This window comes from Parazoarcus communis SWub3 = DSM 12120 (genome assembly GCF_003226565.1).
Classification (GTDB): domain Bacteria; phylum Pseudomonadota; class Gammaproteobacteria; order Burkholderiales; family Rhodocyclaceae; genus Parazoarcus; species Parazoarcus communis.
On record NZ_QKOE01000016.1, the window covers coordinates 1 to 113,281 of the forward strand.

Here is a 113,281-nt window from a genome sequence, read left to right on the forward strand (position 1 = left end):
CCGCGGTCGAGGGTCGTCTCGACACCCGCGCCGACGCCAGCCGCCACCAGGGCGACTATCGCAAGATCGTCGAGGGCGTCAATCACACCCTCGATGCCGTCATCGCGCCGATCAACGAGGTCAAGCGTGTCATGGTCGCCTTGAGCGAAGGCGATCTGACACAGAAGATCGATGCCCGTTACGCGGGAGATTTCGAGGTTCTGCAGAACGCGGTCAACGATTCGCTGAACAAGCTCGCCGAAATCATCGAGCAGGTCCGTACCGCCGCCGATGCGCTCTCGAATGCCGCAGGGCAGGTCTCCTCAACCGCCCAGAGTTTGTCCCAGGCTGCCAGCGAACAAGCCGCCAGCGTCGAGGAGACCTCGGCCAGCATCGAGCAGATGAGCGCCTCGATCAACCAGAACACCGACAATGCCAAGGTCACCGACGGCATGGCCACCAAGGCTGCCACCGAGGCCGCCGAAGGCGGACAGGCCGTCGGCTCCACCGTCGAGGCGATGAAGAACATCGCCGGCAAGATCGGCATCATCGACGACATCGCCTACCAGACCAATCTGCTCGCACTGAACGCCGCCATCGAGGCCGCCCGTGCCGGCGAGCACGGCAAGGGCTTCGCCGTGGTCGCCGCCGAGGTGCGCAAGCTGGCCGAACGCAGCCAGGTCGCCGCGCAGGAGATTGGCCAGCTCGCCGGCACCTCGGTCAATCTGGCCGAACGCGCCGGTTCCCTGCTCGGCGAGATCGTCCCCTCCATCCGCAAGACCTCCGATCTGGTCCAGGAGATCGCCTCGGCCAGTCAGGAGCAATCGGCCGGCGTCGTCCAGATCAACAACGCCATGGGACAGCTCAACAAGGCTACCCAGCAGAACGCCTCCGCCTCCGAAGAGCTCGCCGCCACCGCCGAGGAACTGGGCGGACAGGCCGGGCAACTGCAGGAGCTGATGGAGTTCTTTACCGTCGATCAGGCCCCAACTGTGCACCAGGCTACCCAGCCCCGCTCCGCCAATGAGCAGCCGCGCAGCCCGGCGCCTGCGCGCCGCGTCCAGGTTCGGAAGCCGGTCAGTTTCTCCGAATCCGATTTTGAAAAATTCTGATGCGCTCAAGGCCCATGACACACGATAGCCAGTCACCGTGAACGGCTCCCGCCTGGGGGCATGGTCCCTTTCGTCACGATCCGGACACGGATCGTGATCGAACAACCGAGATGAATACCATGTTGAACCAACTCAAGATTGGTACCCGCCTGTTGATGCTGGTGTTTGCGATGCTCATCGCCATCGGCCTTTCCATCATGCTCGGACTGCAGGCCCTGGTGGTCAGCAACGAGCACCTCCGCCAGCAGTACGAAGAAAAGCTCCTGCCCACTGCACAGATGGGGGAAATCAGCACGGCCGTCAGCGAGATCCGCAGCCAGATCCTGCTGTCGCTACAGCACGACCCTGCCAGCAGTTTCGTCAGCCTGCACAATCACCCGCTATCGTTGCATACCGACGGCATCGCCCGTCTGCGAGAGACGGTGAATGTCGCCTGGCGCACGATCGAACCCCAGTTGCTCGACGACAACGCCCGCCAACTGGGGCGGGACTTCCACAACAAGTTGCAGCAACTGCTGGACGAAGGTGTTCAGCCGGCACTCCAGCTGCTCGGCAACGGTGCCTTTGATCAGACCAACCGTCTGCTGCTCAGCCGTATCAACCCCTTGTATGCCGACACCGACAAGGCCGGAGATGCGCTGCGCACGCATCTGAGCGAATCCGCCCTCGGTATGTACCGGACCGCGCAGAACGAATACAGCACGACCCGCAACACCCTGCTGGTACTGGGTGCAATCGTCGTCGCCTTCGGGCTGATCTTCGGAATGCTGCTGACCCGCAGCATCAGCGGCGGGGTGCGCGGCGCAATGGAAGACATCAGCCGGATGGCCCAGGGTGACTTCACGCTGAAGCTCGAAGTGAAGGGCAAAGACGAGATCGCCGGGATGGTGCAGTCCATGCAGACGCTGCAACACGCGGTGGCCAGCATGGTCAGCGACGCCAACCTGCTGTCGCAGGCCGCGGTCGAGGGCAAGCTGGCCACCCGCGCCGACGCCAGCCGTCACCAGGGCGACTATCGCAAGATCGTCGAAGGCGTCAATGCCACCCTCGATGCCGTCATCGGCCCGCTCAACGTCGCCGCCGACTACGTCGACCGTATCGCCAAGGGCGCCATCCCGCCGCGCATCACCGACAACTACAACGGCGACTTCAACGCCATCAAGAACAACCTCAACACCGCCATCGACGCCATCAACGCCCTGGTCGCCGACGCCGTCATGCTGTCCCGGGCCGCCGTCGAGGGCAAGCTCGCCACCCGCGCCGATGCCAGCCGTCACCAGGGCGACTACCAGCGCATCGTCCAGGGCGTCAATGACACGCTCGATGCCGTCATCGGCCCGCTCAACGTCGCCGCCGACTATGTCGACCGCATCGCCAAGGGCGCCATCCCGCCGCGCATCACCGACAGCTACAACGGCGACTTCAACACCCTCAAGAACAACCTCAACACCGCCATCGAAGCGGTCAATGCGCTGATCGCCGACGCCGTCATGCTGTCGCAGGCCGCGGTCGAGGGTCGTCTCGACACCCGCGCCGACGCCAGCCGCCACCAGGGCGACTATCGCAAGATCGTCGAGGGCGTCAATCACACCCTCGATGCCGTCATCGCGCCGATCAACGAGGTCAAGCGCGTCATGGTCGCCTTGAGCGAAGGCGATCTGACACAGAAGATCGATGCCCGTTACGCGGGAGATTTCGAGGTTCTGCAGAACGCGGTCAACGATTCGCTGAACAAGCTCGCCGAAATCATCGAGCAGGTCCGCACCGCCGCCGATGCGCTCTCGAATGCCGCCGGACAGGTCTCGGCCACCGCCCAGAGCCTGTCCCAGTCCTCGTCCGAGCAGGCGGCCAGCGTCGAGGAGACCTCGGCCAGCATCGAGCAGATGAGTGCCTCGATCAACCAGAACTCCGACAACGCCAAGGTCACCGATGGCATGGCCACCAAGGCTGCCACCGAGGCCGCCGAAGGCGGACAGGCCGTCGGCTCCACCGTCGAGGCGATGAAGAACATCGCCGGCAAGATCGGCATCATCGACGACATCGCCTACCAGACCAATCTGCTCGCGCTGAACGCCGCCATCGAGGCCGCCCGTGCCGGCGAGCACGGCAAGGGCTTCGCCGTGGTCGCCGCCGAGGTGCGCAAGCTGGCCGAACGCAGCCAGGTCGCCGCGCAGGAGATTGGCCAGCTCGCCGGCACTTCGGTCAATCTGGCCGAACGCGCCGGTTCCCTGCTCGGCGAGATCGTCCCCTCCATCCGCAAGACCTCCGATCTGGTCCAGGAGATCGCCTCGGCCAGTCAGGAGCAATCGGCCGGCGTCGTCCAGATCAACAACGCCATGGGACAGCTCAACAAGGCCACCCAGCAGAACGCCTCCGCCTCCGAAGAGCTCGCCGCCACCGCCGAGGAACTGGGCGGGCAGGCCGGGCAACTGCAGGAGCTGATGGGATTCTTCACCATCAGCGAGCACACCGCCAAGAGGCGAGGATGACCGACTGGGACGCACTATCGCCGCAGGAAATCGAGCGCCGCTCGATCAACATCGCCCCCGGCGGCTGGTCGGTCGAGCGCGAGCGCCCGATGGCCACCCTGCTGGGCTCCTGCGTCGCCGTCTGCCTGTATGACGAGGCAACCCGCCTGGGCGGCATGAATCACTTCATGCTGCCCAACATGCGCCGCGGTGCCAATGACGATGTCGACACGGTGCTGTCTGGCGACTACGCGATGGAAGTGCTGATCAATGCCATGGTCGCACAGGGTGCAGCCCGCCATCGCCTGAAGGCCAAGGCCTTCGGTGGCGGCACCATCCTGACCGGCTCGGCCTCATCCAACATCGGCGTGCGCAACGTCGAGTTCGCCCGTGAATGGCTGGAGCGCGAGCGCATCCCGCTGGTTGCGTCTGACTTCCTCGGCCCCTGGTCACGCAAGGTTCTGTTCGTGCCGGCCATTGGTGACGCCTACTGCCGCAAGATGGCCACCACCCAACCCACCGCCCAGGAAATCGCCCGCGAGGAAGCCGCCTACGCCGAATCCCTGCGCCGCAAGCCGCCCAAGTCCAATGTCGAGCTGTTCTGACGACAATCTCTCATGAGCATCGACAATCCCGACATTTCGAACAAGGAATTTGCGCTGTTTCAGCGCCTGATCTACCGCCTGGCCGGCATCAACCTGGCGGACAGCAAGAAGGTGCTGCTGGTGGGCCGCCTGTCGCGCCGCCTGCGTCATTACGGCCTGAACAGTTTCGGCGACTATTACCGCATGCTGGCCAGCGGCGAGCACGCGCTGGAACTCCAGATGATGGTGGATCTGCTGACCACCAACGAGACCTATTTCTTCCGCGAGCCGGCACACTTCGACCTGCTGCGCGACATTGCCGCCAGCCGTCGTGGTTCGCACTTCCGCATCTGGAGTGGTGCGAGCTCATCGGGCGAGGAAGCCTACACCATGGCCATGGTGCTGGCCGAAACCCTGGGGATGCGCGCCTCGTGGGAAGTCGTCGGTTCGGACATCAGCATGACCGTGCTGGAGCGTGCGGAGATCGGCCACTATCCGATGGAGCGCGCCAGCGGCATCCCGCCCGAACTGCTGCGCAAATACTGCCTGAAAGGCGTGCGCGAGCAGGCCGGTACCTTGTTGATCAACCCTCAGTTGCGCGAGCGCGTCAGCTTTCGCCAGCTCAACCTGATCGCGCTGGAGGCACGTGACCTGGGCGAATTCGACGTGATTTTCCTGCGCAATGTGATGATCTACTTCGACAACGACACCAAGCGCAAAGTCGTCGCCAACATGCTGCCTCATCTGCGTGACGACGGTTATTTCGTCGTTGGCCACTCGGAAACCCTCAACGGTCTGTGCGATGATCTGGTCGCGGTCCGCCCGACGCTTTACCGGCGTCCGGCTTACGCCCGCTGACCCGCCCCCACAGACAATCGGGAATGAACAACAAGATCAAGGTCATGATCGTGGACGACTCGGCTGTCGTCCGCCAGGTCATCAGTCAGACTCTCGTCCGCGACCCCGGCATCGAAGTGATCGCCGCAGTCGCTGACCCCCTGTTCGCCATGCGCCGGATGGAATCCGACTGGCCGGACGTGATCGTGCTCGACATCGAAATGCCACGCATGGACGGGCTGACCTTCCTGCGCAAGCTGATGAGCGAACGCCCCACGCCAGTGGTGATCTGCTCATCGCTGGCCGAACGCGGCGCCGAAGCCACCATGAACGCCCTGTCCGCAGGTGCCGTCGCAGTGATCACCAAGCCCAGGATGGGGGTCAAGCAGTTCCTGGAAGACAGCGGCAATGATGTCATTCAAGCTGTCAGATCGGCCGCACGGGCCAACGCCTCACGTCTGGGTGGCCGGGTGCTGGCAGCGGCACCTCCGCCCAAGCTCTCCGCCGACGCCGTCATCAGCAGTGGCCTGGGCAGTGGTGCGGCAATGGTACGGACAACCGACCGCATCATCGCCATCGGCACCTCGACGGGCGGCACACAAGCGCTGGAGGCAGTGCTCACCCGGCTGCCGGCGGTGTGCCCCGGCATTGTCGTGGTTCAGCACATGCCGGAACGCTTCACCGCGATGTTTGCCGAGCGCCTCAACAGCTTGTGCGAGCTTGAAGTCCGCGAGGCCGCCCATGGCGATCGGGTCGTACCCGGCCGGGTGCTTATTGCGCCCGGCGGCCGCCACATGTTGCTGGCGCGCAGTGGTGCGCAGTACACCGTCGAGATTGTTGATGGTCCACTGGTCAACCGCCATCGTCCGTCGGTGGATGTGCTGTTCCGATCCTGCGCCAAGTTCGCCGGCCGCAATGCGCTGGGCGTGATCATGACCGGCATGGGCGACGACGGCGCTCGCGGACTGAAAGAGATGCACGATGCGGGCGCGCGCACCTTTGCCGAGGACGAATCCACCTGCGTGGTCTTCGGTATGCCGAAAGAGGCGATCCGGCTGGGCGCGGTAGACACGGTGCTGCCGCTGGACCGTATCCCCGGCGCCCTCCTGCAGGCGTGCCGGGACTGAGGAGGCTGGCGGGGCGACGGGGTGCGCCGCTGCGTCCATGACGGGGGCTGTCGAGAGCGCCGTTGATTGAGGTGCTGCGACGGAAACAAGGCGGCGCATGTTTGAGGTCGCGTAGCGACCGAGTTTGCGCCGGCGCCGCCGCAGTGCCTCAATCAACGGGAAGCCGAAGACCGCGAACGTCTACCCCCGTCATGGACGCAGCGGGTAAGCACCCCGTCGCCCCGCCAGCCTCAGCCCTTTGCCCCCTCAGCCGCCCGCCGGTCCATTTCCTGCAATAGTCTCCCTGCGATCAGGCCATTGATCAAGCCAAACACAACAGCCGCTGCCGCAAACACCGGCGTCAGATAGAACACCCCATCGTGCGGCACCAGCCACACCCGCGCTACCACCAGTTGTGCCCCGATATGGGCGAAGGCCGCGAGGATGCTGTGACTGACCGGCCCAAACCACCGTCTCGGCAGATGCATCGCCAGGCCCAGCATCACCAGGCTGGCAATCGCCCCGGACAGACTGAGAAAGAAACCCGGCGCCAGAAACTGCCCCAGCAACAGGCTGCCCGCCAGTACCCGCAGCAGGGACACCCATGCAGCATCACGCCAGCCCCAGCGCGCCAGCACGACCAGGGTGACAATATTGGCCAGACCGGGCTTGACCCCGGGCAAGGGCAGGGGAATGGCCGCCTCGGCGACCGTCAGCACGATCGCGGCAGCGGCATGGCGGGCGATGCGCTGATCTTCCGCAGTCGGGGTGAGCTCAATAGTTGAGCGAGTCATAATCGCCTCCCCGGCCAGTCAGGGTCAGGCTGACCTCGTTGGGTGCGCAGATCGCCACCGCACCCGCGCGGTCCAGCCAGCCCTGGCGTACGCAATACTGGCGCGGCCCCGGATCGGCGGCAACCCGGGCTCGCCCGGGCTCGATCTCGATATACGTCGTACCCAGCGGCCCTGGCACCTCGATGCGACGTGACCGCGTCAGGTCGACCTCGGCCACCACCCTGCCCCCCGCACGCACCACCGCGCCATCCGGCGCACCTGCGGACCACAGATGCAAAGCGGCATAGATACACACCGCAAAGCCTGCCAGTACGATCAGCCAGTCACCGGGCCTGACCAACTCGCGCCAGCCGGCGAAGCGATCGATCACTTGGCGTGCGCGGCCCGGTCGGCGTCACGCCGCGCCGCCGACCGGTGCCGGACCAGCACCTGAGCACTGCCCTGGAAGCGCTGGGCCAACCACTCGGCCAGATACACCGACCGATGCTGTCCCCCGGTACAGCCAATGGCCACGGTCAGGTAGCTGCGGTTGTCGCGCATGTAACTCGGCAACCAGTTCGCAACGAAACGACGAATATCTTCTGCCATACGACCCACCTCGGGAATCTTCTCGAGAAACTCGATTACCGGCTGATCACGGCCGGTCAGCGGACGCAGTCGCGGATCATAGTGAGGATTGGGCAGGCAGCGTACGTCGAACACCAGATCGGCATCCATCGGAATACCGTACTTGAAGCCAAAGGACTGGAACATCAGCGTCAGCCCACCGCCGGCCTCGGCCTGAATGAAGTCCTTGACCCAGGTCCGCAGCGTATTGGGATGCATGTCGCTGGTGTCTATACGGTGCCCCAGCCCGGAGATGGCATCGAGCGCGTCGCGCTCGCGGTGGATCGCCTCTTCCAGCGACACCCCCTCCTCGGCCAGAGGATGGCGCCGTCGGGTCTCGGAGAAGCGCGCAATCAAGGTGTCGTCACGCGCTTCGAGAAAGATGAAGCGCAAGTCATCGACAATGCCCCGCAGGTTGTCCAGTTGCTGCGGCAAGGCTGCGATGCTGGAACCCGAACGCACGTCCACTGCCACGGCAACCCGCTGATAGCCGCTGCCATGCAGCGTCGCCACCAACTGCGGCAACAGGGTTGCCGGCAGGTTATCCACAACGAAATAGCCCGCGTCTTCGAGCACCTTGATCGCAATGCTCTTGCCCGAGCCAGAGAGACCACTGATCAGTACGATCTGCATGAGCGCTGAAATGAATGAGAATGGCTAACGGTAACGGCAAGCATACGGGAAACTTGTGATCTTTTCTCGCTCAAGCGCGTACTCAATCACCGCGCCCATTGCGCAGGCGCTCAGCCTGTTGCACCCAGAGATCGGCCTTCTCGATCCGCAGCGGGCGCGGATCGAACTGAGGCTGCAGTCGACCCTGCTTACGCTGCGCTTCGTAATCCTTTAGCGCCAGCAAGGCGGGCTTCTGCAGGAACAGGATGGCGACGATGTTGAGCCAGGCCATGATCCCCACGCCGATATCGCCCAGCCCCCAGGCCAGATCGCTGGTACGTACGCATCCGTAGAGCGCCGACGCAATCAGGGCCACCCGCAGCAGAAACAGCAGCAACTCGGAGTGGGCGTTGCGCATCAGATAGGCCAGGTTGGTCTCGGCGATGTAGTAGTAGGCCAGCACCGTCGTGAAGGCGAAGAAGAACAGCGCGACAGCCACGAAGACACTGCCAAAGCCCGGCAACACCGACTCCATCGCGGCCTGAGTGTAGCCAGTGCCGACCGCGATACCGGCCAGGCCGGTGAACACCGGCGCCCCATCCGCCCCGGTGACATTGTAGGTGCCGGCGATCAGGATCATGAAGGCGGTCGCCGAGCACACGAACAGCGTATCCACATATACGGAGAAGGCCTGTACCAAACCCTGCGCCGCGGGGTGGGGCACCTCGGCCGCAGCAGCAGCATGCGGGCCAGAGCCCTGCCCCGCCTCGTTGGAGTACACACCGCGCTTCACCCCCCACTGGATCGCCAGTCCGATCATCGCGCCAAAGCCTGCCTCGATGCCGAAGGCCGAGGACAGGATCAGACCGATCACTGCGGGCAACTTCTCGATGTTGAGTGCGACCACCACGCAGGCGGCCAGGATGTAGCCCAGCGCCATGAAAGGCACCACCACCTGTGTCACCTGGGCAATGCGCCGCACCCCACCGAACACGATCAGCCCGAGCAGGATCACGATGATCGTGCCCGTCACCGCCTGGTCAACACCGAAGGCATTGTTCATCGCTGCTGCGATACTGTTGGTCTGCACCCCAGGCAGCAACAGGCCATTGGCCAGCACGGTCGCCACGGCAAACACAATGGCGTAGCTGCGCCAGCCCAGGCCGGTCTCGATGTAATAAGCCGGGCCACCGCGATACAGGCCCCGATACTTGGTCTTGTAGATCTGCCCCAGCGTGGACTCGATATAGGCAGTCGAGGCACCGAGAAAAGCCACCATCCACATCCAGAACACCGCACCCGGGCCACCAAAGGCAATCGCCGTTGCCACCCCGGCGATGTTCCCGGTACCGACGCGGCCGGACAGCGCAATGGTCAGTGCCTGGAAGGACGACACCCCGGCGTCGGAGCTACGGCCCTGAAACATCTGCCGCACCATCTCACGAAAATGCCGCACCTGCAGGAAGCGCGTACGCAAGGAAAAGAACAGGCCAACCGCCAGGCAAAGATAGACCAGCGCCGGACTCCACACCCAGGCATTGATTGCATTGACCCACTGTTCCATGGCCGGGCGCCCTTCATCTTCGTCGAAACGCCCGATTGTAAAACGCACGTGACAAAGGCGGACACTCGGAAACCACTTAATCCAGCCCCGTCCTCGAAGAGCCCCGAAGAAAATCGGGGGCATGCGCTCAGCGCGCGCGCAAGAGCGGGCCGTCGCGATACGCCATGCCGGCCCGCTCCAGCTCGCCGACCAGCCAGCTGGCCAGGGCATCGGCCGACAGGCCGAGGAAGCGTTCATTGGCCTCACGGTACAGCGGCACGGCCTGCAGGTGGGCCGGCAAGTCATCGAGCGCCATACTGCGGACATCCATCAGCGAAAAGCTCATGCAGGCACGGATTGCATTGCGCGCCATCCGCGCACCATCGTCCTCGAACGCGCGCAGGCGGGCGAAGGCGCGCTCCAGTGCAGCATCGAAATCAGAGAAGGGCGCCCCATGTCCGGGGATCACCGCATCCACCGCCAGCCGGCCGATCGCCTCCAGCGTGCGTCGTGCCGCGCCCAGGCCATCGCCCGTACCGAGCACGTCGGCAAACAGGATGCCGAAACCGTCGCGCCACAACGCGTCACCAGAGATCAGGATACGACGCTCCGGGTTGTAGTAGGCGAGCGCGTCCATATCATGCCCGGGCACTGCCAGCGCCTGCCACTCCAGCTCCCCCCCAAGGAAACGGTCACCCGCCTCCAGCCCGCGGCTCGCCACGAAGCGGTCGCCGGATTGCGCCGCTGTCCGCAGCAACAGCGCATCCTCGTCCCACGCCTCCACCGCGGCGACCATGCCGGCCGGCACCACGATATCGCAGGCAAACGCGCGTGCCAGCGACGCATTGCCGCCGATATGATCAGAGTGGGAATGGGTATTGATCAACTGTCGCAAGCGCCGTCCATCGAGCCCGGCACGCACCAGCTCCACCGTTTGCGCCGCATGGCTGACATAGCCGGAATCGATCAGCGTGGCTTCATCGCCATCGAGCAGCAGGATATTGTTGGCCGACAGCCAGCCCCGCTCAAAAACCCGGATGCTGGCCGGAAAACGAAGCGCGGCGCTCAATCGCTGCCCTCGCCGACTTGAGCGGCAACATTGGGTGGCAAGGGCACGGGTGCGGGCGTGTCGTCGGCGGGTGCCGGCGTGGGGATGCCGTTGATCTCGTCGGCCGTGCGCCCGCAGCCCAGGCACACGCCGGCGTCCCAGTCGATCATGCACACCCCGACACAGAGCGCATCGCTGCTCATGCTGCAGCCTCCGACGCCAGTGGCGCGAGACCGAGCAGCTCGCGACGCTCGGCGACCGCGGCCAGAATGACGCGCTTGTCGTCGTCGCTCGCCCGGCTCCAGCAGGTGATTTCGGCAATGCTGCGCTGACAGCCCTCGCACCAGCCCGTATCCGGATCCATCCGGCAGATGTTGATGCAGGGGGAAGTCACGCTCATGTCCTGTCGTCCGTCGTCTATTCGTTCAATACGGCCTTGGCCCGTTTGGCCAGTACCGCCCGTGCGACCCGGGAGGCGGGTTCGCGTCCAAGTTGCGCGCTGATCCACGCGGCGATGTCCACCAGGCCATCGAGATCGACACCGGTCTCGATTCCCATGCCGTGCAGCAACCAGACTACATCCTCGGTCGCCACATTGCCGGATGCACCTGCCGCATAAGGGCAACCGCCCAGACCACCAATCGAGGCATCGAACACCGCGACGCCCATCTGCAGGGAGGCATGAATGTTGGCGACTGCCATGCCATAAGTGTCGTGGTAATGCCCGGCCAGACGCGCTACCGCGACCCGCTTCATCACGGCCTCAAGCATGCGCTGCACGCTTGTCGGGTTGCCAGACCCGATGGTATCGCCGAGCGAGACTTCATAACACCCCATCGAAATCAGGGTTTCTGCCACCTCGGCCACCTTGACCGGATCAATCTCGCCTTCGTAAGGACACCCCACCACACAGGACACATAACCACGCACTCGCACCCCGGCAGCCTGCGCCGCTTCGGTAACGGGGCGAAAACGCGCCAGCGATTCGGCAATCGAGCAATTGATGTTCTTCTGGCTGAAGGATTCGGACGCGGCACCGAACACCGCCACCTCCCTGGCCCCCGCCGCCAGCGCAGCTTCGAAGCCCTTCAGGTTGGGCGTGAGTACCGGATAGTCGACACCAGACGCTGAGCCGGCCAATACCCGGCCCAGCACCTCGGCGTTGTCCCCCATCTGCGGCACCCACTTGGGCGACACGAAGGACGTGGCCTCGATCGATCTCAAGCCGGCCGCGGCCAGCCTGCGGATCAGTTCGACCTTGGTGTCGGCTGGAACCAAGACCTTTTCGTTCTGCAAGCCGTCGCGTGGCCCGACCTCGACGATCTTCACCCTGTTCGGCATTGCTGTCATCTCTAACCCCTCCTGCATAAAAGCGCTGCACGACAAACAGGCAACAATGCTGTTACCATAAAAAAATTATGCATCCAGGCTATACGTCGAAGTCGGCCAGCCCCGGTGCAAAAAACTCGCCTACCAGGTATCTGCCTTGTCATCCACGCGCCATTCATCTTACGCTCAGCCTATGACGATCAGCATTGACTTCGAAGGAATGATCAAGCACGTGCACGTCTTTCTGCGCCGGTTTCGTGTCATCGAACACGGAACACTCGATGGCGTCAAAGCTATCGTGGTGCACCAGACCGACTCTCCGACCGCGGAGTCCACCTTTAACGCCTACCTGTCTGGTGGAAACGGTGCCCACTTCCTGATCGACAAGGACGGCCGGATTTACCAGACCGCTAGCCTGCTCAAGCGTTGTTATCACGTCGGAAGGCTGATTAAGTCGCGCTGCCTGGAACTCACCCCAAACTCCTGTTCCGACCCTAACTTGGCCAAAATCAAGGCCCTGGGCTGGTCGGCCCGGATCAATGAAATCGACCGCATAGAACGACAGAAACCCTATCCCGATCGCTTCCCTGTCAACAGCGACTCACTAGGCATCGAACTGGTTGGCCGCCACATCGATGACAAGAGCTTCGAGATGGTAACTTCCGCACAGAATGCGTCGCTACGTTGGCTGCTCGACGCACTCTATGACTCCTTCTCAATCGGGGCCGATGACACCTTCCGCCACCCCGCGATCTCCTACAAGAACCCGGGTGAGGCCGCGGGGGCGAGATGGTAGCGACGTCATCCAAACAGGCTCATCCTCCAGCGGGCCTCAGGCAAGCAACCTCGGTAACACCCACCATTGCCTTAGGCCTGACGCTGTTCCTCAGCGGCTGCGCAAGCATGTTGCCCATCGACAGCACACTACCGTCCCTGAGCGAGGTTTTCATCAAGGACTTCCGTTCCCTCGAACCTGAAGCCTGCACCACCGCCGACGTGGCCCTGAGCCATTCCGACGCACTGGCCTTCTTCCAACGAGCTCGCACTCTGAGTCGTGCAGAAGTTGAAGACAACTACCCGACCGCACCCTGCTTCGTAGAAGGCACGCTTAGAGCGGATGGTCAACTTTGCGATTGGCGCATCAGCGCGGCTGCGACCGGCTTCATCCACTGCGACGGCGCCACGCCACACGAGTGGTATTTCGCCTGCGACGACTGTAGCGACCTGTTGGTCAAATAGGTTTAGGTTTGAGCCGTGCTGGCGCCCGAAACTCGACACTCGTAGCGGTCAAGTGCTTCGCGTCTAGCGGAGGCCCATTTGCATAATCGACTGGACACTTAGCCAGACACCTTCTCCAGCTCAACCAGCTCAGCACCATCACCCACCTGATCGCCTACCGCAAAGCGGAAAGCCTTTACCGTCCCTGCTACAGGCGCAGTAATGGTGTGCTCCATCTTCATCGCCTCCAGGATCAGCAGTGGTGCGCCTTTCTCCACCTTGGCGCCGACCGCTGCCACCAGTGCAATCACCTTGCCCGGCATCGGCGCAAGCAGACCGCCCTCTGCGCCACCACCATCGCCACCGTGATGCAGGGGATCCACTGCGGCCAGCTGCCACGCACGCCCCTGGGCAAACACATGCCGGCGGCCAGCCGCCGCGATCACGGTCGCATCCATGCGGGTACCGTCAAGTTCGACGCGCAGCAGGCCGCGCGGATTCAGCTCGCCACGCGCCATCACGCTGCGGCCCTCCACCGTCAGCTGGTAGCCATCGCCCAGATAGGCCACGGTGACCGAACGCTCAACCTCCCCGACCCGGAACATCAGATTGCGCCGCGTCGTGGCATTGAGCCGCCAGCCATCGCGGGCATGCCACGGCGACAGCGGATCGCTACCCCGCGACGCGAACCTGAGGGCACGCTCGCGCTCACGCAGCAACTCGGCCAGCGCGGCGATGTGGAAGACCTCATCCGGCACCGTCTCGCCTTCCGGAAACAGATAGGTCCTTTCGCGCTCGATCAGCCCGGTATCGAGGTCTGCGCCTGCGAAAGCCGGGCAGGCAGTGAGCCGTGACAAGAAGTCGATATTGTTCGCAACGCCCACGACACGATAGTCGGCCAGCGCCTGCAGCATGCGGGCCAGGGCGCGGTCACGGTTGATGTCCCAGACGATGAGCTTGGCAATCATCGGGTCATAGTGCGGGCTGATCTCGTCGCCCTCTTCCACCCCGGTATCGACCCGCACATGCAGGCCCTCGGCAGGCGGCGCCAGATGCACCAGTTGCCCGGTGGACGGCAGGAAGCCCTTGGCCGGGTCTTCGGCATAGATGCGCGCTTCCAGCGCGTGGCCACGGATCTGCAACTGCTCCTGAGCCAGCGGCAGCGGTTCGCCAGACGCCACCCGCAGTTGCCACTCGACCAGATCCAGGCCGGTGATCATCTCGGTGACCGGATGTTCGACCTGCAGCCGGGTGTTCATCTCCATGAAATAGAAGCTGCCGTCCTGGTTGGCAATGAACTCCACCGTGCCGGCACCCACGTAGCCCACTGCCCGCGCCGCTTCGACCGCGGCCTGGCCCATCGCTGCGCGACGCTCGGGCGTCATGCCGGGTGCGGGGGCCTCTTCCAGCACCTTCTGGTGACGGCGCTGCACCGAGCAGTCGCGCTCGAACAGGTACACCACATTGCCCTGGGTGTCGCCGAATACCTGAATCTCGATGTGGCGCGGCCGGGTGATGTACTTCTCCACCAGCACGTGATCGTCGCCGAAACTCGAACTGGCTTCACGCTTGCACGAGGCCAGCGCATCAATGAAATCGGCGGACTGCTCGACCAGGCGCATGCCCTTGCCACCGCCACCGGCAGCCGCCTTGATCAGCACCGGGTAGCCGATCGCATCGGCCTGCTGATGCAGGTAGGCGGGGTCCTGATTGTCGCCGTGATAACCCGGGGTCAGCGGGACACGGGCCGCCTCCATCAACTTCTTGGCCTCGGACTTCGAGCCCATTGCGCGGATGGCCGACACCGGCGGGCCGATGAACACCAGCCCCTCGCGCTCGCAAGCCTCGCAGAAATCCTCGTTCTCGGACAGGAAACCGTAGCCCGGGTGAATGGCCTGAGCGCCGGTCGCCTTGGCCGCGGCAATGATCTTGTCGATCACAAGATAGCTCTCGCGCGCGGCCGCCGGCCCGATCGCCACCGCCTCGTCGGCCAGACGCACATGGCGGGCATTGGCATCAGCGTCGGAATACACCGCCACGGTACGGATACCCATACGCCGGGCCGTCTTGATGACGCGGCAGGCAATCTCTCCGCGGTTTGCAACCAGGATCTTGTTGAACATTGCTATACGTCTCCAACCACGACTGTGTTGTTCTCGGGCATCAGGATGCGAGGGTTCGGCCCTGCCCCTATTCCTGCGGCACCCAGGCCGCTGGCCGCTTGGCAAGGAAAGCGTCAAGTCCTTCGCGCGCCTCGGGTGTGGCACGCAGACTGGAGATGCGGCGCGCCGTATCCTCAACCACCGTATCGCTGACCGGACGGTTGGCCACGGCGCGGATCAGATCCTTGGCCGCGGCCTGCGACCTTGGCCCGCCCTGCAGCAGGGCACCGACCACGGCAGCCACTTCGGTATCAAGCGCGGCCTCGTCGGCCACCACTTCATGCACCAGCCCGATCGCTGCAGCGCGCAGGGCATCAATGCGCTCGGCCGTCTGAAAGTAGCGGTAGGCCTGACGCTCGCCGATGGCGCGGATCACATAAGGACTGATTGCCGCCGGGATGATGCCGAACTTGACCTCGGAGGTCGCGAACACCGCCCGCTCGGCCGCCACACAGATGTCGCAGGCCGACGCCAGCCCCATGCCGCCACCCAGCGCCGCACCATGCACCCGGGCAATGGTCGGCTTGTTCATTTCGGCCAGCGTCCGCAGCATGCCGGCAAGCTTCATCGCGTCGGCGAAGTTGTCGGCCTCGCTGGCCTCGCCCGCGGCCTTCATCCAGTTGAGGTCGGCGCCGGCAGAGAAGCTCTTGCCACGCCCGGCCAGCACCACCACTCGTACGCTGTCGTCGCCATCCAGCGCACGGCAGGCGGCGGTCAGGTCGGCAATCAGTTGTGCGTTGAAGGCGTTGTGCACCTCGGGGCGGTTCATCCACACGGTGGCCACACCTGCGTCGCGCAGGATCTCAAGGGTTTCGTACATGTCGTCGTCTCCTCGCACCCTTACATCCGGAACACGCCGAAGCGGGTCGGCGCAATCGGCGCATTCAACGCGGCAGACAGACTCAAACCCAGCGTACGACGGGTCTGTGCCGGGTCGATCACACCGTCGTCCCACAAGCGCGCGGTAGCGTAGTAGGGATGACCCTGCACTTCGTACTGCTCGCGGATCGGCGCCTTGAAGGCGTCTTCGTCGTCCTTGCTCCAGCTGCCCCCCTTGGCCTCGATGCCGTCACGACGCACGGTGGCCAGCACGCTGGCCGCCTGCTCGCCCCCCATCACGCTGATGCGCGCATTCGGCCACATCCACAGGAAGCGCGGCGAGTAGGCGCGGCCGCACATGCCGTAGTTGCCGGCGCCAAAACTGCCACCGATCAGCGTGGTGATCTTGGGCACCTGAACGGTGGCGACCGCGGTGACCATCTTGGCCCCATCCTTGGCGATGCCGCCGTTCTCGTACTTGCGCCCGACCATGAAGCCGGTGATGTTCTGCAGGAACAGCAGCGGAATACCGCGCTGACCGCACAACTCGATGAAGTGGGCCCCCTTCTGCGCCGACTCGCCGAACAGGATGCCGTTGTTGGCAACAATCCCCACCGGCATGCCGTAGAGCTGGGCAAAACCACACACCAGCGTGGTGCCGTAGCGCGCCTTGAACTCGTCGAAGCGCGAGCCATCGACGACACGGGCAATGATTTCGCGCACATCGAAGGGCTTGCGGGTGTCGCTGGGAATGATGCCGTAGATCTCTTCCGGGTCGTACAGCGGCGCCTCGCCCTGACCCAGCGCCAGATTGACCGGCTTGACCCGATTGAGATTCGAGACGATGCGACGTGCCAGATACAAGGCATGGGCGTCGCTCTCGGCAAGGTGGTCGGCCACGCCGGACAGGCGCGTGTGCACATCGCCACCACCAAGATCCTCGGCGCTCACGACCTCGCCAGTGGCCGCCTTCACCAGCGGCGGCCCCCCAAGGAAGATGGTGCCCTGATTCCTGACGATGATGGTCTCGTCCGACATGGCCGGAACATAGGCCCCCCCCGCCGTGCATGACCCCATCACCACCGCGATCTGCGGGATGCCCTTGGCGGACATGTTGGCCTGGTTGTAGAAGATGCGGCCGAAGTGATCGCGATCCGGAAAGACCTCGTCCTGACGCGGCAGGAAGGCGCCGCCGGAATCCACCAGATAGACGCAGGGCAGGTTGTTCTGCTCGGCAATCTCCTGCGCGCGCAAGTGCTTCTTGACCGTCATCGGGTAGTAGGTGCCCCCCTTCACCGTGGCATCGTTGGCCACGATCATGCACTCCACCCCTTGCACCCGGCCGATGCCGGTGATGACCCCGGCCGACGGCGCCTCGTTGTCGTACATGCCTTGCGCGGCAAGCTGCCCGACCTCAAGGAAAGGCGTACCGGGATCGAGCAGATGATCAACGCGATCGCGCGGCAGCAACTTGCCACGCGCAGTGTGCTTGGCGCGCGCCGCCTCGCCACCGCCGAGCGACACCTCAGCCGCCTTGGCACGCAGATCCTCGACCATTGCGCGCAGGCTGGCAGCGTTGGCCTGAAAATCGGCCGCGCGGGTATTGATGCTGGACTTGATGGTGCTCATGTCTCCCCGTCCCTTGTTGGTTTGCGCAGCGATTCCGGCCACCATCGGCCGGAATCAACGCCAGCGGACCAGGCTTGCCCTGTCTGCTTGCTGATGAGCGAAGACTAGCGGTACGTGGGAAACAAGGAGGGACAAGGGGGTTGCCGATCGTGCCAATCATGCTCACGATCGGCAACAGCAGCAGGCCCCGGACTTTTCGACACGCTGCAGAACACGCCCCCCGCCTCAAGAGGCGCGGCGGCCAGCATCGAACCACGAGGCACGCCGTCGCGTTACACCACCAGACAGACGCCATCGACAGCCCCCGCGATCAAGCCATTCGTCGAACCGCAGATAAACAAGGATAATCCATGGTTTGCCCCCTGCTGGCCGTGACGCCAGCCAACAACCGAAGCTGCCCGCCCCGGTAAGGCGAGGTAGATGACTGAAGGCCACATAATCCGCCATGAAAAGTGCCCTCTTCGTCGATTTCGACAACGTCTACTCCGGCCTGCGCCGCCTTGATCAGGAAACGGCCGACCAGTTTGCCCGCAACCCTACGGTGTGGATGAACTGGCTGATCCGGTCGCTCGAACTGCCGGAGCCTGTCCCCCCGGGCGCCAGGCGCCGGGTGCTGGTCCGCCGCTGCTACCTGAATCCACAGGCTTATCAGCGTTTTCGGCCCTCGTTCAATCTTGCCGGTTTCGAGATCATCGACTGCCCGGCACTGACCAGCGAGGGCAAGACCAGTACCGACATTCACATGGTGCTGGATATCGTCGACCTGCTGCAGCACGAAACCCATTACGACGAGTTCATCGTGTTTTCGGCCGATGCCGACTTCACACCGGTGCTGCGCAAGCTGCGGCGCTGGGATCGACGCACCACGGTGCTGGCCATCGGCTTTCCGTCCGCGGCCTACCGTGCCTCGGCCGACCTGCTGATCGACCAGGACGACTTCGTACGCAACGCGCTCAGCTTCGACGAAAGCGGCACGATTCTCGACCCGCTGCAGCATGCCCAGCCAGCACCGCCCACCGCAAACGACAGCAACGGAAGCGTCGCTGTACCGCAGGACACACTGGTCGAAGCGATCAAGGGCGAAATCGCCAGAACGGCCTACCCCGTACCCTGCGCCCGTCTGGCCGCCCTGCTGATCAACCTGGACAGCAGCCTCGCCGCGGATTGGGGTGGCAAGGGCACCTTCCGCCGCTTCGTCGAGACACTCGACCTCAGTCCGATCGCCTTCGATTGGCGCGACTCCGGCGGGGTCGCCTACGACCCCGGCCAATCAGGCGGCAGCGCCACACACCCCACCTCGGCAGCCGACGAATGGGCCGACCTGAGCCTGTACAGGATCGCCAAGCAAATTCACGATGTGACCGATGTCCCGCTGTTGACACCAGACAGATACCGCAAGCTGATCGCAGCCATTGCCAGCGACGTCGCCGAACATCCATTCAGCCTGATTGAAACCGGCAAGCGCGTGCGCGACCGCTGCAAGGAATCCGGCCAACCGGTCAGCCGTGCCGATGTCAATCATGTGCTGCGCGGCATGATCATGCGCGGCCACGCCTTCGACGATGGCCCCAACGACGCCGCCACCCTGGCCCGGAAACTCGCCAACAACGTACGCTCGCTCTGCCTGCGGGAGCAACTCATCCTGGACGAAGCGACAGACAAGGCCATTCGGGACTGGATCGGAAGCAGGTAGGTCAAGCCGATTCGCACCATCCCTGACAGATGGCGCATGCCATCCGTCAGGGAATGCGCGAAGCTCATCCATCGCCCTTCGCCTCCGCCAGGTACTGTCGCCAGAGGTGTCCATGCCGGTCGTCGAAGTGCTCACGACCCACCGTAACCGAGTCGATCCTGTCAACGCGGAAGGTACGAAACCCCTGCCGCAATTCGCACCACGCACCCAAGGTCCAGCAGCGCCCCCAGAACACGAGCCCCAAGGGCCATAGGGTGCGCTGCGACACTTCTCCATCTTCACGGCGGTAACGCACCTGTAGCTTCATCCCTTTCTCCATGCCTTCGCGCAGCAAGGTCATCGGCTCACGCAATGGTGCGGGCTGCAGGCAGTCTGGGGCGCAGAAGCGCAACTCACTGCCGGCGATACGCGCTTCCAGCGCTCGCGGCAGCACTGCCTCGATGCGCGCCATGGCCTGAGCGGCAGCTTTGCCCAAGGCAGGGTCACCGTAGGCTTGAACAAGCTTGGCGCCAACAACCAGCGCTTCTAGTTCATCTCCGGCAAACATCAGCGGCGGCACCTGGTAACCGCGACGCAAACGGTAGCCGACCCCTGCCTCGCCGTCGATTGGCGCACCGGCACCGATCAGATCAGCCACGTCGCGGTAGATGGTGCGCTCGGAAACATCCAACGCATCCGCCAAGGCCCGCGCCGTCAGCACGCGTCCATGACGCAACATGAGGATGATCTGAAAAAGACGGTCAGCGGGGCGCATGGGTGATGAAGCAATGACAGATGTCTCACCTTAGCACGCGGCCCTACAGGCCGCGGAAGGTCTGCTGACACCATGCTGTCAGGAGGGGGTGCAGACAATGCACCTATCCGCTGCATCCGGCAGCGGACATCTTTCAGGAGCCCAAAATGCAAAACCCGATCTGCTGGTTCGAACTGCCTGTCATCGACATCGAACGCGCCGCGCGCTTTTATGAAGAAGTGTTTGCGATCTCGTTGCGGCGCGAAAGCTGCGGCGGTCACCCCCTGGCGGTGTTTCCTTATGAAGCGCCGCAGCCCTCCGGTGCGCTGGTACAGATGCCCCAGCTCGAACCGCGCAACAACGGCACACTGGTATACCTGAATGGCGGCGAGGATCTCAACTTGGTGCTGGAACGGATACGGTCAGCCGGTGGTGAGGTCATGATGGAGAAAACCTCGATCGGCGAAGACATTGGCCATATCGCACTATTCCTGGACAGCGAAGGAAATCGCGTGGGCCTGCATTCGCTGCACTGAGCCACGTCGGCAGAACAAGCTGAGGGGGTGACGGAAAGCAGCAAGCCACCCCCGCGCCATATGATCTTGCCGAGAACTGTCACAGGTGCACCGTCACCGCTCCACCTGGAGATCACTCCGCCTTCCGACTGAATCCGGGCGGGCCTGCGCGAAACCATAGCACGCCCGCCGTAATCGCCAGCATGATCAAGAAAGCGTAATGGCCGAAAACTCGAAAGAAGCCCCACGCCATTCCCGCGGCGGCAGCAGCGGCCCCAAGCAACACTAGACTTTTCAACATCAAACATCCTCCAGATGCGCCGTCAGAGCACTTTCCAACACAGAATTAATGACAAAATCATAGCATCGACATAGAACAAGCGCATGACGGATCGTCTGCAGCGTGACAAATATCACACCCTCACGCCGCCCACCTTTGGGACCATGCTGCAGCGCAACCTTTCTCATTTGCAATCATGAACACCCAGCCCGCACCGCTGACCCCGGAGGAACTTGCGCTCCGGGGCATCCGCATTCCGCCTCAACCCCAGGTGCTGCTGGAGCTGGAGCGGGTGATGGCATCGGACGACTACGATGCGCGCAGCATCGCCCGCATCATCGAGCGGGATGCAGGCATTGCCGCAATGCTGTTCAAGGTTGCGCGCAACCCCATGTTTGCTGGCAATGCAGCACCATCGACGCTGGACAAGGCGATCATCCGCCTGGGTTTTCGACCGACCTTGAACATTGCCCGCGCAGTGGCGCTGAGCACCACCCTGGGGCAGGACACCCAGCGTGCCTACACGATGTTCTGGGCGCATTCGCGCGAACTGGCGATGCTGGCTGCTCAGATTGCGGAAGAACGGGTGTCGGTCTGCAACATCTTTCCGGAGCAGGCGTATCTGGCCGGCATCTTCCTGAAATGTGGCGTACCGGTGTTGATGCAGCGCTTTCCCGATTATTGTTCGGAGCTGCTACGCGAGGACCGCATGGACTTTCCCAGCCTGCGGGAAGAGGACCGGCGTTTCAATGTCGACCACTGCACGATCGGCTATCTGGTTGCACGCCACTGGCGTCTGCCGGACTTCATCGCCGAAGCGATCCTGCATCATGGAGAAGTGCCGCGCGATGAATTCGGGGCCACCCGCAGCCTGGTCGCCATCCTGCACCTGGCTTCGCACGTGAGACATTCGCTGGCGGGCTCGCACAATGCCAGCTGGCCGCGCTATGGTCACGAAGTACTGGCCGAGCTTTGCCTGCATCCGGACGAATTTCCGGAATACCTGGCCGATCTCAAGGAAAACGCGCTGACAGCCGCAGCCTGAGCGCGGCTGTCAGCGCCCCTTCGCTTACAAGGTTTCGGCAAACAACTCCCGACCAATCAGCATGCGTCGGATCTCGCTGGTACCGGCGCCGATTTCATACAGTTTGGCATCCCGCCACAGGCGGCCTACCGGATACTCGTTGGTATAGCCAACGCCACCGAGGGTCTGGATGGCTTCGCCCGCCATCCAGGTCGCTTTTTCTGCGGTATAGAGGATGACGCCCGCCGCGTCCTTGCGCAGCGTGCGGGCATGGTCGGTACGGTCACAGGCCTGGCCGACGGCGTAGGCGTAGGCGCGGCAGGCACTCCAGGTGGAGTACAGATCGGCAACCTTGCCCTGCATCAGCTGGAACTCGCCAATCGCGGTACCAAACTGCTTGCGTTCGTGCAGGTAAGGGACCACTGCATCCATGCAGGCCGCCATGATGCCCAGCGGACCGCCTGACAGGACCGCGCGCTCGTAATCCAGCCCCGACATCAGTACCTGCACGCCACGACCAATATTGGCCTCACCCCCAAGCACGTTGTCGACCGGCACTTCGACATCGTCGAAGAACAGCGGGAAGGTATTCGAGCCGCGCATGCCAAGCTTGTCGAGGTGGGTGCCGTGACTGAAGCCCTTCATGCCCTTCTCGATGATGAAGGCAGTGATGCCGCGCGGGCCGGCGTCGATATCGGTCTTGGCATAGACCACCAGGGTATCGGCGTCGCCACCGTTGGTGATCCACATCTTGCTGCCGTTGAGAATGAAGCGATCGCCCTTGCGGTCGGCGCGCAGCTTCATGCTGACCACATCGGAACCGGCATTGGGTTCGGACATCGCCAGCGCACCGACATGGTCGCCCGAGATCAGCTTGGGCAGATACTTCTGCTTCTGCGCCTCGGTGCCATTGCGCCGGATCTGGTTGATGCACAGGTTGGAGTGGGCGCCGTAGGACAGGCCGACCGAAGCCGAAGCGCGTGAGATTTCTTCCATGGCGATGATGTGCGCAAGGTAGCCCATGTCGGTGCCACCGTAGGCCTCGCTGACCGTCATGCCATGCACGCCGAGGTCGCCGAGCTTTTTCCACAGGTCGGCGGGAAACTCGTTGACCTTGTCGATCTCCGCCGCGCGCGGAGTAATCTCTGCGGCGCAGAAAGCTTGCAAGGTATCGCGCAGGGCGTCGATGGTCTCGCCGAGGTGGAAGTCGAGGCTCGGGATGTGCATGGTGGGTCTCCTCCGGTATTCGTGTCGTGTCCGCGGGCGGCCGGTACCGATTCAGCCGGCCCATTTCGACCAAGCTTAGCGCCGCATCAGGCCCGACAACTGCCAACGGGGTTGCAAATACGGCCAGCGAGCCTAGCATTACGCCCCATGAAGATCCTGACCCCATCGCCCGCCGAACTGACCCTGGGCCGCGCGGCCACGCCGATTGCCTTCATCCGCGCGATCGTGCTCGGGTATCGCCGCCGGGGTATGGATCCGGCCAATGCGCTGCGTCATGCACAGATCGATGCAGCGGCGCTGGATGACCCCGGCGCCCGCGTCACCGCCGCACAGATGGAGGTGATGTCCGGCCACGCGATGCAGGAACTCGACGACGAAGCGCTGGGCTGGTTCTCGCGCCGCCTGCCCTGGGGCTGCTACGGCATGCTGTGCCGCGCCTCGCTGACCGCCCCCACACTGGAGGTGGCACTCAAGCGCTGGTGCCGTCATCATCGACTGCTGACCGAAGACATCGTGCTCGGCTTCGAGCAGCAGCGCGGCATCGCCCGCATTCAGGTCACCGAAGCTTTCGAACTGGGCGAATTGCGCGAATTCTGCCTGGTCAGCAGTCTGCGTTACCTGCTGGGCTACGCCTGCTGGTTGATCGATTCACGCATTGCGCTCACCGGCACCGAGATGCCCTTCCCTGCACCACCGCATGCCGACGCCTACCCTTACCTGTTTCCCGGACCGTTGCGTTTCGAGGCGGATGCCGCCGCCTTCAGCTTCGACGCCCGTTACCTGGCCCTGCCACTGCGCCGCGACGAACGTGCGCTGCAGACCATGCTGCAGCGCGCCCTGCCACTGACCGTGCTGCAATACCGCCGCGACCGCCTGCTGGTGCACAGCGTCAGTCAGATCCTGCAGGCCGATCCAGCGCGTGCGCACACCGCCGAGGATGTCGCTACCCAACTCAATCTGTCGGTTCGCACGCTGCACCGGCAATTGAAGGACGAGGGGATTTCGCTACAGCAACTGAAGAACGAGATCCGCCGCGAACGCGCCATCCGCCTGCTGCTGCAGACACGCAAGCCCGTCAAACAGATTGCCGCAGCAGTAGGGTTCGACAGCGAAAAAAGCTTTGCCCGAGCCTTTCGAGAATGGACCGGAGAGGCGCCGAGCCGCTTCCGGGAGACAGCTTCGCCACTTGGCGTGGCAGCACCGGGTTGAGCCCGGACTGCGTCTGGCTGCCGACCATGCAGGACACCCCCGCCTCGACACCGCGCTGAGGATCATGCCAACGATGTTCATATGGGCTAAACTAAGTTCTCATATGAGGAACCTCCCATGACACACCCACCTTCGCTCACCCAATCCGGACGTCGCGCCCCGGCCAAGGGCAAGGTCACCCCATCGGCTTTCATTCAACGCTACCAGGCCAGCGACGTCGATCGCATCCTGCTCGTTCGGGATGGCATACCGGCGCGCTACCTGGTGGAGATCGGGCGTCAGATGGACATCCCCAAAGAGCGCCTGTACGACGCCTTGCGCCTGCCAAGGTCGACCGTCGACCGCAAGATCAAGGCCGATGATCGCCTGTCGGCGGAACAATCCGAACGCGTCATCGGCCTGGAGCGCCTGATTGGCCAAGTCGCGGCGCTGGTTGCGGAGTCGGGCAACCCGGACGGCTTCGACCCCGCACATTGGGTTGGAGAGTGGCTCGAGCAGCCCTTGCCCGCGCTCGGCGGCGCGCGACCAGCCGATTTCATGGACACCATGGAAGGCCAGGGCCTGGTCTCACGTCTGTTGCGCCAGTCGCAAGCGGGCGTCTTTGCCTGATGCAGGTCTGGCGGATCGCAAGCGACACCCCGGACTACCTGGCTGACGACTTGTCAGGGGCGGGCGCCAAGGCGCTCGGCGGGCGCTGGAACCGGCCGGGCCTGCCAGTCGTGTATTGCGCACGCTCGCCGGCACTCGCTTGCCTGGAGACGCTGGTGCACCTGAACACCAGCGGTCTGCCGCTGAACCGCTATCTGGTCGTGATCGACATCCCCGACGAGGTGTGGGTCGAGCGCGAGATTCACACCTGCACATCGCTTGACGTGGGCTGGGATGCCAGCCCTCCCGGCATGGTCAGCCTCAACACCGGCGGCGCCTGGCTCAAGGCACAACGATCGGCCGTGATCGAGCTGCCTTCGGCAATCGTGCCCGAAGATGCGGTCGTGCTGATCAACCCTCAGCATCCCCACGCCCACCGGATCACCGCGATCAAACTGCGCCGCTGGCTATATGACCCGCGCCTTGGCTCGCTGACGCGCTGACTCACCCCGGCATTGGCCGCCCCCCACTTCAGAACCCGCCCGTTTCCAGCCAGCGCTCGATCTGCGGCAAACGATCCACGCCCCAGAAAGGTTCTCCATCCACGATCACGTAAGGCGACCCGAAGATCCCGAGCTGCAGCGCCTCGTCGCACACGGACTTCAGACGGGCCTTGACCTCCGCACTGCCCGCAGCAACAGCGATGGCATCGCGTGCATGGTGCAGCGCCTGGGCAATGTCGAGTACCGTATCGAGCGCGGAGATATCGCGCCCCTCGACAAAGAAGGCGCGCAGCACCGCCAGCGCAAAATCGCGTGCGGCAGCCGGGTCGCTTGCATCCAGATGATGAAAGACCCTGGCTGCATGCTGCGTTGCCACCGGAAACGGGCTCGGCATGGCAAACGGCACGCCCAGGTAACGCGCACTGCGCGCGATGTCACGCACCGAATACACACCTTTCAGCGGCGTTTCGGTGAGCGGGATGCCACCGGTGTGCTTGTACACCGCACCGAGCAGGAAGGGCCGCCAGCGCACCGAACGGCCATGCGCCGCAGCCACCGCATCGATCTTCTCGGCCATCAGGTAACCGAAGGGCGATGAGAAGTCGAACCAGAAATCGATCGGGGCGGGATGGCTCATGGCAGTCTCCAGTAATGGGAAAAAATCCTGCGAGCGTGGCGGGGAAGAGAGGGAGAGGGAACCCACCACACCCGCAGGATCGTAACCGGTTCGGCACCCCAGGAGGCTATCGAACTTGAGCGATCGTAGCGAGCCGAGGGGGAAAACGGGGACAGATTCGGCCGTTTTTGAGGCGCATGACCATTCCATGCAACGAGAAAACGGGCGGATATGGACCGTTTCTCCCACTGGCGCAGTAGATCAGCCTCAAGTCCGACAGCCTCCCAGGTGCGCAAACCGTACAGCCGGTCTGGCTCAGCCCGCCAGCGCGCGACCGATGACCAGCTTCTGGATATCGCTGGCGCCTTCATAGATCTGGCAAACACGCACATCACGGTAGATGCGCTCGACCGGGAAGTCGCTGACATAGCCGTAGCCGCCATGCACCTGAATGGCGTCGGAGCACACCCGCTCGGCCATCTCCGAAGCAAACAGCTTTGCCATCGAGGCCTCCTTCAGGCACGGCCGGCCAGCGTCCTTCAGGCTGGCCGCGTGCCAGACCAGCTGGCGTGCGGCCTCCAGCTGGGTGGCCATGTCGGCCAGGCGGAAATTGACCGCCTGATGCTCGAAGATCGGCTTGCCAAAGGTCTCGCGCTCCTGCGCATACTTGACCGCGGCTTCCAGTGCGGCGCGCGCCATGCCGAGACATTGCGAAGCAATCCCGATGCGGCCGGCTTCCAGGTTCGACAAGGCGATCTTGTAACCTTCCCCTTCGGCACCGAGCAACGCATCCGCCGGCACCCGGCAGTTTTCGAACAGGATCTGCGCAGTATCGGATGCGCGTTGCCCCAGCTTTTCCTCGATGCGGGCGACGATGTAGCCCGGGGTCGCGGTGGGCACGAGGAAGCACGAGATGCCCTTCTTGCCCGCAGTCTTGTCAGTCACCGCGAACACGATCGCCACATCAGCCTCACGACCGGTGGTGATGAACTGCTTGACACCGTTGATCACCCATTCATCACCGTCACGGACCGCGGTCGTGCGCAGCGCCGATGCATCGGAGCCGACATGCGGTTCGGTCAGACAGAAGCAGCCCAGCATCTCCCCCCTGGCCAGCGGCTTGAGCCAGCGCGCCTTCTGCGCATCACTGCCATAACGGGCGGGAATGCCGCAGGCGAGCGAATTCTGCACGCTGACGATGGTGGAGGTCGCGCCGTCGCCAGCCGCAATCTCTTCAAGCGCAAGCACGAGGCTCATGTAGTCCATGCCGGCACCACCCCACTCCTCTGGCACCACCATGCCGAGCGCACCGAGTTCGGCCAGTTCCTTCAGCGCCTCGCGCGGAAAGGTGTGGTTGCGGTCCCACTCGGCCGCAAAGGGGGCCAGACGCTCCTGCGCAAAAGCACGGATGGAGTCGCGGATGAGTTCCTGTTCGGAAGTCAGAATCATGCTAAATCCTTTTCAGGGGCCGACACGGGCGGCCCCATGCATTACGGAGACGGTAACGCCAACACCATCAAGCAGTGCGGCGCGGCAGCCGCCTGAACCTGTCTTGAAAACCGTTGGCCTTGGCGCCGGTCAGGAGCGTTGCTCAAGGCCGACAGACTGCGGGCAATCAGCCGCCACATCCGACCGAGGCATTCACCTCGATCGCCATCGCGGTCGCCTCACCACCGCCGATGCACAAGCTGGCCACACCACGCTTGAGCCCGCGACGACGCAAGGCACCGATCAGCGTCACCAGGATACGGGCACCGGATGCGCCGATCGGATGCCCCAGCGCGCAGGCACCGCCGTTGACGTTGACCTTGTCATGGGGCAGGTTCATTTCCTTCATTGCGGCCATGGTGACCACCGCGAAGGCCTCGTTGATTTCCCACAGATCAACATCGGCGCTGCTCCAGCCGGCCTTCGCCAGCACCTTCTGCATCGCCCCCACCGGTGCGGTGGTAAACCACTGCGGCTCCTGCGCATGGGTTGCATGACCCACAATGGTCGCAAGCGGCTTGAGGCCATGCTTGTCGGCCGTCGATCGGCGCATCAGCACCAGCGCAGCGGCGCCATCGGAAATCGACGAGGAATTTGCCGCGGTCACCGAGCCATCCTTCTTGAACGCGGGCTTGAGGGTGCCGATCTTGTCGAGTTGGGCCTTCAGCGGCTGCTCATCCTTGTCGATCAGCATGTCGCCCTTACGGCCAGACACCGTCACCGGCGCGACTTCCCAGGTGAAGGCACCCTCGTTGATCGCGGCCTGGGCGCGGGTGGTGGAGGCCACCGCAAATTCGTCCTGCGCGGCGCGGGTGAAATCGAAATGGGCGGCGCAGTCCTCGGCAAAGGTGCCCATCAGACGGCCACGGGTCTCCTTGGCGTAGCTGTCCTCCAGCCCGTCGAGGAACATGTGGTCGAGCAACTGGCCATGGCCAAGGCGGTACCCACCGCGCGCCTTCGGCAAAAGATAGGGCGCATTCGACATCGACTCCATGCCGCCGGCCACCATGACGTCGTTGGTTCCGGCCAGCAGCAGGTCGTGCGCCAGCATGGTGGCCTTCATGCCCGAACCGCAAACCTTGTTCACCGTGGTGCAACCCGCAGACAGCGGCAGACCGGCGCCAAGGGCGGCCTGGCGAGCCGGCGCCTGACCGACACCCGCCGGCAGCACGCAGCCCATGATGACTTCCTGAACCTGCTCGGCGGCAAGGCCTGAGCGCTCGACAGCGGCCTTGATCGCGACCGCGCCCAGTTGCGGGCCGGTGAGGCCGGACAGATCACCCTGGAAGCCCCCCATCGGGGTGCGGGCGACGGATACGATCACGATCGGGTCGGACATGTTTCGATACTCCTAGAGGTTGAATACAGGGTTGGCCACACGCGGTGACCACCGGTGCGCCCGGATCAGGCCGCACCTTCCTTCTTGCCGTGCATGGCCATGATGGTCTGCTGCATGACCGCACACAAAGTCCATTTCTCGTCACGCACCGCGAACACCTCGGCACGGGTGATCAACAAGGTGCGACCCGGCTTGATCACCTCGCCCCGCGCCACCAGGCGCTGCCCGTCGGCCGGTGCCAGCAGGTTGAGCTTGTACTCCACCGTCAGCACGCTGGTGTCGTGCGGCGTCAACGTATTGGCCGCATAACCGGCGGCGGAGTCGGCAATCATGCCGACCACGCCGCCGTGGATGTAGCCATGCTGCTGAGTGATCTGCGGCCGGTGCGGCAGCACGATCTCGACGAAACCGGGCTCCACCGCACTCATCTCCGCTCCGATCAACTGCATCGCCTGCTGCAGGCCAAAGCTGGCGCGCACCCGGGCTGCGTAGTCGGGATCCTTGGGCTGAAAGATGGGGGCATCGTGGTGCATGGTTGTCTCCAGTGATTTTTCGTTGTTTTTACGTTTACGTCAACGTAAACTAATCAGCAAAAAATGCAAGACATGCCGCAGCACGCCCCGACAAGATCAGGCTGTGCTGGCGCTGTCGATGTGTCGGTCGAGCTCAGCCCGCGCCGCAGCGGCACCTTCCGGGTTATGACCGAGCAAGGCGTGGCACTGGCGGTCGAGCGAGTCGATCTCGAGCAGCACTGCCTCGATGTCGCGACGTTGCTGCTCAAGTGCCGCACGGCGCTCGGCCAGCACCTTGACGAAGCGTTCGAGCTGTTGCGCCGAATTGCGCACGCCACCGTACATGTCGAGCAGTTCGCTGATCTCGGCCAGTGACAGGCCCAGACGCTTGCCGCGCAAGGTGAGTTTCAGGCGGGTACGGTCGGCCTTGGTATAGACCCGGGCGCGCCCTGCACGGGCCGGCGTGAGCAAGCCCTGGTCCTCGTAGAAGCGGATGGCACGCGGGGTGATGTCGAACTCGCGGGCGAGTTCACTGATGGTGTAGGTCTGTTCGCTGGCCATGTTGAGCAGTGCGGGTCGCCGACTCGGGGTCGCGGCCCGGACGCGGTGTCACCTGAGCAAGATTGACAATGAGTTCGATATTGCGGAAAAGTTAAGCAGATTCCCCGGGTTTGGGCAATGCGAATCGCGCCCACCCTCACATTGAGCAGACAATGACAACAACGACCGAGACCCCCACCCCCCTCCACTACCCCTTTACCGAGCTGCCTGCAGCCGGCTGTGTCACCCCGATCACCGACGGCATCGGCTGGATCCGCATGCCGCTTCCGTTCGCGCTCGACCACATCAACCTGTGGCTGCTCGACGATGGTGACGCGCTGACCGCAATCGACACCGGTTTTGGCCTCGACCCGATCAAGGCCCACTGGTCGTCCATCCTCGATGCCGACCCGCGGCCCCTGTCGCGCGTCATCCTGACCCACTGTCACCCCGACCACCTCGGCCTTGCCAGCTGGCTGACCGCACGCAACGGAGGCAGCCTGTGGATGACGCAAGGCGAGTATTTCGGTGGCCACGCCCTGTGGCATCAGCTACCTGGCTACTCGGTCCCCGACATGATCAGGCAATTCCGCAGCCATGGTCTGGACGAAGTCCGTCTCGCCGCGCTGACCGAGCGTGGCAACGGCTACCGCCGCGGGGTGCCGGAGATGCCGTCGAGCTACCACCGCCTGTTCGATGGCGATCACATCCGGATCGGCCGCCACAGCTGGCAGGTCATCGTCGGCTTCGGCCATTCGCCCGAACACGCCAGCCTGTATTGCGAGGAGCTTGGCATACTCATTTCGGGCGACATGCTGCTGCCGCGGATCTCCACCAACATCAGCGTGTTTGCCGCCATTCCCGATGACGACCCGCTCGGCTGGTTCCTGGATTCGCTGCGCCGCATCAGTCACTTGCCTGACAACACGCTCGTGCTACCATCCCACGGCAAACCCTTCCGGGGAATCCGGTCCCGGGTCGGCCAACTCATTGAGCACCACCGCGAACGCTGCGCCGCACTATCGGCAGAATGCGATACACCGCGTAGCGCGGGGGACCTGTTGAGCACGCTGTTTACCCGCGAACTGGATACTCATCAGGTGATGTTTGCGATGGGCGAGGCAATCGCCCACATGAACCACCTCGAGAAGCTGGGAGAGCTTCGGAAGGAGGAGGGAGACGACGGAGTGATCCGTTTCATCAAGACCCGCTAAGGTCGCCGGACCTTTGCCTAACAGGAGCAAAAAAACAATGGCCGCACCGCAAGACAAAGCCCACCCCGAACTGCCCGATCCCCAGGAGGTCGCCAAGACCTACGCCGAGGTGGCCAAGCGCGCCTCGCACCTGATCACCGAACACGTGCAGCGCCAGCTGAAGAAGGGCGTCGCCACGCCGGCGGATGAACTCGGCATTGCCCAGGCCTTCATGGACATGATGGCCAAGCTCCTGTCCAACCCCTACAAGCTCGCCCAGGCGCAGATGAACCTGGTGTGGGACTACTTCTCGCTGTGGCAGCACTCCATGCTGCGCTTTGCCGGCATGAATGCCGCCCCGGTCGCCACGCCTGAGCGTTCGGACAAGCGCTTCAAGGACGAAGAGTGGCAGGAACACTTCATGTTCGACTTCGTGAAGCAGTCCTACCTGATCGCAGCACGCCATATCCACGACACCGTATGTTGCGTCGAAGGTCTGGACGAACAGACCCAGAAGAAGGTCAACTTCTACACCCGCCAGTACATCGACGCACTGTCGCCGTCCAACTTCGCGATGACCAACCCCGAAGTCTTCCGCGAAACCGTCAAGAGCCACGGCCAGAACCTGATCAAGGGTCTGAACAACCTGTTGCGCGACGTCGAGGAAGGCGGTGGCAACCTGCGCGTCAAGATGACCGACACCACCGCCTTCGAACTGGGCAAGAACGTCGCCACCTCGCCGGGCAAGGTCGTGTTCCAGACCGACATGATGCAGCTGATCCAGTACACGCCCAGCACCGACAAGGTGCTCAAGCGTCCGCTGCTGATCGTGCCGCCGTGGATCAACAAGTTCTACATCCTCGACCTGCGCGAGAAAAACTCCTACATCAAGTGGTGTGTGGATCAGGGACACACCGTGTTCGTGATCTCCTGGGTCAACCCGGACGAGAAGCAGGCCGAGAAGACCTTCGAATCCTACGTACTGGAAGGCATCGTCGCCGCACTCGACGCCATCGAGCAGCAGACCGGCGAGAAGGAAATCAACGCCTGCGGTTACTGCCTGGGCGGCACCTTGCTGGCCACCACGCTGGCCTACCTGGCCGGCAAGAAGCAGAAGCGCATCGCCTCGGCGACCTTCTTCACCACCATGACCGACTTCTCCGAGCCGGGCGAACTTGGCGTATTCATCGATGAAGGCCAGGTTTCCAGCCTCGAGAAGAAGATGTTCGAGCGCGGCTACCTGGAAGGCTCGGAAATGGCCGGCACCTTCAACATGCTGCGCGCCAACGACCTGATCTGGTCCTTCGTGGTGAACAACTACCTGCTGGGCAAGGATCCGTTCCCGTTCGACCTGCTGTACTGGAACTCCGACTCCACCCGCATGCCGGCCAAGATGCACAGCTTCTACCTGCGCGCGATGTACATGGAAAACCGCCTGGTGCAGCCGGGTAACGTGGTCATCGACGGCGTGCCGATCGACCTCGGCAAGATCAAGGTCCCCTGCTATTTCATCTCGGCGATCGAAGACCACATCGCACCGTGGAAGAGCACCTACATGGGTGCGCGCAACTTCGGCGGCCCGGTGCGCTTCGTGCTGGGGGGCTCGGGCCACATCGCCGGCATCGTCAATCCGCCGGTCGCCAACAAGTACGGCTACTGGGTCAACCCGGCCGCCAAGCTTGCACCAACGGCCGACGCCTGGTTCGAGGGCGCCCAGCAGCAGACCGGCTCGTGGTGGACCGACTGGCAGTCGTGGGTCTCGGCCCATGACGCCGACCAGGCCGACGCACGTGACCCGGCCAAGGGCAAGCTGAAGGTGCTGGAAGACGCACCGGGCTCCTTCGTCAAGATCCGCATCGACGCCAAGAAAGCCGCCTGAGGCTTGAACCCTTGGTCGAGAGGGGGAAGGGTTCGCCCTTCCCCCTCTGTCTTTCTCCGGACCCGCCATGCACCAGACTTTCAGACTCGTCGTCGACACCAATACGGTGATGGCCTTGTGGCATTTCGAAGATCCTGCACTGGCCGTACTGCGTCAGGCGATCGAGCGTGGACAATTTGCGCTGTTCTGCCGTGAGGATGCGCTTGAGGAATACCGCCGGGTACTGGCCTACCGCCAGTTCGACATCGATCCGGATCGCCAGCAAGGACTGCTCGCCGACTACCGCGCCCGGGTCACCCTCGTCGACGCCGCAAGCGATGAAGCCGCCGCCTTACCGCTGTGCCGCGACCGCGACGATCAGAAGTTTCTGGAAATCGCACGCGATGCCAACGCCACCCACCTGCTGACGCGCGACAAGCTGCTGCTGAAAGTCGGCCGCCATCGTCTGCTGCGCGACCGCTACCTGGTTCAGACGCCGGAACGCTTCGTCAGCGAACAGCGATGCCCCACAGACTGAAAATTGGCTGAATCCAGGCCTGCTCAGGCCTGCACCCCAGCCTCTCCGGCCAAGGCATGCCGTAACTGCACCAGATAGCGCAGCCCACTGACCGCACGGCTGCCATACCACGACACCATCTCGCCATCGATCAACATCGCCGGCCGCTGACACAGATCCTCGACTTCGGCGAGATGCCGTTCGGCAAAGCTGTAGGGCTCGGTCGACAACAACACCCGATCAGCCTGCCGCCACGCAGCATCCGCCCAATCGACAACGGGATAACGCGGCTCGTGCGACTCGGGCAGGCTGTTCCACCCCACCGCACCCAGCATGGCCGCGATGTAGGTCGCCCGTGACACCGTCATCCAGGGCTCGCGCCAGATCAGGTAGAGCACTTTTTCCGCAGGCAGCGCCTGACGCGCGCGCTCGGCCTCGGCCAGCGCCTCCTCCAGTGCCAGACACAGTGCCTGGGCGTGCTCCACGCGGCTGAAGATGGCACCAAACAGACGATAGACGCCCAGATTATCGGCCGGCACACACGGGTGGGTCACAATCACATTGGGCACGAAGGCCGCCAGCGCATCCACCGTCTCACGCCGGTTCTCATCGATGTTCACAATCAGATGCGTCGGCTCGAGGGCACGTACGACATCCAGTTTCACATCCTTGGTACCACCCACCTTGGGAATGGGCTTGAGCAACTCACGCGGGTGGATGCAGAACCCGGTACGACCGACCAGCGCTTCGGTCAATCCGAGATCGCAGATCAACTCGGTGAGCGAAGGCACCAGCGAGACGATACGGGGCGCCGGCCCGGCAGGCTGGTGTATCTGACCGAGCGCATCGCGCCAAAGATCCGGCATGTCGGCCGGCAGGGTGGGTGCAAGTTCCGGATTCATGACCCGCATTATCCTGGAAACCGCAGCAGGATGCGCCCGGGAGCGTGTCGGGTTCTGGCCGTCACCAACCAGGCGACGCCCGTTGCCTGGTCCGTCACGAGCTCCGCCCTGTTCACGACGCCAGATCGCCTCCCAGACCAAGGCGAGCCTTCGGCAAACGGCCGGCCAGGGTGCGGGCGCATTCACGTGCGGTCTCGCGCAAACAGATTTCCAGCCGCCCCACCAAGGCAGGCGCCGCCACGCCGGCACCGCGCATCATGCACAGTTCGAACCTTGGAGCGGGACTCAAGCCCACCATAATGACCCGAAGCGGATCGAGCTGCGCGGCCGTATAGGCATCCACAAAGGCATAGCCCAGCCCCTGCTCCACCAGCCGTCCTGCCAGCGCATAAGTCTGCACCCGGTAGGCACGCTGCGCCTGCCAGTCGGCCTGCGACAACTGGGCCGCCAGACGCTCTCCCAGCGCGGTCGCTTCGGCCAGCGCGATATAAGGCCTGCCAACCAGCCAGGCGCGATCCGCGAGCCGCATCACGCCATCGCCCCAGGCGCGTGGCGCAATCAGCACCATCTCGCCCTCGACCATCGGCGTGATGGAGAGTGCGACATGACCAGCTGGCTCGATCGAGAAACCGACATCAACTTCATAAGCCAGCAGATGCGCCTCGATCTCGCCCGTATGACTGGCCCACAGATCGCACTCCACATCGGGATGGACATCACGCAAAGCCTGCAGCGCCTGTGGCAACAACGAGCTTGCCAGCGACGGCGTGGCCGCGACCCTGAGCAAGCCGGAACTACCGCGGCGCAGATTGCTTGCCAGCGCATCGATACGCTCGACCTCGCTCCAGGTGCGCTGTACCTGCACATACAAGGCCCGCGCTTCGGGCGTCGGCACCAGCCGTCCCCGCCGGCGCTCGAAAAGCGGCAGACCCAGCTGCAGCTCGGCATGCTGCAGCACCCGCGAAACGACCGGCTGCGACACATTGAGCAGTCGAGCTGCCTGGCTCGCCGAGCCTGTCTGCATCACCGCACGGAATACCTCGATCTGACGCAGGCGCATCGGCCGACCTCATGTCTTTAAAGCATAGGATAGCGCATCATCCTTATACATAGGGACAGAGGCAAGTTCTATAGTCCGGACACGATCTGTCATTGGCAGAACACGCAACCGGACAAGGAAGTCGTCATGAACATCGTCGTCATCGGCGCCGGCATCGTCGGCCTCACCACCGCCTGGACCCTGCAAGCCGAAGGTCATCAGGTCACCCTCATCGATCGCGCAAATGCAGTAGGCCAGGGCACCAGCCTGGCCAATGGTGGTCAGCTGAGCTACCGCTACATCGCACCGCTGGCCGACCCCGACGTACTCGGCAAGATTCCTGGCTGGATGCTGCGCAGCGATGCCCCGGTGCGCTTCCGGCCGCGCTTCGACCCCGACCAGTGGCGCTGGATCCTGAGCTTCCTGAAAGCCTGCAATACCTCCGACAAGCTGCGCTCGGTAGCCGCCCTGCTGCCACTGGCCCTCTACAGCCAGAGCCTGATCCATGCGCTCGCGCAAGACAGCACCCTGGATTTCGACTATCGTCGCAACGGCAAGCTGATCATCCACCGCGACCGGGCCACCTTTGAATCGGCGCGCCGCCTGCTCGCCGGCCAGCCGGAACTCGCCGAGGAACAACAGGCCCTCGACGCCCAAGCCTGCATTGATCTTGAGCCCTCACTTGCCGGACTACGTGGCGAAATCGTCGGTGGCATCCACACCCGCAGCGAGGAAGCCGGCGACTGTCACAAGCTCTGCCAGGCGCTGGCCGCGGGCCTGAGCCGTGGCAAGCAACCCGCAACCCTGCTGCTGGGCGAAACGGTCGAAGGCTTCGAGGTGCACCAGGGTCGCCTGAGCGCAGTCATCACCGACAAGCGCAGACTCGCGCCCGACGCCTGCGTGATGGCAGGTGGCGTCGAATCGGTCGGACTACTCAAGCCGCTTGGCATTTCAGTGCCCATCTACCCGCTCAAGGGTTACAGCCTGAACATCCCCATTCATGCTGCGAACGCTGTCCCGGACGCCAGCGTCACCGACTTCCAGCGCAAGATCGTCTACGCCCGCCTGGGCCAGCATCTTCGGGTCGCTGGCATGGCCGACATCGTCGGTTTCGATACCGGCCTGAATGCACGCCGCCTTGCCGACCTGCAGCGCGAAACCGCAGCCAACTTCGGCAAAGGCCTTTACCTCGACCGCGCCGAACCCTGGGCCGGACTTCGTCCAGCCACCCCAAGCGGCCGCCCGATTGTCGACGCCACCCGAATCCCTGGGCTCTGGCTCAACGTCGGCCACGGTGCACTCGGCTTCACCCTGGCTGCAGGCTGCGCGCAGCTGCTCGCCGACCGGATGATGGGGCGTCAGCCCGCCATTCCGGACGAAGGCTTCCTGCTCGCCAATGCCCAGCCCGAAGGCTGGCTCGCGTCACGGCAACGTCACGCCGGATAGAACCACAGCCCTCACTCATGGTCCGAAACACATCGCGCCACCGTTTCGGGATTGCCCGAACTGGTCATGACAGCCGATCTGTGCAAAGCTCGCATCGTGGCTGTTTACCCGGTGAGCAATCAGGCAAGGTCGGTGGGGATCAGCACATGAACGCACGCGCCCTCAAGGGCTCGAATGGAGATGGGTTTGGCTGGCCTTGCAGATCCCCCTCCGGACGTCCCCTTTGAAAGGCGAATACGGTGCCAGCCGATACCTCACGACTCGCGTTGCTGGGAGATGATGGAAGGTTTTACCGCCTCATCAACCTGCCAGCCGGGATGCCAGACGGTGTGACTTCCATTCAGTGACGACCATCGAGGAGAAAGCATGAAGACATTTAGCGCCCTGACAGCAGCCCTGGTCATTGCCGGCACTTTCGGCGCCGCTCCAGCCCAGGCCCAGCAGAAGTTCGTCACCATCGGTACGGGTGGCGTCACCGGCGTGTATTACGCCGCAGGCGGGGCGATCTGCCGGCTGATGAACAAGGACCGCGCCCAGCACGGTATCCGCTGTTCGGTCGAGAGCACCGGCGGTTCGGTATACAACATCAACACCATCAAGGCGGGCGAACTCGACTTTGGTGTCGCCCAGTCCGACGTCCAGTTCAACGCGGTGAAGGGGCTGGCCCAGTTCAAGGACGGTGGCGCGGTGTCCGACCTGCGTGCGGTGTTCGCCCTACATCCTGAACCGCTGACCGTGCTGGCACGCAAGGAAGCCGGCATCACCAAGTTTGAAGACTTCAAGGGCAAGCGCTTCAACGTCGGCAACCCGGGCTCGGGTCAGCGTGCGACGATGGAAGTGCTACTGCCCGCGCTGGGCATGAAGACCGCCGATTTCTCGCTGTCGTCCGAACTCAAGCCTGACGAGCACGGCGCCGCGCTGTGCGACAACAAGATCGACGGCTTTGCCTACGTGGTCGGCCACCCGGCTGCCAACATCCAGGACCCGACCACCACCTGCGGTGCCAAACTGGTGTCGGTCACCGGCCCCGCAGTAGACAAGCTGATTGCCGAATACCCCTACTACGCCACCGCCACCATCCCTGCCGGCATGTACGCAGCCAATCCGGACGCGACCAAGACCTTCGGCGTCGTGGCCAGCTTCGTGACCTCGGCCAAGGTATCGGACGACGTGGTCTACACCATGGTGAAGGCGGTGTTCGACAACTTCGAGGACTTCAAGAAGCTGCACCCGGCCTTTGCCAACCTCGAGCCCAAGGACATGATCAAGGGCGGCCTGTCGGCTCCGCTGCACAACGGTGCAGTGAAGTACTACAAGGAAAAGGGCTGGATGTAAGCAATACCCAAAGTCTGCAGACGCCGTGAAGGGGGCTGCCGGGCGAAAATAAACCCGGCGGCCCTTGCTTCATCAAATCAGCGAAGGTCCGGATACGATCCGTTCAGCGTCCTTCTCGGTGATGCGTACCGAGGCATTGACGAGCACATGTGCCACCAGCCACTCGTGCAGGCGTTCCGCCCCACCCTCGGCCAGGGTCAGGAATCGGCACCCCGCCTTGGCAACATCCTCACCAGCAATCTGATTGACCACCTCGGCCCGACCATGGACTTCATCTGGCAAGTCTTCGCGCTGCAACACGAAATCGAATGCCACGCCTGTGGCCAGTATTGACGAAGCCGGGAGCGAGAAACCCTCCAGCGAAAGGTCGTTCAAGGCCAGGCGGCGGTCGTCCACCAAGGCCCAGAAGCACGACTCACCGCGACGACGGGCAACGAAACGCTGTCGCGCACGGCGCTCGGCGGCGCCCGGTTCAAGATCGACCTCTTCGTTCTGTGCTGCTTTCATCAACGCACCTCCAGACAAGATGCGTAATGGTAGCGTATGACGCCTACAAAGGCAGGCCTCGGGGCTTGCGTCCGGCATGTGCGAACAAGCGATCGAACAGCCAGCGCGGCAGGATGCCCAGCACCCGCGCCACCCAGGCCATCTGCCAGGGCACCACCGCATAGCGCTCACCACGCTCGACGACGCGGGCAATGCGCCGTGCAGCCTCGGCCGCCGGCAATATGAAGGGCATGGGGTAGGGATTGACCGCTGTCATCGGGGTATGGATATAACCGGGCGCCACCGTCACCACCTTGACCCCACTACCGTGCAGCTCGACCCGCAGGCTCTCCAGATAAGCCAGGGTCCCGGCCTTGGATGCACTGTAGGCGCCCGCACCCGGCAGGCCACGAATGCCGGCAACCGACGCGATCCCCACCAGACGGCCCTGGCCGCGTCCGCGCATCAGCTCGACAAAGGGCTGAAAGGTGGCAACCATACCCAGCAGGTTGGTCCGCAATACGCGCTCGAAGGCATCGATGTCTTCAGCATGCTCGGTCAGCGTACCCACCGATACGCCCGCGTTGGCAATCACGACATCGGGCAAGCCGACCGTGGCACAAAAATGCGCTGCAGCTTCGGCGAGGCGCGCAGGTTCGGCCACATCGACCACATAAACCTGATGCTGCCCCTGCAGCGAGGCCGCCAGATCACGCATCGGAGCTTCACGACGCGCCACCAGGCCCAAAGTGGCACCAGCGGCCGCGTAATGACGGGCCAGCGCTTCGCCCAGGCCGCTCGACGCTCCGGTAATGAATACCCGACTCAAGCCGCGCTCGTATCGGGCATGGGGTGCCTGGACTGCATCAACCGCGTGCCGGTTCGCTGCGAATGCGTGCAAGCAGTTGATCGACCTGCTTGAGGGTGCCTTCGTGGCTGCCAGTCATCGACGCCGAGGTCAGGAAACGACCGCCGACCGCCATCGTCGGCACCCCCTGGATCTTGTAGGCACGCGCGGCCTGGTCGGCTCGCTGCACCAGCGATTGCACGCCGAAGGACTTGTAGGCATCCATGAACGCCTTGGCATCCACACCGCGCTTGGTCACCCAGTTGCGCACACCATCCTCGGTATGCAGTGGTTCCTTGTCGCCCTGCACCGCGCCGAACACCGCACCATGCAGACCGTGCACCTGGTTGGTGACCTCGATCGTGTAATAGAGCCGGGCCAGGGCCTGCAGCTGCGAATTGCCCCAGATTGCCGGCATGCGCTGGAAGGCGACATCAGCCGGCAAGCGCTTGATCCACTGTTCGAGCAGGGGGTCGAAATCGCGACAATGCGGGCAACCGTAGTGGAAGAACTCAATGACGGCGATCTTGTCCGGCGCCGTCGGAATGGCGGGATCAAGCACCTGGAAGCCGGCCCCTGCCCCCTGTGCAAGTACATGGCCTGCCGGACCTGCGAGCAGGGCAAGTGCTCCGAGTTGCTGAAGGGCGTGGCGTCGATTCATGCTGATTACTCCGGGTTCGTGTTCGATGACGAGGCTTAGAACGGTGCGGCCGGCGCTTCGTTCCGCGCCGGCAGAAAATCACTGGCCGGCACGTGTCACCGTGGGGGTGAAACCATTTTCAGCCAAACGGCTACGTACCGGATTCATTGCTTCCGGACTGTCGAACGGACCCACCCGGACCCGATGCACGGTACGACCATCGGCCAACTGACCACGCTGCGAACTGGCTTCGACCCCTGCAAGCGCGAGACGCGCCTTCAGGTTGTCGGCTTCGGCAGCATTCTCGAATGCGCCCAGCTGCAGGAACAGGCGCTCAGCCGGCTTGGCAGCGGCAGCGGGCTGCTGCGCTGGCGGGCTGGCAACGGCGGGTACGTTGTCGCCCTGCGGCAGGATCTTGTAGAAATCGAAATCCTGTTTGGCCACCGGACGGTCACCCGGCTTGCCCGGCAAGGCGGTGGGCGGCTGGTTGGCCGCTGGCACCCGCGGCGCGGCCGGCGCAGACTGGAAAGGGTTCGCACGGGTAAAGTACCAGGCCGCCCCCGCCGCGATCGTGGCCCCCATCATCAGGCCGATGAAGATCCCGATCAGTGTGCCCCCCCCGCTGCGGGACGGCGGACGGGACGATTTGCGCGGAGCTTTGCGGTCACGACTCACGACAGACTCCCGTGCTTCACATCGACTCGGGTGCGGACACGCCCAACACCGCCAGACCGCCGCTCAGCACCTGGCGAACCGCCTCGGCCAGGGCCAGACGTGCCAGCTTCACGGCCTCGTCGTCCACCAGCATGCGCTCGGCGTTGTACCAACTGTGGAAGTCGGCGGCCAGATCCTTCAGGTAGAAGGCGATCTGATGCGGCGCGTAATCGGCTGCTGCCGACTGCACCACCTCCGGGAACGTGGCCAGACGTGCGCACAAAGCCAGCTCACGCTCGTTGCACAGTTGACCGAGATCGGCCGCGGCCAGTTCGCTGCGCTCGCCCCCCCACTGGTTAAGCACCGAACAGACCCGGGCGTGCGCATACTGCACGTAATAGACCGGGTTCTCGTTGCTCTGGCTCTTGGCCAGATCCAGATCGAAATCCAGGTGTTGATCAGACTTGCGCAGCACGTAGAAGAAGCGGCAGGCGTCGTTGCCGACTTCCTTGCGCAGCTCGCGCAAGGTCACGAACTCACCCGAACGGGTCGACATCGAGGTCTTCTGCCCGTCACGGTACAGCACCGCAAACTGCACCAGCGCAACCTGCAGTTTTTCCGGCACCAGACCCAGGGCGGCAATCGCGCCCTTCACCCGCGGGATGTATCCGTGATGATCGGCGCCCCAGATGTCGATCATCAGGTCGAAGCCGCGCTCGTACTTGTTCAGGTGATAGGCGATGTCGGATGCGAAGTAGGTGTAAAGCCCGTTCTCGCGTTGCACCACACGGTCCTTCTCGTCGCCGAAGGCGGTGGAGCGGAACCACTTGGCACCGTTCTGCAGGTAGATGTGGCCCTGTTGCTCGAGTTGGGCGACCGCGCGCTCGACCAGACCGGTGTCGAACAGGCTCTGTTCGGAGAACCACTTGTCGAAATGCACGCCAAACTCGGCCAGATCCTCGCGACCGTCGCTGAGCTGTTCGTTGAGTGCAAACCCATGCACCCAGGGATAGTCAGCCCCCAGCAGACGCTTGGCATTGGCGATCAACGCATCGAGGTGCAATTCACGCTGCTGCTTGGCCTCGTCGTCCTTGCGCTCGACCGGCGGCAAACCAGGCGTGCCTTCCAGCACCTGCGCGGCCGTCACCTTGGCAAAACGATCCTGATGCGCATTGCGCAATTCCTGCCCCATGGTCACCACATAGTCGCCCTGGTAGGCGTTGGGCGGAAAATCGATGGCAATGCCAAAACCGGCGAGATAACGCAGCCAGGTCGATAGCGCCAGAATGTCCATCTGCCGGCCGGCATCGTTGACGTAATACTCGCGGGTGACGTCGTAACCGGCAAACGCCAGCACGTCGGACAGCGAAGCACCGTAAGCGGCCCCTCGGCCATGGCCGACATGCAGCGGCCCGGTGGGATTGGCGGAGACAAACTCCACCTGCACCTTCACGCCCTTGCTCGTCCCACGACCAAAGTCGGTGCCACGCGCCAGCACCTCGGCCACCACGGCGGTCTTGGCTGACGAAGCCAGGGTGAAATTGATGAAACCGGCGCCGGCCACTTCCGTCTTCGCCACCAGTGCAGACGGCGGTAGCTCCGCCAGCAGCAGGGCGGCAAGTTCGCGCGGGTTGCGCTTGAGCGGCTTGGCCAGCTGCAGCGCGAGATTGGTGGCGAAATCGCCGTGGCTGGCCTGCTTGGGGCGCTCGAGCAGGATCGGCGTGTCAGCCAGATCGGGCGCAACGCTCTTCAGGGCAGTTTTCAGCAGGTCGGCAAGTTGGACTTTGGGGTCGGCGCTCATGGCAGCTTCTGAAACATCGAAACCACAGATTATAGCGGATCGGGCTGCACCACCCGGCGCGGCTTGTGTCCGTTCGTTGCCGGAAAGGGCGGCATCAGCCACCAGAACAGCCCCTTGCGTGCCTATCGCAGCCTTTTCCCGCCGCAGGCTCGCCGCGCCGCCCGCTGCAGCACATGCGGAAGACAAGGTGTGCGCCCCGCTTCCACCCCCGCCGCTTTCCGGCTAAAGTCCGGGGTTCCGTTCACACCGGCCCGCTCAACGTGCGTCTCCTGCGTCTTGCCAAGATCGTCTCCGTCAGCCTGCGCTTCGGCCTCGATCGCATGATTCTTGATGCCGACAGCAGCGGGCGGCTGGCACGGATCTGGAACCGGGTGTTCTTCTGGCGCAGTTTTGACGAGAGTCGTTCGGTACGCCTGCGCCTGGCGCTCGAGTCGCTCGGGCCCATCTTCGTCAAATTCGGCCAGATGCTGTCGACCCGACGCGACCTGCTGCCGCCCGACCTGGCCGACGAACTGGCGCTACTGCAGGACAGGGTGCCCCCCTTTCCGACAGAGCAGGCCCTGGCTGTCCTGCAGGACTTCTATGGCAAGCCGGTGGATGACGTCTTCCGTCGCTTCGAGCGTACTCCGGTGGCCTCCGCGTCCGTCGCCCAGGTGCATTTTGCCGAGTTGCCCGATGGCACCGAAGTCGCCGTCAAGGTGCTGCGCCCCGGCATCGAGCACGTCATCGCCCACGACCTGGCCCTGCTCGAAGTCGCCGCCGTGGTGCTGGAGAAGATCTGGCCCGAAGGCCGCCGGCTCAAGCCGCGTGAAGTCGTGGCCGAGTTCACCAAGTATCTCAACGACGAACTCGACCTGATGCGCGAGGCCGCCAACTGTTCGCAGTTGCGGCGCAATTTCAAGGATTCGCCGCTGTTGATGGTCCCCGAGGTGTACTGGGACTTCTGTGGCCGCAACGTGATGGTGATGGAGCGCATGCACGGCGTGCAGATCTCACAGACCGAAGCGCTCAAGGCCCAGGGCACCGACCTTTCGGCGCTGTCACGCGCTGGCGTGGAGATCTTTTTCACCCAGGTGTTCCGCGACGGTTTCTTCCATGCCGACATGCATCCGGGCAACATCCTGGTGCACCTGGACGGCCGCTATATTGCGCTCGACTTCGGCATCATGGGCACGCTGAACGAAGTCGACAAGAACTACCTCGCGCAGAACTTCCTCGCCTTCTTCAAGCGCGATTATCGCCGTGTGGCACTGGCCCACATCGAAGCCGGCTGGGTGCCCGCCAAGACCCGGGTGGACGAGTTCGAGGCCGCGATCCGCACCGTATGCGAACCCATCTTCGACAAGCCGCTCAAGGACATCTCCTTCGGCAAGACCCTGCTGCGCCTGTTCCAGACCGCGCGCCGCTTCGAGATGGAAGTCCAGCCCCAACTGGTGCTGTTGCAGAAGACCCTGCTCAACATCGAAGGCCTGGGCCGGCAGCTCGACCCCGAGCTTGATCTGTGGAAAACCGCCAAGCCCTTCCTCGAACGCTGGATGAACGACCAGATGGGCTGGCGTGCCTTGGTCCGCGGCATCCAGGACGAGGCGCCGAGCTGGGCCGGCACCCTGCCGCAGTTGCCGCGCCTGGTTCATCACGCGCTGAACGACAGCGGCAAGCAGTACGCCGCGCAGCAGCAGCGGCTGCTCGAACTGCAACGCCTGCAACGTCGCCAGGGTCGCCTGCTCGGGCTGGTCGGCGTCTTCGCCCTTGCACTGCTGGCCATCGAAGTGTGGCGCCTGCTGGGCTTGTGATAATGCAGGAACGATAGAACGTTTCTCCGCCACGGCCGTCCAACCGGCATGACGTCACGCCAGCACCCGCCATCGGGCGGAATGGGAGGTGCATCATGACGACGGCAACACGACACCTGCTTGGCCCCTACGAAGGCCTGTCCATCATCGGTGCGGCATCGGCACTGGGGGCCCCCTTTCCCGGCAATGCCGACGCACCTGACGCACTGCAACGCAGCGGCCTGTGCGAGCGTCTGACCAACGCCGGCATCCATTGCGTATGGTCCGAAACCCTGCGGCCACTTGATCTGCCAGAGGCCGCGACGGACATGGACGCACGCCTGCGCGCCAACGCAGCATTCGCGCAGCGCCTGTCCAGCCATCTCGCCGCACTCGAAGCGGGCCGTTTCCCGCTGGTCCTCGGCGGTGACCACGCGGTTGCCGTCGGGACCTGGCGCGGCATCGGCCGCCGCCTGGGAAGCGCGCCGGGCCTGCTCTGGATCGATGCCCATCTCGACAGCCACACGGCCGATTCGACCCATTCCGGCAACATCCATGGCATGCCGCTGGCAGCATTGTTGGGCCTCGGCCATTCGAGCCTGACCGAGGTGGCCGGCCCCCGATTCGACCCCTCCCGGGTCTGCATCGTCGGCGCCCGCGCCTGGGAGCCCGAAGAACGTACCCGTCTCCATCAACTTGGGGTACGCGTGTTCGACATCGATCAGATTCATCGTCGTGGCTTGCCCACGGTGTTCTGCGAAGCTCTCTCCATTGTCCGCGGCAGCGACGGGCAAAGCGGCTTTGGCGTCAGCATCGATCTCGATGCGCTGGACCCCGCAGCCATCCCCGCGGTCAGCTGCCCGGAGCCCGACGGGCTCGACCCACAGGCGCTGGCCGATGTCCTGCTGACCCTGCGCAACTGCGGCGACCTGGTCGGCCTCGAGATCGTCGAGTACCGGCCGGATCTCGACAGCGGCGGACAGGTTGCCCGCTGGGTGGCAGAACTGGCCCAGGCCGCACTCGGCCCCGGCAGCTACACCTTGCGCGAGCGCGAGCGCCATCATGGCGCGGGCAACTATGCACCACTACCCGCCGTCTTTCATCGGGGCGAAGGAGTCTGGCTGTGGGATGTGGAAGGCCGGCGCTATCTCGACATGATGAGCGCCTACTCGGCAGTCAGCTTCGGCCACACCCACCCACGCCTGCTGCGCGCGCTGGAGGACCAGGCCCGCCGGCTGGCACTGACTTCGCGCGCCTTCTCCAACGACCGCCTGCCGCTATTGCTCGAGCGCCTGTGTGCCACCTTCGGCTATGAGCGCGCGCTGCCGGTCAATACCGGGCTGGAGGCCGTCGAGACCGCGCTCAAGGCCGCCCGCAAATGGGCTTATACAATCAAGGGCGTCCCCCCTGGTCAAGCCACGGTCATCGCCTGCGACGGCAACTTCCACGGACGTTCGATCGCCATCGTCGGCCTGTCGTCCAATCCGCAGTATCAAGCGGGCTTCGGCCCCTTCCCCCCGGGCCTGCAGCGCATCCCCTTTGGCGATGCCGACGCACTGGAAGCGGCCATTACCCCCGACACCGCTGCCTTCCTGGTCGAGCCGATCCAGGGCGAAGGCGGCATTGTCGTGCCACCCGCCGGCTATCTGGCGCACTGCGCCGAGATCTGCCGGCACCACGACGTCCTGCTGATCGCCGACGAAGTGCAGACCGGTCTGGGTCGTACCGGCCGCCTGCTCGCCTGTGACCATGAGGGTGTGCGTCCCGACGGCCTGATCCTGGGCAAGGCGCTGGGCGGCGGCCTGATGCCGGTATCGGCCTTCCTTGCCGACCGCAGGGTGATGGACGTGTTTCACCCCGGCGACCACGGCTCGACCTTTGGCGGCAATCCGCTGGGCGCTGCGGTAGCACTGGAAGTGCTGGCGCTACTGGCCGAAACCCGGCCATGGGAGCACGCCGAACGCATGGGCGAGCGGCTTCGCCGACACCTGGCCGACGCACATCTGCCGTGCATCCGCGCGATCCGCGGTCGCGGCCTGCTGATCGGCATCGCGCTCGACCCGGCAATCGCACCCGCAGCGCAAGCCGCCGAACGCCTGCTGGTCCGCGGCATCGCCACCCGTGACACGCACGGCAACGTGATCCGCCTTGCTCCACCACTGACGATCACGGAAGACGAACTGGATCACGGGGCGGAGTGGGTAGTGGAAACGCTGGCAAGTTTTGTAGCCTGAGCGCTGGTTTGCACGCAACCAACGTCACAAAGCGGGAATTGAAGAGGCGGCCTAGGCGCCCACAGCCTTCGGTTTCCGCTTGCTCACACCCGCACGTCGCGTTGGAACTCCGTTTCCGACGCGACTGCGCCCCTCGCCGCTCAAACCGCCAGCCACATCCGAAACGCGGGGAAGAACGACATGCTCGACCGGCGTGGATTCAAACACCAGGAGGCGATCAAGCGTAGCGTAGATATTGTCCAGCATATCCTTGCCGATCGCCTGCTCGATCAGGTGATACTGGGCCTCGATCAGTGGTGCAATCTGTAGCACCAGTGACTGACTGTGCTCCGTCAGGCGAACCAGCACCCGCCGCTGATCCTCTGGCACACGCCGCCGTTCCACTAGCCCCACATCTTCCATGCGTGCCAGCACGCCGGCCAAGCTGGGGCTCAGGATCTGGCACGCCTCGCAGATCTGCCACGGCTCAAGTTCTTCCTGTTCGCTCAAGGCACGCATGACCCGCCACTGCTGTTCGGTCAATCCATAGTGGGTGAGGATGGGTCGAAAGTGCGCGAGCACACTTTCACGCGCCCGCAACAGCAGTAGAGGCAGATTTCGAAAGACGATCTTGCGCGGCATGAGCGGCGCTCCTTGCGGTAGATGAACGGGTTTGGGCAGGGCAAATGGTAGCAGTCTGCGCATTTGATTCTACCGGTTGACTTACTAACATGTTAGCAGTTTAATTACTAACATATTAACAAACACCCGCCGATACTCGGCATGGGCAAGGAATGGAGACCATGAACATTCGCATGCTTATCGCAGCGTCGCTGACAGCGATGTCATTTCAGGCGGCAGCCCAGACCGTCACGCTGAAGGTGGCGCATTTCCTTCCGGCGGTAGCGCCTGCTCAACAGAAGGTGTTGCAACCCTGGTGCGACGCATTGAACAAGGAGTCCCGCGGGCGCATCGCGTGTCAGATTTACCCTTCGATGCAACTGGGCGGCACCCCCCCTCAGCTCGTCGATCAAGTCAGGAATGGGGTAGCGGATGTCGTGTGGACCGCGCCGGGTTACTCCGCCGGGCGGTTTCCGGTCATCGAAGCACTGGAACTCCCCTTCGTTGTGACCGACGCCCACACGGGCAGCCTCGCGGCATGGTCGTTTTACGAACAGCACGCGCAGAAGGAGTTCGACGCGTTCAAGGTTCTTGCCGTACATGTTGACGGCGGGATGGCTTTGCACACCTCGAAACGCAACATTCAGGGCATGAGCGACATCACCGGACTCAAACTGCGTGCGTCCGGACGGATGGCCGCCAAGACCCTCGCCGCACTGGGCGGCAGCCCGGTAGCCATGCCCCCTGCACAGATGACCGAGGCCATATCCAAGGGGGTGGTCGACGGCGCAATGGGCGCCTGGGAGCTGGTTTCACCCACCAAGCTTGACGAAGTCTCGCGCTTTCATGCGGAGCCCGCTTCAGGCATGCCCTATCCTGCCACGACCGTACTCACGATGTTGATGAACAGACAGAAATATGATGCGCTGCCTGCCGATCTGAAGGCCATCATCGACCGTTACAGCGGTCCCCCTCTTGTGGCTGAGTTTGGCCGCGTCTGGGAAGAGGAAGCGGCGGCCTCGCGCGCCAAAGTCAAAAGTCGCGGTAACACGATTCATCAATTCTCGACGGCCGAGTTCGACGCCATGAAGAGGGCCACCGCACCGGTGGAAGCCGACTGGATCAAGTCGATGAACGACCGGGGCCTCGACGGTAGCGCACTAGCCGAAGCTGCACGCGATTTGGCGGCACGCAAATGAGTGCGACCACAACTCATGACCCGATGGGCCAACCCCACGAACTGGTGGCGCACGGTCCAACAGAGCAACTGCTAAACCTCGCAGCCAAGGCCATGGCACTGACGGGAGGTGCGTTGTTCATCGGCCTCATCGCGATGTCCCTGGTATCCATCATCGGGCGCAAACTCGGCTTCGGCTCAGTCAATGGTGACATCGAGCTGATGCAGTGCGGAACTGCGGTGGCCGCTGCAGCCTTCCTGCCCTACTGCACCCTGCTGGGCGAACATCTCAAAGTCGATTTCTTCACCGAAGGCATGCGCCCCGCCGCCAGGCGCTACATGGATGCCATCGCCGACCTGCTGCTCGCCGTTGTCGCCGGACTGCTTGCCTGGCGTACCGGGCTTGCCGCCATGTCCATTCAGGAGGCTGGCGAAGTCACCCCTCTGGTCTCCTTGCCGGTGTGGATTCCCGTTGCGGCACTCGTCCCCAGCTTGGCACTGATGAGCCTGTGTGCGGGGTATCGAGTGGTAAGTGCCATCAACCAGCAATCCAAAGGCGGAGCCAAATCATGAGTGGCACTATGATCGGCGTCATCGGATTTGCCGGCCTGCTAGGTCTGCTGGCCGTCCGCATCCACATCGGCATCGCCATGTTCATTGCTGGCGCAGCCATTTACCTTGCCGTGAATACCTGGGAGTCTGCCGGCCTGATGTTCACCCTGAACAATCTGGTCTATGCACGACTGTCCAACTATGACCTGGCGGTGATTCCGCTCTTCATCCTGATGGGACAATTCGCCACCCACGGAGGACTGTCGAAGGCCCTGTTCCGCGCCGCCGGAACGCTGATCGGCCACTGGCGCGGCGGACTGGCAATGGCGTCAACCGCAGCCTGCGCTGCATTTGGCGCGATCTGCGGTTCGTCGCTGGCAACTGCGGCAACGATGGGACAGGTTGCCTTGCCGGAACTTCGCGCCCACGGCTACTCGGGCAAGCTCGCGACCTCTACCCTCGCTGCAAGCGGTACGCTCGGCATCCTGATTCCGCCCTCGGTGCCACTCGTCATCTATGCGGTACTGACCCAGGAGTCCATCGGCAAACTCTTCGTCGCCGCGGTGATCCCGGGCATACTGGCTGCGCTGGGCTATCTCGCGGTGATCTGGCTGGTGGTCAGGCGCGACCCGGACGCCGGGCCTGCGGGCAAGCGGGCCAGTCTGGGCACCATGGTGCGTGCTCAACTCGGCATCCTGCCGGTGCTGCTGGTTTTTGCCGTGGTGATCATCGGCATCTATGGCGGCTGGGCCAACCCGACCGAAGCGGCCTCGATTGGCGCCGCGGCCTGCGGTCTGATTGCCGCCGTCACGGGCGGCATGAAAACGAAGGATTTCGTGCAAAGCGTGTATGGCACGGCACATGCCACCGCAATGATCTTTGTCGTACTGCTCGGCGCCGATCTCCTCAACGCCTCGCTGGCCCTGTCGCAATTGCCGGCGGAGCTGGCCACCTGGGTCAAGACCAGCGGCTTCGAGCCCTTGCTGGTGCTGCTCGCCATCTTGCTGATCTACCTGGTGCTGGGTTGCGTGATGGACTCGCTGGCCATGATCCTGCTTACCATCCCCATCTTCTACCCCGTCATCATGGGCCTGGACTTTTACGGACTGTCCGACTCGGACAAGTCGATCTGGTTCGGCATCGTCGCCCTGATGGTCGTGGAGATCGGCCTGGTCACGCCTCCGGTAGGTATGAACCTATACGTCATCAACAAGCTCGCTCGCAACGTTCCGATGCGGGACACGGCAAGCGGTGTGCTGTGGTTTCTGGCCTCGGACTTCGTGCGCATCGGGTTGCTGATCTTCGTGCCCGGCATTGCACTGTGGCTGGTCCACGCCACAGGTGGCTGAACAATTCAACACTCATCACCGAACGAAAAAACAATGACAATTACACCTTTCTGCATAAGCTCACCGCCCCCTGTGAGCGGGACAATCTATGGTGTAGTGCTGAACGATCACCACTCGATTGCCCGCTTCGGCACCGCAGTTGATGATGCGCCATACAAGGGTGCCCCCAAGGCCCCTGCCATGTACTTGAAGCCCGCCAACACGGTGGTCGGCAATGGCGCAGCCATAACCCTGCCCGCAGACGAATCCGCGGTCGAGATCGGCGCCACGGTCGGTATCGTGATCGGCGCACCGGCAGCGCGGCTGAGCACCGATACAGCCATGGACGTCGTCGCTGGCTACGCCTTGGTGGCCGACCTTAGCCTGCCGCATTCAAGCTACTACCGACCGGCAATCCGCGAGAAGTGTTTCGATGGCGCCTGCCCCGTCGCCGAAGTACGGCCTGCAAGTGAAATCGGTACGCTATCCACGATCGTCCTCACCACGTTCATCGGCGGCCAACCAGTGGCGGAGCGTTCACTGGCCGATCTGGTGCGCGATGTGCCGCAACTACTCACCGATGTGACCGAATTCATGACCCTGAGCGTTGGTGACATGTTGCTGGTCGGCGTCGAATACCTGGCCCCTCAAGCTGCTGCCGGCAACCAGGTCAGGATCACTGCAGGCCCACTCGGCAGTCTCGAGTTCTCGATCCATACCCGCACGGAGGCACTCACGTCATGAAGCACGCACGCATTGCCTGGACGGGGGCCGTCCACCAAGCCGTGCCGCATGGCGAGCACCAACTGCAACTGGTCGATGGCCGCATCATCAACGAAGACGAGGTCGTCTGGTTGCCACCTGTCACCCCCAGAACCGTTTTCGCCCTGGGTTTGAACTACGCCGATCACGCAAAGGAGCTGGCCTTCAAGGCTCCGGAGGTGCCATTGGTCTTCCTCAAGGGCACAAACGCATTCACCGGCCACCGCGGCATCAGTCGCCGCCCGGCAGATGCCACCTACATGCACTACGAATGCGAACTGGCCGTGATCATTGGCACGTCCGGGTACCGCATTTCCAAAGCCCATGCGATGGAGCACGTAGCCGGCTATACCGTCGCCAACGACTATGCCATTCGCGACTACCTGGAAAACTGGTATCGCCCAAACCTGCGGGTCAAGAACCGCGACGCATGCACCCCGCTCGGCCCCTGGTGGGTCGATCGCGACGACATTGCCGATCCCATGAAGCTTGCCCTCACCACTCGGGTCAATGGCGCCGTCACCCAACAGGGTACGACCGCCGACATGATCTTCGACATTCCGACGCTGATCGAATACCTGTCCTCCTTCATGACCCTCTCACCCGGCGACATCATCCTGACCGGCACCCCTGAAGGCCTGGCCGATGTCAAGGTCGGCGATGTGATCGATACCGAAATCGAGGGCATCGGCTGCCTCACCAACACCATCGTCGATGACGCCACTTGGTTCGGCGTCGACAAGCAAGGAGTAAATGCGCAATGAACACCATCAAACACCTCATCGGCGGCAAGCAGGTCGACAGTAGCGCCCATTTCGAGACCCTCAACCCGGCGACCGGCGAAGTCCTCGCGCAGGTGGCCAGCGGCGGAGAGGCCGAAGTCAACGCCGCGGTCGCTGCCGCCAAGGCCGCATTTCCCGGCTGGTCCGCCACGCCGGTCAAGGAGCGCGCGCGCCTGATCCGCCGCCTCGGCGACCTGATTGCCGCCAGTGTGGATGAACTTGCCGACCTGGAGACCGCCGACTGCGGCCAGGTCACCAACCAGACCAAACGTGTTCTGGTGCCGCGCGCGGCGGACAACTTCTACTACTTCGCCGAGCTGATCCAGCACATGCACGGCGAGACTTACGACTCCGACACCGGCCACCTGAACTACACCCTGTGGCAGCCGGTGGGCGTGGTCGCACTGGTCTCGCCATGGAACGTACCGTTCATGACCGCCACCTGGAAGACCGCACCCTGCCTGGCCTTCGGCAACACCGCGGTGATGAAGATGAGCGAACTCTCGCCGCTGACCGCCACCCGGCTCGCTGAACTGGTGCTGGAAGCGGGCATTCCTCCCGGCGTGTTCAACCTGGTGCACGGCTTCGGCGACAAGGCTGGCGAGCCACTGGTGTCGCACCCGGACGTGCGCTCGATCTCCTTCACCGGCTCCACCGCCACGGGAAATCGCATCGTCAAGGCAGCCGGGTTGAAGAAGTTCTCGATGGAACTCGGCGGCAAGTCACCTTTCATCATCTTCGACGACGCCGACTACGAGCGCGCGCTCGACGCCGCGATCTTCATGATCTTCTCCAACAACGGTGAACGCTGCACCGCCGGCTCGCGGATCATCGTGCAGCAGACGATCTACGACCGCTTCGTCGCCGACTTCACCGCCCGCGCCGCGAAGCTTACCGTGGGCGACCCGATGGACCCCACCACCATCATCGGCCCGATGATCTCGAAAGGGCACCAGGACAAGGTCAATGGCTACATCGAGCTGGGCAGGCAGGAAGGCGCCGAGCTGGTGTTCGGCGGCGGCACGCCGCAGCTCGACGACCGGTTCAAGAATGGTTTCTGGGTGCAGCCGACGGTGTTCGCCAACGTCGACAACCGCATGCGCATCGCCCAGGAGGAAATCTTCGGCCCGGTGCCCTGCATCATCCCGTTCAAGACCGAGGAGGATGCGGTGCGCATCGCCAACGACACCGTCTACGGCCTGTCGTCCTATCTGTGGACCAACAACACCGGTCGCGCCATCCGTCTGGCAAAGGCAATCGAATCCGGCATGACCTTCGTCAACAGCCAGAACGTGCGCGACCTGCGCCAGCCCTTTGGCGGCTCCAAGGCATCGGGAACCGGGCGCGAAGGCAACCACTACAGCTATGAGGTGTTCTGCGAAGCCAAGAACATCGCCGTGTCCTACGGCAGCCACCACATCCCGCGCTGGGGTGTGTGAAGCGCACATCGATGAGGTGGCGGGACCGCGCACAGAACACGGCCCACCCCCCGCACCGGCAGAGAGAACACGCGCAGCATCCATTCCAGAATCGAGCAAGAGGAGAACACCATGGGCAAACTGGCCCTCGCCGCAAAAATCACCCACGTCCCGTCGATGTACCTGTCGGAACTCGACGGCCCGCACAAGGGCTGCCGGCAACCGGCGATCGACGGCCACATCGAAATCGGCCGCCGCTGCCGCGAGCTCGGGGTAGACACCATCGTCGTGTTCGACACCCACTGGCTGGTCAACTCCGGCTATCACGTCAACTGCGCCCCCCACTTTGAAGGCGTCTACACAAGCAACGAGTTGCCCCACTTCATCAAGAACATGCCCTATGCCTACGACGGCAACCCGACCCTTGGGCACATCCTGGCTGAAGGAGCAACCTCCGCCGGGGTACATACCCGTGCTCATGACGCCACCACGCTGGCATTGGAGTACGGCACCCTGGTGCCAATGCGTTACATGAACGCCGACCGTCACTTCCGGGTCGTTTCGGTATCGGCCCTGTGCACTGTCCATAACCTGGAAGACTCAGTGCGCCTCGGCGCCGCAATGCGCAAGGCTGTGGAAGAGCACTACGACGGCACAGTGGCCTTCTTCGCCAGCGGCTCGCTGTCACACCGTTTCGCGCAAAACGGAGTGGCCGAGGCGTTCATGCACAAAATGTGGAGCCCGTTCCTCGAGACCATGGATCATGCGGTCGTCGATATGTGGCAGCGTGGCGACTGGAAGACCTTCTGCGCGATGCTGCCGGAGTACGCCGACAAGTGTCACGGCGAAGGCTTCATGCACGACACCGCCATGCTGCTGGGTGCGCTCGGCTGGGACGCCTACGAAGGCCGGACCGAGGTGATCACACCCTTCTTCGGTAGCTCGGGCACGGGGCAGATCAACGCGGTATTCCCGGTCTGACCCCATCGCCAACCCCCACAGAGCCCACACCCCGCACACGGAGCCTGCACAGATGGCGCACCTCATCTTCGAATATACGCGCAACCTCGGCCCTGCGGCCGACATCCCCGGCCTGCTGCGCAAGGCCAACCAGGTCATGATCGCCCAGGAGGTGTTCCCGATCGGCGGCATCCGTTCGCGGGCGATCGAGCTCGTCGACTACTGCGTTGCCGATGGCAGTGCCGACGACGCCTTTGTGCACGCGACGGTCAAGATCGGCGCCGGACGCAGCACCGAAGCCCGCCAGAAGACCGGCGACGACCTGTTTGCGATGATGAAGACACACTTCGCCGCACTCTACGCCAACCGCACCCTTGCCCTGTCCCTCGAACTGATCGAATTCTCGGAGGCCGGCACCTGGAAACATAACAACATTCATGCCCGATATCGTCAGGGCTGACCCAGTACAGGACCAGACACCATGCTTGCACCGGACACCATCGCCACCATCGCGCGTCGACTGCACGACGCAGAGCAGGCTCGCGAGCAGGTACGTGCGCCCTCACTCGACCATCCTGAAATCACCATTGCCGACGCCTACGCCGTACAACGCGAAGGGATACGCCTGAAGCTCGCCGCAGGCCGAAAGATCAAGGGCCACAAGATCGGCCTGACCTCGCGTGCCATGCAGATGTCGTCGCAGATCGACGAGCCCGACTACGGCACCCTGCTCGACGACATGTTCTTCGACGATGGCGCCACGATTCCGGGTGACCGCTTCATTGTGCCGATGGTCGAGGTCGAGCTCGCCTTCATCCTCTCGCGCCGGCTGGAAGGCGAGGAGACCACCCTGTTCGACGTCCTGTCCGCCACCGACTACGTGATCCCCGCGATCGAGATCATCGACGCCCGCTGCCACCGCGTCGACCCGGAAACGAAGCGCCCGCGCAAGGTCATGGACACCATCTCGGACAATGCTGCCAACGCAGGCATCATCCTCGGCGGTCGTCCGATCAAGCCGCTTGACTTGGATCTGCGCTGGATCGCTGCACTGCTATACCGCAACGGCGTGATCGAGGAGACCGGCGTTGCCGCCGGCGTGCTAAATCACCCCGCCAACGGCATTTCCTGGCTGGCACGCAAATTCGCCCCCCACGGCGTGCCCCTGGAATCAGGGCAGGTCATCCTCGCCGGCTCATTCACGCGCCCGGTCGCTGCTCGACCAGGCGACACCTTCCAGGCCGACTACGGCCCGATGGGCTGCATCACCTGTCATTTCGCGTAAGGAGACATCAATGCTGATGCCGGAAAATCGTTTCAAGCGTGCCCTCGCCGCGCGCGAATTTCAGGTTGGCGTATTCCTCGGCCTGATCGATCCTTACTGTGCCGAAATCATGGCCGGCACGGGTTTCGACTGGCTGATGATCGACGGCGAACACGGTGCCAACGATCCACGCTCCGTGCTCGCCCAGTTGCAGGCGGTCGCACCTTACCCCGTCAGTGCGGTCGTCCGTACGGTCGATCACGACGCGGCACGCATCAAGCAGTATCTGGACGTCGGCGTGCAAAGCCTGCTGGTACCGATGGTCGAATCGGCCGAGCAGGCATCCGCGCTGGTAAGAGCAATGCGTTATCCGCCCGAGGGCATCCGTGGCGTGGGTACGGCACTGGCGCGCGCTGCGCGTTGGAACGGCGTGGAGGGCTACTTCACCCGCGCCGATGAAGAGATGTGCCTGATCGTTCAGGTGGAGTCGCGCGCCGGGCTGGCTGCGCTCGATGACATCCTTGCGGTGAAGGGCGTCGACGGTGTGTTCATTGGTCCCTCGGACCTCGCTGCCTCACTCGGCCATCTCGGCAACCCAGGCCATCCCGAGGTCAAGACCGCGGTTGCCGACGCCCTCGCACGCATCGTCGCCGCCGGCCGCGCAGCCGGGGTGTTCTCGGCCGACCCAGCCGCGGTCCAGGCCTACCGCGAGGCGGGAGCCGGTTTCATTGCCGTCGGGGTGGATACCCTGCTGCTGCGCAACGCTGCCGTTCAACTCGCCCAACGCTTCAAGACTGCCGGCACCCCCCGCGCCGGTGCTGCCTACTGATGATTGCCGGGGCCCCTCGGCCCCACCCGGAGTAACCATGCTGAACCTGAACGATCCTAGCCTGCTGCGCCAGGCCTGCTACATCGACGGCCAGTGGGTCGGTGCAGACAATCAAGAAACGGTGCCGGTATGCGATCCGGCCAATGGCGCCACCCTCGCCAGCGTGCCTCGAGCAGGCGCCGCCGAGACCGCGCGCGCCATTGTCGCCGCCGAGCGCGCCTTTCCGGCATGGCGCGCGCGCACCGCTGCCGAACGTTCCCGCATCCTGCGTCGCTGGTACGAGCTGATGCTGGAGCATCAGGACGACCTCGCCCGCATCATGACCGCCGAACAGGGCAAGCCACTGGCGGAAGCACGGGGCGAAATCGCCTATGCAGCCTCCTACCTCGAGTGGTTTGCGGAAGAAGCCAAGCGAGCTTACGGAGACGTCATCCCGTCACCATCCGCCGATCGTCGCATCATGGTGACCAAGGAGCCGGTCGGCGTCTGCGCGGCGATCACCCCCTGGAACTTTCCTTCCGCGATGATCACCCGCAAGGCCGGTCCGGCACTGGCCGCCGGCTGCACCCTGATCCTGAAGCCTGCCGAACAGACGCCACTCTCCGCCCTCGCCCTGGCCGACTTGGCCGAACGCGCCGGCGTCCCACCGGGCGTGTTCTCCGTGATCACCGGACGCGCCAGCGCAATCGGTGGTGAGCTCACCGCCAGCCCGGTGGTGCGCAAGCTCACCTTTACCGGCTCGACCGAAATTGGTCGCCTTCTGATGCAGCAGTGCGCACCGACGATCAAGAAGCTGTCACTGGAACTGGGCGGAAACGCCCCTTTCATTGTGTTCGACGACGCCGACCTCGATGCGGCAGTCGCCGGTGCGATGGCCTCCAAGTACCGCAATGCCGGACAGACCTGCGTGTGCAGCAACCGCTTCCTGGTGCAGGACGGCGTGTATGACGCCTTTGCCGCGAAGCTCGCCACCGCAGTGGCCACACTCAAGGTCGGCCGCGGCACTGACGAGGGCGTGACCCAGGGCCCGCTGATCGACGAGCCGGCCATCACCAAGGTGGAGTCGCTGGTGGCAGATGCCTGCGCCAGGGGCGCACGTGTCGTCTGCGGTGGCAAGCGCCATGCACTGGGCGGCACATGGTTCGAGCCCACCGTCCTTGCCGACGTAACCCCGACGATGGCGGTGGCGAAGGAAGAAATCTTCGGGCCCGTGGCCCCGCTGTTCCGCTTCCACACCGAAGCAGAGGCGCTATCCATGGCCAACGACACCGAGTTCGGCCTGGCAGCGTATTTCTACACCCGTGACGTCGGGCGCGTATGGCGAGTCTCCGGTCAGCTCGAATACGGCATGGTTGGCATCAACACCGGCCTGATCTCGACCGAAGTCGCACCGTTCGGCGGCGTAAAGAGCTCCGGCCTGGGTCGCGAAGGCTCGCGCCACGGGCTGGACGAGTACATGGAACTGAAATACCTCGCCATGGGCGGCCTGTAAAACAGTCCTTGGCCACCGCTGAACCTGCCCATCGCCAGTCGAACCACATGGCGCTTCCCCATCAGCCCCACATGGGTGACACGTCCCTGACTCCAGGGGCAACGACGGGCGAAGGCAGCCGTCATGCGCCGGACTCAAGTACAGAAGACGTGCCGTCACACCGGCCGTCCCGTGAATCAAACAGGTCGGCGGCGTACGGCACGTTCGTGACGGCTCAAAGGATCTGCGCCACGGTGTCGAATGGCAGGCGTGGACCTTGCGGGTGATTCCCCGCCGGATCGCCGTAACCCAGGTTGATGAGGAAGTTGGCCTGATAGCGTCCGTCAGGAAAGAATTCAGCATTCAGCCGGGCCGCGTCGAAGCCGCTCATCGCACCGACATCCAGCCCCATCAAACGGGCCGCGACGATCAGATAGGCGCCTTGCAGGCTGCTGTTGCGAAACGCTGTGGCAGCCGAAAGTTCGGGATTGGCCTCGAACATGGGCCTGGCGTCGTAGGCCTTGAACTGAGTCGGCAGATGCTCGTAAAAGCGTGAGTCCTGCGCCACGATCACGGTGACGGGCGCCTTCTTCGTTTTCTCGACGTTGCCGGGCGCGAGTGTCGCCAACAGCCGAGCCTTCGCGGCGTCACTGCGTACGAAAACAAAGCGTGCGGGCTGACAATTCATCGAGGTCGGGCCCTGTTGAGCCGCCGCCTGCAGATCACGCAGCAAGGCCTCGCTGACGGGCTGGTCAGTGAAAGCATTGAAGCTGCGGGCACCCGTGAGCGCGCGCGCAAGTGCAGCGTCGAACGAAGTTGTAGCAGATTGAGTCATGATCGGATCTCCTCTCCGGGATCAAAGGGATGGCGCTGGCGATGGGCGCCGCTCATGCGTCGCCCGAACAGTCTCACCACTTCATTTCACCTTTGTTGACCTTGGCACCGATGTCCAGCGACATCGCACCGATGGCTTCGGGATAGGCAACTTTCATGCGCTCGATCAGTTCAGCGCTGTTCTTGCTGGCCGCCAGATTTCTCTCGAAGGTCTCCAGGTAATCTCGGGTGTAGGTAATGGCACTGAGATCCATGGCAGTTCCGGGCTTCATGTGACCAGGCACGACCAACGTCGGTTGCAGCGCGACCATTTCATCCAGCTGAGAGATCCACGCCTTACGCTCCGCGACGGCTTGCGCATCTGCTGTCCAGACATGCATGTTGCCGAACACGGCAACATTTCCGGCGATGGTCTTGATGGAGGGAATCCATACATACGGGCGATGCGCCAGAAGGCCCTGGGTCCCCAGGATCTCCACCTTCTCGCCATCAACCGTAAGCGTGTTGCCGGACAAGACGGCGGGCAACACTGGGTTTTGCGGCGCATTGGCGCCCATCTTGGGTCCCCAGAAAGCGAGCTTGCCTTGAAGTTTCGCGCCGATCTTCTCCGACACCGCTGGCGTCGCCACCACCTGTGCATTCGGAAAGATCTGCTTCAAGGTTTCAACTCCGAAGTAATAGTCCGGGTCAGCCTGGCTCACCAGAATGGTCGTGAGTTGCTTGCCGCTATCGAGCACATTGGCTGCGATGCGCAGTGCGTCGGCCCGGGTGAAGCCGGCATCGATCACCAGCGCCTCCTTGTCACCCGTGATCAGCGTGGAATTGACGCTGAAACTACTCGCATCGGCGCTATAGACCTTGACCTGCAACGGGTCGGCGGCCTGTGCGCTGGAGAAGGCAACGGCGAGGGTGACCGCGATGAGTGAAGTACGAAGCATGGACATCTCCTGTCAGGAAAGCAGTGTTGATGCAACGAACTTTATGCTCGAAAATCGACCAGATAAATCCCATAAAATGCACATCATTGTTTCCAACTTGAAGCAGGTCACCAATATATGGACAGACTCATGGCCATGCGGGTCTTTTCGGAGGTCGCCCGCAGCGGCAGTTTCACGGCCACGGCAGACACATTGGAAATGTCGCGGGCAATGGTTACCCGTTACATCGGCGAGATGGAGAGCTGGCTGGGGGTGAGACTTTTTCAGCGCACCACGCGCCGCATCAGCCTGACCCATGCAGGCGAGCAGGCCTTGCTACGATGCGAGCAGATCGTGTCTCTGGCACAGGACGTAGAGAACGAAGCCGCGCCCGACGATGGAGTGCTGCGCGGCCAGTTACGCGTCACTTGCAGCACCTCATTGGCGTATGCCTTTCTGGCAGCCGTCCTGAGGGACTTTCTCGCAATGCACCCCCAGTTACAGATCGACCTCAACGTGAATGACGCCTCATTGAATCTCGTGGAGTCCCGCGTTGACCTGGCCATCCGCATCAGCAACACGCCCGACCCCGGCCTGGTCACCCGCCCCCTGGCGCTATGCGAGTCGGTGTTGGTCGCATCCCCCAGCTATCTGGCTGCACGCGGCACACCACAGCAACCGGAAGAACTGACGGCGCACGACTGCCTGGGTTACGCCAACTTCGGACGCAGCTTGTGGACACTGACGCACAGCGATGGCACACACAGGACGGTACAGGTTCGCACCCGCTTTACCGCCAACGAGGCAACCGTGTTGCAACAAGCGGCACTGGCCGGTGGCGGCATTGCCATGCTGCCAACCTATCTGGTGAGGAGCTTGCTCAATACCCGTCAATTGGTGAGCGTGATGGACGACTGGCGGCCCCAGGCATTGACGATTCATGCCCTATACACCACGCGTCGTCGCATGGCGACACAGACCAAGGCTCTGCTCGAGTATCTGATCGAGCGCTTCGAAGCCAATGCCTTCGATTGAACCTGACAAGCGCAGCTGACCGTATGCTGATCACCCGAAAGCCCGATGAACGAGGCGCACCCTGCCTACGATAGGCATTCCCGACCCAGTGAGCGCTTGGACGCACCCGAGCGAGCATCCAAGCGCAGCTTCTGGGTTCAATAGCAGAGTGACGTCCGAGCAGGATACTCGCCAAATACCCCAGCCAGCTGTCAGCGATGGTCTATATTGCTAATATATTAACGATATCACTGGATGCTGCACCTCATCCGGAACCATCGAGGAGACCGCCAATGCTGTTGTCCACGCCAGCCAGCCGCCCACCCACTGCCTTTGCCTCGCTGCGGCAGGCCGCCGATACGCTGTTCCACCGAGATAGTCATACCATCCGTTGCCGTCAGCCGGACGAGGCCTCGGCGCAGTTGCGCTCCGTCTACAGCCACCACCACCTACGCCTGCTCGGCACACAAGCGCACTTCGACATGCGCCTGCATCTCGTCCGCGCCGGCCGGCTGGAACTTGGCGCCCTGGGCTTTGGCACCGAGGTTGAACTCAAGCAACAGCCCCCCGGGCGCTTCACCCTGGTCACCACTCAGTTGAGCGGCCACTCCGAGATCCATACCCGCGGAGAGCGTCACGGCGGCGGCGCCGGGATGGTCGTGCTGGATTCGGCCGGACAGGCGGTGAACAAACGGTTCTCCGCCGACAGTTGTCGGATCAACCTGCGCGTCGACCAAGCCGTGCTCGAATCCAAGTGCGCGGAACTACTCGGCCGGGATGTCGGTGGAGCACTCGTGTTCCACCCCGCGCTTCCCGCAGGCACGCCAGCTCAGCTGCGCTGGACAGCCTGGCTGCAGATGCTGCTCGGCTGCCTCGACCGTGGGGAAGCGGACACACGCCCATGCAATCCTCTGCTACTGCGTCAGATCGAGGAAGCGGGCCTTCTATTGCTGCTGACCGAGATACCACACAACCGCAGCGCGCTGCTCGCCACCCCCGAGCCGGAAATCGCGCCCCGCCACGTGCGGCGGGCGGAGGAGTTCATCCGCAGCCACGCCGCCGAGGCGCTGACCCTGGGCGATATCGCTGCTGCTGCCGGGGTGAGCATCCGTGCCCTCACCGACGGCTTCCGCCGCGCCCGCAACACCACACCGATGATCTTCCTGCGCGAACAACGCCTGCTCGGCGCTCGCGCCGAACTGCAGCAAGCCGACGCCGTCGACACCGTTACCGCCATCGCACTGCGCTGGGGCTTTGGCAACCCCGGCCGCTTCGCTGCCGACTATCGGCGCCGCTTTGGTGAATCACCTTCGGCCACAATGCGTCGCGCAGCCTGACCACCGTCGGAAGACCGGCCGCTTCATGAGCCTGCCAGATCAACCCCGCGCGCGATGACAAGCACGATGCCGGAAACTGTCGCCTCCCCGACTCCCGCCCTGATGGACGAGCCCACAGTACTGTCCGGTCAACAACTGAGAACTTGTGAAGAAATCGTAGCGAGCGGGTCGAGTGCAAGGCGCGATCGATGCGAACGACGAGACCTATCAAATGGATAGGCGAGGCGTGAGCGAGTGAGCAACGCAGCAATCGACCCGCGCAGTAGATTTATGCACAAGTTCTGAGGACTCATCACCTTCCAAGGCCGTAGATCGGCCAGCGACCCGACGCGCCACAAAGGTGCCGGATCGGGACGGTAACTGCCGTTTCTGAATAGGCCCGCCAGCCCGCGCTACGTAGCATCGTCGTGCCACTCACGCATCCGTTCGCGAGTGTGTTCCACCACCAGGAGACGACCATGCACCCACTTCGCTTTTCATCCATCGCCCTGATCTTTGGCCTTGTCGCCGCCCCTGCGGCCGCTCAGGAAGTCACCCTCAAGATCAGTCACTTTCTGCCCGGCATGGCGCTGGCCCAACGTGCCGTGATGGAGCCTTGGTGCGCGGATCTCGAACGCGATTCAAGCGGGCGCATCAAGTGTCAGTTCTATCCTTCGATGCAGCTTGGCGGCACCCCCGCGCAACTCCCTGATCTGGTCAGGAACGGCGTAGCCGACGTGGTATGGACCGCACCGGGTTACTCGGCCGGGCGTTTTCCCAGGACCGAGGCGCTTGAACTACCCGGGGTACTGCCGCTCGGCGGTCTTGCGCAAGGGCGCGTCATCTGGTCGGTGTTCGAACAACAACTGCAGTCCGAGTATGCAGGCTACAAGGTACTGGCCATGCATGGCGATGGTGGCATGAACATTCACACTGCCAAGACCGCCATCAGCCATGCGGACGACCTGAAGGGGCTGAAGCTGCGCGCGCCCAACCGCACCATTGCACGCACGCTGACTGCGCTGGGCGCGACACCGGTCGCCATGCCGCCTGCGCAGATGACCGAAGCCATCTCCAAGGGCGTTGTCGACGGCGCTTCGGCCGTCTGGGAAGTCATCATCCCTACCAAGCTCGACGAAGTCACGCGCTTCCATATGGAAACGCCAGACAACCAACCAGCAATGGGCGCCACCGTACTGACCCTGTTGATGAACAAGGACCGGTATGAGCGACTGCCCGCTGATCTGCGCGAGATTGTGGACCGCCACAGCGGCCTCGCCCTGGTGGAGCGTTTCGGCGCGGCCTGGGATGGTGCGATCGCGGACGCGCGCAACAAGGTCAAGGCAGCCGGACACACGGTAAATCTGGTTGAAGGATCGGCCTATGACGTCATGCGCCAGCGTGCCGCCATCGTCGAACAGGAATGGCTTGCAGAGGCAAAGACCAAGGGGTTCGATGGCGCAGCCATCATCAACGCTGCCCGCGCGACCACGCCCCGCCCCTGAGCATCCTCACCATCGAGACCATCATGTCGAATCCGAACCGCTACTACGAACACCCAACCCGCTTCAGCGCAACCGAATGGCAGGCACGCGTGCAGCTCGCAGCGATGTACCGCATCTTCGCCCACCTGAAATGGGACGAGTCGATCTACAACCATATTTCGCTGCGGGTCCCCGGTGAACCAGGTCACTTCCTGATCAACCCCTTCGGCCTGCACTATTCCGAGGTATGCGCCTCCAACCTGGTCAAGATCGACATCGAAGGCAAGGTCATCGGCCATTCCGACTGGCCGATCAATCCAGCCGGCTTTACCTTCCACAGCGCCATTCACGCGCGCGTGCCGGACGGTCACTGTGTGATGCACGTCCACACCACAGCCACCCAGGCGGTATGCTGCCTGAAGGACGGGCTGTCGTTCAGCAACTTCTACGCGGCCCAGCTCTATGGCAAGATCGCCTACCATGCATTCGAAGGCATTACGGTGCATCTGGACGAAGGTGAGCGCATCCTGGCCAGTGCGGGGGACAAACCGGTACTGCTGCTGCGCAACCATGGACCGGTGGTGATCGGCGCCACGCTGGCGCAAGCCTTTTCGCTGATGTGGCTGGTCAATCGCGCCTGCGAGGTTCAGCTCGCTGCTCAGTCAATGGGCGAAGTGATCGACCTGCCCCAGTCCGTTCTGGAAAAGTGTGTCGCTGACTCACTGAACTTCGACCCGAAATACGGCGCGGGGGAGGATGCCTTTGCAGCCTTCGTTCGCCTCATTGAAAAGCAGGACCCCGGCTTCCGTCATTGACCCCGGGCACCCATAGCCGGCCCGGCGCTGCCCGGGCCGGGGATTCAGGAGCTTGCATGAAGATCTGTCTATACGGTGCCGGTGCGGTCGGCGGCCTGATCGGCGCGCGTATCGCAGCCAGCGGTCGAACACTGTCGGTGGTCGCACGTGGAGCAACGCTGCACGCCCTCCAGCGCGACGGACTGGGGCTGGAGACCCACGACAGCCGGTTCTTTTACCCCGTGCATGCCGTTGCCGATCCCGCGGAACTCGGTCCCCAAGATCTGGTAATCATCGCGGTCAAGCAGCCTGCGCTAAGCGCGGTAGCCCAGGCGATGGGCCCCTTGATCGGCCCCCAGACCAAGGTGATGACGGCGATGAACGGCGTACCCTGGTGGTTCTTCGACGGCCTTCCCGGACCGCTGGCAGACACCCGCCTGCACAGCGTGGACCCATTCGGTACCTTGCGCAGCCTGATCCCCACCAAACACGTCATTGGCTGCGTGGTGCACATTGCCTGTGCCGCCACGACGCCAGGCATCAGTCAACACAGGATGGGCAACGGCCTGGTCATCGGCGACGCGGTGGGTCCGACCTCGCCGGCCACCCGAGCCGTGGGTGAAATGCTCCGCGATGCAGGCTTCGAGCTAACGCTCTCCGACTGCATCCAGCGCGACATCTGGTTCAAGCTATGGGGCAATATGACCATGAACCCGGTGTCTGCACTCACCGGGGCCACCTCTGACCGGATTCTGGACGATGCGCTGGTGGAGGCCTTCTGCGTTCGCATCATGGAAGAGGCCGCCGAGGTGGGCAAACGCATCGGTTGTCCGATAGCGCAGAGCCCCGCCGAGCGCAATGCGGTCACCCGCAAGCTTGGGGCGATGAAAACCTCGATGCTGCAAGACGTTGAGGCTGGACGTGCGCTCGAGATTGACGCCTTGCTTGGCGCAGTCCATGAAATCGCGGGCAAGGCCGGTGTCCCCACACCGAACATCGACGCCTTGCTCGGGCTGGTGCGACTTTTTGCCAGGGAGCGCGGGCTGGGCTGATATCGCGCCTGACCACGATACCCAACGCAGGCGCTATTTGCTAATATATTAGCAAATAGCGCCTGCAACACATCCTCGCGGGCCCGGAGTCCATCTTGATCACATCCCGAACACGCCAGCCCTGGCCATCCGCGGTCAGAGCACTGGGTCATCGCAACTTCCGCCTGTACTTTGCCGGGCAAGCGGTATCCATTCTCGGCACCTGGGTACAACAGGTGGCCCTGTCCTGGTTGGTGTACCGACTCACCGGCTCGGTCGCCCTGCTCGGCATCACCACCTTTGCCGCCCTGCTGCCACAGTTGCTGGTCGGGCCGCTAGCCGGCGCCTGGGTGGACCGCCACGACAAGCGTCGCCTGCTGATTGCGGTGCAAGGATTGCTCGCCTTGCAAGCCCTGCTGCTGGCACTACTGACCGCTAGCGACAACATGGGCCCCGTGCTGATCGTGGCGATGTCTGCCCTCCTGGGCGTGCTCAATGCTTTTGACACCCCCTTGCGCCAGTCGCTGATCAACAGCTTCGTCGGCAGCAAGGCCGATCTGCCCAATGCCCTCGCACTGAACGCCATGCTGTTCAACATTGGCCGCTTCGTCGGCCCACCCCTGGCCGGACTGCTGGTGGGGCTCACGTCGGAAGCCATGTGTTTTGCCATCAATGCCGCCTCGTTTCTGGCACTGCTGACGGGCCTGCTGCTGATCCGCGCCGACGCCCCGCCACGTGCGAAAGGCTCGACCGGTGACGTATTCCGCGAAGGAGTTGCCTACGCCTGGAACACGTATCCGGTACGCCTGCTGATCGTCGCGCTGGCTGCGATCAACCTCACCGCCTCCAGCTATGCAGTGCTGCTGCCGGTCTTTGCCAAGGACGTGTTCGGTGGAGATGCCGCCACGCTCGGCTGGCTATGGGGCGCTGCGGGCTGTGGGGCATTCGCATCAACCGTGTTTCTTGCCACGCGCAAGCACCTCGCCGGGCTGGTATCCGTGCTGCTTCTTGGCGCAGGACTCAGTGCCCTGGCACTTCTGGTCTTCTCGTTCAACCGCGGGTTTGCACTGGCGCTGGCGGCCATGCTGGTACTCGGGTTCGGCATCTCGGTATGCAACGTCGGCATCAACATGTTGCTGCAGAGCCTTGCACCGGACACACTACGTGGACGCATCGTGTCCTTCTTCACCGCAACGCGCTTCGGATTCGACGCAATCGGCGGCCTGCTGGCCGGCTTGCTGGCAGCGATGATAGGCGCGCCCGCGACACTCTTTGTCGAGGGCCTGTTGCTGGCGCTCTTCACGACATGGTTTGTGCGTCTGCGCACACGCTTGAGCAACGAGGTCAGTCGCGAAACCGAAGCCCAGCCCTGACGCTCAAACAGCGCCTCGTACGCCGGGGCGCGGCACGCCGGCGGCCTTGTGGCGGCGCACCATCGCGGTGCAGGATTCCCAAGATAAAGACCACGCATTCAGGCCCTTACACGACAATTCCGCGCCCCGTTCGGGGCGTTTCGTTGTTACACTCCGGCGCGTCGAAAACCGCATTTTTCAAGCTTCCGGAAGAGGCCCGCCCATGCTGCTCTGGCTCGTCGTCGCATATCTGCTCATCTCCATCGGCATCGGCCTGGTTGCCGCGACGCGGGTGCACAATGCGCGGGATTACATCACCGCCGGCCGCAACCTGCCCATGGTGGTCGTACTGGCCATGGTGTTCGCTACCTGGTTTGGCGCCGAAACGGTGCTGGGCATCTCGGCCACCTTCCTCGAAGAGGGCTTTCGCGGGTTGATTTCCGACCCGCTGGGCGCCGCGGTGTGCCTGATCCTGTTCGGCCTGATCTTTGCGCGCCCGCTGTACCGGATGAACCTGCTGACCCTGGGCGACTTCTTCCGCCAGCGATACAACCGCAGTACCGAACTGGTACTGTCGATCTGCATCGTGCTGTCCTACCTGGGCTGGGTGGCAGCTCAGATCACCGCGCTCGGGCTGGTGTTCAACGTGCTGTCGCAAGGGGCCGTCTCAAGCAATGAAGGCATGCTGATCGGCGCCGCGGTGGTGTTGCTGTACACCCTGTTCGGCGGCATGTGGTCGGTCGCCATGACCACCTTCGTGCAGATGATCGTCATCGTGCTCGGCCTGCTCTACGTCACCTGGCTGGCCGGCGACATGGCGGGGGGCTTCACCCACGTCATCAGCCAGGCCGCCGCCGAAGGCAAGCTCAGCTTCCTGCCCACGCTGGACGCACTCGACATCATTGCCTGGATGGCCGCCTTCCTGACCATGGCGCTGGGCTCCATCCCGCAACAGGACGTGTTCCAGCGCGTCAACTCGTCGAAGAACGAAACCGTCGCGGTGTGGGGCACGACGCTGGGCGGCGCCTCCTACTTCTTCTTTGCCGCGGTGCCGCTGTTCCTCGCCTACACGGCGCAGATCATCGACCCAGGCATGGTCGAGCGCCTGATGGAAGACGACTCTCAACTCATCCTGCCGACGCTGATCGTGCAGTACATGCCCTTTGCCGCTCAGGTCATCTTCTTCGGTGCCCTGCTGTCGGTGATCATGAGCACCGCCTCCGGCACCCTGCTGGCGCCATCGGTCACCTTCTCCGAGAACGTGCTCAAGGGCTTCTTCCCGGAGATGAGCGACCGCCAGTTCCTGCTCAGCACCCGGATCACCGTGATCATCTTCACCGTGCTCGTCACCCTGTACGCCACCAGCACGGAATCGAGCATTCACCAGATGGTGGAAAATGCCTACCGGGTCACGCTGGCCGGCGCCTTCGTGCCGCTGGCTGCAGGGCTGTTCTGGAAGCGGGCAAACAACCTCGGCGCAGCGCTGGCCATCGCCTTCGGGCTGTTTACCTGGCTGTTCCTCGAGTTCACCGCGCCCGAAGGTGACATCGAACCACAGTTGTTCGGTCTCGCCGCAAGCGCGCTCGGCATGCTGCTGGGGGGGCTGCTGGGCCGCAAACCCCACCATCGCCCTCATGCTGCACATCATCACGCTGCGGCAGCCACACACCACGTCCGTCGCTAAGCGGCGGCCAGAAGGCATGGCGGACTCCAACTTGCGATGAAATTCGGCACGCGTGTGGAGACCACCGCGTGCGGCTTGCTACAATCCCTGCAACCCGACTGCCGGCCCAACGCCCCGAACCATGAGTACGCAAGCGCGTGGACTTGAATTCTGGCGCGCTCGCCTGCGCGAGGTCCGGCTCCCCATCCTGAGCGGGGCGGATGCGCTTTCCATACTCACGGCACCAGAGGTTGACCTCCAGTCGCTCGGACGAGTGCTTGACGCCGACCTGCCCCTGGCATTGGATGTCATCGCGTACGCCAGTACGCAGACCCGCGGCTCACACGAGATCCTGGGTTTGCAGCACGCGCTGGGCATGCTGGGTGTTGCTCAGGTACAGCAGAGACTCAAGCTTCGGCTTGACCCGTCATTTGACCCGACACGTCCCGGCCACAGCCTTTGCGTCCAGGCACTGGCGAGCAGCCGGCTTGCGGTGCAGCTGTTATGGTCATGGACGCGCCGGCTCCATCCCACCAAGTACGATGAGCATCTTGACTGGGTCACCCTGCTGCTTGGCATCGCACGCTGGAAGCTGCCGCTGGCAGCCCCCGACATTGCCCTGCAGATCGAAACGCGGGTCGCACAGGGGGAGCGTCGTTCAGTGGTCGAAAAATCCCTGCTGGGATGTTCGATCGAGGCACTCAATATTGCCCATCTTCACGATATCGGCCTGCCACCCGACAAAGACCTTCAGCAAGCCACCCGACTGAACGAACGCGTCATTGCCAAAGCATGGCGACATGCCCGCCACGATGGACTGGCGCCCGAGCTCCCGCCCGAACTGGCCCGACCCTTGCGCCAACGCACAGCCATTTGCATGCTTGCGCACTTGCTGGCGTGGTCGGTTCGCGACGACTGGTACAGCTTGCGCAGCCAGCGCCTCCTTGCACTGGCGTCCACCCTCGCGGGCTTGCCTCTTGACACCGTGATTGCCGGGTCGAGGGGTGCGGCCCTGCGCGTCAGCCACGCACCAGAGTTCCGCAACCGTATCACTGCTCCGGCGGCACAACTGCTGTGGCCCCCGAAACCACGCCGCAGCCTTCGACCCGCCACACCTGTATCACGTCCATACGCCAGCCCGCCTGGCATGCCCGGCACACGGATGACACGGCGCCGCCCTGCGCAACCCGATACCGCAGTCGTCAACACCTTCGCCCAGAATTGCCTGCATGGACGCCATACCGACCTGCGGCAATTCATCGACGCCACCAGCCAGGCCCTGGAAAGCGGCCTGGGGCTTGCGCGCTGCATGTTGTTCCTCAAGGCGACCGGAACCGAACAGCTCGGCTGCTATTTTGCCCACGGTTTCAACCCAGCCTTCGAGGCCCGCACGCTGATGATCCCCGCTGCGGACGACAATCTGCTGGCACGTCTGTTCCGCCACGCCTCCGGGTCACTCTGGATCAAGGCTTCACAGGTTGACGGCGCGCGTCAACAGCTCCCCAGCGAACTGCGGCAGTACACCCAGGCCTCGGGCGTGATGCTGGCCGCCGTGAATCTGAATCAGCGCCCGGTCGGGGTCGTCTGGGCCGACAGCGGTCCTGACGGACACCCTCTTGGAGAGGGGCACTATGACGAGTTCCGCCATATGTTCCAACATTTCGGCGCCGAATTCTCACGTCTGACGCAAGCACTGAAGCGCCGCTAGAGCCCACAGGCATTGGCTCTTGACCCCGGTCAACGCCCCCCCCTGCGGCAAAGGCTATGGTTGCCGGGCTTTTTTTACCCGGCTGCGCCCATGACCTCAACCCATCGCATCGAACTTGTCTGCCCCGCCGGCAGCCTGCCCGCACTCAAGACGGCCATCGACCATGGCGCCGACTGCGTCTATCTCGGTTTCAAGGACGCCACCAATGCGCGCAACTTCACCGGTCTCAACTTCGACCCCCAGCAGATGCGCGACGGCATCGACTACGCCCATCGCCGCGGTCGCAAGGTGCTGCTGGCGCTCAATACCTATCCACAGAGCGACAACTGGTCGAGCTGGACCGCGGCCATCGACCGCGCCGCCGAGTTCGGCATCGACGCGGTGATCCTTGCCGACCCCGGGCTGATGGCCTATGCCCGCCGCACCCACCCGGCACTGCGCCTGCACCTGTCGGTACAGGGCTCCGCGACCAGCTACGAGGCCATCAACTACTACCACGAGCGTTTCGGCATCCAGCGTGCGGTGTTGCCGCGGGTACTGTCGCTTGCCCAGGTCGAGCAGGTCATCACCCACACCCCGGTGGAGATCGAGGTGTTTGGCTTTGGCGGCCTGTGCGTCATGGTCGAGGGCCGCTGTGCGTTGTCGGCCTACGCCACTGGAGAATCACCCAACTGCAACGGTGCCTGCTCGCCAGGCAAGCACGTGCGCTGGGAGCAGACACCACAGGGCATGGAAACCCGGCTCAATGGCATCCTGATCGACCGCTTTGCCGATGACGAACGCGCCGGCTACCCGACGCTGTGCAAGGGCCGCTTCGAGGTCAACGACGAAACCTATTACGCCATCGAGGAGCCCACCAGCCTGAACACGCTGGAGATGCTGCCCGAACTCGCCCGCATCGGCGTCGCTGCAATCAAGATCGAGGGGCGCCAGCGCAGCCCGGCCTATGTCACCCAGGTCACCCGGGTCTGGCGCGCCGCGCTCGACCAGCTTGCCCGCTCGGTGGCCGACTTCAAGCCGCTGCCCGCCTGGATGGCCGAACTCAACAAGGTTTCCGAGGGCCAGAGCCACACCCTCGGTGCCTACTATCGTCCATGGAAATGATCCGATGAAGCTCTCCCTCGGTCCCCTGCTTTACTACTGGCCCCGCCAGAGCGTGCTGGATTTCTATGCCGACGTAGCCGCCAGCCCGGTCGACATCGTGCATCTGGGCGAAACCGTGTGCGCCCGCCGTCATGAACTGCGCCTGGAAGACTGGATCGAAGTCGCCACCATGCTGGCCGAAGCCGGCAAGGAAGCGGTGCTGTCCACCCAGTCACTGATCGAATCCGAATCCGATCTCAAGACCCTGCGCCGTATCGTCGCCCAGGGGCGCTTCCGCATCGAAGCCAACGACATGAGCGCGGTACGCCTGCTGGCCACCCATGAGCGGCGCGGCTGGATTGCCGGCCCGGCGCTCAATGTGTTCAACCCCCACACCCTTGCGCTGCTGATGGAAGACGGCGCACGTCGCTGGGTGGTGCCGCCGGAAATGGCTGGTACCGCGCTGGCCGAGCTGCTCGGTGCAGCCGCCAACCGGCCCGAGGTTGAGGTGTTTGCCTACGGCCGGTTGCCGCTCGCGCACTCGGCGCGCTGCTTCACCGCCCGCCACTACAACCTGCAGAAGGACAGCTGCGAGTTCCGTTGCCTGGGCATCAGTGACGGACTGGTCCTGCGCACCCGCGAGGGCGAGCCCTTCCTGACCCTCAACGGCGTGCAGACCCAGTCTGCCCGCATCCACAACCTGCTGGGCGACCTGCCAGCCGTGGCGGGCCACGCTGACATCCTGCGCATCAGCCCTCAGGGCAACCACACCCTGGAAGTGGTCGCGCTGTTCCGCGCAGCGCTGGACGAGCAACTACCCCCGGCCAGCGCCTTTGCCAACAGCCGTGCCCTGATGCCGGCCGCACCGTGCAATGGCTTCTGGCATGGGCGCCCCGGCACCGAACACCACACCGCGACCTGAACGAGGCCCACTCACCATGCCCCGCCCTTTCCCCCTACCGCTGCGGTCCCTGCCTTTCGATCCCGCCAGCCTGTTGCCCGGTGCCCTGCGCCAACGTATTGCCGCGCGCTTGACGACCCTGCAGGTTCCCGATTTCACCTTGCCAGCCGGCCTTGCCCGGCTGTGCGCCCGCCTGCCGCAGCAGCCCCCGACACACGCCCTGACCCTGCTGCTCAACCTGGCGCTCGGCCGCATCCTGCCACGCGACACACTCGAGCCACTGCACGGCCGCCAGTTGCAGGTGCGCGTGCTCGACGCCGGACTGACCTTGAACTTCAGCCTGACCGATCAGGGCTTTCGCCCGGTGATCCGTGCCGAGGCACCCGACCTGACCCTGTCAGCCCGCAGCCGCGACTTCATTGCCCTGGCGCTGCGCGAAGAAGATGCCGACACCCTGTTCTTCAGCCGTCGCCTGCGCATGGAAGGGGATACCGAACTGGGCCTGCTGGTCAAGAACACGCTGGATGCCGTGGACTGGGAAGCCTTGCGCATGCACTGAGCAAGCGGCCCGCGGGATGAGCGCCGCGTAGTCCATGCAAGGGCGCGCCGGCGCATCCTCCGCGGCAAGCAGGGTACACTCGGGGCACACACCACGCCGCTCAGGAGAGCCCTCGCTTGCTGCACCCACCCCGCGCCTATGTATATCTCGATGCGGTTGCGCGCGCCGGCTCGATCCGCAAGGCAGCCGAAACGCTGCATGTCGCCTCGACCGCGCTCAACCGCAAGATCCTAGAACTCGAAGAACAGGCAGGTACGCCCCTGTTCGAGCGCTTGCCGCGCGGCGTCCGGCTGACTGCCGCGGGCGAGGTACTGCTCAATACGGTGCGCCGTGCGCTCGCCGACCTGCGCTCGGCTTCATCCCAGATCGAACAGTTACGCGGACTGATCCGGGGCACCGTCCGCCTGGGGTGTGCCGAATCGGTTGCCACCGACTTCATTCCCAGCGCGATCAACGCCTATCAGCAGACCCATCCCGGCGTACAGTTCCAGGTGACCTCCGGCGTCACCCGGCTGCTGGTCAACGAGTTGCTGGAAGACAACGTCGACCTGGTGCTCGCCCACGACCCGGTCCCGGCCGACGGCCTGCATGTGATCTACACGTTGAAGCAGCCGCTCTGCGCCATGTTGCGCCCGGACCACCCGCTGGCGACTCGCACTACGCTGAAACTTGCCGACTGCCAGCCCTATCCACTCGCGCTCGGCGACAACTCCTTCGGCAGCCGCCGGCTCATCGACGGACTGGTGGCACGTACCCGGATCAGCCTCAAGGTCATGCTGGAGGCTAGCTCGGTCCAGACCCTCAAGGAGTTCACCCGCCAGACCGGTGCGATCAGCTTCCAGTACCGGATCGGCACGCTGCAGGAGGCGCGCCGCGGCGAGTTCGTCTCCATCCCACTGACCGATCGTGGCCTGACCGACGGCCGGCTGGTTCTGGCCACCCGCGAAAGCCGCATGCTGCCGATCGCGGCGATGTCTTTCGTCGAAACCCTGGTCGCCCGTCTCGCCGAATTCGACGCCTGACGCCACCACCACCGGGCGCTTTGCCAGCAGCGCCGGCCAGCGCGCACATTTTGATCTCGGTACGAGCGAAATATTGAGCTATTCGCTCTCGCACATCGTCATCGATACTGGGCTCATGGACACCCAGCACATTTCCTCCTCCACCTCACCTCAGCTCGCCGTACATCGGCTGGACATGGCGCACCCCGGGGATCTCTCCGCCTTGCAGGCACTGCTCGACCACGGCGTGCTCGCCGCCGACGAGATTGTCGCGATCATCGGCAAGACCGAGGGTAACGGCGGTGTCAACGACTTCACCCGCGGCTACTTCACCCAGACCCTGTTCAACCTGCTAGGTGACCGACTGGGACGTTCGCCGCAACAACTGCAGGCGGAGATTCCCTGCATCCTGTCGGGCGGAACCGAGGGCGTACTGAGCCCGCACTATCTCGTGTTCGCCCGTCAGGCGGCAGCTGCAGACGCCCCCGCCGGCCCGGCGCTGGCGATCGGCCGTGCGCTCAGCGCCGACACCCCGGCGCAGGACATCGGCCGCTGGTCACATGTGCAGGCCGTTGCTCAGGCGGTACGCGCGGCAATGGCGGACGCGGGCATCGATCGCGCGCAGGATGTCGCCTTCGTACAGGTCAAATGCCCGTGTGTCACCTCTGCCCGCGCCCAATCCGCCGCGGCCGCAGGTCAGCCAGTCCGCAGTGCAGATCCCAATCGCTCGATGGCCTATGCACGCGCTGCTGGCGCATTTGGCGTCGCCCTCGCGCTCGGACAGATTGCGGACGACGACAGACTCGAAGCCGCCCTGCTGGAGGACTTTGCGCTGTTCTGTCCCCAGGCCAGCATTTCGTCGGGTGTGGAGGTCAGCGCCAACGAAGTCGTTGTGCTCGGCCACAGCGCCACCTGGCGCGGACCGCTACGCATGGCCTGCGAGCCGATGGAAGATGCCGTCGATCTGGGTGCCGTGGTCCGTGCCTGCACCCGCCTGGGACTGCAAGCCCACCCACAGCTGCCGGCCAGCGACCTGTCCCGGGTGGCGGGCGTGCTGGTGAAGTGCGAACCGGATCGCCGCGGTCGCGTCCGTGGCAAGCGCCACACCATGCTCGACGATACCGACATCAACGCCCAGCGCCACGTCCGTGCCGCGCTTGGAGGCGTGGTCGCCGGCGTACTGGGTACCGGTCAGATCTTCGTCTCGGGTGGCGCAGAGCATCAGGGCCCGGACGGCGGTGGTCTGATCGCCATCATTGCGAGCATTGCATGAGCGCCGCCGACCCCCTTCGCTCCGGCCAGCAAGCCTCTCCTGGATCGGCCCCATGGCAGCTGACGGCTGGAGAACTGAGCACTGCCTACTTCACCGGTCAACTCGACCCCGAAACCGCACTCGACGCGATCGCAAGCCGGTTCGACATCGTTCAGGGCACGCTCAACCCCATCGCCACGTACGACCTCGACGGCGCACGGCGGGCCGCTGCCGAGAGCGCCAGACGCTGGCGCACGGGCCGCCCGTGCTCGGCACTGGATGGCGTGGTGATGACGATCAAGGACAACATTCCGGTCGCCGGCCTGCCCTGCCGCTGGGGCAGCCGCCTCTACGCCAGCCACGTGCCGGCCCAGGACGAACTCGCTGTCGCCCGCCTGCGTGCGGCCGGCGTCGTCATCCTGGGCAAGACCAACGTCCCCGAATTCACGCTGCAAGGCTACACCGACAATCTGCTGCAGGGCGCTACCGGTAACCCCTGGAACCCGTCGCTGACCCCGGGAGGGTCGAGCGGGGGCGCCGTGGCCTCGGTCGCTGCCGGGCTGGGCCCGATTGCACTGGGTACCGATGGCGGCGGCTCCATCCGGCGTCCGGCAGGCTTCACCGGCCTGTGCGGCCTGAAGCCTTCATGGGGCCGGGTGGCAAGACGCCATGCGCTGCCCGACATCCTGCCCGAGCTCGAGGTCGTGGGCCCGATCGCCCGCAGCATTGGCGACCTGGCCAAGGTGATGGGCATCATCGCCGACGGCCCCAACTGGGAGTGGGACGCCGTGGAGCAAAGACCTCCCCGCCTGCGTATCTGCGTCTGGCGTGATATCGACGGCAGTCCGGTGGAGCCCGCCATCCTGCACAGTCTGGATGCGGCATGCGCGGCCTTTGCTTCCATGGGCCACCACCTCACCACCCGCCCGGCCCCGCGCGAGGTCGGGCGTTTCAACCGTGAAAGCTGGCCTGTGCTGAGCAGCACCGGACTGGCTGCGCTGATCGGCGACGATCCGGCCCGCCGCGACCTGCTCGGTCCCGCGCTTCAGGCGCTGCTGCAGCAAGGGCTGAAACGCAGCGCAGTCGAACACTTCTCGGCACGCCGGCAAGTCACCGAACTTCGCGCTACGCTCGCCGCCCTGTTTGCCGATTTCGACCTGATCCTGACCCCCAGTTCGGCAGCGCAGCCCTGGCCAAAGACCCTTCCCCACCCGGAGACCATTGCCGGCAAGGACGTGGATGGCCGCGGCCATGCGGTCTTCACGGCGTTTGCCAACGCAGCCGGCCTGCCTGCGCTGGCCGTGCCGGCCGAACCCGATGCACAGGGCATGCCGATCGGACTGCAACTGGTCGGGCCGGCGGGCTGCGATGCCCGTCTTCTCGCCCTTGGGCATGAATACGAAAAACACTGCCCCTGGCGCCATCGGCGTCCGGAGCTGCATTGAATCGCGCCACTGCTGACAGGACACGAACCACCATGAAGAAATTCAAGATCATGATCATTGGCGCCGGCGTTGCCGGGGCCATTCTCGCCCGGCGCTTGTCGCGCATACCGCAGTTCGAAGTATGCTGCCTGGAGAAGGTCAGCGCCGACGACCACTCCGAGGCCGGCACCGGCCTCAACGTCGGCCCGAATGCCATCAAGGCGCTACTGCACACCGACCCGGCACTTGCCGAGGCCGTCCTCGCGGCCAGCCTGCCGTGGGCCAGTTGGCGGGTCTCGCTCACCGACGGTCGCTGCCTGTTCGACCTGCCCCTCGCGCAGGTTGCCGACAACCCCGGCATCCGCATCCGCTGGTCGGAGCTGTACCGCGTACTGCGGGCGGGTGCGGGCGCGACCGTCCGCTATGGCACTCACATCGAGCATATCGGCCCCAGCGGGCATGACGACCGCCGTACAACGGTCCGCTGGGTCGAGGATGGCAAGCAACAGACAATGGACGACATCGATCTGCTGATCGGTACAGACGGCCGCTATTCGGCGACACGGGCGACCTTTTCCGGCGCACCGCAAGCACGCCAGGTCGGTGTCGCCATCTTGCGCACCCTGGTTGAGGACCACAGCCAGGGCCTGATCGACGACTACGAACAGTGGTTCAACGGTCCGCACCGGCTGCTGGCTTTCCGTGTGCCACCCGGCCACATCTATATCGCCGCCACCTTCCCGATCGACAAAGGTGCAGAAATCCCCGCCGAATGGAAGACCGGGACGGTGATGCGCCAGACCTATCTGCCTGCTGGCACACCACCGTGCCCCAAGGTCGCCTGGCTGCTCGACGCCATGTGCGACAACCTGGAGCACAGCCACTGGGCACGCATGCAGGAGTCCGACATTCTGTACGCCGACCCGCAACGCCAGGTCATGTACGTCGGCGACAGCGCTCACGGCATGGTGCCCACCCTGGGCCAGGGCGCGACGCAGGCGATCGAGGATGCCTGCATTGCCGCGGACATCCTCGAGCAGGCGGTCACTGACGGCAATGTCGACGTCCGTCAGTGGCTCGAACAGGTAGCCACCGCGCGCAGCGACCGGATGCGCTTCGTCATGGACCTCTCCATCGCAGCCACCGACACCATGCTGCCGGACAGCGATCCGGTAACGGGCGCCCAGTGGAAGACCGAGCCCCCCTTCCTCGCCAGCCTGTCGGCGCTGTTCCGCGAGGTGCCATTCGCTCAACCGGCCATGGTCTGAGGCCCGGATGATGAGCAAGCCACATGCCGCGCCGCTTACTCCCGGTCCACTGGTCCACGGCCTGTTCCATGTGGCCATCAAGACCGCCGACCTGGATGCGACCCTGGCCTTCTGGCGCGACCTGATCGGCTTGCGCAGCGTGCCGCGCCCCGACTTCGGCTACCCGGGCGCCTGGCTGGCGTGCGGCCAGCCGGGCGGGCTCGCCATCATTCACGTCTATGCCGGTGGCCCGGCGCTCGGTGCCAATGGCAAGGTCGAGTGTGGCACCGGCGCCATCGACCACCTGTCGCTGTCGTGCACCGGATATCACGCCACGCTGGCACGCCTGCGCGCGCTGAAGCTGGACTGGCGTGAGTTTCTGGTGCCCGGCACCAGCCTGTGGCAGATCTTTGTGTACGACCCCAGCGGCGTTCAGCTCGAACTCACCTTCGAAGGCGCAATGGAGGATGGCCCGCCGCCCGACATGTCGCCCGGACGCAAATATGAAGCGGGGCAGTGTTTCTTCGACCCCACCACCTATCCCAAACTGATTCCCGCAACCCCACTTCGAGAGCCCTCATGAAAATGCACAAACGCACCTTCCTCGCCCGTCTCTGTGCCGGCATCGGCGCCACCGCGCTGTCCTTCGCCCTGCTACCCAGCGCCCATGCCCAGGCGCTGGACAAGGTCAAGTTCGGCGTTTTCCCGGCCAGCTCCGCGCTGCCCTTCTACGTCGCGCAAAACAAGGGGCTGTTCAAGGAAGCCGGCCTCGACGTCGAGGAAGTTCCGATGACCAGCCATCCGCTTACCGTGCAGGCCATCGTCGCCGGCAGCATCGACGGCGCCGCCAACCTGGTGACGCTGGAAGGCGCCAACATCGAGTCGCGCCGCGCCAATACGCTGAAGTACATCTCGCTCAACGGCCAGAACAGCCAGTACGTGGTCGAACAGTTCGTCGCCCGCCCGGACGCGAAGATCAGCTCGCTGAAGGACTTCAAGGGCGGCATCAAGCTCTTTTCCGCCCCCGGCCCGGCCAACATCGGCTCGGCACGTGCGGTGCTGAAGCAGGTGGGACTCAAGGAAGGCACCGACTTCACCATTCAGGAGCAGCCGGTCGGCATGCATCTGTCGGTACTGCAGGCCGGCACCTTTGCCGGTGGATATACCCTGGAGCCCGCAGCGACCATGATGGTTTCGCAACAGGTCGCCAAGCGTATCGAAACCGGCGTCATCGCCACCCACCTGCTCGGCCGCCAGCAGGGCAATGCCTTTGCAACCGGTGCCGCCCTGTCGGACAAGTTCATCGCCGAAAGGCCCGATGTGGCCCGACGCTTCGCCCTGGCCTGGGCACGCGCGGTCGAGCTGGCGAAGACAGACAGCAGCACCCGCGGCTACCTGATCGCCGGCATGAAAGTCCCGCCGGAACTGGCTGCAACCATCCCGCTGGCAAACATGATCATGGTTCCCGAGCTGAGCGCCAATGATCAAGCCGACTTCCAGAAGTTTCTCGACATCGGTCAGGAGCTTGGCGTGATCAAGGAGCGCATGGATGCCAAGACCTTGTTGAAGGCCTATTGAACCCGAAGGACACGCGGAAGATGAAAGTCATGCCCGACGCCTACTACTCGGTGCCGCCCCTCGGGGCGACGCGGAGTGCGCCCCCCGAGCCGGCCCTGGCCGACCGCCTGCGGCGCTTTCCGGCCGGCACCCACATCACCATCCGGGGCCTGAGCAAGACCTTCGCCGGCACCCCGGTCTACGACAACTTCGACCTCGACATCCCCAAAGGCAAGATCGTGTCGGTGTTCGGCCCCAACGGCTGTGGCAAGAGCACGCTGATCAACATGATCTCCGGCATCCTGCCCTATGACCGTGGTCAGATCCTGTTCGATGGCAAGGAGGCGCACGAAACCCGCATCGGCTATGTGTTCCAGAACTACCGCGAAGCGGTGTTTCCCTGGATGCGAGCGATCGACAACATCCGCTATCCGCTGCAGTACCTCGGCATTCCCAAGGGAGAGCGCCAGGCCCGGCTGGATCGTCTGATCGAGAGCTTCGAAGTGCAGTTCGACCTCAACGCCTACCCTTACCAGATGTCAGGAGGCCAGCAGCAGCTGGTTTCCATCATGCGGGCGCTGGTGGTCGATCCCGAGGTACTGTTCCTCGACGAGCCGTTTTCCGCACTCGATTACGAAATGGTGATGTTCCTGCGCGGTCGCCTGCAAAAGGTGCTGACCGAACGTCAGGTCACCACCCTGCTGGTCTCGCACGACCTTGACGAAGCCGTGCTGCTGGCCGACGAAGTGCTGCTGCTCACCAAGCGGCCAACCCAGGTCGCCGAGCGCCTGCACTTCGACGCAGCCCGCCCCCGCACCGCCGACACCTCGGTCAGTGACGACTTCATCCGGGTCAAGTCGCGTGCGCTCGAAGTCTTCCAGCGCGAGGTACGCAAATGAACACTACCGCACTGCTCGCCCGCCTGCGTCCCCTCATCGGTGTCGTGGTACTGCTTGCCATATGGACCATCATGCACGCCACCCGGGCTGTCGACCCGGTGTTGCTGCCTTCGCCTGCCGAAGCGGCCACGGCGTTCTGGACCGGCATCACCGAGGGCACGCTGGCCGACGACTTCTTCAAGACCGTGGTCCGCACCTTGTGGTCCTTCGCCATCGCCGTGCTGGTGGCCGTTCCGCTGGGCATCGTGTTCGGCGCTTCGCAGAAGTTCTACGAATCGATCGAGTTCGCCATCGACTTCTTTCGCTCCACCCCCGCATCGGCGATGTTCCCGCTGTTTCTCGTCATCTTCGGCGTGGGCGAACTGACCAAGATTGCGGTTGCAGCCTTCGGTGCCGCGCTGGTGATCCTGTTCAACGTCGCCTACGGTGTGATGGGCGCGCGCAAGCAGCGCCAGCTTGCCGCAAGGGTGATGGGGGCGCCGCGCTGGCGGGTGCTGACCGACGTCACCCTGCTCGAGTCCATGCCCCAGGTCTTTGTCGGCATGCGCTCCGGCGTGTCGCTCGCGCTGGTGATCATCATCGTCGCCGAAATGTTCATCGGCTCGACCGACGGCCTCGGCCAGCGGGTGATGAACGCCCAGATGATCTTCGACATGCCCGACATGTACGTCGCCATCATCGCCGCTGGCGCGCTCGGCTATGCGATGAACCTGGTGTTCATCCTCGCCGAACGACGCTTCGTGCATTGGGGCGGCAAGTAAGAGAAGAGGCTCAAGCCCCTGCTAGCCCCTGCTCCCTGAACCCACGCCCTGCCACCACCGCTCAAGCGCCGCTTTCAACAAGGATCAAATCCATGCAGATCAACCTTCCCGACGTACTGGCCGAGGTCGAAGCCGTATTCGATGAGTACGAACACGCCCTGGTCAGCAACGACATCGATGTGCTCGACCGCCTGTTCTGGAACCACGAACTCACCCTGCGCTATGGCGCGGGCGAAAACCTGTACGGCTTCGCCGCCATCCAGGCCTTCCGCCAGGGCCGACCCGCCGCAAATCTCGAACGCACGGTCACCCGCCGCCAGGTCACCACCTTCGGCCGTGACCATGCCGTCACCAATATCGAGTTCTCGCGTACCGGCTCGACCCGCACCGGGCGCCAGAGCCAGACCTGGGTGCGCATGCCGGAGGGCTGGCGCGTGGTGTCGGCACATGTGAGCCTGCTCGGCTGACCGTCATGACATTGTGGATTGCCGCCTATGCGGCACTCGGTCTGTTCAGCGGCTTCTTTGCCGGACTCCTCGGCATCGGCGGTGGCGCAGTGATGGTGCCCATCCTGGCACTGCTGTTCGCGGCACAGGACTTCCCGCACTCGGAGATCATGCACCTGGCGCTGGGCAGCTCGATGGCCACCATCCTGTTCACCTCGCTGTCCTCGCTTGGCTCGCATCATCGCCATCAGGCCGTACGCTGGGAGGTGGTGCGGCAATTCACACCTGGCATCCTCGTCGGGACCCTGGTCGGTGCCGTCATTGCCCGGGTGGTCGACACCACCGTCCTGGCGACAATCTTCACCGCCTTCATCGCCGCCAATGCAATCAACCTGTTCCTCGATCGCAAGCCGCCCCCCAACCGCAGCCTGCCCGGACCCGCCGGCCTGAGCATCGCCGGACTGGTGATCGGCACCTTCTCCAGCCTGGTCGCCATCGGCGGCGCAGCGCTCTCGGTGCCCTACATGACCTGGTGCAATGTCCGCATCCAGCAGGCGATCGGCACTGCGGCAGCGCTGGGGTTTCCAATCGCCCTCGGCGGCTCGCTCGGCTACATCCTCAACGGCCTGCACGCCACCGACCTGCCGCCCGGCAGCCTGGGCTACCTGTTCCTGCCGGCACTATTCGCGCTCGTGCCCTGCGGCATGATCATGGCACCGGTCGGCGCCCGCTACGCACACCGCCTGCCGGTCGCAACGCTGAAAAAGATCTTCGCCACCGTCCTGGTCGTTCTTGCGGCAAAGATGTTGCATGGTCTGATGCAGACCGGGCAATGAGCTTTTGCCAAAGCGGATCAGGCCGCCGCCTCGGCAAAGGCATCGGCATGGAAGTTCGTCGGGCGCAATCCGGCCTTGGCCTGCAGCACGCTGCCAGCACTCGCGACCATGGCAGGTGAGCCGCAGGCATAAACCTCATGCGCCGACAGATCCGGGTAGTCCGCCAGCACGGCCTGTTGAACGTGACCGGTGCGCCCACCCCACCCCGCCTGCGGCCTTGACAGCACCGGCTCGTAGCGCAGCCACGGCAGCTCGCGCGCCCATTGCCGGACCATGGCATCACCATACAGGTCCTCGCGCTGGCGTCCTCCCCAGTACAGCGTCACCGACCGGCGCAGCCCGGCTCTGCGGGCCTGCTCGATGATGGCCTTGATCGGGGCGAAGCCGGTTCCGGTGGCCAGCAGGATCATGGGTGCCTGCGTTTCCTCACGCAGGTGAAAGCGGCCGAAGGGCCCTTCGATGCGCAGCATGTCACGCACTTTCAACCCGCCGAACACCTGCCCGGTAAACGCGCCACCAGGGCGGTGGTGGATGTGCAGTTCCAGCTGGTCCGACTTGCCCGGCGCAGTCGCCAGCGAGTAGCTGCGCCGACGGCCGTCGCGCAGCACGACATCGATGTACTGGCCCGCCCGGTAATCGAGTGTCTGACCCGCTGGCGGCTGCAGATGCAGCACGGCGACGTCGGCGGCCGGGCGCTCGATGCTGGCCAGCCGCACCGGCAGGCGACGCAGCGGCAAGCCGGGCAGGCCATCCACTTCGGCGCACTCGATGCGAACCGCGGTACGGGCCTGGGTTCGGCACAGCAGACAGTGACCGTTCGCCAGTGCGGTCTCGTCCAGTGCCCAAGCAGCAGGCTGACGCTCGACCTCGCCCCCGAGCACGGTCGCCCGGCAGGTGCCGCAGTCGCCCGTCCGGCACTGGTAGGGCAGGGCAAGACCCGCGGCCAGCCCTGCGTCGAGCAGGCTTTGCCCGGGCGCGACCGGAAAGGTCTTGCCGGCGGGCAGCAGTTCAACCCGAACAGGCTCGGGGCGGGGCGATGCGTCGGTCGTCGCATGTGCGGAAACGGCGTTCATCCATGCCTCCTCATACGCCCAGGTAGCGGGTCCATAAGCCACGATCGGAGTCGAGCTCCACCGAACTGCCCGTCCATGCAATGCGCCCGCGCTCGAGAATGATGTGGCGGTCGGCCAGCAGGACCAGCTTCTCGACATATTTATCCACCACCAGCGTGGTCTGCCCCACCGCCTTGAGCTGATCCAGGCAACGCCAGATCTCGTCCCGGATCACCGGCGCCAGCCCCTCGGTCGCCTCATCCAGGATCAGCAGCCGGGGGTTGGTAGACAAGGCGCGCGCAATCGCCAGCATCTGCTGCTCGCCTCCGGAGAGCTGGTTGCCCATGTTGCCGGCACGTTCCTTCAGCCGCGGAAACAGGCCATACAGACGATCCAGCGTCCATGCGTCGCGCAGGCCGTTGCGATTGTCGGCAAACGCCAGCAGATGCTCGCGCACCGTCAGGTTGGGAAAGCACTGGCGGCCCTCGGGCACGATGGCCACCCCCAGACGTGCAATCGCGTCGGCACGCGCGCCGTGGATGGGCTTGCCGCCGAAACGGATCTCGCCCTTCTTCGCACGCAGGCCGCCGATCAGGGTCTTGATCGTGGTGCTCTTGCCCATGCCATTGCGCCCGAGCAGGGTCAGCACCTCACCGGCATGGATATCGAAATCCAGCCCGAACAGCACCTGACTGGCGCCATACCCGGCCTCCAGGCCGCGACAACTCAACAAGGCTTCGTGCTTCATCGCGTTTCTCGCTTCAATTGGGGCGCGGCAGGCCGCATGCAGTCCATATGTGGATCGACAGGAGGGGTCATGCGTGCGCCTCCGTTCCCAGATACACCGCCTGCACCTCCGGGTGCCCCTTGATATGGCTGGCATCGCCCGAAGTCAGCACCCGGCCATACACCAGCACCGAAATGCGGTCGGCAAGCTGGAACACCGCATCCATATCGTGCTCGATCAACAGGATCGCGGTCTGCGCGCGCAGCTGCTCGATCAGCGCCACCATCTGCAGCGAATCCTCCGGGCCCATGCCAGCCATCGGCTCATCCAGCAACAACAAGCGCGGCCTTGCCGCCAGTGCGAGGGCGACATCGAGCTTGCGCTGGGCGCCGTGCGGCAATGTGCCGGCGATACGTCCCAGCACGTCGGCCAAACCCACCGTCTCGGCCAGGCGGAGCGCGGTCTCCATCAACACATCCTCGGCCGCGCGCCGTGACAGGAAGCGGAAGCTCGACCCCGCATGCGCCTGCGCCGCCAGCAGCAGGTTGTCGAGCACGGTGTCGCTCTTGAACACGCTGGTGACCTGGAAACAGCGCGACAAGCCAGCTCGCACGCGCTGATGCGGCGCCAGCGCGGCCAACTCGACCCCATCCAGGCTGAGGCTGCCTTCATCCAGCGGCAGCAAGCCCGAGATCAGATTGACCAAGGTGGATTTACCCGCGCCATTGGGGCCGATCAGCGCGTGAATCTCGCCCGGCTCAACGGTGATATCGACATGATCGGTCGCCAGCAGTCCGCCAAAACGCTTGACCAGACCCTTGGCCTCGAACAGGCTTGTTGCACTCATTGCGTCTTCTCCTTGCGTTCGAACAAGGTCGCCACGCCCTTGGGCGCAAAGAACACGACCAGGATCAGCATCAGCCCGATCGGCCAGTGCCAGTACTCGGTGTAGAGCTTGAGCACCTCGGCCAGCGTCAGCCAGATCGCCACGCCCAGCGGTCCGCCCCAGCGCTTGCCCATGCCTCCGATGGCCACCATCACCAGCAGGGTTGCGGACTCGGTCCAGTGCATCAGCGAGGGGCTGACAAAGTTGTTGTGGCTGGCCAGCAAGGCCCCTGCCAGCCCGGCCACCGCACCGGCGCCGGTAAAGGCCACCAGCTTGATGCGGTACACCGGATAGCCCATGGCCGCCATCCGCGTCTCGTTGTCGCGGATCCCCATCAGGGCATGGCCGAAGCGGGACACCGCCACCCGGCTGGAGAAGGCAAATACCAGCGCCGCCAGCGCCAGCACCACCCAGTAGAAGATGTCGGCATGCAGGCCGTCCAACCCGCCCAGCGACAGCGGGGTGTAGATGCCATAGCCATCGTCGCCACCATAGGTACGCAGCGACACCGCCAGGTAGTACAGCATCTGTGCGAAGGCCAGCGTGATCATCAGGAAATAGACCCCGCGGGCACGCAGCGACACCGCACCGATGGCCGCAGCAAACACCGCACTGATCACGATCGCCATGCCCCAGGCGGCCCAGGCCGAGCCGACGCCCGCCTCGACCATGGCCACCACGGTGTAGGCCCCCACACCGACAAAGCCGGCATGCCCCAGCGCCACCATGCCGCCGTAGCCAAGAATGAAATTCAGGCTGGTCGCGGCGATCATGACGATCAACAGTCGACGCACGAAGCCGATGTAGTACTCCAGCCCGAAAGCCGGTGCGATCAGCGGAAAGGCAGCCAGCACCGCCAGCACGACCCAGGGCAGCAGGCTGGCAGCACTACGCGGGCGGGCACCGGCACCCGCCGGCAGCGGAAGTGTTGCGACAGAACTCATGAATCGGCCCCTCAGGCACGTGCGGGGAACAGCCCCGCGGGTTTCAGGGTGAGCACGGCGGCCATCAGCACATACATCGCGATCCCGGCCAGCGCCGGACCAAGATCGGCGGCAAGCGACGGTGGCAGCACCGCACGCAGCATGGGCGGCAGGAAGGCACGGCCGGCGGTATCCACCAGCCCGACCAGCAAGGCCGCGACAAAGGCACCACGCACCGAGCCAATGCCGCCAATGACGATGACCACCAGTGCCGGGATCAGGATGGCCTCGCCCATGCCGATCTGCACGGCACCGATCGGCCCCATCAAGGCCCCCGCCAGCGCCGCCAGTGCAGCCCCAAGCGCGAACACGAAGGAGAACACGCGGCCGACCCGCACCCCCATGAACTCCGCCATCGACCGGTTGGAGGCGCCGGCACGCACCAGCATGCCCATGCGGGTGTGATTGACCAGCAGATAGAGCCCCAGCGCCACCGCCAGCCCGACACCCAGCAGCACCAGCCGGTAGGCGGGATACGGCAGCTCGGCCAGCAACTGCACCGGCCCGGTCAGCGCAGCCGGCGTCGGCGCCATGATCGGCGACGGCCCCCAGATGGCCTTGACCAGATCGTCGGCAATCAGGATCACGCCAAAGGTGGCCAGCACCTGGGCAAGGTGGTCACGGCTGTAGAGCCTGCGCACCACCAGCCACTCGATCAGCGCAGCGATCAGGATGGTGGCGACGATCGCCACCAGCACGGCGCCCAGAAAGGAGCCGCTGCTCTCATGTACCTTGGCCGCGATGTAGGCGCCGGCCATGTAGAGCGAGCCGTGCGCCAGGTTCATGGTGTCCATGATGCCGAACACCAGGGTCAGGCCGGCCGCGAGCAGGAACAGCATCAAGCCGTAGCCGAGACCGTTGAGCAGCTGCTCGAAAATGAAGATGGCATCCATAGGGTGCAACTCCGTCAGACAAGAACGAACGCGCGCCGCGGGTTTCCCCGCGGCGCCTGGATATCAGGCCGATGACTTAAAGCGCACACTCGCCGACATAGGCATCCTGATGCTTCTCCATCACCGTACCGACCAGCTTGTTGGTGAGCTTGCCCTCGGCATCCTTCTCCACCACGCGCAGGTAGTAGTTCTGCACCGGATTGTTGTTGGCGCCATAGCTGAATTCACCGCGTACCGACTTGAAGCTCGGCTTGGCCAGCGCCTTCGCCACTGCGGCGCGATCATCGAGCTTGCCGCCAACATCGCGCACCGCGGCGTCCATGGCCATGATGGCGTCGTAGGCCATTGCCGCATACACGGTGGGGTAGCGGCCGTCGTACTTCTTGCGGAAGGCCGAGACAAAGGCGGCATTGGCCGGCAGCGGCAGGTCGTGGGTCCAGTGCGCAGTGTTGTAGAGCCCGAGCATCGGCTCGCCGACGGCCTGGATCACATCCTGATCGGCAGAGAAGCCCGGTGCCACCAGCGGAATTTCCTTCAGCCCCCCGCCGATGTACTGCTTGATGAAGTTGATCCCCATCCCCCCCGGCAGGAAGAAGAACACCGCGTCGGGCTTGGCCGCGCGGATCTGGGCAATCTCGGCGGCGTAGTCGATCTGGCCGACCTTGGTGTAGATCTCATCCTTGAGCGCACCGCTGTAGATGCGCTTGAAGCCATTCAGGTGATCCTTGCCCGCCGGGTAATTGGGCGCAATGATCACCATGTTCTTGTAGCCCTTCTCGTTGGCAAACTTGCCCGCCGCTTCGTCATAGGTATCGTTCTGGTACTGGCCGAAGAAGAAGGGGTTGCATTGCTTGCCGGCAAACTGGCTGGGACCGGGATTGCTGGAGATGAAAGGCACCTTGGCGGCAAACAGGGCCGGACCGACGGCCAGCGCCGAATTTGACGCGATCGGACCGGTGAAAAAGTCGATCTTGTCGCGCTGCAGGTAGCGCGTCACCAACTGGTTGGCCTGCTCCGGGTTGCCGGCGAAATCGGTCTTCAGAAACTCGGCCGGCTGGCCACCGAGCTTGCCGCCCAGGGTTTCGATGGCGAGATCGAAGCCATCGCGGGCTTCGGCCCCGGCCGCCGCGAAGGGGCCCGAGATGTCGAGCGCAATGCCGACCTTGACCGGATCGGCGGCCTGAGCCACCAGTGCGCTACAGAGAACAGCGGCGAGTACTGCGTGTTTCGGCTTGAACATGAAGAACTCCTTGGGATCGAACAATCGTGGGCTACTGATCTGCTGGGGATGCCTGTGGGTGCTCAGTCCGGCGACACCGCGACCTGCACGCGGCCATCGACCACCCGCACCGGGTAGGCGCGCACCGGCGCGGTCAGCGGTGCGCATTTGTGCTGGCCGGTGCGGATGTCGAACAGACCCTGATGCAGGGGGCACTCGACGCAACCCTCCTCGACATAGCCGTCCGACAACCTGGCGGCGCCGTGCGAACACAGGTCGCGCAGGCCAAACAGCTCGTCGCCGATACGGAACACCGCAATCTCGACACCGCCGGCCACCACCGGCCAGGAACCACCATCGGGAAAGTCATCCACCACGCCGACGTCATGCCAGGCCAGGACGTCCACCGGAGACAGGCTTGTGCTCATCACTGCCTCCTCAGACCGGGGTGGCGAGCAGGGTCTGCACGCGCGAAGTGTCGTAGATGACGCGCTTCTTCTGATAGCGCCAGCCCTCGGCCGTACGCACCACGCGGTCTTCGTAGCGGCCGGCCTGATAGACCTGCGACTCACCATTGGCGCGGGTCTGCACCACCACATAGTTGGCCTTCATCTCCACCGTGTCGGCATCGACCGGGGTGATGTCCAGCCCCGAAGTCATGTGCCGGTAGGTGTGGGCCTCGAAGATGTTGGCATTGCGCAGCGACACCACGCGGTCGCGCAACATGCGCTGGTTGTTGCACCACATGATCCCCACCGGCAGGCCCATGTCGGCGTTTTCCTTGGGGATGATTCCGTACTCGCAATCCTCGGTGAACAATGCCGGCCACTCTTCCAGCCGGTCGTTGTCCAGCACGCTGACATAGCGCTCCTGCAGGCTGTGGAGTTCGAACCACAGCGCCATCCGTTCCATCGTGTCCATGTCGGTCAAAGTCCCATCAGTTTCTGGTAGCCCGCCCAGAAGCGGCGGATCAGGCTCTCGGTGATCACGGTGTCCTGCTGTTCGGGGTTGTCGCGCGCCATCTCGATCACCGAGCAGGCCGCCGGATCTCGTCGTGTGCCCTTCTGCACCAGCTCGGTCGCCTCGGTGTCCTCCATCGAGATGTAGCCGGCGGGGCCGACCAGATTGGCCTGCTTCAGGCGCAGCTCGCGCAGCGCCGGGGTGTCGTCGGTGTAGCCGAAGAAATGAAAGATCAGCTCGAAGTTGTCCGGTCCCTTGGGCAGCAGCTGGCGCGCCACCAGGGTGTTGTGGATCTGCTGGATGACCAGCTGCGGGAAGATCGGCTGAATGTGATTCGTCGTGAGCTCGTCGTATTCCTTGACGTGCCCCAGCACTGAATCGTCCTCGAGCTGGAAGCCATCATCCATCGAGCGGATGCCTTGCTGCTTGTAGGCATCCGCGGTGTCCTCCTCGTTCTTGGTCACCGTGATGATGCTGTGCAGACCGTGCCTGGCATCCGGAATCGACCGTGCCGCCATCCCCACCCGGAAAATGTTGAAGGTGGTGTGGAACAGGTGCAGCATGCTGGCGTGGTAGGGATCCTTGACGTTCTCGAAGTAGAGCTTCCAGTTCGACTGCGAGTACTGCCGGGTGCAGCCAAGAAACTCGATCGGCTTGTGGAAGATGCGGTCGATCCACGGTCGCATCTCGGCGCCCAGGTAATCGGGCAGCATCGGGGCGTCGTCGCTGAAGGTGGCGAAGATCAGCCCACGGTAGCTCTCCACCTTCAATTGCCGCAGGCTGTGGCACTTGGGGTCGAAGTCCTTGGGCATGCCGCTCATGTGCTTCTGGCCGCGACGGAAGGGCACGCCCAGCAGGTTGCCGCGCTGATCGAAGCTCCACTGGTGATAGACACAGGCGTGCGAACTGGCATTGCCGCGGGCATTGCGGCACACCATGGCACCGCGATGCGAACAGCGATTCACCCAACAGGCCAGTTCGCCATCGTCAGTACGGGTGACCACCACCGGGGTGTCGCCGACAAAGGTGCTCTTGTAGTCGCCCGGCTTCGGAATCTCGCACTCCAGCCCCAGGAAGTTCCAGGTCGGGCCGCGGTAGATGCGCTCCTGCTCCAGCTCGTAAATCTCCTGCGAACTGAATACGGCATAGGGCACCCGCGAGCCGTCGGCACGCGGAAAGAACACCAGCTTTTCTTCGGAAGGTGCGGCGTCAGCCGCGGACAGCGGGGCATTCATCGGATTCTCCGTGGATCGTTCGGGGCACTGCTGCACTGCGCAATCGGTGAATCCATTGTGTGCAGCCGCCCCATCCGGTGCTATCCACGAATCGCAGAAGCTGGCCGGCGTTATCCGTTTATCGCAACTTTCCCCACCAAGCCTGATCCTGATCAAAGCAGCCGCAACGAGATGATGCTTTGCACCAAAACGTGCGGCACGCCGCTTGCTTTGATCCAGCTACCCGACGACGCATCACACAAAGTCAGGAGCCCCCAAATGCATGCCTATGGCACCTCACCGGAGCCTGTTGCGCTCCGCCAGCGCAGGTATTTCGAGTCCGTCGACATCGACGACACCTGCATCCGCATCTCGTCCATCCTCCAACCCCACCGGCTGGAACCCACCCAGCGCACACGCCCCATCCGCTCGCATATGGATGTCGCCCGCATTGGCAGCACGGCGATCGGTGCGATCGACTTTGGCGATGCGATGAAGGTGTTCGTGGACGAGATGGAGGATTACTACCTGTTCGTCTGCTGCCTGCGCGGTCATGCCGAGATCGACAGCATGGGCGAGCGCACCACGATCGGGCGCGACCGCGGCGCAGTGTGCATTCCTGGGGCGAAATTCCACGGCCGCTTCTCGCCCGATTGCGAACAGTTCTTCATGCGGGTGGACCGCGCCGCGCTGACCGCGCATACCGGAGTAGAACTGATGCACTTCGACCACCGGCTGGACCTGACAAGCCCGGCGCTGGCACCCTGGCTGGCGCAGTTCCGCCTGTTCGCCTCACAGCCCGAGATGATCGAACTGGCCGAGCGTAACCCGGTGGTGGCGGTGGAAATGGAGCGGATGTTGCTGACCCTGCTGCTGGCCGGCCAGCCGCACCGACCCTCGGTGCAACAGGAAACGACGGGCATCGCGCCCGCCATCGTGCGTCGCGCCGAAGCCTATATCGAAGCGCACGCCTGCGAACCGATCCGTCTGGGCGACATTGCCGCCGCGGTGGATGTCCCCACCCGCACGCTGCTGGACGGCTTCCAGCGTTTTCGCGACTACAGCCCGATGGAACTGGTCCGCCGCCGCCGTCTGACCCGTGCCCGCGAGCGCCTGCAAAGCGACGCCACAGCCGTGCGTGTTGCGGACGTCGCCCTCGACTGCGGCTTCGGCCACATCGGCCGCTTCTCGATCGCGTATCGCGAAGCCTTCGGCGAAGCCCCCTCCGACACTCTCCAGCGTCGCACTGGCGCGCGCTGAAGGGGGCTTCTCGATCAAGCGCTGTCGGTCTTGGTCGACACCAGCCAGTAGGTAATGCCCAAGGCCAGCACGATGACCCCGATTGCATAGAGATAAGCAGGCTCGAGCGTGCTCAGGTCAAGCACGATCACCTTGCGTGCAATCGCCATCAGCGCCGTGGCCACCACCAGCTTGACGTGTATGACGTCGTCTCGCAGGTAAAGGGTGATGTTGGCAAAGATCTCGATGGCAATCAGCACCGCGAGGAAAGCCGCGAACACCACAAAGATGTCGTTGAACTGCAGCAACATCACCGGCGGTGCGGACAGCCGTTCGTAAAGCACCAGCACCACATCGGCCACGCACCACAGGATCACCGCCACCATCAGCACCGCCAGCAGACGGATCGCCTGCCGGATCACCCAGTGCAGCCGATCGATCAGCGGGTCGTCGCTGACCGCGGAAAGATGGTTGGCATGAGCAGGCAGATTGGTATCGGTTTTCATCGCACGCTCCCTCAGGGATCATCCGCGAAGGGGGATACCCTTCGCAACGCAATCAACCACCGGGCCGGGCACGCGCGGCCTCGGCCAGCCCCCAATGACGCGCCGCCTGGGCGATCAAGGCGTGTTCCTCAGCCGTGCGCACGCCATCGGCAGAGACGATCTCCTCAATCGCTTCCAGCAGCAGGCTACGGAATGCCGGATCGCGGATTTCGTCCAGCAGTTGCAGCAGGGCATCGTCCGCCAGCCTCAGATGCAGGCTGTCGAGGTAGTCGCTGCCCATCATCAGATCCTCACAATAGTGGCGCAACACCTCATCGAAGTCCGCACGCTGGATCCCGAGCGAGCCCGTCACCCCGCTACGCGCCAGGGAGTCGAGTTCGGCCTGATCGAGCACGCCATCGGCCAGCAAGGCGTGAGCCAGGATGCGTGCCGCTGCACGCGAGCTATCCGTTTCATAACGACGCATGGTTACTCTCCTGTTGGCGGTCAGGCAAATGCGCTGACATCACCTTCAAGGTAGAGGCATTTCGAACGACAAAAAAGTCGAATCTTCATGCAACAACCGTCGAAAAAATCGATCAATCCTTCACTCGTCCCCTGAGTAGCGTGTCTCCGTGTGAGCATCGACTGCCGAACCCCACTCCCCTTCGACGACGCTCAGGGCGCGGAATTCAAGGATCGGAGCCATCGGACATGAACACACTCAACTACAAGCACCTGCGCTACTTCTGGATGGTCGCCAAGGCCGGCAGCGTCGCCCGTGCGGCCCGCCTGCTGCACCTGACCCCGCACTCGGTCAGCGCACAACTCGTGAGCTTCGAGGACAGCCTGGGGGTCAAGCTGTTTCGTCGCGTCGGACGCCGGCTTGAGCTGAGCGATGCCGGCGAACGCATCCTGACCCATGCGGAAGAGATCTTTACCCTGGGTGACCGCATTGTGGACATCCTGCGAGACCAGCGCGCGGTCACTGCGCCACCCTTCCGTATCGGCATCACCGACGCCATGCCCAAGTCGCTGGTCTACACCCTGCTGGAGCCTGCGCTGAAACTCGAATCGGCGGGACGGCTGATCTGCCGCGAGGGCCTGCTTGCCCCCCTGCTGACCGAGCTGGCCATCCACCGCCTGGATCTGGTCATCGCCGACAGGCCCTTGCCACCGCACGTCAGCATCAAGGGCTACAGTCATCTGCTTGGAAGCAGTCCGCTGGCCGTGTTCGGCGCCGAAACACTGCTCGCACGCCTGCCACCGACCTTTCCCGCCCTGCTCCACGATGCGCCCTTCCTGCTGCCCGGCGAAGACGTAGCCTCACGCGCCGCGCTGCTGCAGTGGCTGGAAACCCATCACCTGCACCCGCGCATCGTGGCCGAGCTGGATGACAGCGCACTGATGAAAGCCTTCGGCCAGGCCGGAGCCGGACTGTTCGTCGCCCCCGCCGCCATCTCGGGCTACATCTGCGAACACTTCCAGGTTCGCGAGGCGGGCCGCATTCCCTCGCTGAAGGAATCGGTCTATGCAATCACCACCGAACGACAAATGCGCCATCCGGTCATGTCCGCAATCAGCGACCAGGCGAGGAAATGTCTCGCCTGATCACGCCGCCACCCGCTCCTACCCCAGCCCCCATCAACACCACCTCAAACCCCGGTCAGGGCGTGGGCGACGGCGGCTACAAGTACCCAAGGCGCCCCGGCAGCCACAAGGCCAGCTGCGGAAAGATGATCATCGCGGTGAGCCCGCCCGCCATCGCCAGCACCAGCCAGATGACCCAGCGGAAGGTCTCTTCCATGCCGATACCGGCAATACGCGAGGTGATCATCAGCGAGATCGCCATCGGCGGCGTGAACTGACCAATGGCAAGGTTGATCGTCATCATCACGCCAAACCAGACCAGATCCCACCCCATGGCCAACGCGATCGGCACCAGCAAGGGCAGCAGGATCAGGAAGATCGACACCGCATCGAGGAACATGCCTGCCACCAGCAGCAACAGGTTGATCGACAGCAACATCAGCCACTCGCTGGAGTGCATGCCGACCAGCGCCTTGGCAGCGACGTCGAAGATACCCAGCGTGTTGCCGGCCCAGGCGAATACCGAAGCGATGCCGATGATCATCAGCACCACGGCCGACAACTCACCCGCCTCGACCAGCAGGCGGAACAGGTCCCTGAAGCGGATGCTGCGATAGATCACCATGCCGACGAAGACCCCGTAGGCCACAGCCACCACCGCGGCCTCGGTCGGCGTAAACAGGCCGGTACGCAGGCCACCGAGGATGATGACCGGCGCCAGCAACCCCCAGATCGCATCGACAAAGCTCTTGCCCAACGGTGGCCGCTCGGCCTTGTAACCCTTGCCGAAACCATGCCTGCGGCTGATGATGATGGCAGGCACCAGCAGGCAGAGCGCCGCCACCATGCCAGGGAACAGACCTGCGGCAAACAGCGCCGGCACCGTCGCTGCGGGCACCATCACGCTATAGACGATGAAGGCGACCGAAGGCGGAATCACGATCGCGGTCGAGCCTGCGGCAGCAATCAATCCTGCCGAAAAGCCTTTCGGGTAGCCGCGCGCGATCATCGACGGCAGCATGACCGCCGCCACCGCCGCCGCATCGGCGGGCCCTGAGCCCGAGATGCCACCCAGCAGCATCGACACCAGCACCGCAACGACCGCCAGCGAGCCGGTCCATTCGCCAACGATGGCGGTGACAAAGCGCACCAGGCGCTGGGCCACCCCCGAGCGCTCGAAAATCATGCCTGCCAGGATGAACATCGGAATGGCCAGCAAGGGATACTTGGCGATGCCGGCGTAGATGTTGGTCGGCACCGCAAGCTGGTCGAAGCCGGCCATGGCCAGCACGGCAATGCTGGCCACCCCCAGCCCTACGGCCAACGGCATGCCCGCGACCAGGCACAGCAGGAACAAGGCAACAAGCGTGGCGCCGATCATGCGCGCCTCCGCAAGCGGGTATGCATCAGGCGCAACACGATCAGCACCGCCAGCGTCGGCATCCACACGGTATACCACCACTGCGGCACCCCGAGCGCGGGTGAGGTTTCTTCGAAACGATACTGGTCATAGGTCAGCCGGCCTGCATAGAAAGCAATGAAGCCGAACAGCGCGGAGGTGACAATGAAGGACAACCAGCGTGCAGCGGCACGCCATCCCCGCGGCAGACGTTCGACGAAGAAACCGACGCTGATGTGCCGGTCGAAGGCGAACGCGGTCGACGAGCCCAGAAAGGACAGGATGATCAGCAGGGCGATGGAGAACTCCTCCGTCGCCGCAAACGACTGCGAGGTCAGGTAACGTGCAATCACGTTGCCAAGCGAGATCAGCACGATCATGCCCATGACTACCCCGGTCAGCACCTGCTCGAGGGTATAGGACGGCAGAACCGGTTCATCCCCTGCGCGGGCCTCCGGCGGCACTTCGATACTCATTGACGAGCCTTTCTGGCAATCATTGAAAAACACAACGGGCAGGCCTGTTTCGGCACTGCCCGGAAATAACTCACTCAAGCCATGCAGCCATCATGGCATGCCGGAATGGCACACCACGATGACCGGAAACCGCCGCTCAGCGCTTGGCGATATCCTCTTCGGCCTGCTTGACCAGATCGGCCCCTACGCGATCGGCCCACTCCTTGTAGACTCCCGAGGTGGCCTTGCGGAAGGCATCGCGCTCGGCGTCGGAGAGACGGACCACCGACACGCCATTGGCCTCGATTTCCTTCAGCAGCGCATCGTCACCGGCGGAAATGCCGGCACGGGCGCGGGCGACCTCTTCCTTGGCTGCCTGCAGTGCAGCTTCACGCACCAGCGCCTGGTCCTGTGCCGTCCAGCTGTTCCACACGTTCTTGTTGACGACGAAAATCAGCGGATCCGCGACATAGCCCCACAAGGTCAGGTGCTTCTGCCCAACCGTATGCAGCTTGGCGGCATTGAACACCGCCAGCGGGTTCTCCTGCCCATCGACTGCACCCGTCGCCATCGCAGGCTGCGCATCGGCCCAGCTCATCTGCGTGGGGTTGGCACCCAGTGCATTGAAGGTGGCGAGGAACAGTGGCGAGCCGACCACCCGCATCTTCATGCCCTTGAGGTCTTCCGGCGTGCGGATCGGCTTCTTGGAGTTGGACACCTCACGGAAACCGTTCTCGCCCCATGCCAGCGGCACCACATCGCGCTCACCCAGCAGATCGAACATCTTCTTGCCGACACGGCCCTGGGTCAGGGCGTCGATGGCCTTGTGGTCGGGCATCAGGAAGGGCAGGGCGAACAGATTGAGCTCGCGCACCTGCGGCGACCAGTTGATGGTCGATCCCACCGCCATGTCGATGATGCCCTGACGCAGCGCGGTGAACTCCTTGGTCTGGTCACCGGAGACCAGCGAGGTACCCGGATAGACCTTGATCTTGATCCGGCCTTCGGTCTTTTCCGCGACCAGATCCGCCCAACGCTTGGCACCCCAACCCCACGGGAAGGCTTCGCCAAGCACGGTGGACAGCTTGTACTCGTCCTTGTAAGGCGCGGCGGCAGTCGCCGGCAGGGAGAAACCCAGCGCAGCCGAAGCAAACAGGCCGGCGATCAGGGCGGTAAAACGACGTTTCTGCATGAAAAGGTCTCCCACGAATTGTTGTTGCACCAGCGGTGCGGCGGCAGCGGGAAAGCGGTCGCCCGCCCGGGATTCTACAAACAGCGGCAGCGATGACCAAACCGGATGACGGGACATCGGCCACCGGCACGCCATACGGAATATGTCATGTACACAAGATTTCCTTTGCGCCCTATTTTAGTGCATTGAAAATATTGATTATTCCGTGCTTGGCACGGTAACCGGAGTGCTGCAGAATCCGCCCCCTTTTTTACTGATCCCGAAACGGTCCGGCACATGAACACCCCACTCTCCCACTTCATCCCGGCCGATCCGGTCGCCGCCCAACTGGGCCCCCAGCACGGCTACGCCTTCGATGGTGACCTTGTCACCCTGAACGCCCAGATCTGCGTCGTCGATCCGATGGCAGCCGCCTCGCTACGCTGGGTGCTGCAACTTTGGGCCGAGGACACCCTGGTCGCCAGCGCGGACTGCAGCGGACTGCAGACCGACCATAACGGCAATGCCTGGGTTCAGATCACAACCGACGCCCTGCTGCCCGCCGGCACCAGCGAACATGCCATGACCCTGACGCTGGCCAGCGATGACGGCAGCGGCCTGCGCCGCTGCGACACCGCCGGCTACCCACGCAGCGAGCGCTTCTGCCTGCCGCGTATCGACGGCTCGGTGGCCTATGCCCTGAGCGACGCCCACACCACCCTCAACGCCGACAGCATCTTCAACCCGCGCCCTGCCGACAACCTGTCAGGCTCGCTGGTGCTCGAACTGTGGGCCCTGCCCGAACCTTACCGCGGTGGTGCGTTCAACGGCATCCTGATCGGCAGCGAAGCCCTCGGCCAGATCGCCGGCCAGTGCGCCATCGGTCCGATCCAGGCCACACTCCCCACCTGCACCCTGCCGGCCGGTCGCTGGCTGTTGACACTGATGCTGCGCGAATGGACGGGTCATGGCTATCTGACGCGCGACTACCGCAGCTTTGCGCTGGCTGTCGACGGCCCCCTGCCGGCATCCGCAGCCGTTGCAGACAGCGCAGTCGAGTTCACTGCCTCGGCGCCGGAAGGCGAGGTGACCGAGACCCCGGTCAAGACCGCCACCGCCAGCCCAGCCGAAACCGCCACCGTCCCCCCAACCAAGGCGCCCGCCAAGGCCAAGACTGAAAGCAAAGCCAAGGCAGCCAGCACCGAACCCACGCCCAAAGCCGCTGCCAGCAAGAAAGTAAAGGTGACGTCAGCCGCCAAGGCCAGCCCTGCCGCTGCCCCTGCCCCTGCCCCTTCCGCCAAACCTGCAGCGGCCGGCGTCTCGATCAACGAGGCCGACGCTGCTGTGCTGGGCAAGCTCAAAGGCGTGACCGCCGCCATTGCGGCAGGCATTGTCGCTGGCCGGCCGTGGAAGTCGATCGACGACCTGAGCAAGGTCAAGGGCATCGGCAGCAAGATGCTCGACAGACTACGTTCGCAGATCCGCCTGTAAGCACCGGTGCAGGCCCGGCAGTGCCGGGCCTGCACACTCAATGAGCGCCGAGATACGCCCGCGCCAACGCGCTGTCGCCGGCAATCTCGGCGGCCGTCCCCTGTGCCACCACCCTGCCCCCCTCCAGCACATAGGCGCGGTCGGCCAGCGCCAGGGCGAGCGACGCCATCTGATCGACCAGCACGATGGTCAGCGCCTCTCCGCGCAGTCGATCCAGCACACCGAAAAGATCCTCGATGACCTTCGGCGCCAGACCGAGCGAAGGCTCGTCCAGCAGCAAGACGCGTGGCTTGGCCATCAGACCGCGCGCGATCGCCAGCATCTGCTGCTCGCCTCCGGACAGCAGACCCGCACGTTGGTGGGCGCGCTCGCGCAAGCGTGGAAAACGATCGAGCATCGCCTCCAGCCTTTCCTCCATCCGGTCCGGACAGCGGAAGGCGCCCAGACGGATGTTGTCCACCACCGACAACTCGGGAAACACCTGACGCCCCTCCGGCACCAGCACCAGGCCGAGGCCCACCACCTGCTCGGCACCCAAGCCTTCAAGCGCTACGCCATCCAGGTGCATGCCCCCCATGACCGGTCGATGCAAACCGGACAGTGCGCGCATCAGCGTCGACTTTCCAGCGCCGTTGGCCCCGAGCAAGGCAACCAGTTCTCCTTCCCGTACCTTGATGCCGACCTGCTGCAGCACCGGCGCAGCACCATAACCTGCAGTCAGTGCATCGACCCCAAGCAGTTCGGCCCCGGCCGTCGCGCGCGCGCCCGTCGTCGCCAGACTGGGACTGCCGCCGCCTTCCCCCAGATAGGCCCGCCGTACGGCGGGGTTGTCCTGGACCTCGGACGGTGTACCGGCGGCCAGCGGCTGACCGGCATCGAGCACCACGATATGGTCGGAAATGCTCATCACCAACGGCATGTCATGCTCGACCACCAGCACGCCAATGCCAGCCCGTGCCACCCGGGTGAGCAGGTCCGCAAGCTGGCGCTTGTCATCACGCGACAGGCCGGCAGCCGGCTCATCCAGCAACAGGATGTCAGGATCGGTCGCCAACGCCCGGGCAATCTCGACCAGACGACGGTCGACATGCGCCAGGTCAGCCGCGGGCGTTTCCAGGCTACCGCGATAGCCACAGAAAGCCAGCAGTCCGCGCGCCTGATCGCGCGCCGAAGGCGCAGCAAACCGTGTCCGCCCCAGAAAGCTGCCAAGACGCCCACCCGTCATCGCCAGGGTGACGTTGTCGATGACGCTCAAGGAGCCAAACAGCAACGAGGTCTGGTAGGTCCGCGCCACACCGGCACGCGCGATGCGGTAGGCCGGACGCCCGGCGAGCCGCACACCGCCCACCGAGAAGTCACCTTCCGACGGCCGGTAGAAACCGGTCAGCATGTTGATCACCGTGGACTTGCCCGCACCGTTGGGACCGATCAGGCTGGTCAACGTACCTGGCTTCACCATCAGGCTGACACCGGATGCAGCCCGCAATCCGCCAAACACCATGGCCAGCCCGTCTGCCTGCAAGGGCTGGCGCTGGCGCGGCATCACCGCGTCGCGGCCAGACACAGGCTCGGCGGACGAAGCCTTCCCCACTGCCTCAGGCAACGGACGCCAGCGCCGTGCCAGCGACGCCAGCAAGCCGACCGCGCCTCCTGGCGCAGCCCACAGCACCACCAGCAGCAAGGCACCAAAGAACAGCAGACGATACTCTTCCATGCTCGCCAGCCATTCCGGCAGCAAGCCGACGATGACCGCACCGATCAGGGGTCCTGCTACCGAGCCGGCACCGCCGATCATCACCACCAGCACGAACAGGATGGACAGCGAGAAGGCGAAGCTGTGCGGCGTCACGAATCCGGACAAGGGCGCAAACAGCCCCCCGGCCAATCCGGCCAGCGCGGCCGAAAACACGAAGGCCACGGTCTTGATCCGCAGGGGGTCGATCCCCAGCGACTCGGCCGCAGTCTCGCTGTCACGCACCGCCCGCATGGCTGCACCCCAGGTACCACGGGACAGCAGTGCATACACCCACAGCATCGCCACCGCAGCAACGATGGCCAGGATCGCGACCGCGCGCTCACCCTGGGCAAGGCCGCCAAGCGTCGGTGAGCCGATGCCCATGATGCCGTTCTGCCCTCCGGTGAGTTCGCGCAACTCGACAATGCCATGTTCGACAATGAACGCGAACGCGATCGTCAGCATCGCCAGATAGGGCCCGCGCACCCGCAACGCGGGCAGTGCGAGCAAGCCGCCACTGATCGCAGCGACCAGAGCACCCAACGGCCATGCCAGCCAGAAGCTCCACCCTGCCGATGCGGTCAGGATGGCCACCGTGTAGGCGCCGAGCGCATAGAACCCGACATGGCCGAAGGAGACCTGCCCGGTGAGCCCGAGCAGCACATTCAGACCGATGCCGACAATCGCCAGCAAGGCCACGTTGGCCAGTACAAACACGTAGTAGCCATTGACGCTGAGCGCCAGCACCACACCAACGACCAGCACCGCCGCCACTGCGGCCAGTTGCAGGGGCGAACCGGGCAGCAAGCCGTCAATCGGCTTCGCTGCCTCGATACGGTCAGCCGCAGACATCGTCATCCGGGGCTTCATACTTTCCTCACCTGGGCACGACCGAACAGACCGTTTGGGCGGGCGGCCAGCACGGCAATGACGAGCGCAAACATCAGGATCTGGGTGTAACTCGACCCCAGCGTGGCGGTGATCAGCGCTTCACCGATCCCGAACAGCAGGCCGGCAATCATCACCCCCCACGCGCTGGTGATGCCGCCCAGAATAGCCACCGCAAAGGCCTTGAGGCCAAACAGGGTACCCATGTCGGAATGCACGTTGAACAGCGGCGCAATCAAAACCCCGGCCACACCGGCAAGCAAGGTCGACAGTGCAAACGCCACGGCAATGGTCCGCCGGATCGGAATCCCCATCAGCCGTGCGGCATCACGGTTCTGGGTGACCGCCAGCATCGCCGTACCCCAGCGCGTCCGACGCGACACGGTATGCAGCAGCGCAGCCAGCGCAAGACCGACCAGCGGAATCAGCACCTGCAGCGGATAGACGCCCAGGCCCGCACCACCAACCTCCAGCGGGTTCACCGCCAGTGGCGACGGCAAGCTCCGCGGCTCCTTGCCAAAGGCATACATCACCAGATTGTCCAGTACGATGCCGAGCGCCACCGTCGCCATCAGCCAGGCATCTGACCCCCGGCTGACAAACGGCCGCACCGCCACGAATTCCACCAGCAGGCCATATAGCGCGCACAGCGCGAGTGCCAGCAGGATGGCCGGCAACAGGTGCCAGCCCAAAGTCTGGGCAAAGGTGAAGGTCAGCACCGCACCGAGCATCATCGAGCTGCCCTGGGCAAAGTTCACCGTGCCCGATACCGCATAGGTCAGGTAAAAACCCAGCGCCATCAGGCCGTACATGCTGCCGAGCCCGACGCCGCTGATCAAGGCGGACAAAAGCATGGCGTTCCCCGTTCAGAAGTGTGATTCAACCTGGCCACCGCAGTTGGGCGTACCCATCCGACCGGCGACGTCTGCCGAAAGCGCAGAATGTCATTTGCCTCCGGCTTCCGGGTCATCAACCCGTGCTCAACGGCCGTTTCCAGGTTCGAAGGGCCGGAGCAGGACGCCCCGGCCATCAGACAGCTGGAGGCTTACTCCCCCAGGCTCACGGGCAGGATGCGGTTGTCGATGAAGCGCGCCCACACGTAATCGTCCTTGGTCACTGCGTCATGCACGCCGGGTGCAAAAGGCTTGCGATAGGTCTTGATCAGACCCACATGTTCGTCGATGTCATAGAAGGCCTTGCGCACGGCATCGCCATCGGTCGAACCCGCCTTGGCGATCGCCCTGGCCGCCAACTGCATGCCGTCATAGGCATTGGCCACGCCCACCGCCGGAGTGATGTTCTCCGGCCCCTTCACGTCAGGGTATCGGGTCATCATGGCCTTGATCACCTTCTCACCGACCGCCGACTGCTTGCCGAAGAAGCTGTAGGTCTGAACGAAGTGAACGTCCTTCGCGCTCGGTCCTGCCAGCTCGGTGAAACGGCCGCCAGCCGGCCCCCAGTGCGACACGATGGGCACCTTCCAGCCCATGCGATCAAGCGACTTCACCACCTGTGCAGACGGGCCGACATTGCCCACCATGAACAGGGTATCGGCGCCTGCAGCCTTCAGACGGGAGAGCTGCGGGACGACGTCGACGTCATTGCCCTCGAACTTTTCGACCCCGACCGGCGCCAGCCCCTTCTCCTGCAACGCGGCACGCAGACCTTTCTCGTTGGACTCACCCCACGGGTTATTCACCAGGATCATGCCGAACTTGCTGCCGTTGAACGTTTTCTGCGCGTAGTCGAGCATCGCCTGGTTGACGATCTCATCGACCGCCGACACGCGGAACACGAAGTTGGGCTCGGCACCGTTCTTGGTGATCGGCGTCCCAGCCGCCCATGCCCCCATGAAAGGCACCTTCTCCTGATTGGCGAGCGGCACGATAGCCAGGGAAACCGGCGTATCCAGGCCGCCGAACAGCACCGTGACCTTCTCGCGGAAGATCAGCTCGCGCGCAGCCACCACGCCCTTGGCCGGATTCGACTCGTCATCGCGGCGTACCAGTTCCAGCTTGCGCCCGCCCAGCAGACCACCGCTGGCATTGATCTCGTCGATCGCGATCGTCAGGCCGCGGGTAATGGCTTCGCCAGACAAGGCGGACTGCCCGGACAGTGCCGCCACCAGACCGATCTTGATCGGCTCGGCGGCCTGCACGGGCGCAAGCAGGCTGAAGGAGGCCACCGCGGTGGCGGCAGCGATGAAGGTCCGGCGCGTCATGTTCATGTTGCATCACTCCATACGAGAGAGAAGAAAGGGCTCACGAACGAAGCAATGCAATCGCCGTGCCAGACTGCTTCACATAGATGATAATTTTTGACAACACCAATAAACACAAAGTGTATACACTTTGGCATTACTCTTGCATTCACAAACCCTAACCCCTCGATTCATCTCAATTCGCACCGCCACGGTGCAAAAAGGAGGATTTGCGATGCACGACGCACCAATGCCGATCATTGCGGACAATGATTACGCAAAATCTGCCGCAGAAATTGTCGACACTTACCTGCGTACCCTGATGATCCCTGACCCCGAGGGCGCGCGACGTTTCATCTCGCCCACGCTCCGCATCCGTTTTACCGGCGGCCGCGAGATGCACGACCCGGCCGAGTGTGCCGCGTTCAATGCCGGCCGCTATGCCTGGGTGAAGAAGCGCTACGAGCGCATCGAAGTGGTCTGCGGCGCAAGCGCCGAAGAGGCCATCGTCTACAGCCTGGGGACGCTATACGGAGCCTGGCCGGACGGTAGCCCATTCGAAGGTAATCGCTATGTAGACCGCTACGTGGTACGCGACGGGCTGATTACCGAAATGCAGGTCTGGAACGACAGTGCCGAATGGCTGCTGACCCGTTCGGGACTCGAGGGCTGAGGGAGCGAGCCGCATGCACGCCCCACCTCCTGCCAAATCAACGGCGCGACCCGGTCCCTGCTCCGCAGCGCCGTTCGCCCCACTGCCCCACCATGGCCGCTTCGACTACCGGCCGATCACCCGACGTCCTGACTATTGCTGGCCAGACGGCAAGCGTCTGGCGGTCTACATCGGCTTCAACCTCGAACACTTCGCCTTTGGCGAGGGGCTGGGCGCTCGCCTCGGGCCGGTCTCGCCGGAACCCGATGTCCTCAACTACAGCTGGCGGGAATACGGGAACCGCGTTGGCGCCTGGCGCTGCCTGGAGATGTTCGACCAGCTCGGCCTGCCTGCCGGGGCTTTGATCAATACCGCACTGTACGATCACTGCCCCGAACTGGTGGCGGCCTTTGCCGCGCGCGGCGACGAGCTGATCGGTCACGGTCACACCAACTCGGCGCGTCAGTCCGACTTCGATCCGGACACCGAGATCACACTGCTCAAGGGCTGCCGCGAACGCATTGCAACAAGCAGCGGAGTCGCCCCCTCCGGCTGGCTGTCACCCTGGATCTCGGAAAGCCGGCTCACGCCGGACCTGCTTGCTGAAACAGGGTACCGCTACACCCTGAACTGGTGCCACGACGACCAACCCGTGCCGATGCAGACCCGCTGCGGCCGCCGGCTGTGGTCCATCCCGTATCCGCAGGAGCTCAACGACATTCCGATGCTGATCGGGCGTCAACTGGACGCTGCACCTTTCGCCGACATGATCATCGACAACTTCGACGAAATGCGCGAGCAATCCCGCCAGCAGCCGCTCGTCATGGGCATCGCGCTACACCCCTACCTGGTCGGTCAGCCCTACCGCCTGCGCCACTTGCGGCGAGCACTGCAGCACCTCGCAGCTGCGCGCGACCGGGGTGAAATCTGGCTGACCACCCCGGGTGCCATCTGTACCCATATCGATCGCCTGTGCGCGGATGGCGTGCTTGACCTCGCCTGAACTGCCTACCCCTCCACCTGCTCACCAAACCATCATGACCACTACACCTCAGGAACACACCGCTGACCTTGACTCGGGCTTTCCCATCCACGACACCGTCGGTGCCTGGGTGCCACACGGCCGTTTTGTCATCCCGCCCACCGCACACGGTCCACTTGATGGGCTGCGATTCGCCGTCAAGGACGTCTTCGACGTTGCCGGTCACCCGACGGGCGCCGGCAACCCGACCTGGCTCGCCACCCACCCCATTCCCGAGCGCAGCAGCCCGCTGGTCGACACCCTGCTCGCAGCGGGCGCCACCCTGGTCGGCAAAGTGCTGACTGACGAGATCGCCTACAGCATCAACGGCGACAACATCCATTACGGCACCCCCATCAACGTACGCGCCCCTGGGCGGGTTCCGGGCGGGTCTTCGAGCGGATCGGCTGCCGCAGTGGCCGCCAGGCTGTGCGATTTCGCGCTTGCCAGCGACACTGGCGGCTCCACCCGGGTGCCGGCCAGCTACTGTGGTCTGTGGGGCTTGCGCACCACCCACGGCGTGCTGTCGCGCGCCGGCATGGTGCCGCTGCACCCCTTCTTCGACACCGCAACCTGGCTCGCGCACGACGCCGACACCTTCCGCCGTGTCGCCGAGGTCTTGCTACCCGCCTCCCCACATCGCTTTCGCCGTGTCCTTCAGCCGATGGCCGCCTGCGCGCTCGCCGACCCCGAGTTCACCAACCCGCTGAATCAGGTGCTGGCCGCTGCAAGCCGCCTGCTGCAGACCGAAGTCGTAGCCCTGACCGTCACCCGCGGCAACGAAACCCTGAACGACTGGCGGCAGACCTACGTCACCGCGGGAGGCTACGAGGCCTGGCAAGCCCACGGCGACTGGATCACCACCCATCAGCCGACCTTCTCCCCCGCCATCGCCGGACGCTGGAGCGACTCATCCTCCATCACCGATGGAGCCGGGCAGGCCGCAAAAGCACATATCCTGGAGATCCGCTCGCATGTGCGCGACCTGTTCGGAGACGACGCCATCGCCGTCATCCCCTCAGCCGCCAGTGTCGCGCCTGCGGTGGATGCGGCAGGCGATGCCGTGGATGCGGTCCGCATGCGCACCCTGCAGATCACCTGCATGGCCGGCATTGGCGGGCTGGCTCAGGTCAGCATCCCCTTTACCGGCAGCAACGGCCTGCCTCTTGGGATTTCGCTGGTCGGCCCGGCCGGCAGCGATGCCGAATTGGTAAGATTGGCTACCCGCATCGCCGCATCGCTCTGACGAACCCTCGCCCGGCAAGCACACCGGGCGATCAGCCGCATACATCCGCCATGACGCGCACACCCGCCACCCCGACCTCCCCCGAACCTGACGAGACCGACAGCCTGTCCGACGAGGCCCTGAGCACACTGCACGAAACGGACGACACCCCTGCCACTGGCCGCCGCGGCAGCGGCGACATCGAACAGCAGATCTATCATTCGGTGTTCGAAGGGGTCATGAACCAACGTCTTGCGCCAGGCACCCGCCTACCCGAAGCCGTACTGAGCAAGCTGTTCAAGGTCAGCCGCTCGACGGTGCGCAAGGTTCTGCAGCAACTGGCCCACGACCACATCGTTGAACTGCGTCCCAACCAGAGCGCAGTGGTCGCCACCCCGACGCCCGAGGAAACCCGGGCGATCTTCGAGGCCCGCCAGGTGATGGAAGCCGCCATCGTCCGCCTGGTGGTCCGTCACGCCACCGCAGAAGACATCGCCGGTCTGCGAACCCAGCTGGCGGAGGAGCATGCCGCCATGCACCGCTACGACCAGCCCGCCTGGGCCCGCCTGGCCAGCGCCTTCCACCTCAAGCTCGGCGCCCTCGCACGCAATCCGGTGCTGGCCGGCTACCTGACCGAACTGGTATCGCGCTGCTCGCTGATCGTCGCCCTGTACGAACCACCCGGCAATGCCAGTTGCGAGCATGCAGAGCACGGGCAGATTGTCGATTGCATCGAACGCGGTGACGCCGATGCGGCCGTCGCCCTGATGCGGGCACACCTCGAGACACTGGAACGCAACATCTGCCTCGACCGCTCGGAAGAAGAACACAGCCTGGCACGGATGCTGGGCCTGCGCTGACCCTGTCCGGGCATGAAAGCTGCATTGCAATCATTTCCAGACACGGATGGCCACACCATGAACAAGCTCGACAGCGCCCTGCTCAACATCCTGATCAAGGACGCACGCGCCTCCTTTGCCGACATCGCCCGCCAGCTCGACATCTCACGGGCGCATGCGCGGGCACGGGTACAGGCGCTGGTCGAAAGCGGGGTGATCGAACAGTTCTCGGCAGTGGTCAACCCGGAAAAGCTGGGCAAGGTGGTCTCCACCTTCATCGACCTGCGGGTGGCACCCGTGGCACTCGAGCCCATCTCGGAAGAGCTGGCCAACTGCCCCGAGGTGGTCAGCCTGTACATCATGAGTGACCTGCAGAGCCTGCACATCCACACCCTGACCGACAGCGTCGAAACCTTCGACGCCTTCGTACGCAAACACATCTTCAACCGGCCCGAGATCCTGTCGGTCGACTGCAAGTCGCTACTGTCGCGCGTCAAGAACCGGCGCGGCGGCGCCCGGCTTTAAGCAGGCAAGCGCTGCTCCCCCCCAGCAGGCGTCTGGCAAGTCATAAGCCAAGACGCGACGAAGCCCTGCAATGAGGCACAAGGCAGCCGAGTGGGCGAAGCCTGACAGTCGCATCCCGCCCACGACCACCCCCCGCCCGGGCCTCGCCCAGCCATCGGCACACCAATCTGATGCACCGCTGCGGTGCATTTGCGCCTTGGCGGTGCAGATCTTCCATTTGTTCGCCCGAATTGCCCCCAGCACGCCATTCGCCACCAAACGTCAGCGGATAGCTTACGAATGTATCGACTTGAACCGTCGATTCGCCACTTGTAAATGCGTTCACCCCAGGCGATGCACCGGTTTGTGCATCGCAACCAAGCGGGAATGCACAGAATCAAAATCAATTAAAACCATAAAAACAGCAACTTAAAATAAACAACAAGCTGGCACAGCCATTGCTAAAGCGCTATCGAAGCACTTTACAAATGACACCTCAAAAAGGTGTCCGGCCCCAATCCCAACAGGAGTAGCCAGCATGACCCTGAATCGCCGCAAATTCCTCTCCGGTGCAGCCCTCTCCGGCGCCATCCTCGGTGCCCCCGCCATTGCCCGCGCCCAGAGCAAGGCCACCTTCAACTGGAAGATGACCAATGCCTACGGTCCGGGATCGCCCTTCTACGTGCAGGGCCCGGGCAGCCCGACCGACTTCTGCAAGAAGGTCGAGGAAATGTCGGGCGGCCGCCTGAAGATCCAGCACTTTGCCGCTGGCGAACTGATTCCAGCGCTGGAAGGTTTCGACGCCGTCTCCAAGGGCATGGTCGAAATGAATGCGGCCAATGCCTACTTCTGGGCCGGCAAGGTGCCGGCGGCGCAGTACTTCACCGCTGTGCCCTTCGGCATGAACACCCAGGGCATGAACGCATGGATCTACCACGGTGGCGGCCTGGAGCTGTGGAACGAGTTGTACGCCGCGCACGGCCTGATGGCGATGCCGATGGGCAACACCGGCACCCAGATGACCGGCTGGTTCCGCAAGCCGCTGGAGAGCGTGGCCGACCTCAACGGACTGAAGATGCGCATCCCCGGGCTGGCCGGCAAGGTGTATGCCGAACTGGGCGTGGCCGTGCGCCTGCTGCCCGGTGGCGAGATCTTTCCGGCGCTGGAGCGCGGCGTGATTGACGCTGCCGAGTTTGTCGGCCCCTACCAGGATCGTCGCCTGGGCCTGCACAAGGCGGCCAAGAACTACTACACCACCGGCTGGCACGAGCCGACCAACGTCACCGAGCTGATGATCAACAAGAAGGCCTGGGACAGCCTGCCCGCCGACCTGCAGGCCATCGTCCGCGCCGCCGCCCAGGCCTGCAACGTGGAAAGCCATGCCTGGTGCGAAGCGGTCAACGCCGACGCCCTGACCGATCTGGTCACCAACCAGGGCGTCACCGCCCGTCCGCTGCCGGCCGACATCATCGCCAAGCTCAAGACCGTGACCGCGGATACGCTGGAAAGCCTGGCCAAGGCCGATCCGGCCACGCGCAAGGTGCACGATGCCTTCATGGCCTTCCGCAAGAAGCACGAATCGTGGGCCGCCGTCAGCGAAAAGTCCTTCCTGTCGCTTTGAGCCGACGAGAGCACTGACATGAACTTGCTGTTGAAACCCCTCGAGCTTGCGATCCTCGCACTCGGGTGGGTGGCCCGTGCCGCCATCCTGGCACTGGTGCTGCTCGTGGCTGCCAATGTGCTGCTGCGCTACGCCTTCTCCTGGAGCCCGGTCGGGCTGCAGGAGGTGGAGTGGCACCTGATCTCGCCCATTGCCCTGCTGGGCATGGCCTATGCCGTGTACCACCGCGCCGATGTCCGGGTGGACTTTCTCTATGACCGCTTCAGCCCGCAGACCCAGGCCGCGATCGACGTGCTCAGCGGCGTGCTGACCCTGGCGGTGGGCGCCATCATCGCCTGGCTGGCAGTGCCTTACGTGATGCAGGCCTACGACATCGGCGAGGGCTCGCCCGATCCGGGCGGCCTGCCCTGGCGCTACCTGCTGAAGGCCTTCATCCCGCTTGGCTTCTCGCTGCTCGCCATCCAGGGCCTGCTCGACACCCTGCGCGCGCTCGCCACCTTGCTGCAGGGCGCACCGGCCTACCCCCACGACTCGCTGGAGGTCCGCACATGAGCGGCAACGAATGGCTGGTCCTCGGCCTGCTGGGCGGCTTTCTGGCCTTGATGATGATCGGCGTGCCGGTGGCCATCGCGCTGGCAGTGTCGGGCTTTGCCGCCGGCTACCTCGGTTTCGGCAGCATGCTGTTCTCATTGCTGCCGGCCCGCCTGTACGGCGTTGTCACCAACTACACCATGCTGGCGATTCCCCTGTTCGTGTTCATGGGGGTGATGCTGGAAAAGTCACGCGTAGCCGAGGACATGCTCGAGACCATTGGCCGTGCCATGGGCGGGCTCAATGGCGGCATGGGCATTGCCATCATCCTGGTCGGCGTGTTGATGGGCGCGTCCACCGGCATCGTCGGCGCCACGGTGGTCACCGTGGCCATGCTCACGCTGCCGACGCTGATGCGCCGCGGCTACAAACCAAGCATTGCCTGCGGCACGATCTGCGCATCCGGCACGCTGGGGCAGATCATCCCGCCCAGTCTGGTGTTGATCCTGCTGTCGGAGATCGTCGGCGAATCGGTCGGCACCCTGTTTGCCGCTGCCTTCATCCCGGGGCTGGTGCTGGCCGCGGTGTATGTGATCTTCCTGATCGTGCTCGGCAAGCTCAAGCCCGACTGGGTGCCGGCCATTCCTGCTGAAGAGCGAGCCAAGGCAGCTCCCGGCACGCTTGGCCGCGACCTGCTGCGCACCGTCCTGCCGCCCCTGCTGCTGGTGGTGGCGGTACTGGGTTCGATCATCGGCGGGATCGCCGCCCCCACGGAGGCCGCGTCGATGGGGGCGCTGGGCAGTGCCTTGATCGCCATCGGCGCCCGTCGCTTCACCTGGACCCTGCTGCGCGAAACCCTGCACGGCACGCTGACCATCACCGCGATGGTGTTCTTCATCCTGTTGTGCGCCCAGCCCTTTGCGCTGGCCTTCCGCGGCCTGGGGGGCGAACAGATGGTGCACGACCTGTTCTCGCTGATCCCTGGCGGAGAGATGGGCGCGCTGCTGTTCCTGATGTTGCTGCTGTTCGTGCTCGGTTTCTTCCTGGAGTGGATCGAGATCTCCTACATCGCGCTGCCGATGTTCCTGCCGGTCTTCCACGCCTACGGCACCGACATGGTGTGGCTGGCGGTACTGGTGGCGATGAACCTGCAGATGTCCTTCCTGACTCCGCCGTTTGGCTGGGCGCTGTTCTTCCTGAAGGGGGTTGCACCGCCGGGCATCACCACCCGCGACATCTATGCCGGCGCCATACCGTACGTCCTGTTGCAGATGCTGGCACTGGCGCTGATCTTCATCTTCCCGGGCATTGCCACCTGGCTGCCCAAGGCGATCGGCTGGTAATCGACACCTTCCCCGGCGCGCTCGTCGCGCCGGGATCACGACAACGACAAGGGAGCATTTCATGGAATTCCTCGACGGCTACAGCACCGCCTGGTTGCTGGGCCTGGCCGCTGCACTGCTGGCCACCGGCGTGGTGGCCGGCATCCTGGCCGGCCTGCTCGGCGTGGGTGGCGGCATCGTCATCGTACCGGTGCTGTACCACCTGTTCACGCTGCTCGGCATCGACGAGTCGGTGCGCATGCATGTGGCAGTCGGCACCTCACTGGCCACCATCATTCCGACCTCCATCATGTCGGCACGCGCCCACCGCAAGCGCGGCAGCCTGAACCGCGAACTGCTCGGCAAGCTGATGCCTCCGGTCATCGTCGGCGTCTTGCTCGGCACCGTACTCTCGGGCTTGTTCAGCGGCCAGGTCCTGACCGCGATCTTCGCCACCGTGGCCTTGCTGGTGGCGCTGAACATGGCCTTCAAGCGTGACGGCTTCGCGCTGGGCAAGGGCCTGCCCGGTCCGATCGGCACCTCGATCATGGGCGTGTCGATTGGCGGCATCTCGACCTTGATGGGCATTGGTGGCGGCACGCTGTCGGTGCCGCTGCTGAACGCCTTCCGCACCCCGATGCACACCGCGGTGGGCACCGGGGCCGCACTCGGCATGGTGATCAGCATTCCCGGCGCGCTGGGTTTCCTGATCAATGGCATGGATGTGCCGCTGCGCCCACCTGCCACCATCGGCTACGTCAATCTGCTGGGCATGGCGCTGATCGTGCCGGCAACCATGGTCACCACCTCATGGGGCGCGGCGCTGGCGCATTCGATCGACGCCCGCCGCCTGCGTCAGGTCTTCGCCGCCTTCCTTGCCTTTACCTCGATCCGCATGTTCTACGGCCTGCTGGCCTGAACACCGTCGCCCGCTCAGGAGTCCTCTGATGATTCATACCCTTACCGCATTGGGCGGCATGCAGGTCGCCCCTCACCACCTGGCCGCGCAAGCCGGCCGCGACGTGCTGCGCGATGGCGGCAACGCCGTAGAGGCGATGGTGGCCGCCGCCTCCACCATCGCGGTGGTCTATCCGCACATGAACGCCATTGGCGGCGACGGCTTCTGGCTGATCCACGAACCCGGCAAGCCGCCGGTGGCCATCGACGCCTGCGGTTTTGCTGCGGGCCTGGCCGACCGCCAGTTCTACGCCGGTGTCGACGCCATCCCCGCCCGCGGACCGAAAGCCGCCCTGACCGTGGCCGGCACGGTCGGCGGCTGGGCCAGGGCACTGGAGGTGGCAGCAGGCTGGGGCCCGGCACTGCCACTGCCCCGCCTGCTGGGCGACGCCATCCGCCACGCGCGCGACGGCGTGGCCGTCACCGCCAGCCAGTCAGCCCTGACCCGCAGCAAGCTTGAAGGCCTCAAGGACACCCCCGGTTTTGCGGACACCTTTCTGGTCGACGGCCAGCCGCCCGCAGTCGGTCACATCCTGCGCCAGCCGGCACTGGCACGTACCCTCGCCACACTGGCCGAGCGCGGCCTGGACGATTTCTACCGTGGCGAAATCGGCGCCCTGATCGGCGCCGAACTGGAGCGCGTCGGCAGTCCGGTGCGGACCAGCGACCTCGCCGCCTACGCGGCACAGATCGTCGAACCACTAGCCGTGCGCCTGGCCGACAGCACGGTCTATAACCTGCCGCCGCCGACCCAGGGCCTGGCCGCACTGATGATTCTGGGCATCTTCGAACGCCTCGGCATCACCGAGGGCGAAGGCTTTGCCCATGTGCACGGCCTGGTGGAATCCACCAAACGCGCCTTCCGTGTGCGCGACAAGGTGGTCACCGACCCGCGCCGTTTGCCGGCCGATCCACGCAGCTTCCTCAGTGCGGCCGCACTCGACCAGCGCGCCGCCGACATCGACCCGACACGCGCCCTGCCTTGGCCCGACCCGGCCGCCCCCGGCGATACCATCTGGATGGGCGCGGTCGATCGCGAAGGCCGCGCCGTCAGCTTCATCCAGAGCGTGTACTGGGAGTTCGGTTCGGGCGTGGTGCTCCAGGATACCGGCATCACCTGGCAGAACCGTGGCACCAGTTTCTCACTCGACCCAGCCGCGCTCAATGCGCTGGAGCCCAGCCGCAAGCCCTTCCACACCCTGAACCCCTCACTCGCGCTGTTCGACGACGGCCGGGTCATGCCCTACGGCACCATGGGCGGCGAAGGCCAGCCACAGACCCAGGCTGCGGTATTCACCCGCTACGCCCGTTTTGGTCAGCCGCTGCAGCAGGCGGTCAGCGCGCCGCGCTGGCTGCTTGGCCGCACCTGGGGCGATATCACCACCACGCTGAAGCTGGAAAGCCGTTTCGACCCGGCCCTGGTACAAGCCCTGCGCAACGCGGGTCACGATGTGGAAATGCTGAACGAAGCCTACAGCGACACCATGGGCCACGCCGGCGCACTGGTGCGGCATCCTCACGGCTTGATCGAAGGCGCGGTGGATCCGCGCAGCGACGGGGTGGTGGCGGGGGTGTAAGCCCATCCCATTCCACACAACTCTTTCGTCATAAACGGCTCGCCCGCTGGGCGCCCGAATAACCATACACCTTAGTCTCGTATACCCTGTGCTTGCTCCATGCCATTTTATCTACCAAGGCATGGCCATGAACGACGAAGGGAGCTGGGCAATGAACGAATTTGGCGGAGCACAGGCGGGCGATGGCCGTCTGACCAAGCGCTTGATCAAGCTGGCGGACCGGTTGGCCGAGGCCCCCTCTGCGAGCATTCCCGGGGCGTGCAACAGCCGCGCGGAAACCCAGGCAGCCTATCGACTGTTCGATCAGGCGCGTGCGGATAAACGGGGGCTGAGCTGGGAGGCGGTGCTGGCGCCGCACATGGCGCGTACCGAGGCGCGGATGGCCG

Annotated in this window: 111 protein-coding genes; 66 read left to right on the top strand and 45 right to left on the bottom strand. The window is 64.0% G+C overall.

Annotated elements, in window-relative coordinates:
• From DNK49_RS17555 to DNK49_RS17575, 5 genes are all read left to right on the top strand, one after another.
• On the top strand, positions 1-1,091 hold a 1,091-nt coding region (locus tag DNK49_RS17555; RefSeq protein WP_243632428.1), incomplete at its 5' end, for a methyl-accepting chemotaxis protein.
• Positions 1,092-1,210: 119 nt separating this feature from the next.
• The gene (locus DNK49_RS17560; protein ID WP_110527769.1) at positions 1,211-3,580 is read left to right on the top strand and encodes a HAMP domain-containing methyl-accepting chemotaxis protein; all 2,370 of its coding nucleotides are present in this window, start codon (positions 1,211-1,213) and stop codon (positions 3,578-3,580) included.
• Complete coding sequence (locus DNK49_RS17565) at positions 3,577-4,164, top strand: chemotaxis protein CheD (protein ID WP_110527506.1); 588 nt, start codon at positions 3,577-3,579, stop codon at positions 4,162-4,164. Before DNK49_RS17560 ends, DNK49_RS17565 begins: the two co-directional genes overlap by 4 nt.
• A gap of 12 nt (positions 4,165-4,176) precedes the next feature.
• Positions 4,177-5,001 (top strand): CheR family methyltransferase, encoded by an 825-nt coding sequence (locus DNK49_RS17570; RefSeq protein ID WP_211164036.1) that lies wholly within the window; start codon positions 4,177-4,179, stop codon positions 4,999-5,001.
• 23 nt (positions 5,002-5,024) lie between these two features.
• Positions 5,025-6,107, top strand: coding sequence for a protein-glutamate methylesterase/protein-glutamine glutaminase (locus tag DNK49_RS17575; protein WP_110527509.1), 1,083 nt, complete (start codon positions 5,025-5,027; stop codon positions 6,105-6,107).
• Positions 6,108-6,337: 230 nt separating this feature from the next.
• Here the strand turns inward: DNK49_RS17575 and DNK49_RS17580 are convergent, their stop codons facing one another.
• The 8 genes from DNK49_RS17580 to DNK49_RS17615 all read right to left on the bottom strand — a co-directional run bounded on the left by DNK49_RS17580 (position 6,338) and on the right by DNK49_RS17615 (position 12,039).
• Complete coding sequence (locus DNK49_RS17580; protein WP_207807024.1) at positions 6,338-6,880, bottom strand: Gx transporter family protein; 543 nt, start codon at positions 6,878-6,880, stop codon at positions 6,338-6,340.
• Positions 6,861-7,250: a NusG domain II-containing protein gene (locus DNK49_RS17585; protein ID WP_243632429.1), complete on the bottom strand. Its 390-nt coding sequence runs from the start codon at positions 7,248-7,250 to the stop codon at positions 6,861-6,863. Before DNK49_RS17585 ends, DNK49_RS17580 begins: the two co-directional genes overlap by 20 nt.
• Positions 7,247-8,119 carry an RNase adapter RapZ gene (gene rapZ / locus DNK49_RS17590; RefSeq protein ID WP_110527512.1) on the bottom strand — a complete coding sequence of 291 codons (873 nt, stop codon included), beginning with the start codon at positions 8,117-8,119 and terminating at the stop codon, positions 7,247-7,249. Before rapZ ends, DNK49_RS17585 begins: the two co-directional genes overlap by 4 nt.
• Positions 8,120-8,201: 82 nt before the next feature.
• Positions 8,202-9,662 carry an alanine/glycine:cation symporter family protein gene (locus tag DNK49_RS17595; RefSeq protein ID WP_110527782.1) on the bottom strand — a complete coding sequence of 487 codons (1,461 nt, stop codon included), beginning with the start codon at positions 9,660-9,662 and terminating at the stop codon, positions 8,202-8,204.
• Positions 9,663-9,789: 127 nt separating this feature from the next.
• The gene (locus DNK49_RS17600; protein ID WP_110527515.1) at positions 9,790-10,710 is read right to left on the bottom strand and encodes an MBL fold metallo-hydrolase; all 921 of its coding nucleotides are present in this window, start codon (positions 10,708-10,710) and stop codon (positions 9,790-9,792) included.
• Positions 10,707-10,892: a DUF1289 domain-containing protein gene (locus tag DNK49_RS17605; RefSeq protein WP_110527519.1), complete on the bottom strand. Its 186-nt coding sequence runs from the start codon at positions 10,890-10,892 to the stop codon at positions 10,707-10,709. The genes DNK49_RS17600 and DNK49_RS17605 overlap by 4 nt, the downstream gene beginning before the upstream one ends.
• Positions 10,889-11,089 (bottom strand): DUF1289 domain-containing protein, encoded by a 201-nt coding sequence (locus DNK49_RS17610; protein WP_110527522.1) that lies wholly within the window; start codon positions 11,087-11,089, stop codon positions 10,889-10,891. The genes DNK49_RS17605 and DNK49_RS17610 overlap by 4 nt, the downstream gene beginning before the upstream one ends.
• A gap of 17 nt (positions 11,090-11,106) precedes the next feature.
• Positions 11,107-12,039, bottom strand: a complete 933-nt coding sequence (locus tag DNK49_RS17615) for a hydroxymethylglutaryl-CoA lyase (protein WP_110527524.1) — start codon at positions 12,037-12,039, stop codon at positions 11,107-11,109.
• A gap of 172 nt (positions 12,040-12,211) precedes the next feature.
• Here DNK49_RS17615 and DNK49_RS17620 point away from each other — a divergent pair, with 172 nt between their 5' ends.
• Positions 12,212-12,814 carry a peptidoglycan recognition protein family protein gene (locus DNK49_RS17620; RefSeq protein ID WP_110527527.1) on the top strand — a complete coding sequence of 201 codons (603 nt, stop codon included), beginning with the start codon at positions 12,212-12,214 and terminating at the stop codon, positions 12,812-12,814.
• Positions 12,815-12,921: 107 nt separating this feature from the next.
• Positions 12,922-13,257, top strand: a complete 336-nt coding sequence (locus tag DNK49_RS17625; protein ID WP_207807025.1) for a hypothetical protein — start codon at positions 12,922-12,924, stop codon at positions 13,255-13,257.
• Positions 13,258-13,355: 98 nt separating this feature from the next.
• Here DNK49_RS17625 and DNK49_RS17630 read toward each other — a convergent pair whose 3' ends face one another.
• The 3 genes from DNK49_RS17630 to DNK49_RS17640 all read right to left on the bottom strand — a co-directional run bounded on the left by DNK49_RS17630 (position 13,356) and on the right by DNK49_RS17640 (position 17,846).
• The gene (locus DNK49_RS17630; RefSeq protein WP_110527530.1) at positions 13,356-15,359 is read right to left on the bottom strand and encodes an acetyl/propionyl/methylcrotonyl-CoA carboxylase subunit alpha; all 2,004 of its coding nucleotides are present in this window, start codon (positions 15,357-15,359) and stop codon (positions 13,356-13,358) included.
• A gap of 67 nt (positions 15,360-15,426) precedes the next feature.
• A complete protein-coding gene (locus DNK49_RS17635; RefSeq protein WP_110527533.1) occupies positions 15,427-16,218 on the bottom strand; it encodes an enoyl-CoA hydratase/isomerase family protein in 792 nt (263 codons plus the stop codon).
• Between the two features lie 20 nt (positions 16,219-16,238).
• The gene (locus tag DNK49_RS17640; protein ID WP_110527785.1) at positions 16,239-17,846 is read right to left on the bottom strand and encodes a carboxyl transferase domain-containing protein; all 1,608 of its coding nucleotides are present in this window, start codon (positions 17,844-17,846) and stop codon (positions 16,239-16,241) included.
• A 445-nt stretch (positions 17,847-18,291) separates the two neighbouring features.
• Here DNK49_RS17640 and DNK49_RS17645 point away from each other — a divergent pair, with 445 nt between their 5' ends.
• On the top strand, positions 18,292-19,539 hold the full coding sequence (locus DNK49_RS17645) for an NYN domain-containing protein (protein WP_110527536.1): 1,248 nt from the start codon (positions 18,292-18,294) through the stop codon (positions 19,537-19,539).
• Positions 19,540-19,603: 64 nt separating this feature from the next.
• On the opposite strand, the gene DNK49_RS17650 is transcribed toward DNK49_RS17645, so the two are convergent.
• Entirely contained in the window at positions 19,604-20,293 is a 690-nt protein-coding gene (locus DNK49_RS17650; RefSeq protein WP_110527539.1) for a helix-turn-helix transcriptional regulator, read from the bottom strand.
• Between the two features lie 146 nt (positions 20,294-20,439).
• On the opposite strand from DNK49_RS17650, the gene DNK49_RS17655 reads away from it, so the two are divergent.
• Together DNK49_RS17655 and DNK49_RS17660 are read left to right on the top strand one after the other, a co-directional pair.
• Entirely contained in the window at positions 20,440-20,808 is a 369-nt protein-coding gene (locus DNK49_RS17655; RefSeq protein WP_110527542.1) for a VOC family protein, read from the top strand.
• A gap of 455 nt (positions 20,809-21,263) precedes the next feature.
• Positions 21,264-22,112, top strand: coding sequence for an HDOD domain-containing protein (locus DNK49_RS17660; RefSeq protein ID WP_110527545.1), 849 nt, complete (start codon positions 21,264-21,266; stop codon positions 22,110-22,112).
• 24 nt (positions 22,113-22,136) lie between these two features.
• On the opposite strand, the gene DNK49_RS17665 is transcribed toward DNK49_RS17660, so the two are convergent.
• Entirely contained in the window at positions 22,137-23,318 is a 1,182-nt protein-coding gene (locus DNK49_RS17665) for an isovaleryl-CoA dehydrogenase (protein ID WP_110527548.1), read from the bottom strand.
• Between the two features lie 147 nt (positions 23,319-23,465).
• On the opposite strand from DNK49_RS17665, the gene DNK49_RS17670 reads away from it, so the two are divergent.
• The 3 genes from DNK49_RS17670 to DNK49_RS17680 all read left to right on the top strand — a co-directional run bounded on the left by DNK49_RS17670 (position 23,466) and on the right by DNK49_RS17680 (position 25,618).
• Positions 23,466-24,527 (top strand): AraC family transcriptional regulator, encoded by a 1,062-nt coding sequence (locus tag DNK49_RS17670; RefSeq protein ID WP_110527550.1) that lies wholly within the window; start codon positions 23,466-23,468, stop codon positions 24,525-24,527.
• A 117-nt stretch (positions 24,528-24,644) separates the two neighbouring features.
• Positions 24,645-25,136, top strand: a complete 492-nt coding sequence (gene parS, locus DNK49_RS17675; protein WP_110527553.1) for a type II RES/Xre toxin-antitoxin system antitoxin — start codon at positions 24,645-24,647, stop codon at positions 25,134-25,136.
• Entirely contained in the window at positions 25,136-25,618 is a 483-nt protein-coding gene (locus tag DNK49_RS17680; protein ID WP_207807026.1) for an RES family NAD+ phosphorylase, read from the top strand. Before parS ends, DNK49_RS17680 begins: the two co-directional genes overlap by 1 nt.
• Before the next feature lie 28 nt (positions 25,619-25,646).
• Here the strand turns inward: DNK49_RS17680 and DNK49_RS17685 are convergent, their stop codons facing one another.
• The 5 genes from DNK49_RS17685 to DNK49_RS17705 form a co-directional block, all read right to left on the bottom strand.
• On the bottom strand, positions 25,647-26,255 hold the full coding sequence (locus tag DNK49_RS17685) for a 2-hydroxychromene-2-carboxylate isomerase (RefSeq protein ID WP_110527556.1): 609 nt from the start codon (positions 26,253-26,255) through the stop codon (positions 25,647-25,649).
• 294 nt (positions 26,256-26,549) lie between these two features.
• The gene (locus DNK49_RS17690; protein WP_110527559.1) at positions 26,550-27,683 is read right to left on the bottom strand and encodes an acyl-CoA dehydrogenase; all 1,134 of its coding nucleotides are present in this window, start codon (positions 27,681-27,683) and stop codon (positions 26,550-26,552) included.
• A 166-nt stretch (positions 27,684-27,849) separates the two neighbouring features.
• Positions 27,850-29,061 carry an acetyl-CoA C-acetyltransferase gene (locus DNK49_RS17695; RefSeq protein WP_110527562.1) on the bottom strand — a complete coding sequence of 404 codons (1,212 nt, stop codon included), beginning with the start codon at positions 29,059-29,061 and terminating at the stop codon, positions 27,850-27,852.
• Between the two features lie 65 nt (positions 29,062-29,126).
• A complete protein-coding gene (locus DNK49_RS17700; RefSeq protein ID WP_110527565.1) occupies positions 29,127-29,594 on the bottom strand; it encodes a PaaI family thioesterase in 468 nt (155 codons plus the stop codon).
• Positions 29,595-29,690: 96 nt separating this feature from the next.
• Entirely contained in the window at positions 29,691-30,134 is a 444-nt protein-coding gene (locus DNK49_RS17705) for a MerR family transcriptional regulator (RefSeq protein WP_110527568.1), read from the bottom strand.
• 152 nt (positions 30,135-30,286) lie between these two features.
• On the opposite strand from DNK49_RS17705, the gene DNK49_RS17710 reads away from it, so the two are divergent.
• The 3 genes from DNK49_RS17710 to DNK49_RS17720 all read left to right on the top strand — a co-directional run bounded on the left by DNK49_RS17710 (position 30,287) and on the right by DNK49_RS17720 (position 33,702).
• Positions 30,287-31,327: an MBL fold metallo-hydrolase gene (locus DNK49_RS17710; protein WP_110527571.1), complete on the top strand. Its 1,041-nt coding sequence runs from the start codon at positions 30,287-30,289 to the stop codon at positions 31,325-31,327.
• 37 nt (positions 31,328-31,364) lie between these two features.
• Positions 31,365-33,185, top strand: a complete 1,821-nt coding sequence (locus tag DNK49_RS17715; RefSeq protein ID WP_110527574.1) for a PHA/PHB synthase family protein — start codon at positions 31,365-31,367, stop codon at positions 33,183-33,185.
• Positions 33,186-33,252: 67 nt separating this feature from the next.
• Positions 33,253-33,702 carry a putative toxin-antitoxin system toxin component, PIN family gene (locus tag DNK49_RS17720; RefSeq protein WP_110527577.1) on the top strand — a complete coding sequence of 150 codons (450 nt, stop codon included), beginning with the start codon at positions 33,253-33,255 and terminating at the stop codon, positions 33,700-33,702.
• Positions 33,703-33,725: 23 nt separating this feature from the next.
• Here the strand turns inward: DNK49_RS17720 and DNK49_RS17725 are convergent, their stop codons facing one another.
• Both DNK49_RS17725 and DNK49_RS17730 read right to left on the bottom strand, forming a co-directional pair.
• A complete protein-coding gene (locus DNK49_RS17725) occupies positions 33,726-34,583 on the bottom strand; it encodes a helical backbone metal receptor (protein WP_424445282.1) in 858 nt (285 codons plus the stop codon).
• 112 nt (positions 34,584-34,695) lie between these two features.
• Positions 34,696-35,643, bottom strand: a complete 948-nt coding sequence (locus DNK49_RS17730) for a LysR family transcriptional regulator (RefSeq protein ID WP_110527580.1) — start codon at positions 35,641-35,643, stop codon at positions 34,696-34,698.
• 126 nt (positions 35,644-35,769) lie between these two features.
• Here DNK49_RS17730 and DNK49_RS17735 point away from each other — a divergent pair, with 126 nt between their 5' ends.
• Entirely contained in the window at positions 35,770-37,068 is a 1,299-nt protein-coding gene (locus DNK49_RS17735) for a D-amino acid dehydrogenase (protein WP_110527583.1), read from the top strand.
• Positions 37,069-37,434: 366 nt separating this feature from the next.
• Complete coding sequence (locus tag DNK49_RS17740) at positions 37,435-38,403, top strand: TAXI family TRAP transporter solute-binding subunit (protein WP_110527586.1); 969 nt, start codon at positions 37,435-37,437, stop codon at positions 38,401-38,403.
• Positions 38,404-38,475: 72 nt separating this feature from the next.
• Here DNK49_RS17740 and DNK49_RS17745 read toward each other — a convergent pair whose 3' ends face one another.
• The 5 genes from DNK49_RS17745 to argS all read right to left on the bottom strand — a co-directional run bounded on the left by DNK49_RS17745 (position 38,476) and on the right by argS (position 42,831).
• Positions 38,476-38,910, bottom strand: a complete 435-nt coding sequence (locus DNK49_RS17745; RefSeq protein ID WP_110527589.1) for a PilZ domain-containing protein — start codon at positions 38,908-38,910, stop codon at positions 38,476-38,478.
• A gap of 43 nt (positions 38,911-38,953) precedes the next feature.
• Complete coding sequence (locus tag DNK49_RS17750) at positions 38,954-39,718, bottom strand: SDR family oxidoreductase (protein ID WP_207807027.1); 765 nt, start codon at positions 39,716-39,718, stop codon at positions 38,954-38,956.
• Between the two features lie 37 nt (positions 39,719-39,755).
• A complete protein-coding gene (locus DNK49_RS17755) occupies positions 39,756-40,397 on the bottom strand; it encodes a thiol:disulfide interchange protein DsbA/DsbL (RefSeq protein ID WP_110527592.1) in 642 nt (213 codons plus the stop codon).
• 78 nt (positions 40,398-40,475) lie between these two features.
• Positions 40,476-41,051 (bottom strand): SPOR domain-containing protein, encoded by a 576-nt coding sequence (locus DNK49_RS17760; RefSeq protein WP_110527595.1) that lies wholly within the window; start codon positions 41,049-41,051, stop codon positions 40,476-40,478.
• A gap of 16 nt (positions 41,052-41,067) precedes the next feature.
• Positions 41,068-42,831, bottom strand: coding sequence for an arginine--tRNA ligase (gene argS / locus DNK49_RS17765; RefSeq protein ID WP_110527598.1), 1,764 nt, complete (start codon positions 42,829-42,831; stop codon positions 41,068-41,070).
• A gap of 260 nt (positions 42,832-43,091) precedes the next feature.
• On the opposite strand from argS, the gene ubiB reads away from it, so the two are divergent.
• Together ubiB and rocD are read left to right on the top strand one after the other, a co-directional pair.
• The gene (gene ubiB, locus DNK49_RS17770; RefSeq protein ID WP_110527601.1) at positions 43,092-44,624 is read left to right on the top strand and encodes a ubiquinone biosynthesis regulatory protein kinase UbiB; all 1,533 of its coding nucleotides are present in this window, start codon (positions 43,092-43,094) and stop codon (positions 44,622-44,624) included.
• A gap of 95 nt (positions 44,625-44,719) precedes the next feature.
• The gene (gene rocD, locus DNK49_RS25035; RefSeq protein ID WP_110527604.1) at positions 44,720-46,837 is read left to right on the top strand and encodes an ornithine--oxo-acid transaminase; all 2,118 of its coding nucleotides are present in this window, start codon (positions 44,720-44,722) and stop codon (positions 46,835-46,837) included.
• Positions 46,838-46,888: 51 nt separating this feature from the next.
• Here the strand turns inward: rocD and hpaR are convergent, their stop codons facing one another.
• Complete coding sequence (hpaR, locus tag DNK49_RS17780; protein ID WP_110527606.1) at positions 46,889-47,458, bottom strand: homoprotocatechuate degradation operon regulator HpaR; 570 nt, start codon at positions 47,456-47,458, stop codon at positions 46,889-46,891.
• A 161-nt stretch (positions 47,459-47,619) separates the two neighbouring features.
• Here hpaR and DNK49_RS17785 point away from each other — a divergent pair, with 161 nt between their 5' ends.
• From DNK49_RS17785 to DNK49_RS17835, 11 genes are all read left to right on the top strand, one after another.
• Complete coding sequence (locus DNK49_RS17785) at positions 47,620-48,636, top strand: TRAP transporter substrate-binding protein (protein ID WP_207807028.1); 1,017 nt, start codon at positions 47,620-47,622, stop codon at positions 48,634-48,636.
• Positions 48,633-49,187: a TRAP transporter small permease gene (locus tag DNK49_RS17790; RefSeq protein WP_207807029.1), complete on the top strand. Its 555-nt coding sequence runs from the start codon at positions 48,633-48,635 to the stop codon at positions 49,185-49,187. Before DNK49_RS17785 ends, DNK49_RS17790 begins: the two co-directional genes overlap by 4 nt.
• Positions 49,184-50,515, top strand: coding sequence for a TRAP transporter large permease (locus tag DNK49_RS17795; RefSeq protein WP_110527615.1), 1,332 nt, complete (start codon positions 49,184-49,186; stop codon positions 50,513-50,515). Before DNK49_RS17790 ends, DNK49_RS17795 begins: the two co-directional genes overlap by 4 nt.
• Positions 50,516-50,548: 33 nt before the next feature.
• A complete protein-coding gene (locus DNK49_RS17800) occupies positions 50,549-51,238 on the top strand; it encodes a fumarylacetoacetate hydrolase family protein (protein ID WP_110527618.1) in 690 nt (229 codons plus the stop codon).
• Positions 51,235-52,020 carry a fumarylacetoacetate hydrolase family protein gene (locus DNK49_RS17805; RefSeq protein ID WP_110527620.1) on the top strand — a complete coding sequence of 262 codons (786 nt, stop codon included), beginning with the start codon at positions 51,235-51,237 and terminating at the stop codon, positions 52,018-52,020. The genes DNK49_RS17800 and DNK49_RS17805 overlap by 4 nt, the downstream gene beginning before the upstream one ends.
• Positions 52,017-53,477 carry a 5-carboxymethyl-2-hydroxymuconate semialdehyde dehydrogenase gene (gene hpaE, locus DNK49_RS17810; RefSeq protein ID WP_110527623.1) on the top strand — a complete coding sequence of 487 codons (1,461 nt, stop codon included), beginning with the start codon at positions 52,017-52,019 and terminating at the stop codon, positions 53,475-53,477. The genes DNK49_RS17805 and hpaE overlap by 4 nt, the downstream gene beginning before the upstream one ends.
• A 111-nt stretch (positions 53,478-53,588) precedes the next feature.
• Positions 53,589-54,437, top strand: a complete 849-nt coding sequence (hpaD, locus tag DNK49_RS17815) for a 3,4-dihydroxyphenylacetate 2,3-dioxygenase (RefSeq protein ID WP_110527626.1) — start codon at positions 53,589-53,591, stop codon at positions 54,435-54,437.
• Positions 54,438-54,489: 52 nt separating this feature from the next.
• Positions 54,490-54,876 carry a 5-carboxymethyl-2-hydroxymuconate Delta-isomerase gene (locus DNK49_RS17820; protein ID WP_110527629.1) on the top strand — a complete coding sequence of 129 codons (387 nt, stop codon included), beginning with the start codon at positions 54,490-54,492 and terminating at the stop codon, positions 54,874-54,876.
• 21 nt (positions 54,877-54,897) lie between these two features.
• Positions 54,898-55,701: a 2-oxo-hept-4-ene-1,7-dioate hydratase gene (gene hpaH, locus DNK49_RS17825; RefSeq protein WP_110527632.1), complete on the top strand. Its 804-nt coding sequence runs from the start codon at positions 54,898-54,900 to the stop codon at positions 55,699-55,701.
• A gap of 10 nt (positions 55,702-55,711) precedes the next feature.
• Positions 55,712-56,509, top strand: coding sequence for an aldolase/citrate lyase family protein (locus DNK49_RS17830; RefSeq protein ID WP_110527635.1), 798 nt, complete (start codon positions 55,712-55,714; stop codon positions 56,507-56,509).
• Positions 56,510-56,546: 37 nt separating this feature from the next.
• Complete coding sequence (locus DNK49_RS17835; RefSeq protein ID WP_110527638.1) at positions 56,547-58,001, top strand: NAD-dependent succinate-semialdehyde dehydrogenase; 1,455 nt, start codon at positions 56,547-56,549, stop codon at positions 57,999-58,001.
• Positions 58,002-58,215: 214 nt separating this feature from the next.
• Here DNK49_RS17835 and DNK49_RS17840 read toward each other — a convergent pair whose 3' ends face one another.
• Both DNK49_RS17840 and DNK49_RS17845 read right to left on the bottom strand, forming a co-directional pair.
• A complete protein-coding gene (locus DNK49_RS17840) occupies positions 58,216-58,815 on the bottom strand; it encodes a malonic semialdehyde reductase (protein ID WP_110527642.1) in 600 nt (199 codons plus the stop codon).
• A gap of 73 nt (positions 58,816-58,888) precedes the next feature.
• Complete coding sequence (locus DNK49_RS17845) at positions 58,889-59,752, bottom strand: MBL fold metallo-hydrolase (protein WP_110527645.1); 864 nt, start codon at positions 59,750-59,752, stop codon at positions 58,889-58,891.
• Positions 59,753-59,869: 117 nt separating this feature from the next.
• On the opposite strand from DNK49_RS17845, the gene DNK49_RS17850 reads away from it, so the two are divergent.
• From DNK49_RS17850 to DNK49_RS17950, 21 genes are all read left to right on the top strand, one after another.
• Positions 59,870-60,766, top strand: coding sequence for a LysR family transcriptional regulator (locus DNK49_RS17850; protein ID WP_110527648.1), 897 nt, complete (start codon positions 59,870-59,872; stop codon positions 60,764-60,766).
• 272 nt (positions 60,767-61,038) lie between these two features.
• Positions 61,039-62,082 (top strand): AraC family transcriptional regulator, encoded by a 1,044-nt coding sequence (locus tag DNK49_RS17855; RefSeq protein WP_165843371.1) that lies wholly within the window; start codon positions 61,039-61,041, stop codon positions 62,080-62,082.
• Positions 62,083-62,540: 458 nt separating this feature from the next.
• Positions 62,541-63,566 (top strand): TRAP transporter substrate-binding protein, encoded by a 1,026-nt coding sequence (locus DNK49_RS17860; protein ID WP_110527652.1) that lies wholly within the window; start codon positions 62,541-62,543, stop codon positions 63,564-63,566.
• A 23-nt stretch (positions 63,567-63,589) separates the two neighbouring features.
• Positions 63,590-64,360 carry a class II aldolase/adducin family protein gene (locus DNK49_RS17865; protein ID WP_207807031.1) on the top strand — a complete coding sequence of 257 codons (771 nt, stop codon included), beginning with the start codon at positions 63,590-63,592 and terminating at the stop codon, positions 64,358-64,360.
• 56 nt (positions 64,361-64,416) lie between these two features.
• Positions 64,417-65,391: a 2-dehydropantoate 2-reductase gene (locus DNK49_RS17870; protein ID WP_110527655.1), complete on the top strand. Its 975-nt coding sequence runs from the start codon at positions 64,417-64,419 to the stop codon at positions 65,389-65,391.
• Positions 65,392-65,486: 95 nt separating this feature from the next.
• Complete coding sequence (locus tag DNK49_RS17875) at positions 65,487-66,743, top strand: MFS transporter (RefSeq protein ID WP_243632431.1); 1,257 nt, start codon at positions 65,487-65,489, stop codon at positions 66,741-66,743.
• A 202-nt stretch (positions 66,744-66,945) separates the two neighbouring features.
• A complete protein-coding gene (locus DNK49_RS17880) occupies positions 66,946-68,406 on the top strand; it encodes a high affinity choline transporter 1 (protein ID WP_110527657.1) in 1,461 nt (486 codons plus the stop codon).
• Between the two features lie 121 nt (positions 68,407-68,527).
• On the top strand, positions 68,528-70,093 hold the full coding sequence (locus tag DNK49_RS17885; protein ID WP_110527660.1) for a hypothetical protein: 1,566 nt from the start codon (positions 68,528-68,530) through the stop codon (positions 70,091-70,093).
• A 90-nt stretch (positions 70,094-70,183) separates the two neighbouring features.
• Complete coding sequence (ubiU, locus tag DNK49_RS17890) at positions 70,184-71,197, top strand: ubiquinone anaerobic biosynthesis protein UbiU (protein WP_110527663.1); 1,014 nt, start codon at positions 70,184-70,186, stop codon at positions 71,195-71,197.
• A 4-nt stretch (positions 71,198-71,201) separates the two neighbouring features.
• The gene (locus DNK49_RS17895; protein ID WP_110527666.1) at positions 71,202-72,098 is read left to right on the top strand and encodes a U32 family peptidase; all 897 of its coding nucleotides are present in this window, start codon (positions 71,202-71,204) and stop codon (positions 72,096-72,098) included.
• Between the two features lie 16 nt (positions 72,099-72,114).
• Positions 72,115-72,636, top strand: coding sequence for a ubiquinone anaerobic biosynthesis accessory factor UbiT (ubiT, locus tag DNK49_RS17900; RefSeq protein WP_110527669.1), 522 nt, complete (start codon positions 72,115-72,117; stop codon positions 72,634-72,636).
• A gap of 116 nt (positions 72,637-72,752) precedes the next feature.
• Positions 72,753-73,658, top strand: coding sequence for a LysR family transcriptional regulator (locus tag DNK49_RS17905; protein WP_110527672.1), 906 nt, complete (start codon positions 72,753-72,755; stop codon positions 73,656-73,658).
• Positions 73,659-73,773: 115 nt separating this feature from the next.
• Positions 73,774-74,910 (top strand): cyanuric acid amidohydrolase, encoded by a 1,137-nt coding sequence (gene atzD / locus DNK49_RS17910; protein WP_207807032.1) that lies wholly within the window; start codon positions 73,774-73,776, stop codon positions 74,908-74,910.
• The gene (locus DNK49_RS17915; RefSeq protein ID WP_110527675.1) at positions 74,907-76,334 is read left to right on the top strand and encodes an amidase; all 1,428 of its coding nucleotides are present in this window, start codon (positions 74,907-74,909) and stop codon (positions 76,332-76,334) included. Before atzD ends, DNK49_RS17915 begins: the two co-directional genes overlap by 4 nt.
• Positions 76,335-76,366: 32 nt before the next feature.
• Positions 76,367-77,581, top strand: a complete 1,215-nt coding sequence (locus DNK49_RS17920; RefSeq protein WP_110527678.1) for an FAD-dependent oxidoreductase — start codon at positions 76,367-76,369, stop codon at positions 77,579-77,581.
• Positions 77,582-77,588: 7 nt separating this feature from the next.
• Positions 77,589-78,143: a VOC family protein gene (locus DNK49_RS17925; RefSeq protein WP_110527681.1), complete on the top strand. Its 555-nt coding sequence runs from the start codon at positions 77,589-77,591 to the stop codon at positions 78,141-78,143.
• Complete coding sequence (locus DNK49_RS17930) at positions 78,140-79,138, top strand: ABC transporter substrate-binding protein (protein WP_207807033.1); 999 nt, start codon at positions 78,140-78,142, stop codon at positions 79,136-79,138. Before DNK49_RS17925 ends, DNK49_RS17930 begins: the two co-directional genes overlap by 4 nt.
• A gap of 20 nt (positions 79,139-79,158) precedes the next feature.
• Entirely contained in the window at positions 79,159-80,016 is an 858-nt protein-coding gene (locus DNK49_RS17935) for an ABC transporter ATP-binding protein (protein ID WP_207807034.1), read from the top strand.
• Positions 80,013-80,777, top strand: a complete 765-nt coding sequence (locus DNK49_RS17940) for an ABC transporter permease (RefSeq protein ID WP_110527684.1) — start codon at positions 80,013-80,015, stop codon at positions 80,775-80,777. The genes DNK49_RS17935 and DNK49_RS17940 overlap by 4 nt, the downstream gene beginning before the upstream one ends.
• A 92-nt stretch (positions 80,778-80,869) precedes the next feature.
• Positions 80,870-81,244 (top strand): oxalurate catabolism protein HpxZ, encoded by a 375-nt coding sequence (gene hpxZ / locus DNK49_RS17945; RefSeq protein ID WP_110527687.1) that lies wholly within the window; start codon positions 80,870-80,872, stop codon positions 81,242-81,244.
• A 5-nt stretch (positions 81,245-81,249) separates the two neighbouring features.
• Entirely contained in the window at positions 81,250-82,059 is an 810-nt protein-coding gene (locus tag DNK49_RS17950; protein ID WP_110527690.1) for a sulfite exporter TauE/SafE family protein, read from the top strand.
• 17 nt (positions 82,060-82,076) lie between these two features.
• On the opposite strand, the gene DNK49_RS17955 is transcribed toward DNK49_RS17950, so the two are convergent.
• From DNK49_RS17955 to andAc, 9 genes are all read right to left on the bottom strand, one after another.
• A complete protein-coding gene (locus DNK49_RS17955; RefSeq protein WP_110527693.1) occupies positions 82,077-83,132 on the bottom strand; it encodes a 2Fe-2S iron-sulfur cluster-binding protein in 1,056 nt (351 codons plus the stop codon).
• A 10-nt stretch (positions 83,133-83,142) separates the two neighbouring features.
• Positions 83,143-83,859: an ABC transporter ATP-binding protein gene (locus DNK49_RS17960; protein ID WP_110527697.1), complete on the bottom strand. Its 717-nt coding sequence runs from the start codon at positions 83,857-83,859 to the stop codon at positions 83,143-83,145.
• A 67-nt stretch (positions 83,860-83,926) separates the two neighbouring features.
• A complete protein-coding gene (locus DNK49_RS17965; RefSeq protein ID WP_110527700.1) occupies positions 83,927-84,685 on the bottom strand; it encodes an ABC transporter ATP-binding protein in 759 nt (252 codons plus the stop codon).
• The gene (locus DNK49_RS17970) at positions 84,682-85,668 is read right to left on the bottom strand and encodes a branched-chain amino acid ABC transporter permease (RefSeq protein WP_110527702.1); all 987 of its coding nucleotides are present in this window, start codon (positions 85,666-85,668) and stop codon (positions 84,682-84,684) included. Before DNK49_RS17970 ends, DNK49_RS17965 begins: the two co-directional genes overlap by 4 nt.
• A gap of 11 nt (positions 85,669-85,679) precedes the next feature.
• On the bottom strand, positions 85,680-86,600 hold the full coding sequence (locus tag DNK49_RS17975) for a branched-chain amino acid ABC transporter permease (protein ID WP_110527705.1): 921 nt from the start codon (positions 86,598-86,600) through the stop codon (positions 85,680-85,682).
• 76 nt (positions 86,601-86,676) lie between these two features.
• Entirely contained in the window at positions 86,677-87,840 is a 1,164-nt protein-coding gene (locus DNK49_RS17980; RefSeq protein WP_110527812.1) for an ABC transporter substrate-binding protein, read from the bottom strand.
• Between the two features lie 62 nt (positions 87,841-87,902).
• Positions 87,903-88,247 carry an anthranilate 1,2-dioxygenase ferredoxin subunit AndAb gene (gene andAb / locus DNK49_RS17985; RefSeq protein WP_110527708.1) on the bottom strand — a complete coding sequence of 115 codons (345 nt, stop codon included), beginning with the start codon at positions 88,245-88,247 and terminating at the stop codon, positions 87,903-87,905.
• Between the two features lie 10 nt (positions 88,248-88,257).
• Positions 88,258-88,740, bottom strand: a complete 483-nt coding sequence (gene andAd, locus DNK49_RS17990; protein ID WP_207807035.1) for an anthranilate 1,2-dioxygenase small subunit AndAd — start codon at positions 88,738-88,740, stop codon at positions 88,258-88,260.
• 5 nt (positions 88,741-88,745) lie between these two features.
• The gene (andAc, locus tag DNK49_RS17995; RefSeq protein ID WP_110527711.1) at positions 88,746-90,014 is read right to left on the bottom strand and encodes an anthranilate 1,2-dioxygenase large subunit AndAc; all 1,269 of its coding nucleotides are present in this window, start codon (positions 90,012-90,014) and stop codon (positions 88,746-88,748) included.
• Positions 90,015-90,272: 258 nt separating this feature from the next.
• Between andAc and andR the strand changes: the two genes are divergently transcribed.
• Entirely contained in the window at positions 90,273-91,253 is a 981-nt protein-coding gene (gene andR / locus DNK49_RS18000) for an anthranilate 1,2-dioxygenase regulatory protein AndR (protein ID WP_110527713.1), read from the top strand.
• Between the two features lie 14 nt (positions 91,254-91,267).
• On the opposite strand, the gene DNK49_RS18005 is transcribed toward andR, so the two are convergent.
• Positions 91,268-91,738, bottom strand: a complete 471-nt coding sequence (locus tag DNK49_RS18005; RefSeq protein ID WP_110527716.1) for a phosphate-starvation-inducible PsiE family protein — start codon at positions 91,736-91,738, stop codon at positions 91,268-91,270.
• A gap of 52 nt (positions 91,739-91,790) precedes the next feature.
• Positions 91,791-92,204: a TerB family tellurite resistance protein gene (locus tag DNK49_RS18010; RefSeq protein ID WP_110527719.1), complete on the bottom strand. Its 414-nt coding sequence runs from the start codon at positions 92,202-92,204 to the stop codon at positions 91,791-91,793.
• 227 nt (positions 92,205-92,431) lie between these two features.
• On the opposite strand from DNK49_RS18010, the gene DNK49_RS18015 reads away from it, so the two are divergent.
• On the top strand, positions 92,432-93,328 hold the full coding sequence (locus DNK49_RS18015; RefSeq protein ID WP_110527722.1) for a LysR family transcriptional regulator: 897 nt from the start codon (positions 92,432-92,434) through the stop codon (positions 93,326-93,328).
• A gap of 76 nt (positions 93,329-93,404) precedes the next feature.
• Here the strand turns inward: DNK49_RS18015 and DNK49_RS18020 are convergent, their stop codons facing one another.
• The 3 genes from DNK49_RS18020 to DNK49_RS18030 form a co-directional block, all read right to left on the bottom strand.
• A complete protein-coding gene (locus DNK49_RS18020) occupies positions 93,405-94,688 on the bottom strand; it encodes a TRAP transporter large permease (protein ID WP_110527725.1) in 1,284 nt (427 codons plus the stop codon).
• The gene (locus DNK49_RS18025) at positions 94,685-95,182 is read right to left on the bottom strand and encodes a TRAP transporter small permease (protein WP_110527728.1); all 498 of its coding nucleotides are present in this window, start codon (positions 95,180-95,182) and stop codon (positions 94,685-94,687) included. Before DNK49_RS18025 ends, DNK49_RS18020 begins: the two co-directional genes overlap by 4 nt.
• A 136-nt stretch (positions 95,183-95,318) precedes the next feature.
• Positions 95,319-96,353, bottom strand: a complete 1,035-nt coding sequence (locus tag DNK49_RS18030) for a DctP family TRAP transporter solute-binding subunit (RefSeq protein ID WP_110527818.1) — start codon at positions 96,351-96,353, stop codon at positions 95,319-95,321.
• Positions 96,354-96,629: 276 nt separating this feature from the next.
• Here DNK49_RS18030 and DNK49_RS18035 point away from each other — a divergent pair, with 276 nt between their 5' ends.
• Positions 96,630-97,823: a helix-hairpin-helix domain-containing protein gene (locus tag DNK49_RS18035; protein ID WP_110527731.1), complete on the top strand. Its 1,194-nt coding sequence runs from the start codon at positions 96,630-96,632 to the stop codon at positions 97,821-97,823.
• A 37-nt stretch (positions 97,824-97,860) separates the two neighbouring features.
• Here the strand turns inward: DNK49_RS18035 and DNK49_RS18040 are convergent, their stop codons facing one another.
• The 3 genes from DNK49_RS18040 to DNK49_RS18050 form a co-directional block, all read right to left on the bottom strand.
• Positions 97,861-100,416 (bottom strand): branched-chain amino acid ABC transporter ATP-binding protein/permease, encoded by a 2,556-nt coding sequence (locus DNK49_RS18040; RefSeq protein WP_207807036.1) that lies wholly within the window; start codon positions 100,414-100,416, stop codon positions 97,861-97,863.
• A gap of 8 nt (positions 100,417-100,424) precedes the next feature.
• Complete coding sequence (locus DNK49_RS18045; protein ID WP_110527734.1) at positions 100,425-101,300, bottom strand: branched-chain amino acid ABC transporter permease; 876 nt, start codon at positions 101,298-101,300, stop codon at positions 100,425-100,427.
• A 191-nt stretch (positions 101,301-101,491) separates the two neighbouring features.
• The gene (locus DNK49_RS18050; RefSeq protein ID WP_110527737.1) at positions 101,492-102,673 is read right to left on the bottom strand and encodes an ABC transporter substrate-binding protein; all 1,182 of its coding nucleotides are present in this window, start codon (positions 102,671-102,673) and stop codon (positions 101,492-101,494) included.
• Positions 102,674-102,881: 208 nt separating this feature from the next.
• Here DNK49_RS18050 and DNK49_RS18055 point away from each other — a divergent pair, with 208 nt between their 5' ends.
• The 11 genes from DNK49_RS18055 to DNK49_RS18105 all read left to right on the top strand — a co-directional run.
• Complete coding sequence (locus DNK49_RS18055; protein ID WP_110527740.1) at positions 102,882-103,319, top strand: nuclear transport factor 2-like protein; 438 nt, start codon at positions 102,882-102,884, stop codon at positions 103,317-103,319.
• Positions 103,320-103,332: 13 nt separating this feature from the next.
• The gene (locus DNK49_RS18060) at positions 103,333-104,301 is read left to right on the top strand and encodes a polysaccharide deacetylase family protein (protein ID WP_207807037.1); all 969 of its coding nucleotides are present in this window, start codon (positions 103,333-103,335) and stop codon (positions 104,299-104,301) included.
• Positions 104,302-104,335: 34 nt separating this feature from the next.
• The gene (locus DNK49_RS18065) at positions 104,336-105,565 is read left to right on the top strand and encodes an amidase (protein ID WP_110527742.1); all 1,230 of its coding nucleotides are present in this window, start codon (positions 104,336-104,338) and stop codon (positions 105,563-105,565) included.
• Positions 105,566-105,615: 50 nt separating this feature from the next.
• A complete protein-coding gene (locus tag DNK49_RS18070; RefSeq protein ID WP_110527747.1) occupies positions 105,616-106,404 on the top strand; it encodes a GntR family transcriptional regulator in 789 nt (262 codons plus the stop codon).
• 57 nt (positions 106,405-106,461) lie between these two features.
• Positions 106,462-106,908: an Lrp/AsnC family transcriptional regulator gene (locus tag DNK49_RS18075; protein ID WP_110527750.1), complete on the top strand. Its 447-nt coding sequence runs from the start codon at positions 106,462-106,464 to the stop codon at positions 106,906-106,908.
• 517 nt (positions 106,909-107,425) lie between these two features.
• The gene (locus DNK49_RS18080) at positions 107,426-108,508 is read left to right on the top strand and encodes a TRAP transporter substrate-binding protein (protein WP_110527753.1); all 1,083 of its coding nucleotides are present in this window, start codon (positions 107,426-107,428) and stop codon (positions 108,506-108,508) included.
• 18 nt (positions 108,509-108,526) lie between these two features.
• Positions 108,527-109,060, top strand: coding sequence for a TRAP transporter small permease subunit (locus DNK49_RS18085; protein WP_110527756.1), 534 nt, complete (start codon positions 108,527-108,529; stop codon positions 109,058-109,060).
• The gene (locus DNK49_RS18090; protein ID WP_110527760.1) at positions 109,057-110,382 is read left to right on the top strand and encodes a TRAP transporter large permease; all 1,326 of its coding nucleotides are present in this window, start codon (positions 109,057-109,059) and stop codon (positions 110,380-110,382) included. Before DNK49_RS18085 ends, DNK49_RS18090 begins: the two co-directional genes overlap by 4 nt.
• 61 nt (positions 110,383-110,443) lie before the next feature.
• A complete protein-coding gene (locus tag DNK49_RS18095) occupies positions 110,444-111,280 on the top strand; it encodes a sulfite exporter TauE/SafE family protein (protein WP_110527763.1) in 837 nt (278 codons plus the stop codon).
• A gap of 28 nt (positions 111,281-111,308) precedes the next feature.
• A complete protein-coding gene (locus DNK49_RS18100) occupies positions 111,309-112,895 on the top strand; it encodes a gamma-glutamyltransferase family protein (RefSeq protein WP_110527766.1) in 1,587 nt (528 codons plus the stop codon).
• Between the two features lie 127 nt (positions 112,896-113,022).
• On the top strand, positions 113,023-113,281 hold a 259-nt coding region (locus DNK49_RS18105; protein ID WP_165843372.1), incomplete at its 3' end, for an IS4/Tn5 family transposase DNA-binding protein.

Bases quoted from the DNA above. Each gene is read 5' to 3' on its own strand.
- DNK49_RS17795 (WP_110527615.1), top strand. From the start codon at position 49,184: ATGAGTGGCACTATGATCGGCGTCATCGGATTTGCCGGCCTGCTAGGT.
- DNK49_RS17820 (WP_110527629.1), top strand. From the start codon at position 54,490: ATGGCGCACCTCATCTTCGAATATACGCGCAACCTCGGCCCTGCGGCC.
- DNK49_RS17685 (WP_110527556.1), bottom strand. From the start codon at position 26,255: ATGAGCCATCCCGCCCCGATCGATTTCTGGTTCGACTTCTCATCGCCC.
- DNK49_RS17620 (WP_110527527.1), top strand. From the start codon at position 12,212: ATGACGATCAGCATTGACTTCGAAGGAATGATCAAGCACGTGCACGTC.
- DNK49_RS17880 (WP_110527657.1), top strand. From the start codon at position 66,946: ATGCTGCTCTGGCTCGTCGTCGCATATCTGCTCATCTCCATCGGCATC.
- hpaD (WP_110527626.1), top strand. From the start codon at position 53,589: ATGGGCAAACTGGCCCTCGCCGCAAAAATCACCCACGTCCCGTCGATG.
- DNK49_RS17860 (WP_110527652.1), top strand. From the start codon at position 62,541: ATGCACCCACTTCGCTTTTCATCCATCGCCCTGATCTTTGGCCTTGTC.
- DNK49_RS17980 (WP_110527812.1), bottom strand. From the start codon at position 87,840: ATGTTCAAGCCGAAACACGCAGTACTCGCCGCTGTTCTCTGTAGCGCA.
- DNK49_RS17830 (WP_110527635.1), top strand. From the start codon at position 55,712: ATGCTGATGCCGGAAAATCGTTTCAAGCGTGCCCTCGCCGCGCGCGAA.
- DNK49_RS17970 (WP_110527702.1), bottom strand. From the start codon at position 85,668: ATGAGTTCTGTCGCAACACTTCCGCTGCCGGCGGGTGCCGGTGCCCGC.
- hpxZ (WP_110527687.1), top strand. From the start codon at position 80,870: ATGCAGATCAACCTTCCCGACGTACTGGCCGAGGTCGAAGCCGTATTC.
- DNK49_RS17870 (WP_110527655.1), top strand. From the start codon at position 64,417: ATGAAGATCTGTCTATACGGTGCCGGTGCGGTCGGCGGCCTGATCGGC.
- DNK49_RS17610 (WP_110527522.1), bottom strand. From the start codon at position 11,089: ATGAGCGTGACTTCCCCCTGCATCAACATCTGCCGGATGGATCCGGAT.
- DNK49_RS18005 (WP_110527716.1), bottom strand. From the start codon at position 91,738: ATGAAAACCGATACCAATCTGCCTGCTCATGCCAACCATCTTTCCGCG.
- DNK49_RS17715 (WP_110527574.1), top strand. From the start codon at position 31,365: ATGGCCGCACCGCAAGACAAAGCCCACCCCGAACTGCCCGATCCCCAG.
- DNK49_RS17695 (WP_110527562.1), bottom strand. From the start codon at position 29,061: ATGTCCGACCCGATCGTGATCGTATCCGTCGCCCGCACCCCGATGGGG.
- DNK49_RS18050 (WP_110527737.1), bottom strand. From the start codon at position 102,673: ATGAACATGACGCGCCGGACCTTCATCGCTGCCGCCACCGCGGTGGCC.
- DNK49_RS18085 (WP_110527756.1), top strand. From the start codon at position 108,527: ATGAACTTGCTGTTGAAACCCCTCGAGCTTGCGATCCTCGCACTCGGG.
- ubiT (WP_110527669.1), top strand. From the start codon at position 72,115: ATGCCCCGCCCTTTCCCCCTACCGCTGCGGTCCCTGCCTTTCGATCCC.
- DNK49_RS17915 (WP_110527675.1), top strand. From the start codon at position 74,907: ATGAGCGCCGCCGACCCCCTTCGCTCCGGCCAGCAAGCCTCTCCTGGA.
- DNK49_RS17595 (WP_110527782.1), bottom strand. From the start codon at position 9,662: ATGGAACAGTGGGTCAATGCAATCAATGCCTGGGTGTGGAGTCCGGCG.
- DNK49_RS18095 (WP_110527763.1), top strand. From the start codon at position 110,444: ATGGAATTCCTCGACGGCTACAGCACCGCCTGGTTGCTGGGCCTGGCC.
- DNK49_RS17700 (WP_110527565.1), bottom strand. From the start codon at position 29,594: ATGCACCACGATGCCCCCATCTTTCAGCCCAAGGATCCCGACTACGCA.
- DNK49_RS17705 (WP_110527568.1), bottom strand. From the start codon at position 30,134: ATGGCCAGCGAACAGACCTACACCATCAGTGAACTCGCCCGCGAGTTC.
- DNK49_RS18025 (WP_110527728.1), bottom strand. From the start codon at position 95,182: ATGAGTATCGAAGTGCCGCCGGAGGCCCGCGCAGGGGATGAACCGGTT.
- DNK49_RS17570 (WP_211164036.1), top strand. From the start codon at position 4,177: ATGAGCATCGACAATCCCGACATTTCGAACAAGGAATTTGCGCTGTTT.
- DNK49_RS17565 (WP_110527506.1), top strand. From the start codon at position 3,577: ATGACCGACTGGGACGCACTATCGCCGCAGGAAATCGAGCGCCGCTCG.
- ubiU (WP_110527663.1), top strand. From the start codon at position 70,184: ATGACCTCAACCCATCGCATCGAACTTGTCTGCCCCGCCGGCAGCCTG.
- DNK49_RS17665 (WP_110527548.1), bottom strand. From the start codon at position 23,318: ATGCACATCCCGAGCCTCGACTTCCACCTCGGCGAGACCATCGACGCC.
- DNK49_RS17730 (WP_110527580.1), bottom strand. From the start codon at position 35,643: ATGCGCCTGCGTCAGATCGAGGTATTCCGTGCGGTGATGCAGACAGGC.
- DNK49_RS17790 (WP_207807029.1), top strand. From the start codon at position 48,633: ATGAGTGCGACCACAACTCATGACCCGATGGGCCAACCCCACGAACTG.
- DNK49_RS18070 (WP_110527747.1), top strand. From the start codon at position 105,616: ATGACGCGCACACCCGCCACCCCGACCTCCCCCGAACCTGACGAGACC.
- DNK49_RS17655 (WP_110527542.1), top strand. From the start codon at position 20,440: ATGCAAAACCCGATCTGCTGGTTCGAACTGCCTGTCATCGACATCGAA.
- DNK49_RS18020 (WP_110527725.1), bottom strand. From the start codon at position 94,688: ATGATCGGCGCCACGCTTGTTGCCTTGTTCCTGCTGTGCCTGGTCGCG.
- andAc (WP_110527711.1), bottom strand. From the start codon at position 90,014: ATGAATGCCCCGCTGTCCGCGGCTGACGCCGCACCTTCCGAAGAAAAG.
- DNK49_RS17850 (WP_110527648.1), top strand. From the start codon at position 59,870: ATGGACAGACTCATGGCCATGCGGGTCTTTTCGGAGGTCGCCCGCAGC.
- argS (WP_110527598.1), bottom strand. From the start codon at position 42,831: ATGAGCGCCGACCCCAAAGTCCAACTTGCCGACCTGCTGAAAACTGCC.
- DNK49_RS17710 (WP_110527571.1), top strand. From the start codon at position 30,287: ATGACAACAACGACCGAGACCCCCACCCCCCTCCACTACCCCTTTACC.
- DNK49_RS17690 (WP_110527559.1), bottom strand. From the start codon at position 27,683: ATGATTCTGACTTCCGAACAGGAACTCATCCGCGACTCCATCCGTGCT.
- DNK49_RS17805 (WP_110527620.1), top strand. From the start codon at position 51,235: ATGAAGCACGCACGCATTGCCTGGACGGGGGCCGTCCACCAAGCCGTG.
- DNK49_RS17625 (WP_207807025.1), top strand. From the start codon at position 12,922: ATGTTGCCCATCGACAGCACACTACCGTCCCTGAGCGAGGTTTTCATC.
- DNK49_RS17785 (WP_207807028.1), top strand. From the start codon at position 47,620: ATGAACATTCGCATGCTTATCGCAGCGTCGCTGACAGCGATGTCATTT.
- DNK49_RS18010 (WP_110527719.1), bottom strand. From the start codon at position 92,204: ATGCGTCGTTATGAAACGGATAGCTCGCGTGCAGCGGCACGCATCCTG.
- DNK49_RS17560 (WP_110527769.1), top strand. From the start codon at position 1,211: ATGTTGAACCAACTCAAGATTGGTACCCGCCTGTTGATGCTGGTGTTT.
- DNK49_RS18075 (WP_110527750.1), top strand. From the start codon at position 106,462: ATGAACAAGCTCGACAGCGCCCTGCTCAACATCCTGATCAAGGACGCA.
- DNK49_RS17640 (WP_110527785.1), bottom strand. From the start codon at position 17,846: ATGAGCACCATCAAGTCCAGCATCAATACCCGCGCGGCCGATTTTCAG.
- hpaE (WP_110527623.1), top strand. From the start codon at position 52,017: ATGAACACCATCAAACACCTCATCGGCGGCAAGCAGGTCGACAGTAGC.
- andAd (WP_207807035.1), bottom strand. From the start codon at position 88,740: ATGGACACGATGGAACGGATGGCGCTGTGGTTCGAACTCCACAGCCTG.
- DNK49_RS17920 (WP_110527678.1), top strand. From the start codon at position 76,367: ATGAAGAAATTCAAGATCATGATCATTGGCGCCGGCGTTGCCGGGGCC.
- DNK49_RS18100 (WP_110527766.1), top strand. From the start codon at position 111,309: ATGATTCATACCCTTACCGCATTGGGCGGCATGCAGGTCGCCCCTCAC.
- DNK49_RS18080 (WP_110527753.1), top strand. From the start codon at position 107,426: ATGACCCTGAATCGCCGCAAATTCCTCTCCGGTGCAGCCCTCTCCGGC.
- DNK49_RS17670 (WP_110527550.1), top strand. From the start codon at position 23,466: ATGAAGATCCTGACCCCATCGCCCGCCGAACTGACCCTGGGCCGCGCG.
- andAb (WP_110527708.1), bottom strand. From the start codon at position 88,247: ATGAGCACAAGCCTGTCTCCGGTGGACGTCCTGGCCTGGCATGACGTC.
- DNK49_RS17940 (WP_110527684.1), top strand. From the start codon at position 80,013: ATGAACACTACCGCACTGCTCGCCCGCCTGCGTCCCCTCATCGGTGTC.
- DNK49_RS18090 (WP_110527760.1), top strand. From the start codon at position 109,057: ATGAGCGGCAACGAATGGCTGGTCCTCGGCCTGCTGGGCGGCTTTCTG.
- rocD (WP_110527604.1), top strand. From the start codon at position 44,720: ATGACGACGGCAACACGACACCTGCTTGGCCCCTACGAAGGCCTGTCC.
- DNK49_RS17735 (WP_110527583.1), top strand. From the start codon at position 35,770: ATGAACATCGTCGTCATCGGCGCCGGCATCGTCGGCCTCACCACCGCC.
- DNK49_RS17950 (WP_110527690.1), top strand. From the start codon at position 81,250: ATGACATTGTGGATTGCCGCCTATGCGGCACTCGGTCTGTTCAGCGGC.
- DNK49_RS17605 (WP_110527519.1), bottom strand. From the start codon at position 10,892: ATGAGCAGCGATGCGCTCTGTGTCGGGGTGTGCATGATCGACTGGGAC.
- DNK49_RS17740 (WP_110527586.1), top strand. From the start codon at position 37,435: ATGAAGACATTTAGCGCCCTGACAGCAGCCCTGGTCATTGCCGGCACT.
- DNK49_RS17855 (WP_165843371.1), top strand. From the start codon at position 61,039: ATGCTGTTGTCCACGCCAGCCAGCCGCCCACCCACTGCCTTTGCCTCG.
- DNK49_RS18035 (WP_110527731.1), top strand. From the start codon at position 96,630: ATGAACACCCCACTCTCCCACTTCATCCCGGCCGATCCGGTCGCCGCC.
- DNK49_RS17840 (WP_110527642.1), bottom strand. From the start codon at position 58,815: ATGACTCAATCTGCTACAACTTCGTTCGACGCTGCACTTGCGCGCGCG.
- DNK49_RS17930 (WP_207807033.1), top strand. From the start codon at position 78,140: ATGAAAATGCACAAACGCACCTTCCTCGCCCGTCTCTGTGCCGGCATC.
- DNK49_RS18030 (WP_110527818.1), bottom strand. From the start codon at position 96,353: ATGCAGAAACGTCGTTTTACCGCCCTGATCGCCGGCCTGTTTGCTTCG.
- DNK49_RS17650 (WP_110527539.1), bottom strand. From the start codon at position 20,293: ATGCGCCCCGCTGACCGTCTTTTTCAGATCATCCTCATGTTGCGTCAT.
- DNK49_RS18060 (WP_207807037.1), top strand. From the start codon at position 103,333: ATGCACGCCCCACCTCCTGCCAAATCAACGGCGCGACCCGGTCCCTGC.
- DNK49_RS18040 (WP_207807036.1), bottom strand. From the start codon at position 100,416: ATGACGATGTCTGCGGCTGACCGTATCGAGGCAGCGAAGCCGATTGAC.
- DNK49_RS17955 (WP_110527693.1), bottom strand. From the start codon at position 83,132: ATGAACGCCGTTTCCGCACATGCGACGACCGACGCATCGCCCCGCCCC.
- DNK49_RS17575 (WP_110527509.1), top strand. From the start codon at position 5,025: ATGAACAACAAGATCAAGGTCATGATCGTGGACGACTCGGCTGTCGTC.
- DNK49_RS17745 (WP_110527589.1), bottom strand. From the start codon at position 38,910: ATGAAAGCAGCACAGAACGAAGAGGTCGATCTTGAACCGGGCGCCGCC.
- DNK49_RS17895 (WP_110527666.1), top strand. From the start codon at position 71,202: ATGAAGCTCTCCCTCGGTCCCCTGCTTTACTACTGGCCCCGCCAGAGC.
- atzD (WP_207807032.1), top strand. From the start codon at position 73,774: ATGGACACCCAGCACATTTCCTCCTCCACCTCACCTCAGCTCGCCGTA.
- parS (WP_110527553.1), top strand. From the start codon at position 24,645: ATGACACACCCACCTTCGCTCACCCAATCCGGACGTCGCGCCCCGGCC.
- DNK49_RS17845 (WP_110527645.1), bottom strand. From the start codon at position 59,752: ATGCTTCGTACTTCACTCATCGCGGTCACCCTCGCCGTTGCCTTCTCC.
- DNK49_RS17975 (WP_110527705.1), bottom strand. From the start codon at position 86,600: ATGGATGCCATCTTCATTTTCGAGCAGCTGCTCAACGGTCTCGGCTAC.
- DNK49_RS17960 (WP_110527697.1), bottom strand. From the start codon at position 83,859: ATGAAGCACGAAGCCTTGTTGAGTTGTCGCGGCCTGGAGGCCGGGTAT.
- DNK49_RS17645 (WP_110527536.1), top strand. From the start codon at position 18,292: ATGAAAAGTGCCCTCTTCGTCGATTTCGACAACGTCTACTCCGGCCTG.
- DNK49_RS17680 (WP_207807026.1), top strand. From the start codon at position 25,136: ATGCAGGTCTGGCGGATCGCAAGCGACACCCCGGACTACCTGGCTGAC.
- DNK49_RS18045 (WP_110527734.1), bottom strand. From the start codon at position 101,300: ATGCTTTTGTCCGCCTTGATCAGCGGCGTCGGGCTCGGCAGCATGTAC.
- DNK49_RS17835 (WP_110527638.1), top strand. From the start codon at position 56,547: ATGCTGAACCTGAACGATCCTAGCCTGCTGCGCCAGGCCTGCTACATC.
- DNK49_RS17725 (WP_424445282.1), bottom strand. From the start codon at position 34,583: ATGAATCCGGAACTTGCACCCACCCTGCCGGCCGACATGCCGGATCTT.
- DNK49_RS17935 (WP_207807034.1), top strand. From the start codon at position 79,159: ATGAAAGTCATGCCCGACGCCTACTACTCGGTGCCGCCCCTCGGGGCG.
- DNK49_RS17755 (WP_110527592.1), bottom strand. From the start codon at position 40,397: ATGAATCGACGCCACGCCCTTCAGCAACTCGGAGCACTTGCCCTGCTC.
- DNK49_RS18065 (WP_110527742.1), top strand. From the start codon at position 104,336: ATGACCACTACACCTCAGGAACACACCGCTGACCTTGACTCGGGCTTT.
- DNK49_RS17635 (WP_110527533.1), bottom strand. From the start codon at position 16,218: ATGTACGAAACCCTTGAGATCCTGCGCGACGCAGGTGTGGCCACCGTG.
- DNK49_RS17630 (WP_110527530.1), bottom strand. From the start codon at position 15,359: ATGTTCAACAAGATCCTGGTTGCAAACCGCGGAGAGATTGCCTGCCGC.
- andR (WP_110527713.1), top strand. From the start codon at position 90,273: ATGCATGCCTATGGCACCTCACCGGAGCCTGTTGCGCTCCGCCAGCGC.
- DNK49_RS17925 (WP_110527681.1), top strand. From the start codon at position 77,589: ATGATGAGCAAGCCACATGCCGCGCCGCTTACTCCCGGTCCACTGGTC.
- DNK49_RS17965 (WP_110527700.1), bottom strand. From the start codon at position 84,685: ATGAGTGCAACAAGCCTGTTCGAGGCCAAGGGTCTGGTCAAGCGTTTT.
- hpaR (WP_110527606.1), bottom strand. From the start codon at position 47,458: ATGCCGCGCAAGATCGTCTTTCGAAATCTGCCTCTACTGCTGTTGCGG.
- DNK49_RS17580 (WP_207807024.1), bottom strand. From the start codon at position 6,880: ATGACTCGCTCAACTATTGAGCTCACCCCGACTGCGGAAGATCAGCGC.
- DNK49_RS18015 (WP_110527722.1), top strand. From the start codon at position 92,432: ATGAACACACTCAACTACAAGCACCTGCGCTACTTCTGGATGGTCGCC.
- DNK49_RS17800 (WP_110527618.1), top strand. From the start codon at position 50,549: ATGACAATTACACCTTTCTGCATAAGCTCACCGCCCCCTGTGAGCGGG.
- DNK49_RS17720 (WP_110527577.1), top strand. From the start codon at position 33,253: ATGCACCAGACTTTCAGACTCGTCGTCGACACCAATACGGTGATGGCC.
- DNK49_RS18055 (WP_110527740.1), top strand. From the start codon at position 102,882: ATGCACGACGCACCAATGCCGATCATTGCGGACAATGATTACGCAAAA.
- DNK49_RS17660 (WP_110527545.1), top strand. From the start codon at position 21,264: ATGAACACCCAGCCCGCACCGCTGACCCCGGAGGAACTTGCGCTCCGG.
- rapZ (WP_110527512.1), bottom strand. From the start codon at position 8,119: ATGCAGATCGTACTGATCAGTGGTCTCTCTGGCTCGGGCAAGAGCATT.
- DNK49_RS17615 (WP_110527524.1), bottom strand. From the start codon at position 12,039: ATGACAGCAATGCCGAACAGGGTGAAGATCGTCGAGGTCGGGCCACGC.
- hpaH (WP_110527632.1), top strand. From the start codon at position 54,898: ATGCTTGCACCGGACACCATCGCCACCATCGCGCGTCGACTGCACGAC.
- DNK49_RS17885 (WP_110527660.1), top strand. From the start codon at position 68,528: ATGAGTACGCAAGCGCGTGGACTTGAATTCTGGCGCGCTCGCCTGCGC.
- DNK49_RS17865 (WP_207807031.1), top strand. From the start codon at position 63,590: ATGTCGAATCCGAACCGCTACTACGAACACCCAACCCGCTTCAGCGCA.